Source organism: Paraburkholderia sp. GAS448, assembly GCF_050435685.1.
Classification (GTDB): Bacteria; Pseudomonadota; Gammaproteobacteria; order Burkholderiales; family Burkholderiaceae; genus Paraburkholderia.
The window spans coordinates 56628-147346 of record NZ_JBNDKT010000023.1 but is presented as its reverse complement, the minus strand read 5'-3'; the positions used below and the strand labels follow the sequence as shown (position 1 = coordinate 147346).

The following is a 90719-nucleotide window of genomic DNA, read 5'->3' as shown; positions in this document are numbered from 1 at the left end:
AGAAGGAGCCTCACGTGATTCGCAATCTGTTCCAGGAAAAGCATGTTCGCTACGCCGCCTAAGGAATAGGGCACTATTTGATGCACTCGTCAGTATTTACCAACGGCGGCAAAAGTCAATGACTGCATTCCTCGGTTTCGCCTGACGACAAAGAGCGAAATGAGGAAAATATCTTGCGACTGCAGTGACCTATCCCGACGGGATATGCGTGCCCCTCGCCACGTTTATCTTGTGCAAACGGGCGACGAGAAACGACATGGGTCAACGTCCTATTCTTGCGGTAGGGGAGGCTCCCGACCGCGCAGACCACGACATTTCATGAGTTCTTGCGCGCCCCTCCACGCCTGATCTCACGACATCGTCACGGCACCATCCAGTCCCCGTCGGCAACGAGCCTGACTCGCTCCGGCTCGGCAAAGCGGACGATATAGCCGCCTTTGGACGCGAAGCGCTGCCCCGGCGCCAGCGTGAGGCGCGGATAGTAGCCGGTCAGGATGCGGCGTTCAAGCATGTCCTGAATGCGCTCGATCAGGTAATCCCTCTCGAACGCATCGACCATATGGCTAAGCGTCTCCGCCAGCAGACCGCACGCGAGATAAGTGTCCGCCTGGACCTGCGGGGCGACCATCGGGATTTTGCGGATCGAGAACCAACCGAATGCATAGTCGACACGGACACGCCGTCCGTCCGGCAAGTCGAATGGATAGGCGAGGCGCGTGACGCCGCGCCAGCTCGCCGACAACGGTGTGCTATCGAGCCCGCCCAGCAGCCCCGACATGAACACGGTGTCCGAAGGCGGTGGCAAACGCCCGAGCGCCGCGACGTCGGGCGGACGCAGCCATAGCACCAGCACGTCCGCACGTGACATTCCGTGCAGCGAGCGCGCGATGCTGTCGCCTGGCGCCAGAGCGCGGTTCGACACCACGATACCATGACCCTTCAACGCGGCGGCAAGCGCCTGTGCTCCCCGCTCGCCGTTGTCGCCTGTGCGATAGACCTGCCAGACCCTTGTCGTCGCTTGCACGGGTTTGCCATGGGCTTCATCGAGAATCCGCGTGGCAAGCAGCGCCGCCTCGAGCAGAACGCCCTTCGAGAAATACACGGAATAGAAATCCTGGTCGGTTTCGACCGGCACTTCCACGTTGGGAAAGAGACACGGCACGGCCTCCCGCTCGCAGAACTCGTGGACCGGCGCCCAGTTTTTGCCGCCGAGTCCCGACAGCACCGCAAACACCGGCTGTTCCACCAATAGGCGCTTCAACTGTTCGTGCCAGGTCGACGGCGGTCCGCTCAACTCCCACACATGCAGCTCCCAGCGACGATTGACCATGAACATCATCTTGTGAGACGCGCGCAGCGGCGGCGTCGCGCCAAGCGGAAACACGTTCTTGTCATCGAAGTACTGTTTGAGCACGTCGAGCATGCCACGCCGTTTCACCGGGTCCGCATCCGGTGTGATGATCGTAGCGAAGTGCAGCACCGTGTCCGTCACACCTGCTGACCTGCGTCGATCGAGGCGTTTCAGATAGCCGATCAGCGCTGCCATGTCGGTGTCGTTCAGCGCGTACTGCGGCATCAGATTGCTGAGCGGCTTGCCTTCCGAGTCGAGTCCTTCGCGTATTGCTCTCGCGATCGTCGCATCGGTGTAGGGCTCGCGATTGGTGCGCATGCCGGGAATGTACGGGAGGTCGAACTCTTCGGGGTTCTCTACGCGAGGATGGACCAGATACCGGTCAGTGATCGGCGGGATGTTGTTGTTCCCCTCTCTGGATCCAAGGCCGCTGCGCCGATGGCAATTCATGCAGGCCGCGGCAGCGCCTCGCAGGTTCACGCCACCGTCGTGCATCGCTTCAACCGGTTCGCCCGAACCCAGCACGCCTTTCTGGAAGATCGCTTCCCCCGTGTTCGCTGCCGTTACGGACGGCGTTGGCGGGGCAGAGTGCGCCTTGTCCGCCGGCACAATCAATGCGGCGAGCAAGACAAATTGAACGAGCGCGGGCGCCGCGATCGATCGTACCCGCGCGATGGCTCCTCGGCTGACCCGGGCGCAGTCCATGGCTAGGGGCTCGGCCGGGTCATCGCGCGAGGCACCGGCGGCGAGGCGCTGGCGTCGACCGACACCGAATTGCGCCGTCCCAGCGAGGCGGGCTTGGCGAAAATCACATCGTCCAGCGGCGGATTGAGCGCCACCTTGTCGATCGTCAGCTTGTCTCTCATTCCGGAAGCCGCTGCGCCGCTTTCGATCGTGAACGGTATCTGCAATCCGTCGACGTTCCTGTAGTTGCCATAGCTCACTTCCACAGTGACCGGCCCATGAGGGCCCCGCGCCTCGCGGTCGTACTTCACATCCAGAAAGGTTTGAGCGTCGATCCACACATGGCGGATCACGCCGGAAGGCAGCTTCGCAGCAAGGCGGTAGGCATCGTGTCCGTCGACCTTATCAATACCATCGAGCGTGATGCTGACGCCCTTCGCTTCATGGTCGATCAACGGTCCGTCGATAACCTGCTCGTCACGCGCGGACTTCGATTCGTCCATCGTGTACGGCCGCGGATTCCCGCCGCCCATGCCGCTCGGGTTCACCTTCCAGCCTTCCCTGCCGTCGAATACCCGGAGAGCCTTCTGGTTGAGCACGGTGATCTCGAAACGTGTCTTGTTCGGGCGTTTCAGCGCGAGGACGAACGGCAGATCCTGCGCAGGGTCTTTCGCACTATTCACGTGACCGACCCAGGCCATCGTCTGGACCTTCCGCCATGCGTCGAGGCCGCCCCTCGCGGCGACGTTCTTCTCGGCGATCTGGTCCGCGCTCAGATCGTGCTCCGCCGGTATCTGCTCACTCGCATACACCGCCACCGTCAGGAACGCGACGAGCATCCACAATACAATTCTTGTCATGGCCGTGAACCTCCGACGGATGTTCGGCTAGTGGCTCGGCATTTTGGCCATGGCCAGCTGCGGTTTCGCAAACAGGGTGTCGTCCGTCGGTGGATTCACCGTGACATGCTCGATCGTCAACTTGTGCGGCTGTTTGCCACCGGTGACAACGGTCTCCAGCGTGTGCGGCACGACGAGCCCACTTTCTTTCCGGTAATCGCGATAGAAGATGGCGACGTCGTGCATCTTGCCGTCGAGCTTGCGCGGTTCGCCGTCGATCTTCAGTTCGAGAAAACTGGCTGCGTCGATCCAGATGCGGCGTGACGCATTGTCTTTCGTCGTCAGCTTCAGGATGTACGCGCGGTGCCCTTCCACCGGTTCCATGCCCAGCACCTCGACCCGCGAGCCCTTGCTCGCGTAATCGATCAGCGGGCCGTCCAGTTCAGCCGATACCGCGGCCGATTTGGCTTCCGCAGGCGTATAGGGCTCGACTTCATCGCGGCCGAGGAAGGGCCTGACTTTCCAGCCCTGTGTGCCGTCATAGACCTGAAACGCCGTCTGCTGGTTGAAGCGAATCTCGAAGCGGCTCTTGTGGGGCCGCTTCATCGTGATCACGAACGGCAGCCTGGTGTTCTTCGTGCCGCCGGCTTCGATCTGCCCCGACATCGTCATCGTATTGACCGCGTGCCACGCCTGAAGCCCCCCGCGTGCCGCGACGTTCCGGTCGACGATCTGCGCCGCACTCAGGTGACTCGCCGCCGCGGCCTGCGCCGTTCCTGCGGTCGAGGCTGCGAACGCAACCGGGCCGGATGCCAGAAGACCGGCCACAGAGGCCGCCGAGATCGCCATCAAAAGAAACCGGGTCATGAATCACCTCCTCTATTTATCTAGCAGATCGCTGTTCCGCGATCATTTGACTATCAGTCCGTCAATATGGAGCGAGCCGACGAATACGTCGACCCGGTCCCCCGCCTTGATCGGATTGCCCTTGTTGGAAAACACCATCCAGTATTCCTGGCCGACTTCCAGTGGACCGGTCTGGCGCAGCGGGCCGATCTTGTCCATGACCGGAATCTCGAGCAACGTGTGGCTCGCTTCCCCGTACAGATAGGCGGTCGCGGTCTTCTCGCCGAGCAGATGCGCCGCTACCGGATCGGTCACGCGATAACTGAAGCGAATCAGATTGCCCGATGCGGTGTGGCGCACGCTCAGGTTGTCGATGCCCCTCATCAGCCCGTAGTAGTTCTTCGCGTGCTGCGGCAGATTCACGGGCAAATATGGCGAGTGCCTGGGCGTGGAAGCCACCGGCGGTTTGAGCGCCGCCGGTGCGCCCTGCTGGGCCGCGACCGCTTGAACCACGGTCGCGGCCAGACAGACGCTGCTCGCGAACAGCACCGCCGGCGACGTCGAGAGGGATCGAAGTTTCATTGCAGCGTCCCCCTCAGCGTATGACCGCCGGCAGCACTTGCGCCGGATTCAGCGGCGGTGTCGCGGGCAGATTCGGCGCCCCGCCGGGCAGGATCCCGCCAAGGTTCGGCGCCAATCCCGGCAACAGGCCGAGCAGACCGCCCGACTGGCTCCCCAATGCGAGCGGATCGATCGGGAGGCCGGGCAGGAGGCGGAGTTCGACCGCGCCGATGTCGAACCCTAAGCCTTGCGGTCTTGATGTGCCGAAGATGTCATGGTTTGGCGCACCCGCCGCCTTGCCTTTATTGATCGCCGGCGAACCCGTCGTGATTGAGTAGTTGCCCAGCACAGGCATTGACGTCCCTGGGCTCGAGTAGGCAGCGGCATTGTTCAGCGACAGCGGACCGTAAGCCATGTTGACCCAGTTGTTGCCTTCATCCACCGTCGCCGCCGGAGTCAGGTTGAACACCGGGTTGGGCAGGGTCGCGTCCGAGATGCCTGGAGCCACGTTATAGCCTAGCCCTCCATTCTCCGGTGGTATGCGCGAACCGTTGCAGTACTGGCTGACAAAGTCAGGGCTGCCCGGCGCCTGGTTCCCATTGCCACTGTAACCACCGCTGAGACTGGTCAGTATCGAACTCACCGGCTGGAGCGTGAACCCTGAGTTATGGTTGGTCGGTCCCGTGTCGCCACGGATGCCGATGTCCCAATAGTTCGCTCCACTTGGGCAGTTGCCCGTGGAGGTTTGACTCAAGGTCGGAACCAGTGTGACCAGGTGCTGCTGGTTCAGAAGACCGGGACCAAAGGAGCCCACGTTAATGTTGAACGTGCGGTTCTGCCAGAACAGGTCGTTTTGCAGCGTCGGGTATGAGACCTCCCTGCAAGCCGTAGGAGTTGGATAGCCTGCGGGGCAGGTTACCGTCGCGGGCAACGACGCGATCAAGTTCGAGGTATGTCTCATCGCAACCAGTCCTGCAGCCTGGGGCGTCGATGTTGTGACCGGGTTGACGCAACTTGGATTTTGCGGTTGGCTCGGGTCCGGCTGCGGAGTGCAACTAGAGCCGTTCCCGCTTCCAGCAGCCGGCGGGGGCGTGTTGGCATTGGCTGCTCCAAGCGTGTTGAAGAGCACCCCGGACGAAGCCGTCGTGTCGTTGGAAACCACCGTGTTGTTGATGAAGTTCACCCGCAACGCATCCTGGAGCGAGACCCCAGCGCCATCCCAGCCTGCAACATTATCCGCGATGACGTTGTTGGTGACGCTCACGCTATACCAGCTTGCCGGATTGGTGGCATTGCGAGCCACTTCGGTGCCGTTCACGCTCTGCATCCGCAGGCCGCCACCGCTGCCGCTTTCGGCGCTGTTGCCTACGATCAGGTTGGAGTCGATCACAAGGCCGGGGCCGACGCCATCGGACAGCGCTGGCGGACAATCCGCATCCGCAGTGAGGTTTTCACAGATCGCTCCATCCGGCGGGGCGCCCATGACCGACAGCCCACCGCCGTTGGTCGGGATCGTCGGGTTGAAGCTCTGGTTGAAAAGGAACCAGTTGTCCGCGATATTGCCGTTGACGCTGAACCCGAAGTGGGTGAAACCGCCGCCGTCGCCACCGCTCATATTGCCGCACACCCAGTTGTAGTTGAACCGGTAGGTGTCGGACCCGGTGCATATAGTGACACCACCGGCCGCCTCCGGCGTGACTGAATTCAATTCGTCGCCGATGGAGGAATTCTGCGTGATGGAGTTGTGATGTATGCGCACATTCCTGTTGAACCCGAACGGCACTTGAGTCACGCCATCCGCAGCGATGATAGCCTCCAGGGTTTCCATCTGGCCGACGGTGATGCCGCCCGACAAAGTCCCCGAATTTCCGTAGATCCGGTTGTTGGAAACTTCCGTGGAATGGTTCCAGGCGTGGAGGAAGACGCCGCCGCCACCGGCTGAGCTGTTGGTGAAGCTCATGCCATCGACGCGCGATGGGTTGCAGAGGAAATTGCTCCCGAAGAATGGGGAAGTTGCGTTGCAGTCGCCCGTAGCCCCAGTGTTAGCGTTTAGTTGAATACAACCGGTGCCATTCAACGCGTCGCAGACTCCAGGAGCATTCGCGTTCTTAAGTCCTTTCCCCAGGACCGTAATGGCCGCACCTTCGTAGGCTCCCATCAACGTGGGCTCCTGCAACAGTTCCGCAAGATTGCCGTTGAGGCTTGGGTCCCAACCGACCAGGGGCTCAAGCGGTGTCGGGTCCGACTTCCCTTGCATCGTTGAGGAACAAGAGAAATTGCCGTTTGGATCATACGGATTCGTGCTGCTGATGAAACCGCCATTCAAAGACAAGCCAAACAGACAGTTGACCTGGCGCCGCCAAGAATCCATCTTGCCCGCGGGATGGGTGTTCGCGTCCACCGTAACAGAGGCCGCGCCGACGCCTTGCAGCCGCACCGGCTTCCACATGAGCAACATTTCCTTGTAGGTACCCGGACCGACGATGATCAGATCACCCGAGGCGGCTTTGTCGATGGCAAGCTGGATCGCGTTTTCGGCAGACACGCCGGTCACAGGGCCGCCGGAGCTGTTCACGATGGAGGTTGGAGTTACATACGTCGGAGCCTTGCCGCCGATCGTGACGGTGACCGTGTCGATCGAGCGCTTGCCGTTGGCGGCCGTGATGACGAGTTCACCGCACATCGTAGGCGCCGACACGCCGCTTTGCTGGATCGTGCAGCTCGACTGCGATCCAAGCAACGCCGGTACCATCACCTTAATCTGTGTATCGCTCCATGACATCGGGATTGCCGGCATGCCTCCGATCGTCACCGATCCCTGTTGCGCACCGAAGCCATAGTGCCGTGTGATGAACTTCAGGTTAAACGGAGCTTTCGTTGCCGCAGGCCCAGAGTAGGCAGGATTCGGCACATTCATATCATCACCTCGCGCCGTAATCGTCAGTATCTTGCCGGGATTGCTGACCCACGGTCCCGCGCCGCCGCCGATCGTGTCGCCTGTCACGCTGGCGATGGCCGGCGTTGCATCCGGGTACTTGCAGTCCGGTGGGGTATAGCTGTCCGCGAAGGCCGAAGTGGGTATAACCGGCGTATCCATGTACGCGGTCTCACCCGGCATAAACGCCCATTCATAGCAGAACTGGCTGTAGTTCGAGTTGAACAGGGGATCGGTCATCGTTTGGCCAGGATGCAACGGATCTGGAACCGGGCCCGGGTCGTTCATGCAAGTGACCATCACCGTGGGCGCGTACCCGGTTGGGTTGGGTGGGTTGACTTCCCAAGTCGAGTAATTCAAGCCATTGAAGAATCCCCACTGGTCGGAATAGAAGCGTCCAACTTCATTTCCATTGAAATCCTTGAAGGAGACCGGCAGGTTGGGGACGGCAAACTTCTCACCGAATATCGGCGAAAACGGGTCGAACTCAGAAGCAAAGTCGTCCGTGATGATGCCGGCGAAATGGGCCGCCACATGCGTCGAGCTGAAGATGTAGAACTTCGCCAACACCGACGCCTGGTCCGCGAGCGTGACTTGCTTGCGGTCACACAGGGGCCGCGAAGCCCCGGCGAATGGCGCGACTTCCTGCGCGCCCGGGAACAGGCTGAGGTAGTCGGGCACGACGCGCGTTTGACCCACGCACGGCCAGTACTCCTCGACACTCCCGGTATCACCCTCGTTTCGCGGGAAGGTCTCAGAGCCGAGATTGGTCGTCGGGTTCAGCGCACTGTTCCGGTTATAGGTGGCATTCACCGCGGCCTGGTCAGGCAGGATGAAGATGGCGCCCAAACCGGCGAACTGCTGGGTCACTGGCGCTATGTAGTTGTCGCCAATGAGAATGTTCTTGTCCTCTTCCTTGACCAGTTCGTAACCCGGTGGCACCACGACTTCGACCACGTACTTGCCGGCAGGCAGCATCGGCGTGCCGTCGTCCGGGTTCGCAACACAAATCGTGCAATTCGTACCCGGGCGCGATCCTGGCGTGCCGTTGACTGATCCGGTGCCCCTGGGTGCTCCGTTCACCGGATCTCGGTCAACGATGCTCGGGAAGTGGTACATGCCGTCGTAAGGCGCCGGCTGTACCTGATTGAACGCGGGCATGCCGTCATAGCATTTGAACTGGCTGTTGTTCGGCAGCGTAGTGCCTGGATTGAGCCACTGCTTGCTGTCCTTCAAGGTAAAGAAGAAGGGACTGGTAGCGTCCTGGCCCGGGCAGTTCATGTTGGGAATGCCGTCGGAACGGAAGCCTTGCGCCCAATCGTCCCAACTGCTTGTCATGGTGGTGTCTACCAGCGTCAGGCTGGGAGTTCCATCCGGAGCCGTGCCCGTTTGATACAGGTTGATGGTCACGTTCGGCACGTCAGGCGTCCATTTCGTGTGGAGCAGCAGCGTGGGATCATCGAATGGCCGCGTCGAGGCGTAAATCACCTCACCCTTGATGCCGCCGTTCTCGCCGGTAGCGAACGGTTTCTTGCCAAACTCCATAAACTCGGCGTTGCCGATAAAGCCTTGCCAGGCCTCGTCGGTCACCCATGGGGGATCAATGCGACCGGTGGAAGGGTTGGCAGCGCTGCTGCCCGGGCCATTGTGGATCGAAAAGCCGGTGCAGTCGGCATTGTCGCAGTACACCGCGCCAGGTACCCGCAGGTTGGTGGGGAGATGGTTGTTTTCCAGCGTGTTCGCGAGGCCGCTGGCGATGGTCGAGGTACCCCCGCCATGCCCGTCCGCGGGGCCGCCCGCGTCATAGACCACGTGAACACCCGTCTGTTTGAAACGCGTGGTGTCAGTCTCGAGCGTAAGCCAGTTGAAGTACGGAAAGATTTCGTTAAAGCTAGCGAAACCGTTCAGATCGGTAGTGTTGAAGTTGGAGATGCTGCCATCCCGGAACCGAACGTTGGTCGCAGCAAATGGCACCCCAGGGTCATCGCCGTGCGAGACGCCGTCCCCGTGGATGTCCATGAAGGTCCGGGTGTAGAGATTCGTGCGCCATTGCTGTATCGGAATGTCTCCCATGTCGACATTGCCACCCGACACCGCTACTGGCATCGAAAGGCCGTCGACGATGAGGTCGTTCCACTGGTCGAAAACAGTGATTCTCCAATTACCATCGGGAATATTCGCAAACGTAAAGGTCCCATCGTTGTTGCACTTTGTGAACGCGAAATCTTCGGCATCCGGGTCACCCAGGCTCACGTAGCACTGAGAGTAACGATAGGCATCGTACGAACCGCTGCTATAGAGTCGCTCATCTGGTATCCGGCTTGGGCGTGCCATCGTGACTTTGCCCTTAACCGTATTGGTGCAATGAGCCGTTGCGCTGGCGCACACTCCAGCCTTCCGGGCATTGATGATCTTCGGGTTCGCGAAGCCGATGGAGACGTGGTATCCCGCCGGCCCGAACTCCTGGAAGTACGCCGGCTCGCCGGCCTTGATGAAAGCCTCGTGACCCTTCGTACCATCCAGGCTGTTGGTCTGGAGCCACTCTTCACCGCGGGCAATTCGATCGGCGTTAGGCGTGGCCACCACTTCGTACAGGCCGGGGTACAGGTTGGCAATGACAGCCTGACCCTCGAGTGGCGAAGGCGTTTTACCGTCCGACTCAAAATGCGGACAGGTGACGATCATGCCCACCAGCCCGTCCGGATTTTTTGAAATCGGGCACGCATCCAGCCCGGTGTGCTGATCTTTTGTGCCAACCAGGCTATTCGATAACGGCATATTGAACATGTCGTAGGTCGGCTGTCCGGTCGCATCACCAAAGCCACCAGCCTGGTCATTGAGCGTGATCTGGAATCCTCCCAGGCCGGGCTCCTGGGTTGCCAGGGCGTCAACTCCGCCGCCAGCGTCGTTTTCGCCGTTAAGCGGAAAGTCATCCTCGAATACAAATACCGCGATCTTCGCTGTCGGGAGAGGCGCCTCTTGGGGCGCCACGGTGACGGCCTTCGGCCCGCTGCCCGCCGCGATCGGTGCGCCGCCCATGGTATGGCCGCAAGTACCGGTTCCGGGAGCCCAGGTTGAGCTACCGGGGCTATAAGGTCCGCAGTCGGTATCGATGCTGAAGGGCCTTGATTTGCCGCCGCCCAGACTCACTGGGGCGCCAGCGCCGGAAGTGAACGTGTTGCCAGCATCACCCGGCAAGATCGAGATGTAATAGCGCTTGCTCGGGTCGAGGGCGACCTGACCTGGGGAGACCGGGGTCTGCTGCGTAGCCCCCGTGCGGCACGCACCGTTACCAACATCACACACGGCTGGCTGGCCCAGGAGCTTCTGCCCGGACTCGCAAGCGAAGGTGCCGACGCAGCCCGAAGCAACCACCGGCATGTGGCTGGAATGGAAGTTGGTTCCGAGACTTTGCACAGGCAAAGGCGGGCACCTGGCTGGCCTCACATTGGGGTCGGTTGAGTTGACCTGGCAGGCAGGGTCAATCAGGAAGGTACGGTCTTCCTCGATGATCCAGCGGTAGTCGTTGATCGCTACTCCATTTTTTGGATCCTTCACCGTAACGACCAGTCCGCTGCCGCCCTTGAACGTCACGGTCACAGTCGCGGGAGCGCTCGATGTGTTTTGCGAATTGACCGCCTTGTACTTGAAGGTCACCGTGGCAGTAGACGCTCCAGTGGGAGGAGTGGTCGGGGCCGACGTGAAGGATCCGTCCGGATTCAGCGTGACTGTGCCGCCAGTGGGACTGCCTCCGACAAGAACGGCTGTGAGTGGCAGGCCTGAAGGGTCCTTGGCGTACGCCAACACGCCGCTAGGGCTGATCTGCATCTGGGACGCGATGTTGCTGGTGAAGCTGGCATTACTGGCCACCGGCGCGCCGGACAGACAGCCGTTGGCGGCGCTGCACGCTGACAGCGTGACCGTCGCCGATACGGCGGGATTCCCGTTCGCCTGATACACAAAGCTGTCAGCCGTCGTGCCGGCATTCGGCACATAGACGAACGTGCCGTCCGGGTTCAGAGTGAGCGCGCCGCCGGTGGTCGTCGTCTTGACCTCAACGCCATAGACATTGACATCCTTGGCTTTCACGCCCCTGGCCGGGTCCGACACGGTCAACGTGGTGCCCGGGATAAAGAAGTAGTTAGCGGCATTGGCAACCGCATTCTGATTGGCAGCCCCCGCCGTCGGCAGCGCGCCGCCATTGACTGCGACGTACGCCTGCATGCCGCCGTCGCGTTGATTGTTGGTCGACAGGCTCAGTTCGCGGTCGAACACCGGCAGCGCCGTTGCGCCGGTCGCCGGTGCGTTCAACAACACGTCCTGCGTTTTGCCGGCCGCCAGAAACACTTCCGACTGGACCCGCGGACTGCCGGGCAGCACGTTGCCGTCTTCGGCGATCAGCGAGAAACCGGAAACCGCAGGATTGCCGGTTTGCGTACCGACTATCGACGGAACGTGCATCCGCAAACCAGCGTTCACGAAACGCACGAGCACCTGGCCCGTAGCGACAGGCGCGGTGGCGGCAAACGAGGACCCGCCGGGATTGGTCCGGTCGAAGGCGACACCGTTGATCAGGTAGTAGCGCGGGTCGTAGTTCACCGTTGGCGGATAGCAGGTGCCGAACGTCGTCGACTTCGAATCGCCGCAGCCGCCGGGCTGACCCGACCACACGAGGGTTTCGCTGAAGCCCGCCGTCGTCACCGCCGCGGCGGCAGCCGCGTTTTGCACGGGATCGATTTCGCTCAACAGGAGCGGCACGTCGGCGTCATAGCAGATATTCGGATAGGCCTGATAGGTCTGTGTCGCCACCGGGCAGCTCACGCTGCCGCCGACCGGGGTCTTCACAACTAGCACGCCGTACAGCCCCATCGGCCCCTGGATCGACGGATGCGTTCCCGACTCGAGCAGATAGGTGCCGGGGCTGAGATTGTTCCAGGTCAGCGAGGTTGTCTGGCCCTTCGCCACCTCGGTTGCAAACGACTGGACACGCGGTCCTTGCGCGGGCGGCGTGAACGTCGCGCCGGTCGCGCTGGAGGCAATCGGCCAGGTTGTTGCGGTTTGCGTCGGATGCGGCGGACTCGGCATGCTCGTCGCCGTCGTCCCCAGGCCGCCGCCCAACTGCCCCACGATCACGAGCGAGGTCGGCACGGCACCGGGCAGGCTATTGGTGAGGTTGATCGTCAGGGGTCCAGACGGCACGGTGATCACCACCGGCGACCAGCTCGCTCCGGCGTGCGGGTTCGACGCCGCACAGGTGGCGGGCGCCACCGCGGCCGCCGAGCAGCCGTAGCCCCACATCGGCACAGCCTGTCCGTCGGGCAACGTAGCAGTGCTGGCCTTCGCTGTCAGATTGACGACCTGGGCGAAAGATACCCCACTGGCCGTCAGCAGAATGGACGCCGCGACACCTGCCTTGAGCAAGTCGAAGAGCGTCGCCCTAAACTTGTTGGATCTCATCGCGTTTCTCCCCGCCTCTAATTGGATTCGTCAATCAGGAATGCTTGTGGATCGACGAGCATCATCATCATCATTCCGCCTGGAAAGATGTTGTTCGTAGTGATCTCGCGCTCGTTATGCGAGTGCCACATGAATGCGAAGCCTGCTTCGCTTGCCGGCGGATTCACAACCGTCCCGCTCGGCGGCGTGGTCCCGGTGTACGCCGTGGCGCGTACGGTCGCGTCTGGCCCGAGATAAGGGCTGCCGCCATACCAGAAGCCGTTCGTCAGCACGTGCGAGTCAGGCAGCGTGACTGGCCCGCCGCTGGCGACGTTGCCGAACGGATGCGCTTCGAGCGCCTTGCCGTGATCCGCGCACCACTCGTAGTAGTTCGGCGCAAGGGGGTCGGCCGTGTAATAGCCGTTCACGTCCGGGATGCAGACGACCGGCTTGCCGAGGTAAGCCGCGAATTGCGGAGCGGTATCGGTGTACACGTCCCCAGGCTTATGCCCATAGACATCCCAGTTCAGGCCCCTGCCCGTCCAGTAGAAAATTCCGTCCATCGTGAGGCCCGGCGTCGTGGTCGTCGTGAACAGCAGCGGTCCGGCCACCTTGGTCGGGTCCGTCTTGCTCAGGATCATGTTTCCATCGCGCGCCAGCACCCGCACGTGATTGCCGTGCTCGTGGAACGGATGCTGCCAGCGGCCGGTTCCGATGATCCGCAACAGCACCAGTTCACCTGGGTGCATGTGCGGATTGCCGTTGTAGGGCTGATGCGGATACTGCACCGCGTAGTTCGGGTCCATGTCGTCCGGCATCGAGCGGCCGTTGACCATGAAATAGGCCGGGTGATAGGGCTCCGTCTCGACGGTCATGCAGCCATTCGGTGCCGTGCAGGTGTTCGCCGCCTGCTGTTCCGCCTGCGCATGAATACGCGGATCCATTTCGGAGAACTGGAACAGATACTCACGGTCATAGCAGGACGCGGTGTGGTTATAAGCTGCGCCGGCATTGCGGAAGTCCGTTTGCCCATCCGGCAGCGTCGCCGCGACCGCGCGGCAACCAGTAGGCACCGCAACCGTGCCGGGCGAGGTGGTCGGCAAAACGATGATCGCCCCATACAGGCCCATCTCGATCTGCAGATCGCCCTGCGTGCCACTGTAGTAAGCATGCGTGCCAGGCGTCGCCGCGACGAAGCTATACGTCACCGTGGTGCCGTGCGCGGCCTCGCGGGTCAGCAATCCCGGGGAGCCGGTGAGCCCGGCAGGACAGGTCCCGTCGGGATTCAGCACCGCGGCGCAGACCTGGAATCCCGGAAAGAGGATCGACGTGTTGCCCGCCGCCGCAGGCAGGTTATTGGTGAGCGTCACCGTGACGACGTCGCCCTGCTTCACGATCAGCGTCGGACCGGGAATCTGCATGCTCGGACAGTTCGCGCCCGCGATCGTGGACGGCGAAAAGCCGGACGGCGCCGTGCGGCATCCATAGCCCCACGAATAAATGCTCGCGCCGTCTGGCTGGGTGATACGGTTCGCCTCGGCACTCAAATCGAAGTGCGTCCCCGTGATGCCGGGCGCGGCGGCTTGCGCGTGCATGCAGACGAGCGTGGCGAACATCGCCGCGCCGACTCGCGCGAGCCGTCCAAGCTGCGCGAGCGCCCCGCGCCATGTGTGGTGAGTAATGTGGGCCACGGCTCTTCTCCTAGGTGCAGGACTTCGTGGTCGGATCCACCGCATGGCAGATATGGACCTCGGTCATCAAGCCGCCAAAATTCTCCTGGTCATTCGCCAGGTGATCGAGATTCGGCGTGTACAGGTAATAGATCGCACCCGGCTTATATTTCGTCGTGTCGCTGGCGTCTAGGAGCAGGTCCAGGGATTCGCCGCCGGCCAGCGTGATCGAGTTCGTGTTGTAGGTCAGGTCGTTGCCGGACATGTCGCGCAGCAAGCGGGCGTTGAGGGCGATCACGTGCATCGGAATGCCGAGCGACGCCAGCGTCTGATACTCCGTCACGTCGAGGTCCGAGATCCGCAGCAGTGCCTTGCCGCCGGCCGGAATGTTGATCAGCGTCGGCAGCGGCTGCGAAAAATGCTGCGTGCCATCCGCCACCGCCGTCGACAGTGGGTTCGGATTTACGGTGTCCGGATAGCTGCGTCCGTTCAACATGAAGAGCTTGTCCTTCATGTCGGTGAACGGCTCCGGATTGAACGTCATGCCAATGAAGTGGAAGTTCGGATCGAAGCCGTGTATCTGCACCGGATACTCGACGTCGTAGGCGGTCGAACCGTCGCCGTCGTTGTACGCGTACAGCGTCGGCGTGTTGCTCTTGTTGTTCGCGTGGAGCACGCCGTTCGCCGGCGGCAGCGGTGTCGTGCACAGAATGTCGTTTCCACACGCCGTACGCAGATCCTTTTGCTGCAGCAGCAGCGAGCTATACAGCGACGCGCCGCTGGGAACGCGGTTCTGGCGCGGTCGCACGAAGATCTGGCCGACCATGCCCATCTGCAGGTGTTCTGGCGGCGTGATGTGGCAGTGCCAGAAGTAGGTGCCCGCATCCGGTGCGAGGTAGTAGTACGTGAAGCTCGCGCCGATGTTGATCGCCACCGACGCGTCCGGCACACCGTCGTAGAACGACGAGGCGTTCGGGTAGCCGTGGAAGTGCACCGTGTGCTTCTCGAACAGGTCGGGGCGCATGATCATCCCGACGTTCGTCAGCGTGAGGAAGAACTCGTCGTCCTCGTCGATCGCCATTGTCGGCGCCGGCTCGTTGCCGTTCATCACGCCGATATCCATGATCGGCCGTGGATCGACGTGACCGGTCGTCAGCAGGCCTGGAGGCACCGATTCCGGATCGGGGACGAGGCCGACCGCGCCGTTGTAGGTCGGGTCCGTTCTCGGATCGCCGACGGTGTTGAACACCGAGGCGAACTGTGTGCCGGGAAGGCCTGCCTTGATGTCGGCGAGCCCGGACAACGGGCCGAAAGCGAACAGGTAGGTCTGCACGCCGTTAGCCATCGTCGCGTAACCGTCGCCGCCCGAGATCTGCTGGCACTTGACCGCGCCGTTGACGACGCCTGTCGACACGGAAGTCTGTCCGGTATAGGACGGCCCGGTGTAGGCGGGCTCCCCTGCACCGGGCGGCAGCGCCGTCGGATGCGCCGGCGTGGTTGGCGGGCATTGCACCCGGAACGATTGCGCGAATGAAGGAACGGCGAACAACAGTAACAACAGTGTTGCAACACTGCTGAGATATGCGCGGGTACTGAACATATGACCTCCAGCCCAGGGGTCAGCCAGCGCGATACGCGCTGGACGTCACGCTCTACTGCGAATGCGGGCTGGCTACGTTTTTCCACCAGTCCGTATGTGGATTCTGAACAAGAGCGACGCAGCCTGGGATGGGTCACCCCCCTACACTTGCGGTAGGGCAAACCCAGCCACGGTACTCAGGTCAAATCGAAACGCTATTTTTTCGGGAAAGACAGCGATCGAACGCCAGGTGCGGCGCAGCTTTCCACTTTGCTTACATTGCGGGTCTTTACCCATGCCGTTCGGCGGGGATTCCGACTTTCCTTCATGTCTAGCGAGGCAAGAATGTGAAAACAGTCCCCGACTGGCGGGTACTGGAAAGTGCCGGGGTTACAACGGGTTGAGGGCAAGATGAGGTCCGCACCGTCGAGCTACTGCTCTTGAGATTTCCGGCCTCCCCATTGAATTGCCGAAGGATCACATCATGAACAAGCTAACTGCCACCATTCTCGCGAGTTGTGTAACGCTCGCAACTGCGAGCGCCTTCGCTGCCGATAGTCCGTCTAATGACCCGGTGTCAAAAGACGCAATGAGTCTGGAGACCACGGCAACCGAGCACGATGCGACGAGCGCCGACAGCATGGCCAAAGAAGGGATGAAAGAAGACGCGATGAGCCAGGACAGTACGGCCAAAGATGGAACCAAGAACGACGAGGTGAAGCAGTAGTTCACCCGGTAAGCGTGCGCCTCGGTGATGCCCCGTACAACCAGCCGGTCTCGACAGGCGCACGCGCCTACTATGCTGCAGGATCAGGCAGAACGGTTCCAGAAACAGCGGGTTGGCGCGCTGAGCTTGCAGGATGCGCGCATCGATCATGTCGGGTACGCGGGATAGATGCAGTTGCTTGAGGCAGCGTTCGATTTCCGGTCAAGGTCACGGCCATGGATGGAAATCCCCGGCGGCTAGCTGAGGCACGCGGCTGGATGCTCTGATTGAAGATCTCGCCGGATTCGGTGGCAGGACGGATCAAGGGGGATCCAACGTGACGGACAACGCCAGTTGACGTCATGTACCGACCGCATGAGAGGTGAACAGGAAGACTGTCATGGACATCTTGGAAATCGCGGCAAACTCGGGAATGATAGTCACCCCCAACGATCGAATCGGCTCCGAGGAGTATCGGAGTGTGTACGGATCCATACAGGCACTACAACGCTTTGCTGATGCCCTGCTTGCCTCGGCAGCGAATGAAACAAGGGATACGCGTCCAGGCGTTCGGGCGAGCCCGCCATCAAGTGAGTAATGTCATGAAATCGTCCCGTCGTAGCTTCATCCTCATGACCGCTGGTTTTGCATCATCGTTGGCCCTTTCGCGCGGCGCGCTGGCGGATGCCGTGCCAGTCTCCGATTCGGATGCGACCGCGCAGGCGCTCGGCTACAACACCGATGCAACGAAAGTCGACAAAGCGAAATACCCTAAGTATCAGGCTGGCCAGGCTTGTTCGAATTGCCTGTTCTTTCAGGGAAAAGCCGACGACGCTGCGGGCTCCTGTCAGATCTACGGTGGCAAGCAGGTCAACGCGAAAGGCTGGTGCAGCGCGTACACGAAAAAAGTGTGACGCGTGAATGTCCTCGTTTCGGACCGCCGCGCTGCCGCGGCACTGGGTTATCGCATGCTGGTCGTGCCGACCACAGGAGATGCGGTCGCCGCACGACGCCTTGGTTGATTACCGAACCCTCCGCGTCGGCCAACGTATTGATGGCTCGGTTGGCCGCGACGGTTCCGGACGCGCATGCAAGCAAGGCACAGTTGCAAACGTTGCAGTGCCGGGTCAAGGCGTGGCGCATTGAGCGCGCGAAAGAACTGATCCTGGGTGGCCTGGAAAAGTCCGCCGACATGCCAGTTGACGAGCGAAAACAGCCGCGGAAAATTTGGAGGCAGAGGGGAACCCGGCGCTTCGCGTGCGGCAAGCCATGAAAGAGATGAAGAAGAAGGCGGGACTACAACAATTCCTCGGGTAACATTCCTTGGTAAGCCAACACGAACGGACATCCTGCTATCCACAGGGAGCCTTACGCAATGGATGCTGCCACTTATGCGCTGTCGCCCGAGGCCTCCAGCAAGCGACTCCGGGAGACGATCTCAAATTTCCTACAGGAACGGCTCCAGTCCAAGCTCGACAAGCTCAAGGACGACGATACAGATCAGCGCGAGAAATTGCTGACGGACTTCCTGCCGGAAAACTGGATACCAGATGCGGCACGCCGCGTCCATCAGATTCAGCAGGTGACGCACGCGCTCAAGTTCACCCACCCTGATGCAATGGGCTCCAGCTTGAACGTGGCAGGGAACCCACAAGTCGGCGAGCTCCACGTAGGCACTCATACCCTCGGCGGCACGGTCGCGCCGGATGTAGTGGGCAACGCCGCTGCTCTGGACGTCTACAAATTCCTGCGTCTGATCGTTGACGGCAGATCGCTGCTGGAGCGTGCGATCGCCAACGACCCGGCTCTCGCCGCTGCGCTTTCCGACCATCCAGAGCATGCAAGGCAATGGATGGCGGCTTTCGCGTCATTAAGACAACCTAAAGGTCAACCCACCTCGCATGAGTTAGCCAAGCAGATCTATTGGCCGCTTGGCGGCGGTCAGTACCATCTCCTTGCGCCACTTTTCCCAACCTCGCTTGCACATGTTGTCTGGAACACGCTTCGCGAGGACCGCTTTTCCGATGCCGCCAAAGCAGCTCGGGACGCGCGTCGGGCGAGCGTATCGCATCCTCAGGGTTATCGTGAATACCCTGATGTGGTCGTGCAGAAATTCGGCGGATCGAAACCACAGAACATTAGCCAGCTGAATAGCGAGCGTCACGGGGAGAACTACCTCATGCCCTCCCTGCCCCCTTTGTGGCATCGCGAGCCAACACGTCCACCACTGGGAATGGCGAGTGTGTTTCATCGTCTGTTCGGTCGTCGCCCGCGCGTCCGTGCAGTAACGCGCATCCTGTGGGAATTTCGCGTGAGCGCTGAAAACGCAGATAGCAGTCTCCGGATTCGCGAGAAGCGGGTCGAACTGGTTGGCTACGTCCGTGATGAGTTGCTGCAGTTCAGCGCAGAAATACACGAGCTTGAAGCGGGCTGGAGTCTGCTGCCTCACTGCCGTCTGAACGCGAATGAACAGTGCTGGCTCGACCCACGGCGGGCGGAGAGCGACGAAGTCTTTGCTTTCCTGCGTCGCCGCGGAGACTGGCGGGATGGCGTCTGCAGGCGCTTTGGCAACTGGCTGAATACAACGCTCACTACGCCGCACACGCCAATGGACCAAGCCGAGGCTGCGCATTGGGCAGACGTTCTTGAAACAGAACTACGGATGATTCGTATGGAAATCGACATCGATGAATGAACCCGCTTCTCTCGTGGTCCTGCCGCGTTTGCAGGTGCAAAACGCCAACGCCATCTCCGGCTCGATCTGTTGGGGCTTTCCGTCGCCCACCGCCTTTGTCGGCTTCGCCCATGCGCTTGAGCGAAAATTTTTCTCTGAACTGCGGGAAGGCTTTGGCGGAGTTGGAATCATCTGCCATCAGTTTCACCCGCAGGTTTGCCAGTCGCCGGGGCTGCGGACCCACGTTTTCCGCCTCAGGCGCAACCCAGCGGGAGAGGACGGAAATGCCACTGCGCTGGTTGAAGAGGGCCGCGCGCACATGGAAATCAGTCTGGTGATTGCGGTGAAAGACCATATGCCTGTCAGGAGTGGTGCGTATTTTGCGGAAGACCTGTTAGTGACGGCCCAAGGAATGCGTGTTGCGGGTGGAAGCATCCTCCCGACTCGCGACGGCGAGCGCTTTTCGGCGCAGTGGTGGCCACTCGCTAACAATCCGGAAGGTCAAGCTGAAGCATTCCGTAAGCTGCGCCGTCAACTACTGCCCGGTTTCGCGCTCGTGCAACGAGAGGACCTGTTGGCCGAGCGCTTGGCGGAAATACGTCTGCAGCACCCGGAGGGCAATGCGCTGGATGCACTGCTGGATTTATGCCGGCTAAACATAGAACCCGACAGACCCAGTCCTGATAAACCAGGAGAACGGCAATGGGGAGTTCGCAAGGAGCCCGGCTGGCTGGTGCCGCTACCAGTCGGCTACAGCGCGTTGTCACCGCTCTATGGGCCGGGCAAAGTCAGGAACGCGCGAGACGGCGTCACCCCGTTCCGCTTCGTCGAAGGTCTTTACTCGCTGGGCGAATGGGTCGGCCCGCACCGAATGGAAAACGTGCGGCAAATACTCTGGCATTCTGACACCGATCCCGATAACGGTATTTACCGCTGCATCAACCATTATTCAACCCCCTTCGCAATAGACTGATTGCGTTGGACAAGGAGGGATGAGATGACAAAAAATGAACTGAAAACCGCCTCGGTGCTGGCGTTCGCTCGCAAACTGGACCCTTCGGATGCGTGTTTCGCCGCCGGGCGCTGGAATGACCGCGAAAATGGCGAGAAATGGTCTCCCGTCGGCGTGCGAGAAAAGTCCGTGCGCGGCACCATTTCAGACCGGCGCGCCAGCAGGGATCAAGACCCGGCAAAGCTGGATGCGGCCATCCAGTCCCCGAATCTTCACACCGTCGATGTCGCAACCCTGCCGAACGATGTCGATACGCTGCGCGTCCGGTTTACTCTTCGTGTGCTCGGTGGTGCGGGAATGCCTTCAGCGTGCAATAACGCTGATTACCAGGAAAAATTGCAGACTACTATCCAGCAGTATGTGGACCAGACCGGTTTTGCCGAACTGGCACGCCGCTATGCCCTCAACCTGGCCAATGGACGTTTCCTGTGGCGCAACCGGCTCGGTGCGGAGCAGATCGAGGTGCACGTTCGCCACTTGTCCCAAGGCAGTGCGATTAAGATCTGGATCTTTGATGCCCTGAGCTTTTCTCTACGTGATTTCAAGGTGCCGACCGATGCGGAACAGTCGCTGAAAGCGCTGGCGCTGGTGATTGAGCACAGCTTGGCTAGCAAAACGTATGGGTTGCTAGAAATCGTTGCTTACGCCCGAGTCGGCGACGGTCAAGAAGTCTTCCCTTCGCAGGAACTGATCCTCGACCGTGCTGACAAAAAAGGCCAGAAAAGCAAAACGCTGTACGCCGTCGGAGAGGTCGCTGGAATCCACAGTCAGAAGATCGGCAACGCTCTGCGCACCATAGATACCTGGTATCCGGATGACGGCGGCCCTCTCATCGGCCCGATCTCAGTCGAACCGTATGGCTCGGTAACATCGCAAGGAAAAGCCTACCGCCCGCCCCAACAGAAGATGGACTTCTACAGTCTGCTCGATAACTGGGTGCTCAAGGACAGCGCCCCGGATGAAGGAAATCAGCATTACGTGATGGCCACCCTGATTCGGGGCGGGGTATTCGGACAGAAGGACTGATGGATGAACGCCTATCTTGAAATAAGCATACGGCCGGACCCGGAATTCATTCCAACCACCCTCATGAATATCCTGTTCGGCAAACTGCATCACGCGCTGGCCGCCCATGGGAGACGGAACATTGGCGTGAGCTTTCCGGACGTCCGGGAGAACAGCCGGTCTCTGGGCACGCGTCTGCGCGTCCACGGCGATGCACCAAGCCTTCGCGCACTGACTATGTCCGGCTGCACGGCTGGACTGCTCGACCACATAGAGGTTGGGGAAATCACTCAGGTGCCGACCGATGCAAGGCATCGGGTCGTCAGGCGCGTTCAGGCCAAGAGCAGTCCTGAGCGACAGCGGCGCAGGTTGATGGCCCGAAAGGGAATTGATGCGGAAGCGGCACGGCAGACCATCCCGGACTGCGCGGCAGAGCGTCTTAACCTGCCCTACCTCATTCTGACAAGCAAGAGTACCGGCGAGCAGTTCCGCCTGTTCGTAGAACACCTGCCCATTCAGCAACAGGCAGTGGAGGGTGAGTTCAGCGCCTACGGCCTCAGCGCCATAGCGACAGTTCCGTGGTTTTGAACACTTTTCGCGACTATCATGTACCTCATTATAAATGACACACTTGCAAAACCCGTTGCGATTTTGGTCAGCGGATGCAATTGCGCCTTTCACAAATCAGGCTGTTACAACCAAAGTTCTGTACTTCACTGCCGCACAGGCAGCTCAGAAAAGATAGGGGCTTATGTGCATTGCACGCCACCTTCACTGCCGGACAGGCAGCTCAGAAATTTGATGCCGGACAAATTGGCACCCACACCCATGGCTATCGCTCCGTCGTGATTGTTGTCGGGTAATTGACGCCGCCGCTGCCTGTCCGGCAGGAGGTCATCGGCCTTTCCGTGCAAATGATCGCGGTAGTCGCGCGGAGAGAGGGTTGCAGCAAGGCGCGGCAGTTCGGCGGCTTTCGCAACATCATCGCGAAGGCGACTGTATGCCGAAGCAGCGCTCGCCTGTTTCGTGGTGTCAAATTTTATCGACGGCTCGCTATATCGCATCGCCGCATTGCTGTGCCGCTTCGGCGGCGAGATTTCACGCGATGCGCTAGTCACGGCCGGTATCGTGCGTCAGGGTGAAGCCGATCATCGATCTGCCAGGCTATCACCTGCTGGATAGCGGTAAGCAACGGATCATTACCGTCGCGAAAGGCGTTAACGCACGACGGGCACCGAGAGAGCGTGCAAAAGTCGGGGAGATCCATTTCATCAGGACTCCATAGTCTACAGCATGTGTTGAAGTTCGTTGATTCCGCTAGCCGTGTCCACAGAGGCGCTAATGGAGGTCCGCCATATGTGGACCACAACGCGGGCAGCTCGGTGCAACCAGGCGCAATGGGAGCTACCGTTCGATCATCGATTCTTGAATGCGAAAACGGCAACGAGGACCGCGACAAGCACTGCAAGCCATGTCAAACTGGCGACAAGCTTGCTGAGCTTATCCACCAGTGCGTTAATCGAATTCGTCTCGCTACCGGTTGTTTGCTGTTGCCCCTCGGGTGATCTCTCGCTGTGGTTGAGCGCGCCTAAGCGGACTTTCCCGAAGTCGAGTGCGAGATGAACAACGTATCCGCCCGCTGTATCCGGCGATTCCGCCGTGCTGTCTTCCTTGCCCGGCCGGAGAAACAGATCCGCTTGCCCAGGGAAGTCAGCAAACACCTGCCCCGACGTATAAACGTTCCTCAGACACAGGCCGACCTTGACCGCAGCGAGCCGGCCGGCCTCAACGCCCTCGATTAGCGCCTTCATGCTGTTTTCCGGCACGTGACAAGACGCCCACCATTGATCGGGTTCCTGCATCTCCCGGTCCGGGCGGTTATAGCCGAGCCTTGCAATGCCCAGTGGGACGTCCGAGAAAGTTGTACCGAGCGCGTCTTGCCATTCGCGAAGGCCATGCCGGTCTGCCGAACGGATTTCCCTGGCCGCGAACGAGATCTGGACCATGCGCGTGCTGTTCCCGGGTTCGCCAATAATTGACAGGCGAACATCATCGAAGGAAGCGCTCCCACGGACACAGGTAGTCAGGGTGGATTGCGTTTCTCCCTCTGCGGGTTCCAGTTGCTGAACGACCTGGAGGTCCTGCAAGGTGAGCCAGAGTGAGCTTGCGGGGTAGTACGTCATTGCGTTGCCATCAGGCCCGACGTGCTCGAGCGAGTGGCCACTGCGCTCTCTCACACCAATTCCACGGCTCCCCTCGCGATAGGCCACGCGTACTTTTTCATCGAGGCGCGGATGAGCGCTCGCCGCGAGTTGCTCCGGATCAGGAGGTGTCCGGTAAGTCCTTGCCGCGCTGTTCAGGCTATCCAGAATATCGCCACGCTGGCGGATCTCCACAATGAGCTGCCGCTCGCGATCTGTCGGAGCCGCACGGGTGCCCGACAGCATCTCGCCGAAACGATCTGCGAGCCGAAGTGCGTTGGGTGCCGCGGTTTCGGGCACCCCCTTCGGAATCTGCCTCGCGGTGGGATCGGTGCCAGGCGGCGGCTGCCGATCAGCGACCGCGACGAGAGAAGGCAGTAACCGGGTTAAGAGGCTCGCACAGAGAGGGAGTATTGGCAGGAACACACCGGCGAGAACCAGATTGAACAGCGTGTGGAAATCCGCAACCACACGTGCATTGTCCGGTTCCATGGTAACCATGAAGCGGCCGATTGGTCCGAGCGCCGCGAGGGCCGTCACAACGCCGATTAATCGCGTGAGCAGGTTTCCAACCGGTAGCCGCTTCGATGCGGGATCGTATGGTCCCGTGCCCGCCAGCACGGGGTTGATGGCGGTGCCGAGGTTCGCACCCATCACCAGAGCAAACGCCGTATTGGGAGGAACCACGTTCCGCGCGCAAAGCGAGGTGATGAGCAGAACAGCCGCGACGTTTGAATCCGCGGCCCACGTCAAGCCCGCAGCGAGCAGAACATCGACGACCGGTACGGTGGACGCAGCGCCCAGCAGCATGCGCAGGCTGGGGGCATCCTCGTAATCGGTCATCAGCTCGAGCAGATGGTGCAGCGCGAGCAGCATCAGGCCCAGACCAATGAACATGCGTCCCAGGTCGTGTGCACGTGTGTTCGACACCTTGCGGAACATCAGCGCGCCGACAAGGATCAGGGCCGGCGAAACGGCTGCCGCGAGGTCGAATGACAGTACCTGCACGATCAATGTCACGCCGACGTTTGCGCCCAGCATGACCGCAAGCGCGGGCACAAGCCCGACGCCTCCCTCAGCAGCGAAGCCCTCAATCATGAGTCCGGTCGTCGCGCTGCTCTGCAGTACCGCGGTCGCGCCCGTCCCGGCCAGGAAAGCCCGGAAGCCCCCGCGCAGCGACCTGCCGAGGAGTGACCGAAGACCGGCGCCGAATGCCCGGTGCATGCCGGTTTGAACCATCTGGGTGCCCAGAAGCAGCAAAGCTACGGAGCCAGCGAGATCGATCAGCGTGAACGTCGTTATCATGATTTGGACTCCTGGCGTCCAACCGTTGCCCATGCGACTTCGCCACTGCCCCGCCCTTGCGTGGCTGGGCGTCGCAGCGAATCGATGCCGGTTGCCTGAACCCCTTAAGCATGGCTGGCACTCAACTACCCCGGCGTGTGGTCAGCACGCCCAGGTTGCATAAGCAAAAAAGTGCCCGATCGCGTAGTGAGCCAGTCTAACGCGATATCTTCCCGACTGTTGGAGGGGAAAACAACAATTCTTCACGGATCCCCGGATTCGGCATCGGGGGCCCGTCGGTATTGCGCCTGTGAGACTGCAACGCGGTATTTTGGACAGGACTTACAATGCCCGATAAAGGTCTGTCGGCGTTACATCACCGCCAGTTTCGACTGATTCTCAAGAAATGAAGCGTGCAGGGAGAGAATGAAAGACAGAGCGACCGTGGTCTGCGTGCGGGAAAACCAGATTCTGCTGGTGGCCAGAGAACGATCAAGATGGGCGTTGCCTGGCGGGAGAATCCGTCGGGACGAGGCGCCCCTGGAAGCTGCGCGACGTGAACTGGTGGAAGAAACAACGCTTGTGGCTGATGATTTGACATACCTCTTTCAATTTACCGGTTTCAATACCTTGCACCATGTCTTTTTCGCTGACATCGCGCATCATGCAAGGGTGCAGCCCAGCAACGAAATCGCGAAGTGCAGGTGGTTTGCCCCGGTCAAGATAGCGACGCTTTCCGCCAGCGTCCCCACTCGTGGAATCGTGGAGCTTTTCTTCCGGTATATCCGCACTCTGGAATCGGACAACGTCCAGCCGATTTCGCAGCAGGCGGAACAGGTGAGCCCATGAAGCGCACTTATCACTATCACGGATTCGATGTTGAGGTGGCCGTCGAGGCTGACTTCAGCTGGCAGGTCGGACGCAGTGCGTTGTCCAGCGCGGGATATGTCGCGGTCGTGAGGATCTGCAAGGCCGGTGCCGCTCTTGCCGTTTTCTCCCCGTTGCGTTTTGGCGAATCGCAAGGAAAGCCATTTTTAAGCGAAGCTGATGCGCTCATGGGCGGCTATAGCGCGGGGCGACGTATCGTCGATGATTTGTTCAGTTCATGATACGCGTCTACGCCGCCCTGGAAACAAAGCCTTTCATCCACTGATGATTCAATAACGAGTGCCTGCTGTCGGCGGGCGGATGATCCGTCATTCGTCGACGCCCCGCGACCGTCTCTCGTTGGGCGAACCCGGAGGTTCGATGTCGAAGCGGTTTGGCCGAACCCAAGCCTGCTTCGAACTTCCGCAGTCGGCCCAAGGCGGGTGGCATCATCCAGAGAACTGCCATCCCCCTGTTTCTTACATTGCCTTGCACCCACAAGAGCGCGCCCCTGCCAGGCGCACAAAAAAGCCAAGGCGGTGAAGCCCTGCCCGAGGGGATGCTGCTGGTTGAGAGGACCAGCGGAATCCGAGGGTGGCCACCGCGCCTGAGAGCGCCGCAGCCCAGTCTCAAGATATCGCCGTTTCAGCTTCGCGTGAATCAATGTTTACCGCCATGGCATACGAAACGGCAACAGTAGCTATTGCGTAGGTGTTGCCAATGCGCGTTTCCTGATGAAACCCACGTGTCCATCCATTCAGGCAATGATGCGATCGACCTCGGTACCGCAACAACAGGGAAGGGAGCGCAGAAGTTCAATGCGGCGCGCTGCTCCAGTCTCGTCAGTCGTGCCGGTAATCCAGCTCTCTCAGCTGTCTCCGGCGCATTTGCTCCCGGTGATAGTGAGCGGCGACGAACACGGCTGCCATCACCAGCACGAATGAACCTACGACGATTGTCACTGTTTCGCTCATCGGAACCTCCATGGCTGCGCTCTCCGGTTCATTGCAGGTGCTGCCCTCCGTTGATCGCAATGTTGGCGCCAGTCACGAAGCCCGCTTCGCGCGAGCACAGGTACAGGACGAGTGCGGCGACTTCGTCGGGCTGTCCGAGCCGGCCGACCGGAATCTGCGGAATGATCTTCGTCTCGCGGATCTCCTCGGGCACCGCCATCACCATCTTCGTCGCGATATAGCCGGGCGAGATCGTGTTGACGGTGACGCCTTTTTTCGCCACCTCAAGCGCCAGTGATTTCGTGAAGCCATGCATGCCGGCCTTCGCCGCGGCATAGTTGGTCTGACCGAACCCGCCCTTGGAGCCGATGATCGACGACACGTTGATGATGCGGCCCCAGCCACGCTCGACCATGCCGTCGCACACCGGCTTCGTCATGTTGAACACCGAATCGAGGTTGGTCCGGATGACCGCGTCCCAATTGACCTTGTCGAGCTTTTTGAAGCTGGCGTCGCGCGTGATGCCAGCGTTGTTGATCAGGATGTCGACCGGTCCGACTTCAGCGCTGATTTGCGTCATGCATCTTTCGCACGAGTCGTAGTCGGCGACGTCGACTGTGTATGCGCGGAATTGCCGTCCCTGTCCCTCCATCCGGGCGATCCACTCGTTCGCACCGGTGTTGCCCGGCGAACAGGTGACCACGACCGCATAGCCGGCGTCATGCAGCTTGATGCTGATCGCTTCGCCCAGTCCGCCCATTCCACCCGTCACCACCGCGATCTGCTTTGTCATCGAATCGTCCTCATAAAAGCTAAGCATGGAGTCATGCTCATCTGGAGCAACACTGCCTTCAGTCCATGAACTGGATGTACTGGAAGGCGGGATCCCCCATCCATAAGGAATCCTTCATATATTACAGATACCATACCGCGGGCATCGCTGCCCGCGCCAGTTCTATCGCTTCGCGCCCGCCGCTACGGGAGCTTGCTGGGGATTGCTTCGCACAGCCTTTGACGCTGTGGCCGTGAGCGCATCAAAATTATTTCCGGCAACCTGTACGGCCTGTTGTCCCGTTTTCTGCAGCGTTTCGTACAGGGTCGTGGTGGCGGAAATCGCGGATTTCCACGCAGCGATCGCGGCTTCAGAACCTGCGGGAGCATGCTTCGCCGCGTCCTCGACGAGTGCCTGCACGCGACCGTTATACCGCTCGTAGTGCGCCTGTGCGAGCTGTGTGACCTCAGCCTGCGTGGTCGACGCGATGTCGAACACTTGCCGGCCATATGACAGTGATTTTTCCGCGAAGGGTCCGGTGAAACCTGCCTGCAGTGCAAACCATTGCTGCGGCTCCGTCGTGCCGGACACCTTCGTCAGGTTCCCCTGCGCCTCGGCGAGCGTGGCCCTGACGACCTGCAGGTTCAGCGCGACCAGTTTCTCGACGCCTTCAAAGACCTTTCCGGTGAACCCGAAGAAAGCGTCGAGGTTGGCCTTCGCGGCGGCGACCTGCTCGGGACTCGATAGACTCATTGTTGAATTCCTCAAAATCCGGTCCGACGCGCGAAACCCCGATCGAACGGATGTGTTGCGGCGGATCGTCATGATGGATAAATCGAAGTACAAGGACGCCTGCCAGGCAGCACGCGTCGCAAGGACTTCGGTCGGTCGCTACATCAACAGGCACTACAACTTAAACCCCAACTGCGACGCTTCGTTCATGACTGCTGCTTCGGCGCGCTCGGCGTGTTGTGAAGCGGCACTTGTGTTGAACATGGGCGACAGCAAACGCTGCGATTTCATTCAGGGCAGGGAGATGGACGCCGCAGATGTCTAGCGCATCCGGCCGACGGCCTTGAGAATGGAGTCGCCGTCGCTTGTGACATGAGGACGCGAGCGTCCTGAAGCGAGGTTTTCCAGTAATATGAGTTGCTGCTCGAACAGCGTGTCGAGCTCGGCGCGGCCTGGATCTATCTGATCCGGCGAGGCCTTGATGAGCATTAAGGTAGCGAATTCATGGGGACTCAGCATATCGTCTCCTCGATTTGGTCTTTCTGCGCCGCGAGCATTAATTACCCTCTCCGCGCCGAATGGCGGCAAATGTTTCCTCGGCCTTTGCAAAGCACGTTCAGGAAATCCTTACCGAGACGTCATCATAACCGCTCAATTGTTAAATGCAATATACGGGATACTTTTTATGGGCACAACCATTTTGTCTGTTGAATATTTATGTGTATTGCATGACAGCGCGGTGTCGTCGCCAACGCCACCGCCAATCGCAGTGGACGCCCGGCTGGCAAGGCCCATCGGCTGATCCGGACTACATCCCAATGTTTGAATCAATGACTCAAGTAATGATGCCAGTCCATTTGAGGTCATTGGGCGAGTTTATATTTGAAGATTGTATTTATGGGCTAACGTCAATTTGAAGCGGTTATCCTTAGCCCGGCATTGCGAAATATTTATTACGGCGCGCTTGAATTTGCTACGCCACCCACATTTGGATCAGCGCGAAGACTCAACAAGGTGACGCAGTGATCCTTCATCGAACAGCCTTCACAATCGGATTGACATGATCGGCGCACCATCGTGTCGGCCTTCGTGATGTGCATGCATGGAATCCTGAATGGCGCCTGATCCTGCCATTGGGCAGCCCCCACCGTGAGCGTGCCCTCGCGACCAGCAGTACCCGGCCATCACGGATACACAGCACCGCTGCCCTGTCTTTCATAGCAGTCCGACCTCTTATGCGAGGCGCCGATTTTATGGCGACACGGACGATGAAGCACTGTCGCGCATGACTGCAAGCGGATTCTCCGAGACCTGCGCGCGGCCGAAAGCCATGTCAGGCATGCGAGCCTGCAAGCACGGCAAGTAAATGGAGCATGCCATGACACGGACGTACGAATACAACGGGTTCAGCCTGCAGGTCGCAGTCGAATCCGATTGCCGCAGCCGCCCGGCAAAACGCGCGTCGGCACATCCGGGCTATGTCGCGGTCGTTCGGATTTGCGAGGCAGGCAGCGCAGTGCCCCGATTGTCGCAACTCGGACTGGGTGAAGCAGGCGGCCACCCGTTCGATAGCGAGGCCGGCGCCCTGAATGGCGGGTACATCGCAGCGCGCACGATCGTGGACGACCTTTTCGGCCAGGACATTGCCGACTCCATCGTCATGCCATTGTGGCAGTCCCCGGTTACGCTACCTTCCCCCGGGGTATTGCTGCCCCCCAGCGAACGCGCGAAACGGTCCGAAAAGGTGCCCCCGCCGGGTGTGACTCTGGGGCGCCTGATCCAGAATCCGACCCGCTCCAGCGGAATCGACTGTGGTTCTACAAATGTGCAAGGAAGCCCCGGCAATCATCCAAGGGCTTCGCACCATCGTTGAGTCTTCGTGCCCCTGCTGTCCGGTTCTCAATCATCCAGGGCTTCGCGCTCAAGTCGCTCGCGCGAAACGTGGCGTACATCCGTGCCCTTGACAACATAAATGACGAGCTCCGCCAGATTCTTCGCGTGATCCCCGATCCGTTCGATGGCCGATGCAATGAACAGGTAGTCGAGCGCAGAAGCGATGAGGCGAGGATTCTCGGCCATGTATGTTGGCAGCTTGCGCACAAAAGCGCGGTAAAGGTCATCGATCGCCTCATCCTCGCGCATGATCCGGGCTGCCGCAACCGTATCGAGTCGGGCGAATGCAGCGAGCGCGTGATGGAGGATGCTTGCCGCCATCTGACCGGATGACTGGATCTCTGCAGTATTGACGTTCCTGCCTGCACCGTCATTCGCGATTCGCCGCGTCCGCTTCGCGATCTTGCGTGCCTCATCGCCGGCACGCTCGAGATTGGTAATGCCCTTTGAGATGGCCATCAGTCGACGCAGGTCGGATGCGGCGGGCTGGCGTCGCGCGATGATGTTGCCGCACTCGGCATCGATCTCGACTTCCATCGCATTGAGTCGATGCTCCTCATCAATCACCTTCTCGACCAGGCCCATGTCGAAGCGGCTGAGCGCCTCCATCGCATCGGTCAACTGTGATTCAACCAGTCCCCCCATCTCGAAAAACCTCAACGACAGGTGTTCAAGGTCAGCGTCGAACCCGCTGGAAATGTGCTTGTCTGGCATTGAAAACTCCCCTTGCCCGAAAGAAGATAAACTGTTTGTACGATTTGTCAAACCTGCGCAAAATCATGAAGCCACAGGCCACCAGGAACAGAAGCGGCAAACGACCGTATGTGCACACGGCTGCAGGTGCCAATAAGGCAGCTGCTGGCAAGGAGGCGGTTGATACGACGAAGGTTCGACGTTCGGCGACGAAGGCGAAGACCCGGAAGGCAACGCCCGTTGAAGAGCCTCCCCCGCGCGTCGCCCGGCACGGCAGGGAGCACGTCAAACGGGAAAAGGTCGTGCGGGACACCTTCACGATGCCGAGGTCGGACTACGAAAAGATCGCGGCGCTCAAACAGCGGTGCCTCGATGCGGGCGTCGCCGTGAAAAAGAGCGAGCTCGTGCGGGCGGGCCTGCTTCTGCTGGAGTCTGAACCAACGAAACGCCTTCTCGCGGCCGTCACGGCGGTCGAGCCGGTCAAGACTGGCCGGCCACCAAAATCGAAGTGAGCCGCGCGCGGGGCCTGATAGTCGCGCCCTATAGCGGCAAAACCCGGGGCTTGCGAGAGGACCTCGCGCTTACCCTGTCCCCGCTCCGGGGCTCAGCCGGTAACGGTTCAGGTCCGATGCGAATGTGCAGGTAAGGCGCGACGCGCCCGCACGAAGCGTCACATGACCGGTCGTTCGGCACGGAGGGCTCTGAATCATGACATTGACGTTCACGCTGATCGACCTGGCTGGATCCGTTGCGCTGCTCCTGTGGGGTACCCACATGGTGCAGACCGGCATCCAGCGCGCGTTCGGTGCCACCCCTTCGCTCACTGCTCGGCCGGGCTCTGCGCGGGCGACTGGGCGCCTTCCTGGCCGGGATCGGCGTCACCGCGGTATTGCAGAGCAGTACGGCGACCGGACTCATGACGGCCGGTTTCGCCGCCGGCGGCCTGGTCGATCTGGTCTCCGCGCTCGCCGTCATGCTCGGCACGACACTGATCGTGCAGGTGCTGTCGTTCGATGTTGCAGCGGCCTCGCCGGCGGTGATACTCGTCGGCGTGCTGATGTTCCGGAAGGCTTCAAACACACGGGCACACGATCTGGGCCGCGTCCTGATTGGCCTGGGCCTGATGCTGCTCGCGCTGCACCAGTTGCTCGGGCTGATGACAGACTACGAGGACGCGCCCAGTCTGCGCATGCTGCTGGGCGCCGCATCCACCGTGCCGCTGATGGATGTGCTGCTGGCAGCGGGTCTGACCTGGGCGGCGCATTCGAGCGTGGCGATCATCCTGCTCATCATGTCGCTGTGTGCGCAGAACGTGGTGCCGCCCGATGCCGCATTCGCACTGGTGCAGGGCGCGAATCTCGACACTGCAATCAACCCGCTGCTGGAGGGGGCCACCGCGGGTGATCCGACGTCGAAGCGGTTGCCGGTGGGCAATCTGCTCTCGCGGGCCGTGGGCGTCGTGATGGCGCTCGCCGCGCTCGGGCCGCTTGGCCGGCTCATGGTCGCGATCGAACCGGACAATGCCCGGGTGGGGCCGATTTTCATACGATGTTCAACCTTGTGCTTGCCTGCCTGTTCCTGCCGGTGCTGTCTCCGTATCTCGCAACGTCAGGCCGCCGGCGTTGTGCTGCCGGCGGCACTGAAGCTCGCTATCAGTGCCCGTTCACGGCATCCTTGAACGCCTTGCCCGCCGCGAATTTCACCGTCTTCGCGGCCGGGATCTGGATTTCGGCGCCAGTCGCCGGATTGCGGCCCACCCGCGCGGCGCGCGCGCCCGTCGAAAACGAACCGAAGCCGACCAGTTGCACCGTGCCTCCCTTCGTCACTTCGCCGGTGATCGCCGCGATCACCGCATCGATCGCCTCGCCGGTTGCCGCCTTGCTCTCGCCGGTCTTCGCGGCGACCGCATCCACCAGTTCCTGCTTGTTCATTGTTTTTGCCTCGTTGTGGTTGTGAATGTTGCCACCCTACCCGATCCGCGCGCCTTTGCGCAATTGGCCGGCGGCCGGACTGATCCGTGATCACAGCCACTGCACGCATGTCCAGGCGTGAGCGGTGCATGGCGCCGCCGTTAAACCGGGCCTGCGCACCGGGTCGTATCCCGGTGCTGCCGATCGCCCGTGTCAGCGACATGGGTTTGATGAACATGCGGGCGCAGCCCGCTTCGGCGACGCACCGGCGGGGAAATGCGGTCGCTCCCGGTGCGCCCGCACGCACCGTCCGGTACATCTGATGAATCGCCCGCTACTGGCCCGCGCCTTTTGCGTCGGCGCCCCGCGTGCTGTCCGGCGTCCGGGGCGCATCGCGGCGATCCGGTTGCGCGCACGCCGGCTTCCCGTCGGCGCACAGCGTAGTCACGCCAGGTGCCATCCGGCGCTCACACAATTGATGTTGTAACTATCGACGTGCCGGTCGAAATCCCGCGGAGACCCTTGACCAGCAAGGCACAGAGGTTGAATCCGATTTCAACCATTGTGGTAACTCTCGCGTCGACGCCGGTAACTAAAGGTGTAACCCGATGCGCGGTTTCAACAAAAGTTGTAACTCAATGAGCGGTGGCGCGCCGCAGCACGGTCGCAATGTGCAAGGTGGAGCACCTGCTCTCGCGGCGCGGCTGCGTAACGGTGCACCCGATGGCAAGGCGCCCGGGTAGTCACAAAATTAGTTGAAAACTGGTAACAGATTTAGTTGTGTGAGCGGTCATCCAGCGCTCACACAAGCAAAGTTGTTACTACCGTTGTGCAGCGCAGCATTTCCCATGGCCGCGCTTCCACAAAGGCCTCAGCGCGCCACACCTCGTCAACTAAATTTGTTACCACTGTGCTGCCCGGCTGCAACTAACTTTGTAACGCAATACCGTCGATGGCCGTCCTGCTGCAGCGAAACCGTCGCGGTATAAACGTTGATCAGACTCTCTGCAGCTAAGGCGCAAGCCGGCCATTTTCAGTCGTTCGCTCGCGCCCGCGGATGGACACTCAAATGTCGGCTCCAGAGACAGTAGCGGCCCCTCACACATCTAGCTGATCAGTCGCATCTCGGCCTTTGTATTTTTAACGCTGACCTGCGCAAACGACAATTTGCGGTTTCGTTTTGGTACGGATCTACGCATCTGCGGGTAGCTCGGAATCTCGAGGCCCTTACTGATCTCAGCGCCCTCGTCACACCATAGGGAATCGCTTCGTCGATCCCAACGGTCGTAGATATTGAACATCTCGCCATTCAGATAAGCAGTGACGATATCGACACCTTCAGGCGCTTCGCATTGCGGGGCACCTACGCAGCAGCCCGTCGATGCGTCGCTAGCAATGCCGCCAGCCGAATCGAGCGTGGTGTCCCTCGGGCTGCGCAAGAACCAGAAAAAAACTTGACAATGCGAGCACATGCTCCTATTCTTGCCTCAAGAGAGCATATGCTCTTACTTTCGAATGGAGCGAAGCGATGAACGAGGCTGAGATTCTTGTGAGCGGTGCGACCGGGCGGACCGGAGGTATTGCCATTGACGAACTGCTCAAGATGGACAAACGCGTGCGGGCATATGTGCGCACAGATGACGATCGAGCGGCCGCCCTGAGGCAGCGCGGTGTCGATATTGCGGTCGGGGACTTTACCGACATCAACGACATTCGGGCAGCGATGGAAGGAATCCGATCGGCCTATTTCCTTCATCCAATCGCGCCCGGAATCATCGGGGCCGCGGCCTATTTCGCGCAGGCAGCAAAGGAAGCGGGCGTCACGGCGATCGTCAACATGTCGCAGATTTCCGCACGCCGGGAGTCGACGAGCCACGCAGCACAGGACCACTGGGTTTCCGAGCAGGTCTTTGATTGGTCAGATGTCGCGACTACGCATTTGCGTCCCACCTTCTTTGCCGATTGGCTCGTCTATCCGCATTTTGCAAGGGAGATCTGGGCCACGAGGAAGATTGAATTTCCCTTTGGCAACGGCCGTCACGCGCCCATCGCCTCCGATGATCAGGGACGCGTCATCGCCCATGTCCTCGCCAACCCCGAAGGCCACGAGGGCAAGACCTACACGCTCCACGGCCCCGTCGAGATGAACCATGTCGAGATCGCAGCCGCGATGAGCGAGGTTCTCGGTGCCCGGATCGAATACGCGCCGACTTCTATCGAGGAATTCCGAATCAAGATGGAAACCCTTTACAAGTTTCCGCCGTTCCTCACGCAGCATCTGGTCGAAGTCGCGCAGAACTACCGCGACGGCATCTTCTCAGGCACCAACGATGCCGTCGAGAAGATCACCGGAAAGCCGCCGCTTTCGGTCCAGAATTTCGTCGCCAAAAATCGGGCCGCATTCGTGTGAACACGTCCTTAACGCGAATCGAGGTTTGAAAATGTCACTCACCCAAGATGAGCGTCACCCGTTTCTCGATGATCTGACGGCTGACGCGGAGCTGGTCAGCTCAGTGTTGCGCAGTCCCGTAATCGGGCGCGACGACATCCGCCTCGCCGTCGACGCCGTCGGAACCTTCTACGTCTCACAGACGCCCAAGTTTCTTCATACCGTCGGCTCGCGGCTTTTTCTTGAATACGAGGCTGTTCTGACGAGCGGCGAGAAGTTGAGCGCGGCCGTTGTCGTCGATCGCAACTCCGACGGATCGGTGCCGCGTGTCAGTGTGCGGATGAGCCCGCTTGGCGCTGTACTGACTCTCGCCACCCATCTGCGGGAGGCGCTTTCGAAGCAGTTGCCGGAAAACATCTTTCTTTGAACCAAGCACCCGCAGGCTAGTGGCGGGAGTTGACTCTCCCCCCGTATGCGGCTTTTGAAAGAGGAGCTTGTCATGGATATCAGGAACGCTACCGTCTTCATCACCGGTGCCAATCGTGGCTTGGGCCTGGCTTTTGCACGAGAGGCACGTCGGCGCGGCGCGGCGAAAGTATACGCAGGCATGCGCAACACGAGCGGTTTCGACGAGCCGGGCATTGTGCCGGTCAGGATCGATGTCACGGATACGGCGTCGATCGCCGAGGCCGCGAAACTGGCGGCGGATACGACTCTGCTGATCAACAACGCGGGCATTGCCGCTCTGATCGACGGGCCTTTGGCGGCCGACGTGGAAGCGCAATCCACCCGCATGTTCGATACCAACTACTACGGCGTAGTGCGCGTCACACAGGCCTTCGAGCAGATATTGGCGGCCCAGCCGCATGCTGCCATCATCAACGTGCTTTCCGACATCGTGTGGCTTCCGCGGCCCTATCTGACACCGTATGCCGCGTCGAAGGCCGCAGCCTGGAGTTACACAAACCAGCTTCGCTTTCACCTGCACGAGCGTGGCATCCAGGTTCTGGGCCTGCACGTCGGGTTCGTGGATACCGATCTGACCAACGGCATTGACGTGCAGAAAGCCAGTCCCGAGGACGTCGTGCGACAGACCTACGACGCTCTCGCCGCCGGCAAGAGCGAGGTTATGGCCGACGAGGGGACAGCGGTGCTGAAGAGCACGCTTGCGGCCGAGATACCCGGCTACATCACACCGCCTGCAGGGCTTTGAACAGCGAGATGACACCGGTCGGTTTCAGCAGCGAGACATGAGCTGCGCAGTTCGCCGTACGCCAGCGCTGTCGCTCCCGGCTTTCATCGAAACATACCGCCGTACCTTCGCGCGACGCGCGCGCAGCGTTCGCCCAGTTAACCGAAATCAGGAGTGAAACAGATGTTGCCGGTCAACCAGCCGCTTGGAATCGATCAATGCAACTGCTTCGCCGTGAGGAAAGCGAGCAGGCAGATCTCCCGACTCTACGACAGCCATCTCGAGCCCGCGGGTTTGCGCATCACGCAATTCCTCACCCTGGCCGCCCTAAACGAGGTGGGAAGTACCCCGGTCAATGCCCTTGCCGAACGGCTCGATATCGAACGAACGGCGATGGGGAAAATGGTTGGCTTCCTGGAACGCGACGGCTTCGTGACGATCAAGCCCTCGCCCACGGACGGCCGAAGCCGCCTTGTCGAACTCACCGAAGAGGGACGGCGCCTGCACGAAAGGGCGGCCCCTCTCTGGCAGGAAGCGCAGCGGAAGTTCGAGCAACTGAACGGTGTAGACAATGTTACGGCGTTGCGGGAGGGGTTGAGAGGGGTGGTCGTCGGCGAGGTGTCGATGCGTTCGTCGGAAGACTAAGCCTCCAGATGCATTGCGACAACAACATGATTCGTCAAACCAGTAATCATTCGCGGAAGGGCTATGAACCCCGCTGTCACTATCGGAGGCATGATCGCACCGGATTCCGAGCTCGCGCGCAAAGCGGCGGCCCTCGCCGGGCAGGCTCATTCGGGGCCGCTTCTCAATCATGTCCACAGGACATGATGGTTCGCGGAGTTCATCGGCCGGAAGCGGCAAATGAAGTACGATCGCGAACTGGTTTATCTCGCATCGCTGCTTCACGACCTGGGTCTGTCGGAGAATCATGCTGCGGATAAGCGCTTCGAAGTCGATGGCGCCGACGCTGCGAGCAGGTTTCTGCATGCCCACGACTATCCGGAGACGAAAATCGACGTCGTCTGGGACGCCATTGCGCTTCACTCGTCCGCTGAGATTGCCGATCGCAGGGAGCCGGAAGTCGCGCTCGTCCACTTCGGCGCTCATGTCGACGTCATGGGGCTCAGGATGGACGAGATTTCTCCCCAACTGATCGACGATACCCTCGCGCTCTATCCGCGGCTTGGCTTCAAGAAAGCGTTCACGGAGGCACTAGCCGAGGTCGCCAGGCAGAAGCCGCACACCGCCATCGGAACCGGTCTGGCCGACATTGGCCGCCGTCTGGTGCCTGGTCTCGACATTCCCAACGTGTGCGACCTCCTCCTTGGGGCAAGCTTCGAAAGCTGAACGTTTCACGTGACGCACAACTGCACCATGGCTGCAGAAGCGGACGCATTCTTCACCGACATGCACGTAGGCAACATCGATTCCTCGCAGCCAGGAACCACGCCAGAATGAGCGGTCTTGGTTTCCATAGTGGATCGAGACCGTCCGTGTGGTAGCGATGCTCGTATTTTTGGCCAGCAATGGAAAGTGAGAATGTGACGCAGTTAATCTATGACCGTTTCACGATGCATTTGAGTCGTTGATCTTTCATTGCCCTGAACGGCTCTTGACGGTCGACACGCGCCCTCCCCGACATCGCCCATCGAGCTTCCGAGAACGCTGGGCGCGCTGACCTTCTTTGCTGCGATCAACGCAGCTCGATCGCCACGGAGTCGTTAGTTCGTTAGCGTGGCACACGCTTACCGATCCACGAACCGACTCCGTCCGCCAATCTCGACTATTGCGTGGCCATCGTTCACGAAGGCCGCAACGCGCCGCACAAAATCGCCTACCCTTATTTCTGGCGTATCGACACGGCAGCGGAGAGCACGATGAGACGACGCTCACGGTTGCGAGCATGCGATCATTCGCAGAGCGCCGGCCTGGACGCGGGCGACATCGATCTCTCAATCTGGCCCGGCATTGACAGAGCTGCCCTCTCCCCCGAGCGTGAAGCGTTGTACGCTCGACGGGAGCGCGCTATCCGTCTGTATCTCGACGGCTCTACCGACGCGCAGCTTAAGGCGGCATGCGCGATGGGCCGGGTCCAGACCTACCGGTTGCTCACCGAGCGCTGCCTCGCAACCCATCCCGACGGAGACGTTCACGGCTGGCGTGGATTGCTACCGTATGTGCGCGTGAAATCCTACGATAGAAAGGCACCCATCAAGCCTGATGCATGGGGCGGTGGAGCAGCCGGCGCACTGCAATGGGTTTTTGAATCTCCGGCGGGGCGAGGATTCGAAAGCGGTCTGCGCGAGCACATCCTGCGTAAGCGCAGCGACCTTGAGTCTTCGATTCGCCCACGCATGGCAGTGTTCCGATGGTTTCTCGCTCAATTGCGCGATCGCGGCTTCGAGCGCCGGGGAGAATGGCCATTCAATGTCGAGAAGCGCGGTTACGTGACCCTGTCTCGCTTCATCGATCGCGTACTCGCCGAAAATCCCGCACGAGCACGTCAACTCGCCGGCAACGACTCGGCACGCAAGGCCGCCAGCGGCGACGGAACGCGTCGGCCCCTTTTTGCCCCATTCGAGCGCGTCGAGTGCGACGCGCATAAGCTCGACAGTCGGATGATGGTGCTGGTGCCCTCTCCGCACGGCGGAACCGAGTCGCGGATGATTCACCGTCTGTGGGTCATCGTGCTGATTGATGTAGCGTCGCGCGCGGTGCTTGGTTACCACCTGAGTTTGCGCCGGGAATGCGCGGCCGAGGATGTGCTGCGGGCCATTCGCTGCGCCCTTCAGCCATGGGCGCCGCGCGAGCTGCAGTTCGGCAATGCGGCCTATCTGCCAGACGCTGGCCTACCCGCTCACCGCTTTCCTCAACTGGTCGGCGCATGCTGGAACGAGTTCAGCGTCGACGGTGCGCTCGCCAACATCTGCGCGCGCGTCGAAGACGTCCTGCGCGACGTGGTGGGAGCAAGGCTCGTCAAGCCACAGGACCCTGCGTGCTTTAGCCGCCGACGTAGCAAGGACGACCGGCCGTTTATAGAATCGTTCTTCGCACGTCTGGCCGCCGACGGTTTTCATCGACTCTCAACCACAACCGGGAGTTCGCCTGTGGGCCGACGCGGTACTGATCCCGACGCAGCGGCGCTCGCCACCCAGTTTCAGCTCGAATACGCGCACGAGCTGCTCGATACACTCGTTGCAAACTACAACGCGACGCCTCACTCCGGACTTGGATATCGGAGTCCGCTCGAACAACTCGATCGACTGCTCTCACAAGGAAACTGGAAACCACGGCAAGCCGATCCCGATGCTGTGCGTCGCATCGTCGGCGTGCGCAAGCTTTGTACACTGCTTGGCGGTGTGCAAAATGGTCGCCGCCCCCATTTCAATTTCGCCAACGGCCGCTATTCAGCCGAGTGGCTTTGCCTGCGCACCGACCTGCTGGGCGAAAACCTCTGGATCCAACTCGAAGACGAGGACGACGCACGCTACGCCACCGTCTCGACACAGCGAGGGCATTTTCTGGGCGTCGTGCGCGCCGCGCCCCCATGGCACCGAACACCGCATTCGCTTTATGTTCGCCAGGCGATCCGCGCACTCGAGAAGCGCCGGCTGCTCCATCTGGCGACGAACGGCGACGCCGTCGAGGCGTTGATCCGGTATGCCGAAGCGGCACCATCGGGAAAACTGCCCGCCCACCCTGCGTATCTGGAAGCAAGACGCATACTGCAAAAGCATGCAGAGCAGGTCGCTGGTCATTCAATGGTGAGCCTTTCCAAGATCGGCAGCACACCTGCAGTGCATGACGCGACGCCCGCACAACCAAACCGTGAAACCGGTACGGCGCTACCCCCAATGCGGCGGGCCCAGCAATGGTAGTAGTTCCCGCAACCGCAGAGCCGCTGGTCGCCGCTCATGTGCCGCGGGATCATCCGATTGTCACGCGCGACTATTCCTTGTTCACGGTCGCCATCCATGACATGGTCGAGCGCATCAGCACCTGGTTAGACGATCAGATAGACGGCGCGACGATCTTCGGTCCATCCCGCTTCGGCAAATCGAGCGCGATCGACCACTGGTTGCAGCGCCTGCTGTCTGAGCGCCACGGCGGCCATGTGCCCCTGGTCATCTGGAGCCATACGGACTCCGGCAGCGCCGCAGCGGTGGGCCGCTTTTATGCCTACCTTCTTGATGCGAGCGGCCATCGGCTGGCTCAGTCGCGGCGCAGCCCGCTGGAGCGTCAGACCATGCTGGTCGAGCGGTGGATCGAACTTGCCGCCCAGGGCGGCGGCCGGTTTCTCGTACTGGTCATCGACGAGGCTCAAGGTATGAGTCAGCGCGAGTGGATCTGGCTGGTAGAACTGCATAGCCTGCTGGAGAAGCAGCGCATCCGCCTGTCCGTGTTCTCGATCGCGTCGCTGCAGTTCTTCGACGAGCCGGTTGGCATGGCGCTCGCGGGCGGTGCCCACGTCGCCGCCCGCTTCATGCTGGCCACGGAACCGTTCCATGGCGTGCGCAATGTCGGCGAGCTTGCCTACGTGATGCGCGGTTACGACGAAGGAAGCGAGTGGCCAGTCGGGTCAGGCAGCTCGTTTACGGCGGGACTGGCGCCGCAGCAATGGGCGGACGGTTTCCGGATGGCGGATCACGCCGACAGTTTGATGCGGGCGATGCAGGACACACTGCCAGCGCATTACGCAGGACCACTGGACTTTCCGATGAAGACTGTCGCGCAGGCCTGTCGACACGTATTACTGCGCATCGCGGGTGGCGTCGGGATTGATGTGGCCACTTCGGCAGACGCGTGGAAAACCGCCGTCGACGCAAGCGGGCACGGCACCCTGATGGCGCTGGTTTCGGCGAGCGCTGTGCTGCGGAAAAACACCCGCCGCAGGGCCGGACATGCCTGAGTCCCGCCTGACTTGGCACACTGGAAGTGTGCTGCCCTATGCATCGAGATGGCATACCGTCATGCGCGCCTGCGCGCTGAATGCGCTTCATCCCGACGATCTCCCGTGGCATCTACCGGCATCCTCGTCGACCATCAACTCTCCGTCTGCCTGTGAGAGCGGCGAGACTGCCGCATTGGCGCGATGCCTCGGTGAATCACCTGATGTCTTCCGGTGGTCAACTTTTGCGGCGCTCCCCGAAGCGCTGCACCGGTCGCTTGTTGTACCGCGGCCCCGCCTGTGTTTTGCATGTCTTGCGGCGGGATATCACAGCGCGCTTTTTTCCGTCGAACTGCTTCACGCCTGCCCGATTCATGGCACGCCGCTCGTTGATCGTTGCCACTGTGGCGCGCCCTTTTCCGGAGGATTGCATTCATGGAGCGCGGACGGTCCGGCCGGTGGTTGTCGATGCGACCGACTGCACTTCTTCACCCGTGAGACCTGCCGCCGACCGACGCTGCCGGCAGAGCAGACTTGCGCACTCGATCCCGTCGCGCAGTGGCTTGATGCAATGTCTCTACTGATCCGACCGGCGCAGCTTGACAGGGCATGCTGCCGTCACGCAAAGGGTAGCGTCGAATGGCTGATCGGTGCGTCCCGCGCGTTGGGCATTGCCTATCCCGCGTGCTTCCGGCCGGTCAGCGATCTGCGGGTGCCAGTCAGCCTCGTATCGTATGTGCCGAGCTTCTCGGGACGAATGTCTGCACAGGAGAAATCGTTCGCCGGTCCTGGGGGTGCCTGCGCGATATCACCGACCGTAACCGTGTATCGGGCGCTTTCCCGCCGCATCCGGCGACATCTCGCCCCCGGCAGTGCGCGAACAGTAGCAAGCTTCATCAAGGCGTGCGATCCACTCCTGATTGCCGAGTGGGTCGCAGGCAGTGTCAAAGCCCGGCAAGCGTTCGCGGATCTTCTCTGGAGCCGGGCAATCGAGCCCGGTGTCGAGGCTCGCCGCTGGCCCGATCAGCAGATACCGACAACGGCGAGGATGCGGCTCACCCTGTCAGTCGAGCAGGACTGTCAGATCTGCGGCGAGGCGCCAGATGACGAAGCAAGGAAATGGCTTGAATACCATGCGGCACGCGTGACCCTTGGAGCCGTGTGGCGCGACGCCCATGCGCGGACCAGCGCTATCGCGCATTCTGGTGTCGCCGCCTGGTCGGACGTGACGCCTCGTACCGCATGGTCGGACAGTGCGTGGCTGGCGCGCGCGACGCCACAGGGCGTGCAATTCATTGCGCCCTTGACGTCCAGCTGGCTTAGTCGACCGCACGCCAGCAAAAGCCTACGTCAGGCCAGATACATAACGCGGCAGCAGACCCGGTTTGAACTAATGTGGGATGCGGCTCGAGGCGCCTGCCTGACGTGGTCGGAGATGGGCGGCTGGCACGTCGTTGATGCGCTCACCCCTGCAAATCGGGATGTTCGCCACCGGCGCCTGGTGGGACTGAGCGGTGGGCGGCCGTGGTGCTGGCTCTATCAAGGCGTCGATGGTCAGTTTGTTGCCCGCTGGGAAAACGCACGCCTGCAGGTCTGCGCCGCGACGCCGGCTGCCGCCATCGCCGGACTGCGTCGCTGCGCGACGACATGCCCGCATGTCGCTGGTAACGCGCTCCCCTACCCTGCTTTGGCGCGGGTGGCCAAACCCAGCCCGATGGCCACGACCGTCGCAGCCGACTATCGGCTGTTTATCGACTGCGTGAAGGCCCGTCGCGGTTTCTGGAGCGACGCAGAGAAACTGGCGAGAACGGCGGGCGGGTATCGTCACGCGCTCGCGGTAGCGGACCAGACACGGCGCAGCCATGGAACAGACTAAACCGGGCGATCACGTTGACCGGCGGGCCGCAGGGGGCGGTAGTAACAAATTTACTTGAAAACTAGTAACAAAATTGGTTGTGTGAGCGTCCAGTCGATATAAGGGCCAGTGTCCGCAAACGAAGGGGTAGATAGCTCGGACTATGTACCCCTCTCAATTCACTGCTGGCTAAACGGCTGCGCGTCATTCGTTCCGGCGCTTTCCGGTCGTTTCAATGCTGATAAGTCGTATTAGCTGCGTTGCGTTTAATGATCCGGCGGGCCGCCGACCGCTCCGGACGCGCAAAGTCGAAAATATCGCGTCCCCTTGCAACCATGCACATCGGCGACAACGCCGGTTGCCTCCGAAGGCAGATTGAGGCAGAACTCCAGACGGACAAAGCCTCTGGATTATCTGGTCAACCGTGGCCGGTACATTGCAGACCATCTGCGACGGGACGTGAACGATGAAATCTTCCGGCGCCGACCGCAAGCTGTGCTGGTAGGCGACTTGATAGTCCACGCTACGGGTGTTCAGCCCTCTTCTGCTCGTGCCCTGCGTTCCGGCCAACTTCTGCGCCATATCACTGGCAATCCCGTAGGACGAATGCCGGCCGGCTACGCGTTGGCGAGGCAGCATGGCTCTGAATGCGCGGTGGCCAGTCGAGGCGATTCATTTCCACTCGTTCGTCCAATGCGCGCAAACGAAGGTTCGGAAACTGAAATTATCCGACCCTTCACATTTCCCCCTCATTCAAAAATCCGGGCTCGTCACGGTTTGTTCATGCCATGAGCCACCAAGGCACGATTATCAAATAATCCTCAGGTTGCGAATTCGACCAATCGACGGGGACCGTTCGAGAATCAGTTTTGTGATGAACTCGGGCAACAGGGCCCGAGGCCCGGACGCGACCGCAACCGCAACCGGGCCGTCGCGGTCGATGTGTGCAAGCTGGTTCATTTTCTTCTCTCAGTTTGATGATTCATCGGTCAATATCTGGCCCACTGTCGGGTGCATCGGGATCAGCAGGCGATGCCGCATCCTGGTCTGGATTGGCCGGATCTTCCGGAGTGGGTGGCGGCGGATGGCGCACGGCATCGCGCAGCTCATTGCGCTCCCATGCGTCGCGCTCACGCTGCGCTGCCCGACGTTCCAGCACCTCGGCATCGAACTCCGCAAGCCGGACCTGCCGGATACTCTCCAGGTGCGGCTGATCGAACACGATGCGCATGCGAGTGTCGGCTGCTACGCGCGCGGCGGCTGCTTGGAACGCCTCGGGTCCGGACAGCGAGAGCATGGAGCCGAACTTCTGCTGCGCGAAATGCAGCGCAATCTCGATCGCCTCGCGCTCGCTATCCCACAGGCGCAATGTGCGGCCCTCGTCGACGAGGAACGCCACGCCGTCCTTCCGGTAGTCGACCTCGCCGCCGGCCCGCACCTCGTACGTGATCGCCGGGCCCGCGTAGATGATCTCGTTGCGGTCGTGGGCTGCAGGTGGCTTCACCGCATGAGACAGCGCACTGAAAATGACCGCGCGTGCGTCGTCTGCACGTTTCGTCCGCAGGCGGATCTGCTGCATCCGGCGCAACTCACGCAGCGCCCGTTCGTCGCCTTTCTGAGCGCGCTCCTGCAGGAAGTCACGATACTGCTCGCTCAACGGCCGGCTTGCGGCGCCCTTCAGCGCATCCCGCTCTTTCGCAATCTGCACACGCAGCGCGGCCTCTGCCTCAAGGCGCGCAACACGTGCTGCAGACAGCTGCTCGCGGCGCTGCGCGCCTGACAGGTCGATGCGGTCGACAAGCGCGCTGCGGGCACTGTAGAACTCCGATTTGACCGCCTTTCGCCGCTCACTCTCATGATCGGCCTGCGCATCCCACGCGCGACGTAGCTCGTTCCGGTATGCCGATCGCCATTGCTGGAACTCGCCCCATAGGTCCCGTTCAGGCGTACGCCTAGGTGCATGCTCCGGATCACGTCCTGTCTGTGCACGATAGGTCTCGCGCAGCAGCTGCGCAGCATCCTCCCATGACAGGTTCATCTCTTTGGTGAGGAAGTCAGACACATTCAGATTGCGCGAGCCGGAATGGATTCTGTCACTGCCGTCCGCGCCTTTACCGATCGAATACTTTTCGACGATCAGTCCGTGCGTATGCGCGAGCACAGCCAGCAACCGGCCCGCGTCTAGCGTCGCGCGGATCTCGGTGAACTCATCCCGCTCCCGCGCACGTCGCGCCGTGCGAGCCTCGGACAGGTCGCGCGCAAACTGATCGCGAACGGTATCGGCTGCCCGGCCCGTCGACGCGCGCGCTCTCGCATTGAAATCGACCGACGCTGCGTCCGGCGGCGGCGTATCAGTTGGCCGGATCTCGAACGGCGACGATTCGATCGCATCGAACGATTGCACATTCGCGAGGCTGCGGATTTCTTCACGCGGCCCGAACCCTGCGGGCAGGCGACCGCCGGTCAGATTAAAAGGGTCACGTGAGCCGAACGGCCCTCCCGCCCGCATGAACTTCTCGGCACCGGTGCGCGTGAGACGCGTCCGCCCCGCCTCATCTGCCTGGTCCCACGCGACAAACATGCGATCGACCATCACTTTCCACTCCGGCTCGCCGTCGGACCCGTCAACGGCATCGCGAGCGCCTGAAGATTGCCAGCGCCCCTCCCTCTCGTCGTAACTTCCGCCGCGTTCGAAGTCGCGGCCGGCACCTTCGCGCCATCGCGGCCGCGGCACCGAAATGCCTAGCTGTTCTCTTCCCGCTCGCTCGCGATCGCCAGACCATCGCAATGCGTCAATTCGTTCGGCTTGCTGGTTTCCCAGCTCCAGTAGTGCATCAGGCGGCAGAAGCACTTGACGTCGCGCGGCGTCGCCATCCACACCGCGGCTGGGCAGGCCATGCACACGGTGGGCGGATTGGGACGGCGCGCCGGATCGATCGAAGCGAGCGTCAAAGTCGTGATCCGCTCCGGCTCGCCATCGCCCCGTGATTTCGCGGTGCGCGCGTTCGAGCTCGTTCCACCATTGCTGCGACTGCCCTGCCCTCTCCGGCTCCCGCCCGGCGCCGCGCTCCCGCGCCCGCCCTCCTGCTCCGGCGGCCCCCAACCGGCTCCAATCTCGCCAGTGTCCGGATCGATCGTGGAGCTGTTGTCTTCGCTCTCGTGTGCGCTCATTGAACCCTCCTGTTGCATCGTAGAACCGCTGTTCGCGGTGATCGAGAATGCGCCGCTGCTCCGTCGGCGACGCTGCCTGATACGTCTTGTAAAAACTGCTGCCGCTGTTCAGATACTTGATCTCGCGCGCGCGGGTGTCGTGCCACGTCTTGAGCGAATCGAGATAGATCTGCGGCGTATCGCGCGATACGCCTGGCTCGACATACTGCCCATGCACATTTGATTCGAGCGCGTCACGCTTGGCCGTAGCATCGAGCTCGATGAATTCACGCGAGAACACAAACTCCTTCAAGTTCACACCCTTCGCGGCACCGGTCGGTTTGACGTTCTCGTACTCCGACCCCCTGCCGGCATTGCGCGTGCGCGTCTCGCCGTACTCCGTAAGCAACGCCCTGAAGTCGTCATACCGCGTAACGTCACGTGTCATCACCGCCTCGAGGATTGAGGCCTTCAGTTCGCGGTTAGCGCCCTCGAATACGTCGCCCTTGTACCGGCTGATCATCTCGGACGCGTCGGTGAACTGCACACGCCGGTTGTCTTTCGGACTCGCGAGTCCGTACTTCGCGTTGATGTGCTCCTGAAAGGCCTCGAGGTAGCGCTCGTTATGGTCAACCTTCCCGAACGGATCGAGCCGTCGGCCTGTCACAAGATTCATTTCCGGAATCACGATATGCACGTGCACCTTGCGCTCGACAGGCTCCCCCGTCTTGCGGTCCGCATAGCTCTTGATCCGCGGCACATGCGCTTCAGCGTAGAAGTTGTATTCGTCCCGACGGTACGCGGCAAACGCAAACGCCTCGAACTCCCGAACAATCTCACCTAACAGCTCGTGGTCAACCTCGTCTTCCTTGAATGACAGCGTGACATTCAGGTAGCGCTCGGCGTCCGTGTCGATCGACTGGATGATGTCGTTCGTCAGATCGAGATCGCCGGCAAGGATCACGCGCTCATCCATCTCGTCGCGTTCCATCTCTCGGCCCTGCTTCTGACCCTTCTCCAGATAGTCCTTGATCCCGTCGTGATAGCCGCGTACGCGTATCAGCATCGCCCTACCCTCGCGCCCCGCGTTCTGCGATCCAGCGCTCCGCCCCTTCGACTCGGAAAAGCAGAGAGCTGTGCACGATCGACGGCCGCAGATGGCCGGCGGCATCGACGGACGCCCGGGCGCTGCCGCAGTCTGTCTGCGTCAGCGTGTGCGCACCGTCGTGGTCACGATCGAAGTGCACCTTCGTCTCCTGTTCGATGACCGCCATGATGGCCGCCTGCCTTTGATCCATTCCCATCGATATCAGTCGACCCTGTTCAGGGTTGCCTTGAGGTACTGCCCGATCAACTGCAGCTGCGTGAGCAGCTGCTCGTAAGTCGCTTCGGAAAGCTTCCCGCGAAGGTGCTCCGAGTTCGCACGGTGCGCGATCTGGTTCAGGTTGTTGCTGGTCTTGTTGAAGATGTACAGCAACCGCTTGCGGTCTCCGCTCGCCACCGGTCGCGCAATCACCTGCGTACGGTTGGTCAGCACCGCCTGCCGAAAGAACTCCGATTGCGTCATCCCGCTTTGCGCCACCTTTGCAAGGTACGCGTCGCGGTCCGCATCCGACAGACGGAACGCGATCGGCTTGCCCAGCCCTGCCCCGCCATTGCTTTTTTGCTTGGGCATCACCAGAGCCCCGTCGAGCGACTACGATCGATGTCAGCGCCGACCATCGCGAACTGCCTGCCATCGTCCTCGATCGGATGCGCGCGAAACTCGTATTCCGGCCAGCGCGACTCGCACTCGCGCAACGCACGCATCGCCTGGTCGCCCGTCATTGGCCGCGTATAGCCCGCCCACGGCAGATAACGCGGCTCGCTGCCACGCTCGTCGGCACGCGGCCCCACTACAAGCTGGATCACCCATTCGCTGCAAGGAATCATGACTGCACCTCCGTATTCATTACGCATACCAGGCAGTGCTTAATGTCGGTGGCGGAGCCACCGACCAGTCTGACGCGGCAGTAGATCGCGTCGGGGTTTCAAAGGGGCTCGCCCCTTTGGCACGAAATATTTTACGGAACGCGTAGCGTTACGTAAACATATTCGACGTGCCTCGCCCCACTTTCGCCACACATTATTTCCTACGCATATTCTACGGCCCTACTACACCAGTACATCACGCATTGCATCGGAATACTACACAATACAACCTTGCCCCTACATGCAGTCGTCATTCATACTACGCCCATACTACGTTTATTCGCCATTTTCCCAATGGATCACGAACAGCTTGCTTCCGCGCTGCGCCACCTTGCCAGCACAAGCCCGAAACGCAGCAAGGCTTCGCACCTCAAGACCCTCCTTCCGGACATTGAGGCAGCGCTCGCCGCTCGCGTTCCCGCCGTTGATATCCTGAATACCTTGCGCGAACAGGGACTCGATATCTCCCTTCGAACGTTTCACGGAACTCTGTACAGGCTTCGAAAGACCGCCTCTCCGCCCGGTTCAGAACGCAAATCCGGCGCTGCGGCAGCCCGCCCCAGCGCCCCGGCCTCCGTGACTGCCTCGCGAGCAACAGCCGCTCTCGAAGCGCACAAGCCCGCGCCTCCCACGACCGATGCACCGGCACCGGCCCAGACTCGCATCAAAACCTTCGAGCAATTGCAGTCCGAGAATCCCCACCTCTCAAGCATGCAGTTGAACCGCCTCTACGCCCAACAGTACGGCGAACCTCGCGTGAGCAATGCCGATATTGATGCGCTCAAGAAAAAATATCCTCGGCACACGAAACCCTGAACCGCATCGCCCCGCCGCGCTGCGCCGGGTCGGGCCGCTCCCCATGCATTCTGCATGGGTCCCCGTGGCCCTCGATACGGGCGCGCGGCGCGCGCGATGCCGCCTTGGCTCGCACCGCGCAGTTACATTCTGTTTCGCAAATCGCGGTCTCATCAGGCGCGCGGCCTGGCATATTCGTCGTGCAACTGCCTGGTCCCCAAAGGCACGCGGTAGGAGCCTCGGAAAGCCGGTCTGCGTACCGGCTTCTTTTTTTCCTATGCTGTACTCGTAAAGCAAAAAACCGCCCGGACTTTCACCCGGACGGCGGCATGTGACATGCCTGCACTTACGCAAAGTGCATCAGGGCTCAGGCGGCTTCGGCTTCCTCCGCATCCCCGTCGTTGCACTCATCCTGCGTGCTGTCGGCGTCGCTTTCCTCGTCATCCTCCCAATGGCCGTCCGTGACATGTTTCGGCACCTCACGGTTGCGCAGCACTTCCGGCAACCAGCCCGAGTCCGTCATGCGAAGCTCGGCGGCAGCAGCGGCATCTCCCTTTTTCATCCCGCGCAGTTCGCTTACGGCCTGCGGGGAAACCGTCTCGCCAACAACGGTCACGATACGATCTTTCGGGACGTGCTCGAAATAGCTTCGAGAACGGATTCAGTTACAAGGATTTCAACGACTTCCATTATGGATGCCTCCGGAAATGGGCCGCAGCGGAATGCCGGGCCACATGGATATGATAGGTCTAATTGCCCTTATAAAACGCAATGATTCGATTTATATTTTAAATATATTTGTATTTATGATTGAAAAACAAGATCGTTAAAATCTTGATATAACGGTCAATACGACCTAATATAAAAGCGTGGCCCGGCATTCCGCTGCGGCCCATTTCCGGAGATAACCGTGATTGACAATGAAACCAGAATCTCGTCGGCAGTCGTCGTCGATGAGTTGCGTCTGAATTTCCTTCCTCACTACCTGGGCGCGCAATACCTTCGGGGCGAGGCATTGGTGTACGACTGGGCTGCCCGCCTTTCGAGTGCCTACAAGGGCGGTTCGTGGGACTTCTTCCAGTTGTCGAACAGCGGCTTCTATATGGCTCCAGCGAACTGCGGACGGATGCATGTGCGGTGGCACATGAACGGCTACAGCGACACGATGGGCGCTGACGCGTTCGGCATCGTCGTCACGCTGTTTGCCCTGTGTCATCTGGCGGAAAAGTGCGGCGATGACAGGATCATTGACCACTACCACGCGCTGCGGGCCTACGCGGCGCAGCACGTAGAGGCCGCCAACATTCTGCGCGCCATCGACTGACGCACTGACCACTCACGGCTCCGGCCTGTGGGCTGGGGCTGATCCTGATATTGGGGAACAGCATGGACACCACTTACCTGACAAGCCGCTTCGGACGCAACGCAGTTGGCACACGTTCGGATCGCCCGCTGACGAATGGCGAGATTGCAGAGGTTGCCCCGTCGATCTTCGCGCTGTCCGCGCACGAAAGCCGCTCGGAACGGTACACCTACATTCCAACCAGCGACGTACTGGACGGCCTGCGCAAGGAAGGTTTTCAGCCCTTCATGGCCTGTCAGACCCGCGTACGCGCCGACGACAAGCGCGCACACACGAAACATATGGTCCGCCTGCGCCACGCCGACCAGATCGCGGGCCGCGAAGCCAACGAAATCATCCTTCTGAACAGCCACGACGGCAGCAGCAGCTACCAGATGCTCGCCGGGATGTTCCGGTTTGTGTGCCAGAACGGTATGGTCTGCGGAGACACCATTGGTGATATCCGCGTGCCTCATAAGGGCGACGTGGTCGGTGAGGTGATCGAGGGAGCGTTCAAGGTGCTCGACAGCTTCGAGGCGGCGACCCAGCAGCGCGAGAGGATGGCCGGTCTCGCGTTGACCGACGGCGAACAGACCGCCTTCGCGCGGTCCGCGCTTACGCTGCGGTACGACGACGACAGGCCCGCGCCGATCACTGAACAGCAACTTCTGACACCGCATCGCATGGAGGATCGCGCACCAGACCTGTGGACAACATTCAATCGAGTGCAGGAAAACATGATCAACGGCGGCCTGCGCGGTCGTAATGCGAATGGGCGGGCGACCACAACCCGCGCCGTGACCGGCATTGACCAGAACATCAGGCTTAACCGCGCCCTCTGGGTGCTCGCCGACGAACTGCGCCGCCTGCGCGGCTGACAGGTGCGCCCGGCCTTCGGGCCGGGCATGACCTCAACTATGGAAACCGACATGGATACCGCTCACATCCGCCCAACGTGGCTGACCGCCCTCCTTCCGCTGCTGGCCGTCTATCAATACGGCGATCGTTCTCTGGTCCGCGCGGAACTGTTCCGCATGGCCTTGTCCGCCGATGCCGCAGCGCGCTCCGCCGAAGCACTCGACCGGATTGCCAACATGCTGGACCGCGACGGGCACCCAATCGACATGCACCGGGAAGAGTTGCGCGCGATAGCCCGCAACGCTCTCTCCGAGTTTCATCGTGTGCCACCCCGTGCCCCGCAGCCTGCCCTACCCGAGTCAGGATTTTGAACGAAAGTTGCTCTCTGTTTTCATTTAAACTTTGAGGAGTACCAATCATGAACAAGCTTTTCTTTACTGGCCGTGTTGCCGCCGCCCCTGTGCTTGCGAATCACGGTGATTCGAAGGTGACGAAATTCACCCTGATTTCCAACGAGTACGCCGGTCGCGACGAAGGCAGCGGTGAAGCGAAAGAGCGTCAGGTGAAAATCCAGTTCACCGCCTTTGGTTCGCGTGGTGAGGCCATCGCCAGAAACGTTCTGAAGGGCGATCAACTGATCGTTGAGGCGAAGCTGTCGAACAACGATTTCACGGACGGTGAAGGCATCGAGCGTTACGGATACAACTTCACGGTCGATAACTTCGACTTCGGCGCGCCTGGCGAACTCAAGCGGGCGCAACTCGCGCGGCGTCAGGAATGATGCATGTCGGCCCCGGTTCATGCCGGGGCTGTTGACCAATACAGGAGTTGACGCTAAGACCGTGGGCTGCGGTGGTTCCTTCCGGCTCATACCTGCCCGAAATAGCCTCAGCGGCATGGGCGTCCCAGCCGTCCGGAAAGGGCACCCCCCTCCTGCCAAACCTTGAGCCCGGATAACCGAAGGCGTTACGCGCGCGCCGGCGCGCCCGGATCGAGGCGCACGGGGACCCGCGCCAGTAGGCGTGGGGAGAGCGCCGGCGCGGCGCAGTAGCGCCGGGACGATCCGGTACAGCGCAAGCGAACCGCGGCCGGGGTCGTCAAGCAGCCGGAGGCTGCGTGTTTCCTCCACGGCGAAGCCGTGGGGGCTGGATCCTGGATCGGCTTGCGGACCGCTGAGGCCGGCGCTGTCGTACGATCCCTGATACGGATTGAATCAACAGGACCTGACACGGAAGGCAGAACGATCTACGCTCGCGCCGACGAACTGAAACGTCTCAAGGCACACATGGTTGTGACCTGGCGCGAACGGCAGCAAGGAACTGGCGTTGGGTACAGTAGCGAATATTTCCGCGGGATCGTTTCCGGGCTTGCATTGGCCGATGCCCTCGAAGCAACAGTGTCGTTCAGCATCGCCGCTTTTATTACCGAACGCGGGTACGAGGCCGAAGCCTCCTACTTCGGACCATCAAGGTAACACCATGAACATTCCGCCCCGCGCGAAAACGCACCGGATTACGAGCGACGTGCCCGGGCACCTCCTCGAGGCGTTCCGGCACACCATCACGGAGTCTTTTGCGAACGCGCACGGCGGACAGACGCCAGCGCAGCGCCCAGCGGAGATCCGCGTTGGCGATCGTGACCGCGGCCTCGATTCGCTCCTGCAGCTCGTTGACGTGGCCGAAGGCGCCACCGAACAGGCGGAGACCGTCGCCGAATTTCTCGCGGGCCTGTACAACGGCACCGATTACCGTTTCGACCTCACGGCGCTGCGGGCGCTGGACTACGATCTGTTCGAGCACTGTCTCGCCGTGCTGCGACTCGACCACCGCCCGACTGTTGAAGTGCACGGCTATTTTCCTGGCGGTGAGCAGCGCTGGCAGCAGATAATCACGCGCTGGAATCTGGACAAACGTCCCGCGCCGGAGCCGGCGCCGGTTCATGGCGAACGCTATCAGGCCCGCTATGTGACGAATCAGGAAGCACCAGGTTATCGCGATATGACGCTCGTGGTGGCGATTGACGGGGAGTCTGCACGCCAGCTGCCGATCGAACTACACTTTTCAGCTGGCGACTCGGAGCGTATGGCCGCGATCTTATCGACCTGCATCGCGAGGCGTGGCGGCCGCGTGAGTGGCCCGAAGGGCCACTCGACATGAAGGAAGGCGAGCTCCGGCCGCAGTGGCTTTAGATTCCGGGCGCACGCCTTATGCGCCAGTAGTTGAGACGAACGTAAGAGTACCAAGGGAAAAGCATATGGCAGTTGATACAACCACGACAATCCGACGCGAATGCTTGCAGCCCGCGATCTATTGGGCCAAACCGACCGGGGCTGAAATCCAGGAGGTAGTCCGGCTGGCCGGTTTTACCGGACGTAGTGCAGCGGAATTTCTGGACCTCGCTGACAAGAGCGGGCGGCAGATACGTCGTTGGATCAGCGGCGAAAATGAAATCCCCTATTCCGCATGGGCGCTACTCTGCCATGCCGCCGGATTTGGCCACATCTGGGAGACAGAAGAATAGCCTCGATACGCTGATGATTCGCAATCCTGCGGTTCCTGTATCACGCCGGGGTCGCGACCGATGGGGGTGCCCCTCAAGATTCGGACATTTACGTGCGCGAGGCTGGGGCCATCCCAGTATTTCCGAATCTTCAGATGCCGTCTTCCCTGACGGCCTCCCCGAGTGTGTCACGTAACAAAACGAAAAAAGATAAAGCGATGCCTTGTCGGGCTGCAATCGGCTTTGCGCCGTGAGCGATCCTCTCCGAGGAACGACACCGGGCTGGGACCCGCCCCCTGCAACCATCTGCCCGGATGAGTACATGCCGTGCAAGGCAGCTTGTGCATATTTACGTTACGCGTAACGAAATACCACATTTATCGTTATGAATAACGTAAAATAGATGTGGTCAACCGCACCAGGATGGATCATGCCCTCACCGGCAAACGACAAGGTAACTGGCACGACTGAAAAGCGTGGCCGCGGCCGGCCACGGAAGCCGGATGCAATGTCAAACGCCGAACGTCAGGCAGCGTGGCGAGCCCGACATGGCGCGCGCACAAAATCCGTTACTGTAACGAAAAATATCCCTCCGCCTGCCGACGCCCATGACGCCCTGATGCGGGAGTGCGAGCAGCTGCGTGGTGAACTGGTACAGGCGCGGCGCGAGCTTGAGACTGTGTCACGGGCGAAGCCGTCCGCCCGGGCCCCTTCCGATGCGGCGGCGGTCCTCGGACGGCTTCCGCGTCAGGAAGACGCCGATTCTGGCGAGCGGCGTCTGAACCTGACGATGACTGGCACCCAGTTTTTCGCGCTGGAGCGGCTGGTCGCGCACTTCGGCCTGTCCCGGCGCGCGGTGATCGAGCGCCTGATCGACTGGGCCGACGACACGTTTTCGAGGTCACTTTACGACGACGAAGCCGCATTTAACCGTTACATCGACCGTGACCGTAACGAAAAATAATCCCCCACTGACTGGATCGGCACGAGCCAGTTCAAGATCTTGCAGGACCGGTTCCGCCAGTGGCGGCCATGACTGGCTACGTCCCTGAACGCATGATGTAATCGGTTTTGACAACACACAGGCATCTTGAACGGCGGCACCCAGCGAAGCGTGGCCGGCGGGTTGGTTGATCACACGCCATCGTCCGCTTGCCACCGCCACACGAGATGCTCGTCACGATCCCTTTGCAGCCGCGCGCCGCAATAACCGAGGGTCGGTCAACCACTCATCACGCGTTCCAACCAGGACGAGCGCGAAGTCCGGATGATTGGGATTGAGCAAATAATTGGATTCCGCAGGAACGACCGCACTCGGAACAGCCAGCACTGCGCTGGTTCGCTTCCGCTCCCACGCCGATCCAAGTTGCTGCAGTTCGGCCCGCGCTGAAATGTCCCGCCAGTCGCGAGGCAAACTGGCGGGATCGATACGTTCGACGATTTTCTCCGGGATACTGGCCGGGATCATCACATAGCGGGCGCGCAGCGGTGAATCCTGGACCAACATCTCGAGCAGCGCGAGCGATTGCGTCTGCGCCGTGTACACCATCGCGACGCCTTTGGGGTTCCACCGGCCACCGTACAATCGCGCTCCTTCCCCAGAAAAAGCGGTATCCGCGTATCGTTCGGTCACCACCCGCCACGCCGTGAACATCACGCAAACACGCCATGCTCGATGCGTCCCAGCGTATCCATCACGCTATCGGTGCCAATGTCGGTATCGACAAGGCTTAGTGGCGTGGCGTCTTCCAGGGCAGCAACCGGCATCTTAAGCCAGGCGAGTGCCAGGTCGAGATCGTCAAACACCTCGGCAGCGCGCGCGGCGACACGCGCGAGTCGCAGCAGCTTGGCTGACTCCTCACGGCTCAACACTCCTTCCCGCTTGCGACGCGCCAAGGTACGCTCCGGGATATCGAGCGCCTGCGCCAGTTCTGCTTGCGAAAGTCCGATGGATTTGAGCATCGCGTCCAGCGCCCGCGACGAAATGCCGTGGCGGACGACCTCCACCCATTCAAGGCCGGATCGGGGAGAACGCGGAAATACCGACCGGCCTCCCAGTAATGAATCGGCTGATACCTTCTCGATGACGTTCACGGTTTGACCTCCTGCCATTTGGCATTTATTTTATACCAAAATGGCAGAGACAGTAGTTGCTGCCGGGGCATTGCCGGTCCGGGCCGGGCGGCCGGCTACTTTCAGCGAATGATCGCCCCCAAACCCCCTTTGGGGGGAGATCGACGACCCGCGCAGGCGGGAGTGTGCAAAAGTTGGGGAGGCCGATTTCGTCAGGCCGCCTTGGCGTGCGGCATGGTTGCACGGTCTGTTCTGTTCGTTGGTCGGTGCCGGCCAGGCGATGCTGCGCCGATGCATTTGCCGTGACGCGGGGCGGCTATCTCGAGCGCCGAGATGCGGCGGGGCGAGAATTTCCCGTTCAAAACCGCGACCCTGAACTGGGCCATGCAGTGCGCCCCTTCGTCATTCCAGCGCATCTGTCGCTTCCTGGCCATACGGTGGCTGATGACCTGATTCACCGCGGACTCGGCGATGCTGCTGCTGATCGGCAGGCCCTTGCGACCCCGGGCGCTGTAGTTGACCAACGTGTGCGCGTTGTTCCTCAGGTAGGCAACGCTCCCGTTAGTTTTCTGCTGGTCAGGCGCGCGCTCGGGCTGCCTTGGGTTTGTTGCGCAGGTACACGAAATGGTAGAAGGCAAAGGAAAGGTCCGCGTGGTTGAGCACATCTGCTTCGCCGATGGTGGCTATGTCGAACTTGAGACGTTTGATGGCCAGCTTGCCAGAAGGAGACGCAATGTACGCGCGCATGAAGTCTTTCTTTGCCCGCGCGTCGGCGTGGTCGAAAGCTTCGCGACCAGCGCGAACCTCGTCGGCCAATCGCAGCTTGGCTTCTTCCTCACGAGCGGCACTGTTCGCTTCAATCGCGATTCTCGTGGAGGCTCTGGCAGTCACCTCAGCCTGCTCTTCGGTGGCTTTCTGGGCCAGTACCGTTTTCATCCGGCGCTCAGCCTCTGAAAGCTTGTAGCCCTCAGTGATGGCCTTCATCAGATAGCCCGCAGGACTCTTTGTCACCTTCGCGTCATCAATCTTTGCGCGGGTGTATTCGATTGCATCAAGGATGCGTTCATCGGACCAGATGGCGCGGTTCTGCGAGATGACACTGAACTGTTTTTCGGTGAAGGCGAATTCGTTTTTCAACGTGGTGTAGGTTTCCTTCAACCCAATCAAGCTCGCGCGGACGGTGTCGGCCCCTTCTTTCCTGGAAAGCCTGAAACGTATCCGGTCAATCTTCTTGGACTTCGGGCTTTCGGTGCGCGTCTCGTAGCTGAGCTCGATGTCAGAGACTTCGTTGATTTGCTTTACCGCAGGCTCGAGACTGTCCCGCTTGAAATACTTGAAGACTGTTGCGCTGGAGCCCGCTTTGCCGGGCCAGTTCCGGATCACATCGAGTTCAAACCAATCCGTGATGCCGTCCGTCACGTACGCAATGACGTGGTCATAGATTGCACGTGCGTAAGTGAGGGTGAAGGCCGACGTGATGCGAAGGCTCAACCAGTGCGACTTTTCTGGGTCCTTGATGTGGCGGATGAGCGGTTGTGGGACTTCAAACGTTATGCGTCCCTTGTCGATACCGACAATGCCGAGCAGTTGCACGGATACCCATTTTTCGTTTTCAGGTGACGTGCTACCGTGCGGGGCCGCGGAAACCTGGATGAGTGCCTTCTGTGCTTCGGATACGACTGTTCTCAGATGCTTATAGTTGTAGCTGTCGTAACGCATGAGCCATCTGAAGTAGCTCAGCTCGACGTCGTAATATTTCGGAGTGTTCGGCTCCTGCGCCACAATGAAGTGCGCTGCATCGAGCAGGCGACGCGCCGTGACTCCGACGTCGGTGACATCAACGAAAACGTTGTTCCGCTGATAGCCGATTTCCTTGGTTGATTTATGGATCGGCGTGTCGGACGCCAGCATCTCCTCAAACAGTTCGAGCGACATCTGCCGCGATGTTGCGCTTGTCGATACGGCGGTTGACATCGTGGCCCTCTCTTCTTACTTGTTAGCCGCGGAAACTGTAGCACGCGTAGGTGAGATGTCAAAACAAAAAGGCTCACCATGAAAATACTGTTTCAACAAATCGGCTCACCCACCCTCGCAACTTGATTGCTCAAGAACAGAACCTCCATGGCGTCGGTAAGTTGCTCTGTCTGGGAGGCTCGAGTTGTTTGTTTGTGTTTTTAAAAAGTCTTAGAAAAAACAAACTTACCAACTTACAGGGCCTATCAAACTCGAACAAAAACAACGAATTAGCCCTACAAAGGTGAGTGATTTTGTTTAAAAGGTGAGGCCTTTTGTAGGCAAAGGTGGGTGAAATTCCGCTATGAAAGTGAAGTGTTTACCCGTTCAGGGTGAGATCTTCTACTGCGGGCGGGACGATGGTGAGATGAATTGTTGAAGATCGTCTGATCTGCCGACAAAGCCTGATGTTGCGGGGGGCCTGCGACCTACCCCCGCGACCGTGGTGAGGCTTTTTGTTGGCGACGGTGAACAAATTTGTATTGGCCAGCGCTATCTACGGTGTAACGAGGAGAAGGAGAAAAGCGTTATGGCCTCGCTAGCTAGGGAGTATCTAGGCAGAACCCGACTTTGCCGGCGCGACGGTGAGGAGAATTGTGGCGGGTGCCGAGTTGCGCTCCCGTGATCGCATGGTGAGAAGTTTTGTTGGATCGCTGTCGACGCTGCTCACTCATGGTGAGCGGAGGGCGGACCGACAAAGCGAGCGATGATGGTGAGGAATATTGTGGGGCGCCCGGTTTTGCGCAGTGATTCTCTGCAAGACGGATCGCGCCCGTTTCAAATTGAACCCGCTCGCCTCTTCTCGGTATGTATTCAACAAAACTTCTCACCCACCTTCGTGACCGAACCGTCACTAATCCAACAATTTCCCTCACCATGACCTTTCAAAATTCATTCGGAAAAACATGTGTAGGGCGCCTCACGGGGCCGGCGTTATTCCATATTATGAAATTAGCACGCGTTTTTGGTTGCGGAATAGCCACTTAACGTCGGTTTATAGGAAACAGGGTTAAGTCACGGGCACATTTTTGTATTTTTCTAGTATTCTACGCTTCGTATCGATTTCGGGCTAAACCTTAAAAACCATGTCCAAAGCAGAATTCCCGGCAATTACGCGAAGAGTGACCTTGGGTGAACTTGCGAGTTTCGCGGAGACGCTCAACACGCTCACGGAAGACTTGCGTAATAGTATCCTCACGCCGAAACCGCGAAAATCGGCTCCGTCATTTACTACGGCGGAAGTCGCCGAACTTTGCGGAATGGACCGCACGAAGATTCACTACCAGGCCACAAGGGAAGGAAGCACGCTGCCTGCGGGTGAGGCATCGGGTACTGGTCGTAGCCGCCATTTCACACTGGCCGAGGCGCGGACGTATGTGCAGCAGCTATCCGAAATATATCAGTCCCCGCTAGTCACCGGGTCGCGCGGTGCGGACGGGAAGGTCATCCTCGTCGCCAATTTCAAAGGCGGTTCGACCAAAACGACGACATCAATGTGTCTCGCGCAAGGATTGTCGCTCCGCGGTCGGCGAGTGCTCGCCATCGACTTGGACCCGCAGGCATCACTTTCCGAGCTTTGCGGCCTGTATGCAGAGAAGGAGGTTGATGAAGATTCAACTGTTTTGCCGTTCATCTATGACCAGACGATCGAAGGCGGACTGTCATCATTCATCAAGCAGACCTACTGGGACGGTCTGGACGTCATCGCAGCCCACCCCTCCTTGTTCAGCGCGGAGTTCTACATCCCGTCGATGCTCAAGGCTAAGCCCAGTTTTCAATTCTGGGCAATCCTCCGGGAAGGTCTCGCGTCGCTACGCAGCCAGTACGACTACATCATCCTCGATACGGCGCCTTCATTGTCCTACCTGACGCTCAATGCGTTGATGGCTGCGGATTCGATGGTCATGCCGCTGGTTCCGGAAAGTCTCGACTTCATCAGTTCTGTGTCGTTCTGGGGGCTGTTCTCCGACATCGCGAGTAACTTCATGGAGAGGGAGGCCAACAAGGCGTACGACTTCATTTCGATCATCCTTTCAAAGGTCGATAACAGCCCTACTTCGTCGGCTTCTGTGGTTCGTCCATGGACTCAACGGGCCTATGGCGACTGGCTTACGACAATCGAAATTCCGGCAAGCTCGGCAATGAGTAGCGGCGCGCTTGCATTGTCGACGGTGTTTGACCTGAGCAAAAAGGACGCGAGTTCGAAAACTGTCGAGCGGGTTCGTCAGCCGCTCAGGGAATACTGCAAGTGGATTGACGACATGTATGTCGAACAGTGGAGACTCGGCAAATGAATATCCGTGCTCGAATGGCCGAGCAGACTGCCAATCTGCGCGCTGCTTCAGATATCCCGAAAGACGAAGTTACAGCCTCTAGACAAACGAACGATAAGCCGAAGACCGGGCCGGGGATGGCTGCTGCCCTGGCTGCGGCCAATATCAAAATTCAGGAACTGGAAACGCGCGGCGCGCAATCAGTGCTGCCCGTGTCAGAGATAGTGCCGAACCCTTGGCAGCCCCGGAGGGTCTTCAACGAGGCGAAGTTAGCTGAACTCGCGGAGTCGATTCGCGAGGTTGGGCTGTTACAACCGATCGTCGTTCGTCGAGCAGAGTCTGCCTATCAGATCGTTGCTGGCGAGCGGCGTTGGCGCGCACACAAACTGGTCGGATCTGAGGAGATCAAAGTCCTCGTCGTTGATTGTACGGACCAGGATATGGCGGTGCTGGCGCTGGTGGAAAACATCGGCCGGGATGACCTGGCCGACTATGAGATTTCCATCTCCATTCGCCGTACCGAAAAGGAATTTCCAAATCGCACGCGTTTGGCCGAAGCTGTCGGCATGAGTCGGCGCGGGCTGTATAGATACCTTGCATTCGACAGCCTACCCGCGTTCATCACCAGCGACCTCGATATCAATCCGACGCTTATTGGTGGCAATGCCGCCGATGCGATTGCGAACGTGATCAAGAAGCATGGTGAGAAAGCGGTGGCCGCTGCCCTCGAACTTTGGCCGGACGTCGTATCGGGAAACCTAGACCAAGGTAAGTACGCGCCGGCGATTGCTGCCCTGGTCGGTCGTCGCGCATCTAGCAAGACGGCTCGCGAGCGCTCAATTGAAAAATTTTTTGCGGGGAAAAATCACGCAGGCAGCATTACCAAGGACGTGAACAGCTTCACCGTAAAAATCAAAACGGGTGTCCTGTCAGATGCACAGGAGACCCGGATCCGCCAGGTCATAAGCGAGTTGTTTAATGGCGACCCCTCTTGAGTGGAGGCATTGCCATTAGGTGTGGAGCCCGCCTCGGTGCGGGCTTTTTTTCGGCTGCAAGATTCAGTGTGCGTATACAACAGCCGGCGCACGCGATGCCGATGTGCGCTCACCCGCGTGGTTCCTCGGTGGCAGGCGCGGTTCGCCGTCCACCGGAGGCGCAGGGTGACGAATGGAAGTGTGCTACTAGGCACACTTTTTGGACGAGCCCCGCTTCCGAGGCGACTCACCCGAGTCGAATGAATAGCCTTGAAATCCTTGGGGCCGTACGGCTGGAGTTAGCCCACCCCCGACGGCGCCTCCTTAGCGGCGGGGCGCAGGAAGAGTGTGCTACTAGGCACACTCGCCGGAGGAGGCCCTGCTTGCGAGGGGCCCCGAGTCATGTACCTCGGCGAAAATGCTCCGCGACCGCATGCCATGGGTGGAGTGTCGCGATCCGAACGCTTTTCGGAACGGATTATGGCTGCTACCGCGAGTGCCGATTGGACGGGCAGCACAGGCCACTTGGGGCAGCATATGGGGCCGAGATGTGCCGACAACTGCCCCAGAAGTGTCCACGTCGACCCGCTGGTCAGCTACGCCCCGCCTCGGACCTTACGGCAGCGCACGCGGCCAGTCATGTAGATTTCTCAAAGTTCGAGCCTGCTGGCCAGAATTCGGCCGGATCAGACTGGCGACGCGGCGGCAGCATCCTCCAGCGCCGCATCAAAAAACCGCTCCACCGCCCGGTACTGTCGGGTCGCGTCGCCCTTGGTGTAAAGGGTCGTCGTGCCGAGACTGGCGTGGCCCAGGCCCGTCTGCACGTCCCGCAGGTCGCTGCCGGCGTCGAGCGCGTGGTTCGCATGCGTGTGGCGCAGCCAGTGCGTGCTGGCCCGTTTCAGGTCCGCCGCGGCACCGGGGTAGCTGGGTGCGAGCGCGTCTGCGGCCCGCTTGAAGATGGCCTTGTAGAGCCGCGCGAGCGCGTCGGGCGTCAGGGGCTTGCCGGTTTTCAGGTGGGCGATCAGCGGCGTGGCCGCCGGCGCCGTGTCCAGCGTGCACGGCACCGGCCTGAGCTGCAGACAGGCGGCCAGCTCGTCAATCAGCCGCGGCGGCATCGGCACCCGCCGCTCGCGCCGGCCTTTGCCCATCACCGTCAGGGTCCAGGCGTCCCCCAGCGCGGCGTCGAGCGCCTTGCGCGACAGGGCGCCGGTCGTTGCGCTGGCGAGTTCGGCGCGGCGCAGCCCCGTGGCGTATGCGAAGAGCAGGGCGAAATAGTCGCGCTGCTGGGCCGGCGTGAGGGAAACGCGACTAACCGTCTGCAGCACAAACCGCCACTGGGCGTGCGTGAGCGTGCGCCCGGTCACGTCGACCAGCGGCTTCGCACTGTCCACCTTCTGCAGCCCGTGAAACGGGTTGACCAGCAGGTACTGTTCCTCAACCAGCCAGCTGCACAGGGCCGACAGGATCTTGCGGGCAGTCTCCCGGCTTGCCGGCGGCAGTTTCTTCGCGAACGGCCGCCAGGCCGGGTCGAACCGCTCGGCCTTGCCGTTGCCGATCCACCGCCCGGCCGGCTGCGGGTCGGCCAGAAAGCCGTTGATGTACTCGCGGCAGTCCAGCGTATTGAGCGACGACAGGGGTTTGCGCCGCACGATGATCGCCCACAGCAGCAAGCGCTCGGCTTCGCGCCGGTAGGCGCGGGCCGTGTGCGGGCTGCGCTCGCCGCGAATTGCGATCCACGCGTTGACGGCGTCCAGGTCGGTGGCGAGTTCCGCCTGGTGGGCGGGCACGGGCGCCCGGTTCAGGCCCTGCGATCCATCCAGTTCGGGCGGCACGTGCAGCGACTCCAGTGGCGCAACGTCGGCGCTGACGGCCGGCCGGGTGAGCACCGGATGGCCCACCGCGAACTGCCTGCGCGGCGTGGTCGCAAGCGGGGAGAGGATGCAGTGCAGCGAACGCGCGTGCAGATCCAGCCAGTCGGTGATGCGCTGCGCGCCCTTCGGACCGAGCCTGGGCACGGCGGCGTACCAGCGCTGCCGGCGGCGCTGGATCAGCGCGAGCAGGTCGGCGAGGGTGGTCAGCCCCGCAGCGGCGAGGCGCGCCGCGACCGCCGGCTCGAACCAGCCGTCGAGCGGGTGCTCTGGCGCAGGGTCCTGCACCAGCGCGCGTTCCATGCGCTCGAGCGCTGCGGCCTGGCGGGCGCGCAGCCGCGCATTGCGGGCGATTTTCCGGTCAAGGGCGAGCGAGGGCGGGGGCGGGAAATCCCCCCTGTAGAGCTCGATGAGCTCCGCTTCGCCGTAGACCCCGTCCGGATCGACCTGCGCGCGGTAGTCCTCGAGCGTTGGCACGTCGTCGCGGCCGTGCAGCTCGGCAAGGGGAATGCTGCCGGGTTTCAGGCGCAGCAGGTGCGCCGCCTCGATATCGCGCGCGCGGCGTGCAGCAACAGCAAGCGTGTCGCGCAGCGTCGTGAGCAGCCGGCGCGTCACCCGTACGTCGGTACCGGGCTCGCCATAGGCGGCATGCAGGCCCTCGATCGCGGCGCCTTCGAGCCAGCCGCGGTAGAGCGCGAAGTGCTGGCGCGTGAGGCGGGGCGAGGGCGTTTTCATGACCGGTGCGGCTTCAAGCTTGCGCGGCCGTGGCTTCGCCCGCGGCCGGCGGTGCCATGGATGCAAGCATGCGCTCCATGAACGGCGGCAGCACCCGGCACAGGCCGATCCGCTCGTTCATTTCGGCGCGATACCCGTCAAGCTTCGCCGGGTCGAAGTGCCCGCCGAGATAGACCGTACCCGGCTCTTCGAGCGAAACCCGGCTGGCGATCGTCAAGGTGCCGCAATGACTGAAGGCGTTGTAGTGATTCTTGGCGAGGTGAAGGCGCTTGACCGCATCGGCGTTCACACCCAGCGCGCCGGCGTTCCACTCCAGTTGCCTGAGCGCGAGATATCCCTGGGTGTTCTTGTCCTCGCCCTGCACCATTTGCCAGTACCGCCCCATGACCGCTCGCCGTTTCGTTGTCTTCTCCTTGATGATCAGCCGGTCGTCGGTCGAACACAGGAAAGCCATCGCGATTCCCTCGACCGCCTGACGCATCTGATTGCCCGCGGCGGGCAGCTTGCCGGTCAGCAGGAGTTTCGTGGACACCACGATGTCGTCGAGCACTCCGAAGACGAACGCCGCGACGAGCGCGGTGCGCATCGTCTCTGCTTTGTTGGCTGCTTCATTGAGAGCAGGCAGCAGGCGAAAACAGGTGGCGAGCGCCTCGCACAGCGCGGGAAGCGCTTCCTCAACATGGGCGGCGAATTGATCCTTGACCCATCGATTGTCATCGAACAGCTCGCGCCGGATGGCCTCGGGGTCAGTTGGATCGATCATCGGTGGCGGCATCATCACGCTCTCCTGTCCGCATAGGGGCCCGCCAAGCCTTGCCGGACGGGGATTCCCACGAAGCGTAACGGAGCGCACAAAATCTGCCAAGCAAAATCGCTATTCGTGATAACTCCAGTTATCAGATGTCGCGATTTTTCTGCATGGCGCCAGAAAGGGGTAGTCGTACTTTTCGTGCATTTTCTGGCAGTTTGCGATCTATGGCGGGCTCTTGATGAGCGGCGCCGCCGGACAGCCGACTATCCAGGCGGATGCCGTGTTCGCGCTTTCGAATCCAGCGCCGCGCGTGCTTTCGGACCCCGTCTATCGACAAACAGGCGAACAACCCGCTGGAGCGAGCGTGGGCGTAAGCCAGACAAGAGCGCGTGGTTTTGCAAAGCAGTGCTCCCTTATGAGTCCCCTTGTGACGTCAGACCACGGGCGCTGCCCCTCTTGTCGGTTGTTTTTTATACATGAACGGATATAATCCGGACAAATGCCGCTAGCGCCCCTCGAAACCCGGGAGCGCAAAATGTCGTTGACGGCGCGGTACGACTAGGCGGGAGATGACGATGCAACGCAGAGAGACGCACGGCGGCACAGACAATGTGCTAACTACCCCCGGCCTTAACGATGCGGGGGATCTGTCGGCAAAGACCATCCTTGCTGTCAAGTTGAACGCGTTGATTGAAGAGCGCGGCCTCAGCCAGATGAAAGTTGCCGAAATTACCGGGATGACGCAACCGAAGATATCGCAGGTTCGTCGTTATAAGCTGCAGAACATTTCGCTCGAGCGCCTGATGCAGGCGCTGGTATCGCTCGGTCAGCATGTTGAGATCGTCGTCAGGCCTGCAAGGAAGACCAGCCGCGCTTCGATCACTGTCGCAGCTTAGACGGACCCGCAGTACACACATGAAACTGATATTGGGCAAGGTAAGCATATGTCGCGAGCAGACCTACTCGTAAGCCTGGTCAAGGCAGGAAGCCAGGGCGACCAGCAACTGCTGCGCACGACCGTCGAAGCAATGGCGGCTGAAGAGCGCGCCAAGCATCACCATCAACTGGCCGACAAGCTAGTCGAGAACTTGGGGTCGGCCAAGTCGGGCCCGCGCTCGGTCGAGGTTGTGCGCTCTTTCGATGGCGGACACGGTGGCCTGCTGTATGAAGTTGAGCCAAGGAGAACTTTGGATTCGCTATTGCTCAATGAAACCGTACTCACTGCATGTCGCGAGCTGGTCGAGGAGCAGCATCGGAAGGACTTGCTGCGCTCCTACGGAGTAGAGCCTCGGCATCGAGTACTGTTGTCCGGCGCGCCGGGTAACGGCAAGACTTCGTTGGCTGAAGCGCTTGCCGCCGAACTGATGGTGCCGTTGTTCGTCGTGCGCTACGAGGCGGTGATCGGCAGCTTCCTTGGCGAGACTAGCGGCCGCTTGAAGCGGCTCTTTGACTTCGTGCGCACGCACCAGTGTGTGCTGTTCTTCGACGAGTTCGATACCCTTGGGAAGGAGCGAGGGGATACGCATGAAACCGGCGAGATCAAGCGCGTGGTCAGCTCTCTGCTGCTGCAGATCGATGCACTGCCCAGCCATGTAGTCGTGGTGACCGCCACGAACCACGCTGAACTGCTGGATCGTGCCGTGTGGCGCCGTTTCCAGTTGCGCCTCGCGCTGCCGGAGCCCACCGTGGCGCAAAAAGAAGAATGGTTCGTGCGTCTGCAAAAGCGACTGGACGCCCCGCTGGGCATAACGCCGAAGACCTTGGCCTCGAAGCTCACGGCGTCAAGCTTCTCCGACCTTGAGCAGTTCTGCGAAGACATACAGCGCCGCTACGTTCTGGCGCTTCCTGCCGCCAATCTTAAACGCATCATTGTTGAACGCCTCAAACAGTGGCAGACGCGATTCACGATCGACCAATAACAAGAACGGGCAACGCTGACTAATGGCGAATGAAAACTATCCTCTTCTTTTTTTCTCCGTGCCGACTGAAACCGGTCGGGACTCGCTAGCGGGGCGTAGTGGTCCAGTTCACTTCCCTGGAATCGGACGTCAGAGAGCGCGTATAGCCCCACAACTCGCAGTACTGCAACAAGCCTTCGAGGCCAAACGCCTCAGGCTGCAGCAGGCCGCGCCGATGGAGAACCCCGAACTGATCCTCGTGGTAGAAGTTGCAGGCACGGTACAGAACTTCGCCAATGCCGTCAGCAAGGTACCTGGTCTGGATTGGCTGCACGAATGGGCCGAGGAGCAGATCGAACCCGACGAGGATTTCTATGCCGAAAGCAGGGAGCATCAACATAAGCCTTACGCCGGGCGTCTCTTCCTGCTCGGAACCAATCAGGAAGCGCTGACACAACTGTTGGCCCTGTGGAATCGCCACCAACAGAATCCCGATGAGCCGTTCGCCCGAGGCTTGGCACCATTCAAGCACGTCTTTGAGCAGTTGCGCACCATTCGTCATTGGAGCATCGCCGATCGCGTCGATGCCGACATGCGCCGATATTGGCAGGATGGCATCGACAATGGCACGGCCGCCATACGGTTCGAGATTGAAGCCTGGCACTTCAGCGTGCCGCAGAAAAATGAGACAGCGAGCGTCGAGGTGCAAGCACTGGTCCAGCGACTGAATGGTCGTGTCCTAAGCCGTGCGTTGATCCCCGAAATTGCTTACCACGGCTTTCTGGTTGAGCTGCCTGCGGCAGCTATTGCGACCATCCTGGCGGGAGAATCGCCGGAACTTGTGCTATCGGACCGCATCATGTTCTTCCGGCCTAAGGCGCAGTCGGTCACCGACGGTGTGAGCGAGGCTCAACTCATCACGCAGGCAGAGATACCCGCCGGGGCAGGCAAGGATCCGTTGATCGCACTGTTGGATGGCTTGCCACTCAGCAATCACGCTTTGTTGGCAGGCCGCCTCGTGGTCGATGATCCGGATGGCTGGGAGGCCGAATACGAAGCCAAGGACCGCGTGCATGGCACCTCCATGGCATCACTGATCCTGCACGGTGAGTTGGATGGACCTCCCGCGCCGCTGGATCGGAAACTGTATGTCCGTCCTATTCTGCGGCCGGACCCTCTGGACACCTTCAACCCGCGCCGTCGCGAGCACACGCCGGACGATGAACTGCTGATCGATCTGATCCATCGTGCGGTAAGACGGATTTGCGAAGGGGAAGCTGGCGAGGCAGCTGTGGCACCGACAGTACGGATCATCAATCTTTCCGTCGGCGACGACACTCGATTGTTTGTGCGGGAGATGTCGCCTTGGGCGCGCCTGCTCGATTGGCTCGCTTTTCGGTATTCCCTGCTGTTCATTGTCAGCGCCGGTAATGACCTGCGCCCACTCACACTGCAGACCCCTAGCGACACCTTGCCCGGCATGACGCCGATTGAACGTGCCGGCTTGGCCTTCACGGCGCTGACCGCCGAGAGTATGGACCGCCGACTCATCGCGCCGGCGGAGGCCATGAACGTGCTGACTGTCGGCGCCCTGCATGCAGATCACGCGCAGCCTCCCGTGGTACCAGGCCGTCTCGACTTGTTCGCCATCGGAGGGATTAGCCCGCTCTCCCGTGTGGGTCACGGCTATCGCCGTTCTGTCAAACCCGACATCCTGATGCCCGGCGGCCGCGTGCTCCATCGCGAACGTATGTTGGCGCGTGGGCCGGTAAGCGTGCTCGATTCGATTACGGCTAGCGCTGCACCTGGCCATCGTGCAGCCGTACCGCCGCTGCCCGGGCAAACCCTCAACGAGACAGCCTACAGTCGCGGTACCAGCAATGCCGCTGCGCTGGCCAGCCGCGCAGCGGCGCACGCGTACGACGTGATCGAATCGCTGCGTGTGCAAGTCGCCGATGCTCCAGCCGCCAAGTTCGATGCGGTCTTACTCAAGGCCCTGCTGGTACATGGTGCGCAATGGGGCGAATGGTCAGACAGGCTCCTGGCCCAACGCCCGGACTTCCATCTCATTCAGAATGCAATTACGAGGCGGATAGCCGAGAAAGACTTCGTCACCCGTTGGCTCGGGTATGGCGTGGTCGATGTGGATCGAGCCGTGACCTGCACGGCTGAACGAGCGACGCTGCTTGGTGTCGGTGAATTGGGCGCCGACGAAGCGTTTGTCTTCTCTGCACCGCTGCCACCCAGTCTTGCTGGTAAAAGGGCATGGCGGCGGATGACGCTCACTCTGGCCTGGATGTCTCCAATCAACTTCGCCCATCAAAGCTATCGCCGCGCCAAGCTATGGGTAACACCGCCGCAGGAGCAGTTGCGCATCAAGCGCCTCAATAGCGCCCACGAAAAGGCAGTTATGCGCGGCACGGTACAGCACGAGATTCTGGAAGGTGAAGACGCCGTGGCGTTCGTGGATGGCGACCGGTTCGTGTGCAAGGTGAACTGTGCTGCAGATGCTGGCGAGCTGGCCGGCAAGGTGAAGTTCGCCCTGTGCGTCTCGCTGGAGGTCGGCGTGGGCTCAGGAATCGCTGTCTATCAGGAAATACGCGCTCGCATAATGCCAGCTATTGGCATCCAGCCCGTGTAGCGCGAATTGCCTGTTGAACTGCCATCAAGGAGCAATTGCATGCCGTCCGTGACACTGTCGAACGGCCATATTGGGGTAGTGACCACGCCTTATCGACGCTCAAGCACCATCTTTGGTTACAGAACACACCCATGTTGTACGGCGTCGAGAACGACGTGTTGGCACCCGGCAATAAGGTTCAACAATGACGGCAAACGCATTCCAACTTGAGGCCATCCAGGCCACCGAGGGGCCTGTACTCATCATAGCGGGTCCGGGCTCGGGCAAGACGTTCACGCTGGTTGAGCGTATCGTGAACCTCGTGACGAATCACGGCGCTGCTCCCGAGAACCTGTTTGTTGTCACGTTCACGGATAAGGCTGCCCGCGAGCTGACCACCCGCGTCTCGAATCGGCTCAACGAACTCGAAATCCCGTTCAACCTGAACGAGATGTACCTCGGGACGTTCCACTCGATCTGTTTGCGGCTCCTGGAGGACTACCGGGAGTTCACCCGCTTGCGCCGAAGTTTCACGCTGATGGACCAGTTCGATCAACAGTTCTTCCTGTACAAAAACCTCACAGATTTTCGTGCCATCGAAGACAGCGATCTGGTCTTGGGCGATGAGCACACCAGCCGTTGGGGACAGTCCGAGCTGTTGCTGAAGCGCCTCAACACCGTGGCCGAAGAAGCGTTGGACGTCGGCGGGTTGGTGGGAGCCGATGATGCGGCAGTCGCGGCGCTCGGTAGGTGTTTCGAGCTGTATCAGCGACTGCTGCTCGAAAACAACGCGTTGGACTTCTCCGGTATTCAGTTGGAAGCGCTGCGTCTGCTCGAACAACAGCCCGACGTGCTGCTGGCGCTGCAGAAGCAACTGACGTACTTGATGGTTGATGAGTACCAGGACACCAACACGATTCAGGAAAGGATCTTGAAGCTGTTGATGGGCGAACGGCGCAACCTATGCGTCGTCGGCGACGACGATCAGGGCCTGTATCGGTTTCGCGGGGCCACAATCCGCAACATCCTCGAGTTTCCGGAGCAGTTCCCGCCGGGGGCATGCAAGCGCATCACGCTGACGACCAACTACCGGTCCCATCCCGGCATCATCAGCTTCTACAATGGATGGATGGCCGACCAGATCTGGACCGACGGCACACGGACGTTTCGATACGACAAGGTCGTTGAACCACAAGATGCGACGTTTCCAGCGGTGCCGACGGTGGTTAGGGTTGGCGCCCAGGATGGGCTCTCCTGGCACGAAGAGGTATTGGCGTTCCTCCATCGACTTCGAGACAGCGGCCAGCTCACCGATTGGAATCAGGTCGCCTTCCTGTTTCGTTCGGTGAAAAACGACAAGGTGGTGGCGCTGGCGTCCTACCTCGAAAATAAGGGCATCCCTGTTTACTCGCCCCGATCGAACATGTTCTTCGACCGGGAAGAGGTGCGCTTGATGATCGGCGCATTGATCTTCCTGTTCCCGCAGTTCTCGGCCGCGCGGAAGTGGAATGCAGATGCTCATCTGGCCATCTGGGACTTCTACGACCAGCGATGTTTCGCCCCGTTCGCCGACGAGCTGCGGAAGCCCGAGAATGCGCGGTTGCTGAGTTGGGCCCGCCCTTTGGCCAAGCGTCACCACACCTTGACGCAGAACACCGACTATTCGTTTTCGGGGCTCTTTTACCAGTTGCTCCAGTTCCCGCTCTTCTCGCGTTACTTGGACGAGAGCGCGTTGAGCGGGGTTGACAAGGGTCGCGCCGCCCACAACCTTGCCACCCTGTCGAAGCTGCTGGCAAAGTTCGAGTACCTGCACTATGTGAACGTTCTGAACGTCGAATTCCTCGACAAGAACCTCCGAGACCTCTTCAATCAGTTTTTCCGGTTTCTAGAAGAGGGCGGGATCAACGAGTACGAGGACGATGCCGAATACGCACCAAGTGGATGCGTTTCGTTCCTCACGATCCACCAATCGAAAGGGCTTGAGTTTCCGGTTGTGGTCTGCGGATCCCTTGAGGCTGTTCCCCGAAAGCAGCACACAGACTTGGATGAGGTGCTCCAGCACAACTATTTTTCAAAGCCGCCGTTCGAGCCACTTAGCCACACCAAGTTTTTCGACTTCCGACGGCTGTTTTACACCGCGTTTTCCCGGGCGCAAAATCTTCTTGTGTTGGCAACCGTGGAGCGCGAGGGACGAGGCCGCTCGCCGTCGAAATACTTCGACGCGCACTACAATGCGCTCCCACGCTGGCGTGACACGGCCTTTCAGCCCGAAGCGATGACGTTCGAGAACGTCAAAGAGATCAATCTCAAACGGCAATACTCGTTCACGTCGCACATCACGCTGTTCGAAAACTGCGCCGAGCAATACCGGTTTTTTAAGGAACTCGAATTCAACCCGATTCGCGCCGGAGCTCAGTTGTTCGGTACGTTGGTCCATCAGACGATTGAGGACATCCATAAGGCAGCGCTCCGGGGTGAGGAGCACCTGATAGAGCCAGAGCAGATCGAACGATGGATGAGCACGAACTACGCCTACTTGTCCAAGCGCGAGCGCCAGTACCTGGCGCCCCAGACCTTGAAGGCGGTGCTGCGCCACGTGTTGCACTATTACGAGCGTGAGAACGGACATTGGGATCGCCTCAAGGAGGCGGAGGTGGACATTTCGCTGGTGAAGGACGACTACATCCTGATGGGTAGTGTGGACCTGATCCGTGGTGAGCAAGACACGGTTGAAATCATCGACTTCAAGTCCGAAAAGAAGCCGGACATGGAGAAGGATCGAGAGCGCTTGCGACAGTACCAGCGACAGCTTGAGGTGTATGCGCACCTGGTCGAGAAGCGGACGGGACAGACCGTCAGTCGAATGCACTTGTACTACACGGGCGAAGAAGGTGGCAATCCCTATGTAACCTTTCCGAAAAACGAGCGCACGATCGGCAAAACCATCGCCGGATTCGACGGCGTCGTTGCTCGTATAGAGGCCAAGGATTACACAATGCAGGCTCGGCCGGCCAAGCTTTGCGCAAACTGCGACATGCGGCCGTACTGCGATACAAAAAACTGGAAGTTCGAAGCGAAAAAATCATGAATACTCAGAAAGACCTTGATCTAATCAAATCCGAGGCTCCGAGCGACGTCGGTGCCTATGTATTCCAGCCTATCAAAGGCTATCCCATGTTGAACTGGCGCGGCAAGCGTCCGTTCACGTCCACACAGTACTACCCTGCGCAGTTGAAGGAGCAATACGGGACGGAGGTCGACGGCTGGCTCAATAAGATCTTCTGGGGTGACAATCTGCAGGTGATGAGCCACTTACTGAAGAAGTATCGGGGCAAGGTAGAGCTGGTGTACATTGACCCGCCATTCGACTCCAAGGCTGACTATAAGAAGAACGTGAAGTTGCGCGGGAAGGAGGCCACGAACGACCAATCGTCGTTTGAGGAAAAGCAGTATTCGGACATCTGGAATAATGACGAGTACCTCCAGTTTATGTACGAGCGTCTCGTCATTATTCGTGAGTTGATGTCGGACGACGCATCCATCTATCTCCACGTTGGCCCTAACATCAGTCATTACGTGAAGGTGATTATGGATGAGGTCTTTGGCGAGGAGAACTACGTCAACGAAATCATTTGGAGGCGCTCGTTCGGTCACAGCGACTCTGGCAAGTGCGGGATCATCCACGATGCAATCCTTTTGTACGGCAAGACGAAATCGCGCATTTGGAACAAGGTTTTTCATGCGCCCGACAACGAATACTTGGAAACGTTTTTTGATTGCTATGACGAGGAGCGTAAGGAGCGCTATCAACGTTTGAGTCTGTCAGCCGGAGGCCTAAGCGGGGGCGGATATGTGTACGAGTTCAAAGGGGTACGGGCAAATTGGCGTTGCCCGCGCGAAACATTAGAAGAGCATGATCGAGAAGGACGTTTGCATTGGCCCCAAAAGGCGGGAGGTGTTCCTCGTCTGAAAAAATACGAGAGCGACTACGAAGGTATGCCGCTCCAAGATATATGGACGGACATAAGCAAGATACACAATCAGTCACCCGAACTTTTAGGCTATCCGACCCAGAAGCCGGAGGCGTTGATTGATCGCATCATCCGGACGTCCAGCAACCCCGGGGGACTGGTGTTCGATTGTTTCATGGGGTCCGGGACCACCCAGGCCGTTGCGATGAAGCTAGGACGACGGTTCATCGGCGCGGACATAAATCTGGGAGCGATCCAGACGACCGCGAAGCGGCTGAACGGCGTCGCCGATGGCCTACGTCAACAGCCTCTTGAGGCCGGTGGCACCCTCTATACTGGATTCGAGATCTACAACGTCAACCACTACGACCTGTTCCGCAATCCGGTTCAAGCCAAAGAGCTGTTGATCGAGGCGCTGGAGATTCAGCGCCTTGAAATGAGTTCGGTTTACGATGGGGAGAAAGATGGCCGCATGGTGAAGATCATGCCGATCAATCGTATTGCTACGCGGGCTGACTTGGGAGAGCTGATTAACGGCTTTGACTATAAGGCTTTTGAACGGCGCCACGCCGACAAGCCAAACCAACCGGTCGAAAAAATTCTGCTCGTTTGCATGGGCCATGAGCCGGATCTCGAAGCCTGTTTGCAAAAAGAAGTTCCGTTTAAGCTGGACATCAACATCGTGGACATTCTTCGCGACAAGTCGAACCTCGAGTTCAAGCGCGACGCGGAAGCAAAGCTGTCCATCGTCGATGGCGAACTGAAGATCGAGCGATTCTATCCGATGAACCTCTTGCAGAAGCTTTCAATGGCCAAAGAAACGGTCGAAGATTGGCGCGAACTCGTCGAAACCGTACTGATTGATTGGAACTACGATGGAGCGGTCTTGCAGCCGTCGGAGATCGACAGCCCTGGGAGGTCAGAGCTGGTGCGCGGTCTTTACAGGGTTCCGGCGGACGCTGGGACGATCCGTGTCAAGGTAACTGACCTCCTTTCGGAATCGTGGGAAGGGGAAATCAATGGCTAAAACGGTCGCTCGTCGGTCCTCAACTGAAGCGAGCCTCGACTTTGGTTTCTTCCAATATTTGTGGCATTTTTTCCGGGACAACCGGGGGACCATTCGGTCGTACTACAAGGACCTGAGCAAGAAGTACCTTGACTACAATAATCCGGAGCACAACCCTAAAGCGTTCCTGCGCCAGCCGCAATACGACGCCTTGGAAATTTATGTCTTCCTGAAAGAGTTCATGGACAACGCACGCGTGGAGGAAATCTTCCGGCAGTGGTTCGAGAGGTCCGGGCGATTTGCCGCGCGAGGAGAGGGCGGCATTGTCGGTAACGCTCGTCAGGGTGACATCTTCGACAAAATGACGCAGGAACAGTACGGCCACGTTTTTTCGTTGATGCGAAGAAACGCGCGTACGTATCCGAACTACATCTTTGCGTTGACCATGGGGACAGGAAAGACGATCCTGATGGCCACCTGCATTTTTTACGAGTTCTTGCTGGCCAACAAGTTTCCCAAGGACAGGCGCTACTGCCACAACGCGCTGGTGTTTGCGCCAGACAAGACCGTGCTGCAATCGTTGCGTGAGATCGAGAGCTTCGACAAATCGTCGGTGATTCCCCAGGAGTATGCGGACCTTTTCGAAACCCGCCTGAAGTTTCACTATCTTGAAGAAGCGGGGACGTCGCTGAACACCCTGGACGGGTCGATGTTCAACATCGTGGTGTCGAACACCCAGAAGATTATCTTGAAGCGCAACCGCGCCGAGAAGAAGGCCGCGGATCTTCTGTTTGCACCATCACCGCCAGTCTTCGCATCGGGATCCGTCTACGACGCGGCGGCGGATCTGTACGCGTTCGATCAGCCCGAGGAAGATGCTGAACTAACCCTGAACCAGCGCTTCGAAAAGCTTTGCCGACTGCGGCAGTTGGGAATCTACGTTGACGAGGCCCACCACGCTTTCGGGAAGACCTTGGCGAAGGACATGGGCATTGGTGCGAAGCCGGAGGACACCAGCCTGCGGACTACGATCGACATGCTGGCAGGCAGCCTTGAGCGGGCGGGCACGCACGTCGTCGCTTGCTACAACTACACGGGTACACCGTACGTTGGCCGCGACGTGTTGCCGGAGGTGGTGTATGCGTACGGGCTGCGTGAAGCCATCGACAAGGGTTACCTAAAGAAGGTGAAGCTGCACGGCTACAGCAACACGAGAAATGACGAGTTCGTGAATTTTGCCGTCAAGGATTTTCTCGAGCAGACGGCGGGGCTCCGCCCGGAAGGCATGGCGCCCAAGCTGGCGTTCTTCGCCGCAACGGTCGAGGAGCTGACCGAAGAGCTGAAACCCGCCGTTGAGGCGGCGGTGATTAAGCATGGCATCGACACGTCGTCGATCCTGGTCAACGTTGGTGATAGCAAACTCACAAGCAACGATGACATTCGGGAGTTCAACCGGCTCGACACCCCGGAGTCCGAGAAGCGTTTCATCTTGCTGGTCAATAAGGGCCGCGAAGGTTGGAACTGCCGCTCGCTGTTCGGGGTAGGCCTGTACCGTGAACCTAAATCGAAGATCTTCGTGTTGCAGGCGTCGATGCGTTGCTTGCGCGCTATCGGCGGCGGACAGCATACCGGACAGGTCTACCTGGCCGAGCAGAACCTGGCGATTCTGAACGATGAGTTGCAGGCCAACTTCCGCATTTCTACGGAGGAGGTTCAGCAGATCGCTGCGGATAAAGTGACGTTGCAGGTGCACGTTATGAAAACCGAGAAAATCAAACTCAAGCGCGTGCGCCGAAGTTTCGACATTCGCGAGAAGGTTTTGACGCCCGGGGCAGTTTTAGGCTTGTCGCAAGACGACAAGCAGGCCTGGTTGGAACTGACCAAGGACTACCATATCATCGAGACGACGCAGGAAGGCTTCGATCCGACGAGCGCGGCAAGCTCCCGCGATACGCGCACGACCGACTTGAGTGATCAAAGGCAAAAGGTGACGTTCAGCGCGTTGAGCCTTGTAGCCGAGGTAGCACGATACCTGAATCGCAGCCCGATCGAGATTGAGGCCATTCTCGAACAGACGCATGAGGGCCTGCCGGCGGTGCTCCGTGCCGTCAATACGTTCAACGAGCTTTTGTACGATGTTGTGATCCCACGGCTTTTCTCGGAGCTGTATGACCTGGACGAGCGGGTTGAGACGGAAGAGCATGAGGTCGAACTGATCAAGCTGCCGCCGCCGGAACGGGCTTACTACGAGGTCAGCGCGGACAAGTACAAGATCGCGCGCATGTCGGATGCGACGGCCGAGGAACAGGCGAAGAGTTTCCACCTGGATGCATACGCGTTCGATTCGAACCCCGAACAAACCCTGTTCTGGGACCTGTTGCGAGAGAAGAGGGTTACCAAGCTTTACTTCACCGGGATGTTGACGCACGGGCAGTCGGAGTTCTATTTCCAGTACATCGACCCCGAGTCACACACTGTCCGCAGCTATTACCCGGACTTCCTCTTCCAGAGGGACGACGGTTCCTATGTGATTGTCGAGGTGAAGGGCGACAACATGATCGATGATCCGATCGTCCGAGCGAAGAAGGATTTTGCACATCAAGTCGCCGTGGCCAGCGGCATGACGTACGAAGTGATCAAGGGGTCGTTGGCACAAGCCCGAGAATATCGCTACTTGATATAAGGCGTTGGCCGCGCCTGCGTACAGACGCACTCAACCGGTCGATTGGCCTACCAAGCCAATCGACCCTGCCATGCCATTGGCCGACTGCGTGTGGAGCTTGGGGTCCCCTATAACTGTGAGGCTTATGATAGAAATTCGCGCTCAGCTTGGTTCACTCCCGAGTTTGCCCGAGCCTTCTAATACGCAACCTTGAAGGTCGGCGAATCTTCCGGCCGGCTTTTTCGTCGATCGTAGATCCGCGTGGTCGCGATGTTCGCGTGGCCAAGCCATTCCTGCACCTTGGCGATGTCTGCCTCGTGGTCGAGCGCGTTGGTCGCGGCCGTAGCCCGCAGACTATGCACACCGAAACCTTCGACGCTGATCTTCGCCTGCGCGGCGTAGGCGAGCACGCACTTGTACACGCCGTCGGCCGTGATCGCGGAGCCGGTGGACCGGAGCGGCTGGAACAGCGCCGCGCCCGGTGTCGCCTTTTGACCGGTCGCCTCGAGGTAGGCGTGAATCCGTTCCGCTGCGGCCGGATGCAGTGGCAGATGCCGGGTCTTGCCGCCCTTGCCGTGAATCCGTAAATGGGACACGCCGCGCCGGTCATGAATATCCCGCACCTTCAGCAGACAGAGTTCTTCGCGGCGCAACCCGTGATACAGCAGCACCGCGAGCAGCGCCCGGTCGCGCTTGCCCTTCAATGTCGCCGGGTCGGGCGCATCGAGCAGTGCACGGGCCTGATGGTCACCGAGTGCGGGTGTCCTGCCCTCGTTACTGTCGGCCTTGGGACGCTTCGCGCCCCTGACCGGATTGAAGTCGACGGCGTTCTTTTCACACAGGTACTCGAACAGCGACGACAGCGCGGCGAGCTTGCGCCGGATCGTCGCGCCCGACAGCGCACGGTCCTCGAGAACCTTGCGCCACGCGAGCACATGCGCGCGGGTGACGATGCGGAACTCGTCCGCCTGCTGGATTCCGGCAAAACCCATGAAGTCCTGCAGGTCGGTCTGGTACGCGCGACGGGTCCGTGGGTTGTCGAGATTGGCAAACCACTCGGCTTCGGCCGGAACAGCCGCGAGCTGATGGAATTCGGCAGCCGTCAGCGGCCGGTCCAGCCGTTCGACGATCGCACGGCCGGTATCGGGGCGTGGCGGCATGAGAGACCTTCCTTGGTAGTCCCGACTCACAGGATGCGCAGGTTGCGGATCCTGCCGATCCTGGGTGACCGCTCGCGGATCAGTTCGGCGATGAATTCGGGCAGCAGCGCCCGCGGGATATTGGCCGGCACGTCGCTGACTGTCTGGCCTGGCACCTGGACGATGAAGTCGTCCGGCGCGCTCGCCAGGCTGTGCTCATAACTCACGCGGTAGTCCACTTTGCTTCCTTGTCTGCGTCGGCGATTATTGGCTCTTCCGACGACGCAGAGCGGTTGCGATACCCGGCTGACTGCCACCAGGCCCGGCGAGTCGCCTTGCCGCGTCACACCGCCTTTCGGCCGCGTCATCGACCTCGGGCCGGGGGAAGTCTGCCGGTGTCAGGACCGGTTTGACGAGGGCTTCCTGCAGGCGCGCGATCATCACGTTACCGTCCGCCTCGCCATCCGCGACCAGCCACGCGATACCCCTAGGGTGTTCGGTGCATCATTGTCGTCGGATGAATGTCTGGCCATGGTTCTGCGTTTGAATCGGATATGTAACATTACTATTGATAACGTATTTTATCAATAGTAATGCCGTCGAATAAAGCGCGGTGGACCGGTTCCGGAGAACCCACCCGTCCGCGCCCATGAAAGTCACTTTTTCTTCGGCTTGCTCGAGGTTGCGCCCTTGCGCTGGGAGAGGTCTGAAGCGGCGACCTCTTTCTCCTTCCTGGTCGATTTCGGATCACGCAGGATCTTGCCCGCGTCCGATGCTGGTTTCTTGCCTGTTGCCATGGTCACCTCTCGTTGTGGTCGAACCCCTCAATTCAGGGCAATTTAATCGTATGAACAACAAGAGGGAATTTCAAGGCAAGGGACATTCGAGCGTTGCTTCGCCGGATGGTTACCATAGCCCCGCAACAATTTGGCTTCGTGAATCTTTCTTGCTCCCATCTCGATTGACACCTACCCTTCCTGTAAGATTCGCTGATTAGCGGAGACGCAGATATCCTATGACTCGCCCTGAACCAGCCACATTCGGCAGCTACATTGCCGACGCCCGCAAGAAGCTCCAGATCAGCCAGAAGGAGTTGGCCTCGCGCATCCTGCGCGAAGAAGACGACGCGCCCATTTCTCCTCAATACCTTAACGACATCGAACGCGATCGTCGTAATCCGACTTCGGATCACCTGATCCTACAGTTTGCCAAGGCCCTCAAGATCGACGCCGACTATCTCCATTACCTGGCAGGCAAGCTTCCCGACGAGATACGCCAGAAGAATTTATCAGAGGATGCAGTGAGAGCCGCCTTCACTGCATTCCGCAGACCACCAACGAAATGACGCCATGGTGACTTTTGTTCGCGATCACACAGGCCGCTTTCAGCAGCGGCCACACTTCAAACCAGAAGAGCTGGATCGAGAATGCGAGTCCATCATTACTGGGTTCCTCAAGCAGCTCCACGGCGACGTCCGCTACCCGATCGATACAGAGGACCTTAAGAACCTGATCGAACGCGATGCCGAAGATCTGGACGTTTACGCGGACCTTTCCGTCTATGGCGCCGACGTCGAGGGCGTGACCGAGTTTCACCCGGGAAGCAAGCCTGCAGTAAAGATAGCCTCGATCCTTACCGAGGACGCACGCCGTGAAAACCGGCTTCGAACGACGCTGACGCACGAGTACGGGCATGTCCACTTCCACAGCTACCTCTGGGAGATAGAGCAGCCACCGGACCTGCTTCGCCAACAGCCGAACCGCGACAAGATTATCTGTAAGCGTGATGCGATGATCGATGCCGTGCAGACTGACTGGATGGAGTGGCAAGCCGGCTATGTATGCGGCGCGATTCTGATGCCCAAGAGTGCTGTGCTCGCCTTATGTCGCTCCTTTGCTGAAACGCACGGCCTCTACGGGGCCGTTTCGCTGCAGACTTCGCACGGCGCGGCGCTCATTGCGAGCGTCATGAACACATTCCAGGTGTCAGATGAAGCGGCTCGCGTGCGCCTCCTCAAGCTTGGGCTTGTGACGCAGGCCGCTGCGACGCGATCTCTCTTCGAATAAACAGCGCGGAACATAGCAACCGCTTGCACCGATTGCGCGTTGGTGATACGCTAATCAGCATATCGGCGGATTAGCGTTTAGTGACGTTGTGAACGCCTCGCCAAGATAAGCAGGGAAGGCGCCGTGAAATAGCGCTCTTGCGAACAATCACTGTCTTGAAGAGGTATGTATGAACGAGATGTCACTGGACGTTTTTCTCCATGGTAGCGGCCGCCCGCAGGTGGTGAACACACGGCTCGGCGAAACACTCAGGGAACTGCTGGTCCGATGCGACGCACTCCCGGGCGAAGGTCAGTTTGTCTTCATTGGTGAGGTCGACGAGGCGATTCGCCTGCCGGACGCCGACGCCGATACCCATGAACCGGTCGACCTTGAATTGACGATCGAGCAGTTGGAGCTTCACAAGCATAAGCACGTGCATACGCAGTCGGTGCATCGTGTAGAAGTGACGGTGTTCTTCAATGGCCATCACAAGCGCCGGTTTTCTCCTGCGACGACTATCGCAACGGTGACAACCTGGGCGAAGAAGCGCTTCAATATTGACCCGAGTGCGGGCGCCGACTTCGTGCTCGCGTTGCGGCCGACCGGCCAGCATCCTCGTCCGAACGAATATTTGGGCGAACTCCTAGAACCGGGTTGCCACGCGTTGGAGTTTGATCTGGTCAAAGAAGTAACCCCACAAGGCTGATCGCAATGACGAAGTCGACAGCTCAGCGTCTTCTGGAGGAAGACTTGCAACGCGCAGAATTCGGGATTGGCGTTGCCAAAGGGCAGTGGTCGCTCATTCGGGAGCTGTCGGAGCCGCACTGGCCCTTCGTCTACACGTCGGTTCAGGCCGCACCGCGCCCGGGAGGGCCTGAACGCCTGACGGTCCGCTGGGACGTCGACGGCTACGGCAGCCAGTCTCCGACTGGGGCCTTCTGGGATGACGTTGGCAACGACTTCCTGGCAATCGACCGATGGCCGAAAGGCCGCCCAAACTCTCCTGTTGAAAGTGTATTCAAGGTCTCCGGCTGGGCGGCTCCCGGGAAGGGGTTCTATCACCCCTACGACAGGCAGGCGAGGCTCAATCACCACGAGTGGCCAACACAGAATCCGCAGTATGTATGGACGCCCCAGCATACGCTGACGGATTTCCTTACCCTGGTGCACCGTTGGCTGAATTGCGAGGATTATCTTGGCTGCTGAACGTACCATCCGGATCCCACTATTGACCTGGCGCCGGCTGGTCACCGAGCTGCACAAGCGGGGTGGAAAGCGCCGGCAGGAGAGCGGCGCTTTCCTGCTCGGCAAAACGACGGTGCCCGATGGCCGAGTTGAGGCTTTTGTCTGCTACGACGATCTCGACCCCACCGCACTTTCGAAAGGCATCGTTATGTTCCATGCGAAAGGTTTTTCGGCGCTCTGGGATCTTTGCGAGAAGAAAGAGCTGCAAGTTCTAGCCGACGTACATACCCATCCGACGGTCGACGTTCGCCAGAGCAGTATCGACCAGGACCACCCCATGCTTCCCGTGGCGGGGCACGTTGCGCTCATCCTGCCTCGCTATGGATACGCATCGAAGTGGTCAATGGCAGGTGTAGGAATTCACGTTTTTCAAGGATATGGACGCTGGAAGTCATTTCCCCACGACCATCCTGACACCCCGATCAAGCTCTGCACATGGTGACGCCCGATGAACCAACCGATCTCTAGTGACCTGCTGTCGCGTATCGACAAGCTATTCATGGACCAGAACGCCACTGATCTGGAGGAGTCCCGTCGCCGACGAGCGCAGCGAGGCCTCGATGTGCTCGTCGGCGATGACGTCAAGGCGTCATATGGCTTGCAGCTGGCTCTGCTCACTGCGGTGAACTTAGGCGTCAAGTGTTTCGCCGGCGCAACTGTGGCGCACGCGTCGGCAGACATGTGGCTGGCTCCGTGCCTGGTTCCGGTGGCCCGCTCGGGAACGCTAGGTGGCGCGATCATCGAGCTTGGCGGCAGCCTGGTCGCCCGGAACGGAGCTGCGCCGCGTGGCCGTCATCTTCTGCTTGGTAACGCGGTCGCCGGAGAAGGCTCGCTCAGGCTGACCTACGACGGCTGGCGGATTTCGGTTGGGCCCGCGAACGAGGTGTCTCGGATGGCGGAACGTTCCTACTGTCCGCTTGCCGGCATTGCGGCCGCCGCCATTGCGGTGGGTGAGTTGTTCGCCGAATTTGCAGGCATCAACATTACGGCCACGCGGCGGGTTGTTGCGATGTCGCTCTGGCGACCGGACCTGCCGTTTGAACACCCGGACGGGGTTGGCATGCAGGTCGCTGAATTGCCGCTCTCTCTGGCCGTCTTTGGGCTCGGGCATCTGGGGCAAGCCTATTTGTGGGGCTTGGCAGCATTGCCGTACGCGTCGCCCGAAAGGGTGATGGTTCTGCTCTGCGATGACGATGAGGTAGAGACGGTGAACGTCGAGACGGGCGCCTTGTTGACGGCTGCGGCGGTGCAACGGCTCAAGACGCGCGTGGCCGCGGAATGGCTTGAAGGGAGAGGGTTCGTGACCAGGCTGCTTGAGCGTCGCGTCGACATGCACTTCAGGCGCACCGATTGTGAACCGATCATTGCTCTGTGCGGTTTTGACGATAATCAGCCGCGGCAGTGGCTCGCAAATGCTGGTTTCCAGGCGATCTTTGATAGCGGATTGGGCGGTGAGGCATTCAATTTTGACACTATCGCTTTTCACGCTTGGCCGAATCCACGGATAGCCTCGGAGGTGTGGCCCCTGGAGTCCGCGGCGGAGTTCGCTCGGCGCGAGGCGCGTAAGAGACAACGGGCCGATAGCAACGCGGCATATCAGGCCCTTGGCGCCGACGAGTGCGGTCGCTTACTGCTCGCTGGCAAATCGGTCGCGGTGCCTTTCGTCGGAGCTATGGCAGCGTGCATCGTACTGGCCGAAATGCTCAAGACCGTCAACGGTGGCCCGACATTCAGCGACCTGAAGCTTCGGCTCTGCGCGTTCGGCAACAGTCCTTTGGACGGGCGGCTGGCGAGCGAGGTGGCGACGCCGATGCGGGGCTTGGCAACGCAAGCCGCCAAGTAACTTTTGTAGGGCCTGCCTATCAAACTATGGCGGCGCAGTGGATCGTCGGTGAATCTTGCAGGGGCCTTCTAACACGCAACTTTGAAGGTCGGTGAGCCATCGTCAACAGCGCCGTTTAGCAAGGCCTGCCCCGGATGCGGATGCCGGGGAGGGATACGCGCCGCGTTCTCAAGAACGGACTTTCCACTGATCACTGCCTGAGCGATGAATTGCTCTAAACCTGCTCTTTGGGCTCATACCACTCGCCGTGACATCTTGTGTACCTGACTTGCTTCGCGGGCAACGTTACAGTGACTATTCCCGGTCGCTTCAGTTTGGGATTTCTCAGGAACATCAAATAGCCGCGGCCTCGGCACATATCCTCACCGCTCTCGGCAACGAAATGCGCTAGACAGTTGACGCAGAACACACGATTTGTTGTCGCCATTAGTTCACCCGTGTTTGAGTAGGTGGGTTGAATCTGTCAACTGCTAGTTGTGCAAATGTATTGCGTCAACATGCCCTTCTGCGTGGACAGGCGGTGACGCCAGGCCGGCAGCAAGTAATGCGCTCCGATGTCGTCACCGGTCCGCCCCGCTCAGGCCGCCATCCGATGCTCGTAGTAAGGACGATGGCGGTCATCGAGAATCGCGTACTGTGCCGCAAGATTGCGTGGATCGGGATTGAGCCACGCGTCGATATGCTCCGGCTTGATGGGAATGATGCAGCGATCGTGGCCGGCGGCGGCAACTTCAGGCGGCGGCTCATCAGTGATGGCCGCGAACGAGAGCAGATCAGGCTGGCCGGGGCTTTGCCAATGTGACCACAGGCAGGCGACGAGCATGTCCTGAGCGGGCCGCGGCTTGAACTCCAGGACCACGTTTTCCTCTGTTTCTCCTTCGGCGAGCTCGCGCTTTTCCAGGCGATGTCGTTTCACGTTTTCATAGAACGCATTCGCGACGATAAGGCCGTGCGAATACCCAAAAACTCCCTTCCAGAAGCCTTCAAGGTTGTCAAATCTGGCATTGTAAAGTCCGGGGTATTTCTTGTCGTAGAACGCAGGCTTGCCAGCCGGGCGACAGAGGTACCGCATCGGCCTGATGACGCGCTTGCCGTCTTCCATGACCATCACCGGAGCATAGTTGCCGGGGAAAATTCGCGAATCGCGGTCTTTCAGTTCGGTGCGACGGAGATCGTCGAGCCCGCGCAGCGCCGACTCGATCTTGCTGGTTGCGATCCGTTTGCTTTCGGTGGCCGCTTTCGTCGTTTTGCTTTGAAGGGTGCGTTCCGCGTCGGCGAGTCGCGCGCGCTGCTTGAACAGTTCCTGCTCCAGCTTCGGGGCCTGGTCGCGGGTGAACCGGTCGATGGCTTCCTTGATCCGCCGTTCATCGTCGGTGTGGGGAACCGAGAACGCGGCGTCCATCGCCTTCGGAATCTTGATGTTGCTGCCCTCGGCGCGTTCCCAGTACAGCTGCGCGAATTCCCGGATGCTCATGTGCGCGCCAAACATCCTGACGTACTTGCGGTAGTCCGCCTGGATCTGGGCTGAATAGCACATGGTGGCTCTCCTTGAAGGAAGGTGCGCGAATATGGTACGCCGGTTCTTAATGGAAGTTTCGTGTCGACGTGACGAGAGAGCCGAGCAGCGGGGATACGTCGACCAGCCGGTGCGCGACGAGGTGGCGTACTTCACCCTCACGCTGCCAGACGCCGTACACGGCAAGCAGTGACGAGCCGAGCGCTTCGCGTCGCTGCTTTTCGAGCAGGGACGGCCAGATGATGACGTTGACCTGCCCGGTCTCATCCTCCAGCGTGACAAACATCACACCCTTGGCCGTGCCCGGCCGCTGCCGGACCGTCACGATGCCGCAGGCACGCGCGAGCTGCCCGTTCCGGAATCCGGCCAGCGTCGACGCCGGCAGCAGGCGCTGGGCAAGCAGGCGAGGGCGCAGCAGTTCCAGCGGGTGCCGGCCGAGTGTCAGACCGAGGGTCCGGTAATCGCTGGCGATCTGCTGGCCTTCCGTCATCGGCGCGAGGACCGGCGTCGCGTCGTCATCAGTCGCGCCGCGCAGCAGATCCCGGTCCGGTACCGCAGCGACGGCCTGCCAGAGTGCCGCGCGCCGGTCGCCGGCGAGCGAGCGTAACGCGTCGGCCGCCGCGAGCGCCTGCAGGTCCTTGCGATCGAGTTGCGCGCGTCGTGCCAGATCGGAGACATCGGCAAAGCGCCGTACAGCCCGCGCGAGCTCGATGCGCGCGGCGGCTTCTTCTTTCAGGCCGCGTACCAGCGACATGCCGAGGCGGACGGGCGCGCGAGTCGATCTGCCCTCGACTGCCGAGTCCCAGTTGCTGAGCGTCACGTCGACGGGCAGTACCTTCACGCCGTGGCGCTTCGCATCCTGCACGAGCTGCGAGGGTGAATAGAAACCCATTGGCTGGCTGTTGAGCATCGCGATGAGGAACGCGACCGGTTCGTGGCACTTCAGCCATGCACTCGCATAGACCAGCAGTGCGAAGCTCGCCGCGTGACTCTCCGGAAAGCCATATTCGCCGAAGCCCTGGATCTGCGCAAAGATGGCCTCGGCAAACTCGCGGTCGTAACCGCGCTCGAGCATCCCGTTCACGATGCGGTCGTAGTAGGCTTCGAGTCCGCCCTTGCGACGCCATGCAGCCATCGCGCGACGCAACTGGTCGGCCTCGCCGGCGGTAAAACCGGCCGCGAGCATCGCGACCTGCATCACCTGCTCCTGGAAGATCGGCACGCCGAGCGTGCGCGAAAGCGCCTGCTCCATCTGCGGGCTCGGATAGGTGACGGGCTCCAGTCCCTGTCGCCGGCGCAGATAGGGATGCACCATGCCGCCCTGCACCGGGCCCGGGCGTACGATCGCCACTTCGATCACGAGATCGTAGAAGCAGCGCGGCTGCAGGCGGGGCAGCATGCTCATCTGCGCGCGCGATTCGATCTGGAATACGCCGACCGTATCGGCGCGACAGATCATCCCGTAGGTGTCGGGATCTTCGGCCGGAATGTCCTGCAGTTCGAACGGCTCGCCACGCTTTTCCGAAATGATGTCGAGCGCGCGGCGGATGGCCGACAGCATGCCGAGTGCGAGCACGTCAATCTTCAGCAGGCCGAGCGCCTCGATGTCGTCCTTGTCCCACTGGATGATGGAGCGGTCGGCCATCGCGGCGTTCTCGATCGGCACCAGCCTTGACAGCTTGCTGCGGCTGATCACGAAGCCGCCACTGTGCTGCGACAGGTGTCGAGGAAAACCCACCAGCAGTGCGGCGAACGTCGCCCACTGCTCGATCAGCGGCGACCCGGGATCGAGCCCAGCTTCGGCGAAGCGGTTCAGCAGATCGCTGCTCGAATCGAACCATTGATGGGCCTTCGTCACGCGGTCGACGATGGCCGGATCCAGGCCGAGTGCCTTGCCCGACTCGCGCAGCGCGCTGCGCGGGCGGTATGTTGTCACCGCAGCCGTCAGCGCGGCGCGATCGCGCCCGTACTTGCGATAGATGTACTGCACGACTTCCTCGCGGCGCTGGTGCTCGAAGTCCACATCGATGTCAGGCGGCTCACCCCGCTCTTTCGAGATGAACCGCTCGAACAGCATCGACGAGCGCGCGGGATCCACCTCGGTCACGCCAAGAGCAAAGCACACGGCCGAGTTGGCCGCCGAGCCGCGCCCCTGACACAGGATGCCTTCGCTGCGCGCGAACCGGACGATGTCGTAGACCGTGAGCACCGGTTAGTTGCTAGGGTATGGACATGACATGAAAGCGGTTCAGGGCAAGGATTTCAGGGCTTCCAATTTATGTCCATGCAAAAGGGCCTGTTCGTGGCGGAAGCAGCCTGAATTGTCCATGACTCTAGTGCGAACCCATATACGTTGATAGCGCCCTGTTGGAGGAACATACTATCCATTTTCCTTCTTGCTCTTACTGCTCCATATTGGAGTGACGTTTGATGACTCTCTCAGCGCTTGTAGACGCGCTATCTCCTCAGTCAAGTCGACGATCTTGGCGTCCGCCTCAAGCAGCAGCGAGGTGACGTGATCGCGCTGGCTCTTCAGTTCCTCGATCTTCTCCTTGAGCGACCGATTCTTTTTACGCTTGGCGACAATTGACTGTCGTGGCGACCGTGCGGCTGGGGGTTCGTGCTCCTGAATCCATTGCTGGATTTCCTTGATCAGGCTTGGGTAGCGGGTTTTTCGGAGCGCCGAGGGATCGCAGCCAGCTTCCTTCGCCACGTTGTTCTGGGACACGGGTGTCCCCAGCGGCAACCTTTCGGGCTTGCAGCGCTTGAGACGCTCGAAAGCCTCGCGGAATGCGATCTCAGCACGGCTCGTATTTGACCGATTATTACTTTGTAGCAAGGACATGTAGGGCGTTCTCTATGGCGCGTTGTTGGGCTTCCAGGGACTGCCGGTAGGGCGATCCCTCCGGGGCATCAGCGAGCCGTGAGTTAATCACACGGCCCAACTGGCGGATGGCGGGTTCCCGCTCCCGATCGAACAGTGCTTCTGCACATGGAGCCTGTCCATCGCCTCCTCCACATCGCGCCACGTTATCCACGCCGCCGTAGTCGCACGGACCGCGTTTCGTGCATCCGCCGAGTAGGGTTTCCCGCCAAGCCACCCGCCCTTGCTTAGCCGATGCCGCGAGCTTTTTACTGTCTTCGGGCGCAACGATTCCGAAGCTAAGGGCTTTGTGCTTCTCGCCGTACGGGCTGACGAAGCGGTCAGCAAACAGGCGGGAAATTTCCTTTCCTAGCACCTCGTACATCGTGCGAATGTATTCGGCTTTCACTGAGTCGTTGAGATGCAAGCGCGAGTAGCCCTGTCCGTAGTAAAGCGACATCGCGCGGGTGGCATGCTTTAGCTGGTACTGCACGGAGCCATCTGAAACCAGCCCGGAGGCCTGCATGTTGACCGCGCCAGTGCGACGCAGTTGGTGCCACGCCAATGGCCAGATCTTTCCTACGGCGAAGGTCTCACCATCAAGGCTCGGTGTGATCAGCCTGGCGATCTGAATGTCGGATTCAGTGATACGCAATGCCTCGACATCGAAGAGCTTGGGATAATCCTTGACGACTTCCTGATAATTTGGGTGACTAGGCCGCAGCGATAGCTCCTCATCGGCACGCATGGTATTTGCCCATGGCTCATAAGGTCGCACAACGAGATATGGGTTTCGAATGTCGTCGCGCGTAGTCGGCACATTGGGGTTCGCGTCTGCGGCGATCATGCGAAGTCGCGCCACACAGGTGAGGGACTGAACCGCAACTTGTGCCGAGGGCGATGTGATCCATCTGGCATCGTCGTCCTCAATCGTCTTGGTAGTGACGCCTCGTAGTAGATAAATAGCGCCAAATGTCATGTCTTGTTCCACTTCAAGACAGTCAGCACGCAGGGACCACCCCTCACGGATCCGCATCATCGAGAAATTGAGTAGGTAGGCGATGCCGACTCTCGCTGTCATCGAGAAATACACTGCAAGGATATTGACGCTGTGGCTGCTTAGGGACTGCCCTTGCATCAGACACCAACGTTCGAGCAGCACATCGATCCCGAAACGTTGGGCGGTCTTGGAGAAAGATCCCAAATACTTCGCACCGGAGCGTGCGCCCCCGTGATGTCGACGTTCGGAAAATGGAAGGAGTTTGGGATCGCGTCCCTGTCGGCATGCGTCGGCGAGTGAACCGTAGTTCTTGGCATAGGCATCCAGGCAAAAGCGATAGCAGTCTTCAAGCTGCTGTCGATGGGCAAGAAAATCATCGAGAAAGGCCCGTAGTCGATTGACTTGGTAAGTCCAGATACGCGGAGGGATGTATGGCGTCTGTCGACTCTCGGTCTCTGGCAGCGTCGCCTCCAGCCGCCTCAATCCTTCGAAATCTAGCAGAGTAAAACCAAGTCTCTCGCGTTGTTCGAACAGGCTGTGAAGCAGTGCCAGCGTCGATTCGGTTCTCGAGGGCAAAAGCACTGCGGGGAGCTTGTCCGCCACAGCAGGGAACCGCTCCAGCGCAGACGCAGAAATGCCCTCATTTGAGCAAAGGATAAATAGAGGGCGCAATAAATTAAACTGATTCAGTAGGGTTGTCGGATTCGTCACGGCTCGGGGACCCCACAGCCACCATCCCGCAATCTGCCGCAATAAGGCGGCGTTGGCAGGAGTAATACTTGGATCACCGATGCGCTGCGGTCCGTCACCAAAGTTGAGGGTTAGGGACTTCTTTGCCCACGGCGCGAGGTTCCATTTGGCATCCCCATATCGACTAATGATTGTCCTGTGCTTATCGATCGTCACCGGGAAGTCCAGCGGTGGCGGCCAAGTGGGCGGTTGAAAGTTGCCTGCCGATCGCGTCACTAGCGGTGAGTCAATGTTGAGGCTGAGGTCTGGCAAAGCAACATTCACTGACGGGCCTCCACAAGTTGGATGAACCCGTCCCATTTCGGGTGAAATTCACCTTCCTCGACGCGCGCTATCGCCTCGCTGACCCAAAGAGATCGATTCTCACTGCTTGCCTTAAAGCATTCAAGTTTGTCGGTAATGCGATCCAGGACTGCTATTACTGGATGTGGCACGCCAGATTTTCTTGGCGGACGGTACATGGCGAGCTCCAAGGATTTATAGTGGCGATAGCTCGCGAGGGACCATGCGTGGTCTTCGCTGTCGATGTCGCGCTGATGGATGCAGAACAGGCATCCTGCGGGGCTTATGCAATCGGGGCGTGGGGCTCCGGCCGAGGCATCCGGGATGAGTTGGGGACGACCCTCCGCGCACACGCCGGGACCGGGTGAGGCAATTGCCGGATCGATAGTGGAATGAAAGCGGCTGATTTCCACTATCGCGGCCTGATGATGTGGTCGGATATAGTCGCGCAGCAGCGTTTGCGTTGTGTGTTGATTCATCTCGGCCGTAAGCGCGGGATCGCGAGAGCGTCGCATCAACCAGTTGACGCGCGCGCTACGCAGAGACCGAGGCCCAACAAAAGGAATCTTCAGCAGAGCACATCTCACTCGTATTGCCGTTAGCGGCGGTGAGGCATCACGTGCGCGTTGTTGTCGCGATGACAGCGGAAACAGTAGGCCATTGCCGCCGTCCGGAAAGATTGCTCTGTGCCACGCCAGATACCGCTCGAATAATGTCCGGTACTCGCTGTAGATCTCGAACTCCACTTCACCTTGCCTGCGGTCCTTGTAGACTCGTCGAGCCAAGTAGCCATCGAGATGGCTCTGATACGAGAAGCGTCCGATGTCAAGTTTGTGAGCCTGCGACAGATTCATGCCAGTCTGCGCAATGAAAATCAGTAGCTCAGCTTCGATTCGTAGATTGACCAGGGGGCGTCGGGTCCGCAAGGAAGTATCCGATTCCCATTCGGCACGCCTATTGATTACTTTCTCCTTGCGTGATGGGGTTGTCGTCGGGGCGGCCAGTGTCTTCAGTTTATGGTCCGGCTGAAGCCCAGACCATTCTTCGATCTGCTTCCCACTCCGGAATCGGATCAAGACCGGCAGCTTGCCGCGAATCGAATCCACGGTGAGCGCATCGCTGATGTCGAGCAACGCATGACCAAATGCGAGGGTATCGGCCGAGTTTTGCTTGTCAGCCTTGGTGCTCAGTACTCTTCTCCTTGATGGAACAGAGCCGACGCGCGTCCTGCGAAGCAAGCCAATCTTGAAACCCAGCACCTCATCAAGCAGTCTTGCCAGGTGGCGTGAGAGGTTATACACGCCGACAGCCGACAGGTCGCCGACGACTCGTTGGCGGTGCGTCAGATGATTCGTCCACTCCAGGAAATCTGCCTCCACCGTGGCCAGCGTCGGTGAGCGATTCGATTCGTCCGCCCACGCATAAAAGCTCCGGATACATGCTATGGCTATTCGGGCTGTATATCGGCTGCCCCCGGCCGCGAGATTCCCCGCAAGCACGTCATGCAGTTTTGCAACCAGCGTTAAACGATCCAAAATCGGCGGCCCGAGAGCGCCTCCAGCGATCACTCGGAGAACCTTGCGTATGTCAGTCGAAGCTCCACCTCGATAGAGCAGGGGACGAAGGTCCCAGGCGGTCTCAGTT

74 protein-coding genes and 3 pseudogenes (1 of these 77 only partly in view) are annotated in these 90719 nt (G+C 60.1%); 43 read left to right on the top strand and 34 right to left on the bottom strand.

Going from position 1 to position 90719, the window contains the following annotated elements; genetic code table 11:
* Positions 1-361: 361 nt before the first annotated feature.
* The 7 genes from P3T23_RS32325 to P3T23_RS32295 are packed head-to-tail and all read right to left on the bottom strand — an operon-like array spanning position 362 to position 15922.
* Positions 362-2056, bottom strand: coding sequence for a cytochrome C (locus tag P3T23_RS32325; protein WP_429320139.1), 1695 nt, complete (start codon positions 2054-2056; stop codon positions 362-364).
* A 2-nt stretch (positions 2057-2058) separates the two neighbouring features.
* Complete coding sequence (locus P3T23_RS32320; RefSeq protein ID WP_429320138.1) at positions 2059-2895, bottom strand: hypothetical protein; 837 nt, start codon at positions 2893-2895, stop codon at positions 2059-2061.
* 27 nt (positions 2896-2922) lie between these two features.
* Positions 2923-3741 carry an outer membrane lipoprotein-sorting protein gene (locus P3T23_RS32315; protein ID WP_429320137.1) on the bottom strand — a complete coding sequence of 273 codons (819 nt, stop codon included), beginning with the start codon at positions 3739-3741 and terminating at the stop codon, positions 2923-2925.
* Between the two features lie 42 nt (positions 3742-3783).
* The gene (locus tag P3T23_RS32310; RefSeq protein WP_429320136.1) at positions 3784-4302 is read right to left on the bottom strand and encodes a hypothetical protein; all 519 of its coding nucleotides are present in this window, start codon (positions 4300-4302) and stop codon (positions 3784-3786) included.
* Positions 4303-4315: 13 nt separating this feature from the next.
* On the bottom strand, positions 4316-12673 hold the full coding sequence (locus tag P3T23_RS32305; RefSeq protein ID WP_429320135.1) for a choice-of-anchor Q domain-containing protein: 8358 nt from the start codon (positions 12671-12673) through the stop codon (positions 4316-4318).
* A 17-nt stretch (positions 12674-12690) separates the two neighbouring features.
* The gene (locus tag P3T23_RS32300; protein ID WP_429320134.1) at positions 12691-14343 is read right to left on the bottom strand and encodes a multicopper oxidase domain-containing protein; all 1653 of its coding nucleotides are present in this window, start codon (positions 14341-14343) and stop codon (positions 12691-12693) included.
* Between the two features lie 10 nt (positions 14344-14353).
* A complete protein-coding gene (locus tag P3T23_RS32295; RefSeq protein ID WP_429320133.1) occupies positions 14354-15922 on the bottom strand; it encodes a multicopper oxidase domain-containing protein in 1569 nt (522 codons plus the stop codon).
* A 463-nt stretch (positions 15923-16385) separates the two neighbouring features.
* Here P3T23_RS32295 and P3T23_RS32290 point away from each other — a divergent pair, with 463 nt between their 5' ends.
* From P3T23_RS32290 to cas6f, 7 genes are all read left to right on the top strand, one after another.
* Complete coding sequence (locus P3T23_RS32290) at positions 16386-16628, top strand: pentapeptide MXKDX repeat protein (protein WP_429320132.1); 243 nt, start codon at positions 16386-16388, stop codon at positions 16626-16628.
* A gap of 581 nt (positions 16629-17209) precedes the next feature.
* Positions 17210-17521 carry a high-potential iron-sulfur protein gene (locus P3T23_RS32285; RefSeq protein WP_429320142.1) on the top strand — a complete coding sequence of 104 codons (312 nt, stop codon included), beginning with the start codon at positions 17210-17212 and terminating at the stop codon, positions 17519-17521.
* A gap of 104 nt (positions 17522-17625) precedes the next feature.
* Positions 17626-17880 (top strand): hypothetical protein, encoded by a 255-nt coding sequence (locus P3T23_RS32280; RefSeq protein ID WP_429320131.1) that lies wholly within the window; start codon positions 17626-17628, stop codon positions 17878-17880.
* 102 nt (positions 17881-17982) lie between these two features.
* Complete coding sequence (gene csy1, locus P3T23_RS32275) at positions 17983-19302, top strand: type I-F CRISPR-associated protein Csy1 (protein ID WP_429320130.1); 1320 nt, start codon at positions 17983-17985, stop codon at positions 19300-19302.
* Positions 19295-20254, top strand: coding sequence for a type I-F CRISPR-associated protein Csy2 (csy2, locus tag P3T23_RS32270; RefSeq protein WP_429320129.1), 960 nt, complete (start codon positions 19295-19297; stop codon positions 20252-20254). Before csy1 ends, csy2 begins: the two co-directional genes overlap by 8 nt.
* Positions 20255-20278: 24 nt before the next feature.
* On the top strand, positions 20279-21319 hold the full coding sequence (gene csy3, locus P3T23_RS32265) for a type I-F CRISPR-associated protein Csy3 (protein ID WP_429320128.1): 1041 nt from the start codon (positions 20279-20281) through the stop codon (positions 21317-21319).
* A 3-nt stretch (positions 21320-21322) separates the two neighbouring features.
* Positions 21323-21886, top strand: a complete 564-nt coding sequence (gene cas6f, locus P3T23_RS32260) for a type I-F CRISPR-associated endoribonuclease Cas6/Csy4 (protein ID WP_429320127.1) — start codon at positions 21323-21325, stop codon at positions 21884-21886.
* A 161-nt stretch (positions 21887-22047) separates the two neighbouring features.
* Here the strand turns inward: cas6f and P3T23_RS32255 are convergent, their stop codons facing one another.
* Both P3T23_RS32255 and P3T23_RS32250 read right to left on the bottom strand, forming a co-directional pair.
* Entirely contained in the window at positions 22048-22362 is a 315-nt protein-coding gene (locus tag P3T23_RS32255) for a hypothetical protein (RefSeq protein ID WP_429320126.1), read from the bottom strand.
* Positions 22363-22713: 351 nt separating this feature from the next.
* Positions 22714-24804, bottom strand: a complete 2091-nt coding sequence (locus tag P3T23_RS32250) for a Na/Pi cotransporter family protein (protein ID WP_429320125.1) — start codon at positions 24802-24804, stop codon at positions 22714-22716.
* A gap of 405 nt (positions 24805-25209) precedes the next feature.
* Here P3T23_RS32250 and P3T23_RS32245 point away from each other — a divergent pair, with 405 nt between their 5' ends.
* A complete protein-coding gene (locus P3T23_RS32245) occupies positions 25210-25632 on the top strand; it encodes an NUDIX hydrolase (protein ID WP_429320124.1) in 423 nt (140 codons plus the stop codon).
* Positions 25629-25892 carry a hypothetical protein gene (locus P3T23_RS32240; protein ID WP_429320123.1) on the top strand — a complete coding sequence of 88 codons (264 nt, stop codon included), beginning with the start codon at positions 25629-25631 and terminating at the stop codon, positions 25890-25892. The genes P3T23_RS32245 and P3T23_RS32240 overlap by 4 nt, the downstream gene beginning before the upstream one ends.
* Before the next feature lie 600 nt (positions 25893-26492).
* On the opposite strand, the gene P3T23_RS32235 is transcribed toward P3T23_RS32240, so the two are convergent.
* The 3 genes from P3T23_RS32235 to P3T23_RS32225 form a co-directional block, all read right to left on the bottom strand.
* Positions 26493-26624, bottom strand: coding sequence for a hypothetical protein (locus P3T23_RS32235; RefSeq protein ID WP_429320122.1), 132 nt, complete (start codon positions 26622-26624; stop codon positions 26493-26495).
* 28 nt (positions 26625-26652) lie between these two features.
* Complete coding sequence (gene phbB / locus P3T23_RS32230; RefSeq protein WP_429320121.1) at positions 26653-27396, bottom strand: acetoacetyl-CoA reductase; 744 nt, start codon at positions 27394-27396, stop codon at positions 26653-26655.
* Between the two features lie 162 nt (positions 27397-27558).
* Positions 27559-28128, bottom strand: a complete 570-nt coding sequence (locus P3T23_RS32225) for a phasin family protein (protein ID WP_429320120.1) — start codon at positions 28126-28128, stop codon at positions 27559-27561.
* Positions 28129-28198: 70 nt separating this feature from the next.
* On the opposite strand from P3T23_RS32225, the gene P3T23_RS32220 reads away from it, so the two are divergent.
* Entirely contained in the window at positions 28199-28432 is a 234-nt protein-coding gene (locus tag P3T23_RS32220) for a hypothetical protein (RefSeq protein ID WP_429320119.1), read from the top strand.
* On the opposite strand, the gene P3T23_RS32215 is transcribed toward P3T23_RS32220, so the two are convergent.
* Positions 28429-28626, bottom strand: coding sequence for a hypothetical protein (locus P3T23_RS32215; protein ID WP_429320118.1), 198 nt, complete (start codon positions 28624-28626; stop codon positions 28429-28431). The two genes, P3T23_RS32220 and P3T23_RS32215, sit on opposite strands and share 4 nt — an antisense overlap.
* Positions 28627-29485: 859 nt before the next feature.
* On the opposite strand from P3T23_RS32215, the gene P3T23_RS32210 reads away from it, so the two are divergent.
* Positions 29486-29980, top strand: a complete 495-nt coding sequence (locus tag P3T23_RS32210; RefSeq protein ID WP_429320117.1) for a hypothetical protein — start codon at positions 29486-29488, stop codon at positions 29978-29980.
* A 26-nt stretch (positions 29981-30006) separates the two neighbouring features.
* Here P3T23_RS32210 and phoU read toward each other — a convergent pair whose 3' ends face one another.
* Positions 30007-30714 carry a phosphate signaling complex protein PhoU gene (gene phoU, locus P3T23_RS32205; protein WP_429320116.1) on the bottom strand — a complete coding sequence of 236 codons (708 nt, stop codon included), beginning with the start codon at positions 30712-30714 and terminating at the stop codon, positions 30007-30009.
* Here phoU and P3T23_RS32200 point away from each other — a divergent pair.
* Entirely contained in the window at positions 30714-31205 is a 492-nt protein-coding gene (locus tag P3T23_RS32200; protein ID WP_429320115.1) for a hypothetical protein, read from the top strand. The genes phoU and P3T23_RS32200 overlap by 1 nt on opposite strands.
* 196 nt (positions 31206-31401) lie before the next feature.
* Positions 31402-32298, top strand: a pseudogene (locus tag P3T23_RS32195) (Na/Pi cotransporter family protein); the annotation flags it as partial.
* Positions 32299-32345: 47 nt separating this feature from the next.
* On the opposite strand, the gene P3T23_RS32190 reads toward P3T23_RS32195, so the two are convergent.
* Positions 32346-32624 carry an HU family DNA-binding protein gene (locus tag P3T23_RS32190; protein WP_429320141.1) on the bottom strand — a complete coding sequence of 93 codons (279 nt, stop codon included), beginning with the start codon at positions 32622-32624 and terminating at the stop codon, positions 32346-32348.
* A 1507-nt stretch (positions 32625-34131) separates the two neighbouring features.
* Here P3T23_RS32190 and P3T23_RS32185 point away from each other — a divergent pair.
* From P3T23_RS32185 to P3T23_RS32150, 8 genes are all read left to right on the top strand, one after another.
* Positions 34132-35013 (top strand): NmrA family NAD(P)-binding protein, encoded by an 882-nt coding sequence (locus P3T23_RS32185; protein WP_429320114.1) that lies wholly within the window; start codon positions 34132-34134, stop codon positions 35011-35013.
* A 31-nt stretch (positions 35014-35044) separates the two neighbouring features.
* On the top strand, positions 35045-35419 hold the full coding sequence (locus P3T23_RS32180) for a hypothetical protein (RefSeq protein ID WP_429320113.1): 375 nt from the start codon (positions 35045-35047) through the stop codon (positions 35417-35419).
* Between the two features lie 72 nt (positions 35420-35491).
* Positions 35492-36205, top strand: a complete 714-nt coding sequence (locus P3T23_RS32175) for an SDR family oxidoreductase (protein WP_429320112.1) — start codon at positions 35492-35494, stop codon at positions 36203-36205.
* Between the two features lie 162 nt (positions 36206-36367).
* On the top strand, positions 36368-36829 hold the full coding sequence (locus P3T23_RS32170) for a MarR family winged helix-turn-helix transcriptional regulator (protein WP_429320111.1): 462 nt from the start codon (positions 36368-36370) through the stop codon (positions 36827-36829).
* Positions 36830-37048: 219 nt separating this feature from the next.
* Positions 37049-37534, top strand: a complete 486-nt coding sequence (locus tag P3T23_RS32165) for an HD domain-containing protein (protein ID WP_429320110.1) — start codon at positions 37049-37051, stop codon at positions 37532-37534.
* A gap of 530 nt (positions 37535-38064) precedes the next feature.
* Positions 38065-40065, top strand: coding sequence for a hypothetical protein (locus tag P3T23_RS32160; RefSeq protein ID WP_429320109.1), 2001 nt, complete (start codon positions 38065-38067; stop codon positions 40063-40065).
* A 101-nt stretch (positions 40066-40166) separates the two neighbouring features.
* A complete protein-coding gene (locus tag P3T23_RS32155; RefSeq protein ID WP_429320108.1) occupies positions 40167-41096 on the top strand; it encodes an ATP-binding protein in 930 nt (309 codons plus the stop codon).
* Between the two features lie 550 nt (positions 41097-41646).
* A complete protein-coding gene (locus tag P3T23_RS32150) occupies positions 41647-42951 on the top strand; it encodes a hypothetical protein (RefSeq protein ID WP_429320107.1) in 1305 nt (434 codons plus the stop codon).
* A gap of 961 nt (positions 42952-43912) precedes the next feature.
* On the opposite strand, the gene P3T23_RS32145 is transcribed toward P3T23_RS32150, so the two are convergent.
* From P3T23_RS32145 to P3T23_RS32130, 4 genes are read right to left on the bottom strand one after another with little or no spacing between them, the layout of a single operon-like run.
* Complete coding sequence (locus P3T23_RS32145) at positions 43913-47146, bottom strand: LPD7 domain-containing protein (protein ID WP_429320106.1); 3234 nt, start codon at positions 47144-47146, stop codon at positions 43913-43915.
* Between the two features lie 4 nt (positions 47147-47150).
* A complete protein-coding gene (locus P3T23_RS32140) occupies positions 47151-47354 on the bottom strand; it encodes a hypothetical protein (RefSeq protein WP_429320105.1) in 204 nt (67 codons plus the stop codon).
* Between the two features lie 35 nt (positions 47355-47389).
* The gene (locus P3T23_RS32135; protein WP_429320104.1) at positions 47390-47755 is read right to left on the bottom strand and encodes a plasmid mobilization protein; all 366 of its coding nucleotides are present in this window, start codon (positions 47753-47755) and stop codon (positions 47390-47392) included.
* Complete coding sequence (locus P3T23_RS32130; RefSeq protein ID WP_429320103.1) at positions 47755-48012, bottom strand: hypothetical protein; 258 nt, start codon at positions 48010-48012, stop codon at positions 47755-47757. Before P3T23_RS32130 ends, P3T23_RS32135 begins: the two co-directional genes overlap by 1 nt.
* A gap of 333 nt (positions 48013-48345) precedes the next feature.
* Between P3T23_RS32130 and P3T23_RS32125 the strand changes: the two genes are divergently transcribed.
* Positions 48346-48867, top strand: coding sequence for a hypothetical protein (locus P3T23_RS32125; protein ID WP_429320102.1), 522 nt, complete (start codon positions 48346-48348; stop codon positions 48865-48867).
* A 346-nt stretch (positions 48868-49213) separates the two neighbouring features.
* Here the strand turns inward: P3T23_RS32125 and P3T23_RS32120 are convergent, their stop codons facing one another.
* Positions 49214-49462 (bottom strand): hypothetical protein, encoded by a 249-nt coding sequence (locus P3T23_RS32120; RefSeq protein WP_429320101.1) that lies wholly within the window; start codon positions 49460-49462, stop codon positions 49214-49216.
* A gap of 294 nt (positions 49463-49756) precedes the next feature.
* Between P3T23_RS32120 and P3T23_RS32115 the strand changes: the two genes are divergently transcribed.
* From P3T23_RS32115 to P3T23_RS32085, 7 genes and pseudogenes are all read left to right on the top strand, one after another.
* Complete coding sequence (locus P3T23_RS32115; RefSeq protein ID WP_429320100.1) at positions 49757-50170, top strand: antirestriction protein; 414 nt, start codon at positions 49757-49759, stop codon at positions 50168-50170.
* A gap of 62 nt (positions 50171-50232) precedes the next feature.
* On the top strand, positions 50233-51066 hold the full coding sequence (locus P3T23_RS32110) for a DUF932 domain-containing protein (protein WP_429320099.1): 834 nt from the start codon (positions 50233-50235) through the stop codon (positions 51064-51066).
* A gap of 51 nt (positions 51067-51117) precedes the next feature.
* On the top strand, positions 51118-51417 hold the full coding sequence (locus P3T23_RS32105) for a hypothetical protein (protein ID WP_097397482.1): 300 nt from the start codon (positions 51118-51120) through the stop codon (positions 51415-51417).
* A gap of 47 nt (positions 51418-51464) precedes the next feature.
* Positions 51465-51827 carry a single-stranded DNA-binding protein gene (locus tag P3T23_RS32100; protein WP_429320098.1) on the top strand — a complete coding sequence of 121 codons (363 nt, stop codon included), beginning with the start codon at positions 51465-51467 and terminating at the stop codon, positions 51825-51827.
* Between the two features lie 598 nt (positions 51828-52425).
* Positions 52426-53234: pseudogene (locus P3T23_RS32095) on the top strand (DUF7673 family protein).
* A 65-nt stretch (positions 53235-53299) separates the two neighbouring features.
* A complete protein-coding gene (locus P3T23_RS32090; protein ID WP_007731376.1) occupies positions 53300-53566 on the top strand; it encodes a hypothetical protein in 267 nt (88 codons plus the stop codon).
* 598 nt (positions 53567-54164) lie between these two features.
* On the top strand, positions 54165-54509 hold the full coding sequence (locus P3T23_RS32085; protein ID WP_429320097.1) for a hypothetical protein: 345 nt from the start codon (positions 54165-54167) through the stop codon (positions 54507-54509).
* 213 nt (positions 54510-54722) lie between these two features.
* On the opposite strand, the gene P3T23_RS32080 is transcribed toward P3T23_RS32085, so the two are convergent.
* The 4 genes from P3T23_RS32080 to P3T23_RS32065 form a co-directional block, all read right to left on the bottom strand.
* On the bottom strand, positions 54723-55199 hold the full coding sequence (locus tag P3T23_RS32080; RefSeq protein ID WP_172315271.1) for an RES family NAD+ phosphorylase: 477 nt from the start codon (positions 55197-55199) through the stop codon (positions 54723-54725).
* Entirely contained in the window at positions 55199-55639 is a 441-nt protein-coding gene (gene parS, locus P3T23_RS32075) for a type II RES/Xre toxin-antitoxin system antitoxin (RefSeq protein ID WP_007731380.1), read from the bottom strand. Before parS ends, P3T23_RS32080 begins: the two co-directional genes overlap by 1 nt.
* 191 nt (positions 55640-55830) lie before the next feature.
* Positions 55831-56142 (bottom strand): hypothetical protein, encoded by a 312-nt coding sequence (locus tag P3T23_RS32070; RefSeq protein WP_429320096.1) that lies wholly within the window; start codon positions 56140-56142, stop codon positions 55831-55833.
* Between the two features lie 52 nt (positions 56143-56194).
* Positions 56195-57592 (bottom strand): replication initiation protein, encoded by a 1398-nt coding sequence (locus tag P3T23_RS32065; protein ID WP_429320095.1) that lies wholly within the window; start codon positions 57590-57592, stop codon positions 56195-56197.
* A 1124-nt stretch (positions 57593-58716) separates the two neighbouring features.
* Between P3T23_RS32065 and P3T23_RS32060 the strand changes: the two genes are divergently transcribed.
* Together P3T23_RS32060 and P3T23_RS32055 are read left to right on the top strand one after the other, a co-directional pair.
* Positions 58717-59925, top strand: a complete 1209-nt coding sequence (locus P3T23_RS32060) for a ParA family protein (protein ID WP_429320094.1) — start codon at positions 58717-58719, stop codon at positions 59923-59925.
* On the top strand, positions 59922-60899 hold the full coding sequence (locus P3T23_RS32055) for a ParB/RepB/Spo0J family partition protein (protein WP_233465000.1): 978 nt from the start codon (positions 59922-59924) through the stop codon (positions 60897-60899). Before P3T23_RS32060 ends, P3T23_RS32055 begins: the two co-directional genes overlap by 4 nt.
* A gap of 665 nt (positions 60900-61564) precedes the next feature.
* On the opposite strand, the gene P3T23_RS32050 is transcribed toward P3T23_RS32055, so the two are convergent.
* Together P3T23_RS32050 and P3T23_RS32045 are read right to left on the bottom strand one after the other, a co-directional pair.
* On the bottom strand, positions 61565-63481 hold the full coding sequence (locus P3T23_RS32050) for a phage integrase family protein (RefSeq protein ID WP_429320093.1): 1917 nt from the start codon (positions 63479-63481) through the stop codon (positions 61565-61567).
* A gap of 13 nt (positions 63482-63494) precedes the next feature.
* The gene (locus tag P3T23_RS32045; protein WP_429320092.1) at positions 63495-64259 is read right to left on the bottom strand and encodes a hypothetical protein; all 765 of its coding nucleotides are present in this window, start codon (positions 64257-64259) and stop codon (positions 63495-63497) included.
* Between the two features lie 548 nt (positions 64260-64807).
* On the opposite strand from P3T23_RS32045, the gene P3T23_RS32040 reads away from it, so the two are divergent.
* The 6 genes from P3T23_RS32040 to P3T23_RS32015 all read left to right on the top strand — a co-directional run bounded on the left by P3T23_RS32040 (position 64808) and on the right by P3T23_RS32015 (position 76410).
* Positions 64808-65128: a helix-turn-helix domain-containing protein gene (locus P3T23_RS32040; protein WP_429320091.1), complete on the top strand. Its 321-nt coding sequence runs from the start codon at positions 64808-64810 to the stop codon at positions 65126-65128.
* 48 nt (positions 65129-65176) lie between these two features.
* Positions 65177-66151 (top strand): AAA family ATPase, encoded by a 975-nt coding sequence (locus P3T23_RS32035; RefSeq protein ID WP_429320090.1) that lies wholly within the window; start codon positions 65177-65179, stop codon positions 66149-66151.
* A 214-nt stretch (positions 66152-66365) separates the two neighbouring features.
* Complete coding sequence (locus P3T23_RS32030) at positions 66366-68771, top strand: S8 family peptidase (protein ID WP_429320089.1); 2406 nt, start codon at positions 66366-66368, stop codon at positions 68769-68771.
* Between the two features lie 184 nt (positions 68772-68955).
* A complete protein-coding gene (locus tag P3T23_RS32025) occupies positions 68956-71838 on the top strand; it encodes an ATP-dependent helicase (RefSeq protein WP_429320088.1) in 2883 nt (960 codons plus the stop codon).
* The gene (locus tag P3T23_RS32020; protein WP_429320087.1) at positions 71835-73748 is read left to right on the top strand and encodes a site-specific DNA-methyltransferase; all 1914 of its coding nucleotides are present in this window, start codon (positions 71835-71837) and stop codon (positions 73746-73748) included. Before P3T23_RS32025 ends, P3T23_RS32020 begins: the two co-directional genes overlap by 4 nt.
* Positions 73741-76410, top strand: a complete 2670-nt coding sequence (locus P3T23_RS32015; protein WP_429320086.1) for a DEAD/DEAH box helicase family protein — start codon at positions 73741-73743, stop codon at positions 76408-76410. Before P3T23_RS32020 ends, P3T23_RS32015 begins: the two co-directional genes overlap by 8 nt.
* A gap of 176 nt (positions 76411-76586) precedes the next feature.
* On the opposite strand, the gene P3T23_RS32010 is transcribed toward P3T23_RS32015, so the two are convergent.
* From P3T23_RS32010 to P3T23_RS32000, 3 genes are all read right to left on the bottom strand, one after another.
* A complete protein-coding gene (locus tag P3T23_RS32010) occupies positions 76587-77549 on the bottom strand; it encodes a tyrosine-type recombinase/integrase (RefSeq protein ID WP_429320085.1) in 963 nt (320 codons plus the stop codon).
* A 26-nt stretch (positions 77550-77575) separates the two neighbouring features.
* Positions 77576-77767, bottom strand: coding sequence for a hypothetical protein (locus P3T23_RS32005; RefSeq protein ID WP_429320084.1), 192 nt, complete (start codon positions 77765-77767; stop codon positions 77576-77578).
* A 417-nt stretch (positions 77768-78184) separates the two neighbouring features.
* Positions 78185-78325, bottom strand: a complete 141-nt coding sequence (locus P3T23_RS32000; RefSeq protein WP_167470554.1) for a hypothetical protein — start codon at positions 78323-78325, stop codon at positions 78185-78187.
* Positions 78326-78543: 218 nt separating this feature from the next.
* Here P3T23_RS32000 and P3T23_RS31995 point away from each other — a divergent pair, with 218 nt between their 5' ends.
* The 6 genes from P3T23_RS31995 to P3T23_RS31970 all read left to right on the top strand — a co-directional run bounded on the left by P3T23_RS31995 (position 78544) and on the right by P3T23_RS31970 (position 82664).
* Positions 78544-78873, top strand: coding sequence for a helix-turn-helix domain-containing protein (locus P3T23_RS31995; protein WP_429320083.1), 330 nt, complete (start codon positions 78544-78546; stop codon positions 78871-78873).
* A 4-nt stretch (positions 78874-78877) separates the two neighbouring features.
* Positions 78878-79594 carry an ImmA/IrrE family metallo-endopeptidase gene (locus P3T23_RS31990; RefSeq protein ID WP_429320082.1) on the top strand — a complete coding sequence of 239 codons (717 nt, stop codon included), beginning with the start codon at positions 78878-78880 and terminating at the stop codon, positions 79592-79594.
* Between the two features lie 169 nt (positions 79595-79763).
* A complete protein-coding gene (locus P3T23_RS31985; protein ID WP_429320081.1) occupies positions 79764-80282 on the top strand; it encodes a hypothetical protein in 519 nt (172 codons plus the stop codon).
* A gap of 5 nt (positions 80283-80287) precedes the next feature.
* Positions 80288-80782: a DUF7665 family protein gene (locus P3T23_RS31980; protein ID WP_429320080.1), complete on the top strand. Its 495-nt coding sequence runs from the start codon at positions 80288-80290 to the stop codon at positions 80780-80782.
* The gene (locus tag P3T23_RS31975) at positions 80772-81263 is read left to right on the top strand and encodes a hypothetical protein (RefSeq protein ID WP_429320079.1); all 492 of its coding nucleotides are present in this window, start codon (positions 80772-80774) and stop codon (positions 81261-81263) included. Before P3T23_RS31980 ends, P3T23_RS31975 begins: the two co-directional genes overlap by 11 nt.
* Positions 81264-81269: 6 nt before the next feature.
* Positions 81270-82664: a hypothetical protein gene (locus P3T23_RS31970; RefSeq protein WP_429320078.1), complete on the top strand. Its 1395-nt coding sequence runs from the start codon at positions 81270-81272 to the stop codon at positions 82662-82664.
* Between the two features lie 577 nt (positions 82665-83241).
* On the opposite strand, the gene P3T23_RS31965 is transcribed toward P3T23_RS31970, so the two are convergent.
* From P3T23_RS31965 to P3T23_RS31945, 5 genes and pseudogenes are all read right to left on the bottom strand, one after another.
* A complete protein-coding gene (locus tag P3T23_RS31965; RefSeq protein ID WP_429320077.1) occupies positions 83242-84201 on the bottom strand; it encodes an SOS response-associated peptidase family protein in 960 nt (319 codons plus the stop codon).
* A 46-nt stretch (positions 84202-84247) separates the two neighbouring features.
* Positions 84248-86386 (bottom strand): annotated as a pseudogene (locus P3T23_RS31960) (error-prone DNA polymerase); the annotation flags it as partial.
* 174 nt (positions 86387-86560) lie between these two features.
* Entirely contained in the window at positions 86561-87025 is a 465-nt protein-coding gene (locus P3T23_RS31955) for a hypothetical protein (RefSeq protein WP_429320076.1), read from the bottom strand.
* Entirely contained in the window at positions 87006-89057 is a 2052-nt protein-coding gene (locus P3T23_RS31950) for a hypothetical protein (protein ID WP_429320075.1), read from the bottom strand. Before P3T23_RS31950 ends, P3T23_RS31955 begins: the two co-directional genes overlap by 20 nt.
* Positions 89054-90719: the 3' portion of a site-specific integrase gene (locus P3T23_RS31945; protein ID WP_429320074.1), read on the bottom strand. It continues 53 nt past the right edge of the window; only the last 1666 of its 1719 coding nucleotides appear in the window; its start codon lies beyond the right edge, outside the window; it ends in the stop codon at positions 89054-89056. Before P3T23_RS31945 ends, P3T23_RS31950 begins: the two co-directional genes overlap by 4 nt.

Excerpts from the sequence above, each read along its gene's own strand:
- P3T23_RS32325 (WP_429320139.1), bottom strand. The coding sequence starts at position 2,056 with ATGGACTGCGCCCGGGTCAGCCGAGGAGCCATCGCGCGGGTACGATCG.
- P3T23_RS32320 (WP_429320138.1), bottom strand. The coding sequence starts at position 2,895 with ATGACAAGAATTGTATTGTGGATGCTCGTCGCGTTCCTGACGGTGGCG.
- P3T23_RS32315 (WP_429320137.1), bottom strand. The coding sequence starts at position 3,741 with ATGACCCGGTTTCTTTTGATGGCGATCTCGGCGGCCTCTGTGGCCGGT.
- P3T23_RS32310 (WP_429320136.1), bottom strand. The coding sequence starts at position 4,302 with ATGAAACTTCGATCCCTCTCGACGTCGCCGGCGGTGCTGTTCGCGAGC.
- P3T23_RS32305 (WP_429320135.1), bottom strand. The coding sequence starts at position 12,673 with ATGAGATCCAACAAGTTTAGGGCGACGCTCTTCGACTTGCTCAAGGCA.
- P3T23_RS32295 (WP_429320133.1), bottom strand. The coding sequence starts at position 15,922 with ATGTTCAGTACCCGCGCATATCTCAGCAGTGTTGCAACACTGTTGTTA.
- P3T23_RS32290 (WP_429320132.1), top strand. The coding sequence starts at position 16,386 with ATGAACAAGCTAACTGCCACCATTCTCGCGAGTTGTGTAACGCTCGCA.
- P3T23_RS32285 (WP_429320142.1), top strand. The coding sequence starts at position 17,210 with ATGAAATCGTCCCGTCGTAGCTTCATCCTCATGACCGCTGGTTTTGCA.
- csy1 (WP_429320130.1), top strand. The coding sequence starts at position 17,983 with ATGGATGCTGCCACTTATGCGCTGTCGCCCGAGGCCTCCAGCAAGCGA.
- csy2 (WP_429320129.1), top strand. The coding sequence starts at position 19,295 with ATGAATGAACCCGCTTCTCTCGTGGTCCTGCCGCGTTTGCAGGTGCAA.
- csy3 (WP_429320128.1), top strand. The coding sequence starts at position 20,279 with ATGACAAAAAATGAACTGAAAACCGCCTCGGTGCTGGCGTTCGCTCGC.
- cas6f (WP_429320127.1), top strand. The coding sequence starts at position 21,323 with ATGAACGCCTATCTTGAAATAAGCATACGGCCGGACCCGGAATTCATT.
- P3T23_RS32255 (WP_429320126.1), bottom strand. The coding sequence starts at position 22,362 with ATGCGATATAGCGAGCCGTCGATAAAATTTGACACCACGAAACAGGCG.
- P3T23_RS32250 (WP_429320125.1), bottom strand. The coding sequence starts at position 24,804 with ATGATAACGACGTTCACGCTGATCGATCTCGCTGGCTCCGTAGCTTTG.
- P3T23_RS32245 (WP_429320124.1), top strand. The coding sequence starts at position 25,210 with ATGAAAGACAGAGCGACCGTGGTCTGCGTGCGGGAAAACCAGATTCTG.
- P3T23_RS32240 (WP_429320123.1), top strand. The coding sequence starts at position 25,629 with ATGAAGCGCACTTATCACTATCACGGATTCGATGTTGAGGTGGCCGTC.
- P3T23_RS32235 (WP_429320122.1), bottom strand. The coding sequence starts at position 26,624 with ATGAGCGAAACAGTGACAATCGTCGTAGGTTCATTCGTGCTGGTGATG.
- phbB (WP_429320121.1), bottom strand. The coding sequence starts at position 27,396 with ATGACAAAGCAGATCGCGGTGGTGACGGGTGGAATGGGCGGACTGGGC.
- P3T23_RS32225 (WP_429320120.1), bottom strand. The coding sequence starts at position 28,128 with ATGAGTCTATCGAGTCCCGAGCAGGTCGCCGCCGCGAAGGCCAACCTC.
- P3T23_RS32220 (WP_429320119.1), top strand. The coding sequence starts at position 28,199 with ATGATGGATAAATCGAAGTACAAGGACGCCTGCCAGGCAGCACGCGTC.
- P3T23_RS32215 (WP_429320118.1), bottom strand. The coding sequence starts at position 28,626 with ATGCTGAGTCCCCATGAATTCGCTACCTTAATGCTCATCAAGGCCTCG.
- P3T23_RS32210 (WP_429320117.1), top strand. The coding sequence starts at position 29,486 with ATGACACGGACGTACGAATACAACGGGTTCAGCCTGCAGGTCGCAGTC.
- phoU (WP_429320116.1), bottom strand. The coding sequence starts at position 30,714 with ATGCCAGACAAGCACATTTCCAGCGGGTTCGACGCTGACCTTGAACAC.
- P3T23_RS32190 (WP_429320141.1), bottom strand. The coding sequence starts at position 32,624 with ATGAACAAGCAGGAACTGGTGGATGCGGTCGCCGCGAAGACCGGCGAG.
- P3T23_RS32185 (WP_429320114.1), top strand. The coding sequence starts at position 34,132 with ATGAACGAGGCTGAGATTCTTGTGAGCGGTGCGACCGGGCGGACCGGA.
- P3T23_RS32180 (WP_429320113.1), top strand. The coding sequence starts at position 35,045 with ATGTCACTCACCCAAGATGAGCGTCACCCGTTTCTCGATGATCTGACG.
- P3T23_RS32175 (WP_429320112.1), top strand. The coding sequence starts at position 35,492 with ATGGATATCAGGAACGCTACCGTCTTCATCACCGGTGCCAATCGTGGC.
- P3T23_RS32170 (WP_429320111.1), top strand. The coding sequence starts at position 36,368 with ATGTTGCCGGTCAACCAGCCGCTTGGAATCGATCAATGCAACTGCTTC.
- P3T23_RS32165 (WP_429320110.1), top strand. The coding sequence starts at position 37,049 with ATGAAGTACGATCGCGAACTGGTTTATCTCGCATCGCTGCTTCACGAC.
- P3T23_RS32160 (WP_429320109.1), top strand. The coding sequence starts at position 38,065 with ATGAGACGACGCTCACGGTTGCGAGCATGCGATCATTCGCAGAGCGCC.
- P3T23_RS32155 (WP_429320108.1), top strand. The coding sequence starts at position 40,167 with ATGGTCGAGCGCATCAGCACCTGGTTAGACGATCAGATAGACGGCGCG.
- P3T23_RS32150 (WP_429320107.1), top strand. The coding sequence starts at position 41,647 with ATGTCTCTACTGATCCGACCGGCGCAGCTTGACAGGGCATGCTGCCGT.
- P3T23_RS32145 (WP_429320106.1), bottom strand. The coding sequence starts at position 47,146 with ATGCTGATACGCGTACGCGGCTATCACGACGGGATCAAGGACTATCTG.
- P3T23_RS32140 (WP_429320105.1), bottom strand. The coding sequence starts at position 47,354 with ATGGCGGTCATCGAACAGGAGACGAAGGTGCACTTCGATCGTGACCAC.
- P3T23_RS32135 (WP_429320104.1), bottom strand. The coding sequence starts at position 47,755 with ATGCCCAAGCAAAAAAGCAATGGCGGGGCAGGGCTGGGCAAGCCGATC.
- P3T23_RS32130 (WP_429320103.1), bottom strand. The coding sequence starts at position 48,012 with ATGATTCCTTGCAGCGAATGGGTGATCCAGCTTGTAGTGGGGCCGCGT.
- P3T23_RS32125 (WP_429320102.1), top strand. The coding sequence starts at position 48,346 with ATGGATCACGAACAGCTTGCTTCCGCGCTGCGCCACCTTGCCAGCACA.
- P3T23_RS32110 (WP_429320099.1), top strand. The coding sequence starts at position 50,233 with ATGGACACCACTTACCTGACAAGCCGCTTCGGACGCAACGCAGTTGGC.
- P3T23_RS32105 (WP_097397482.1), top strand. The coding sequence starts at position 51,118 with ATGGATACCGCTCACATCCGCCCAACGTGGCTGACCGCCCTCCTTCCG.
- P3T23_RS32100 (WP_429320098.1), top strand. The coding sequence starts at position 51,465 with ATGAACAAGCTTTTCTTTACTGGCCGTGTTGCCGCCGCCCCTGTGCTT.
- P3T23_RS32090 (WP_007731376.1), top strand. The coding sequence starts at position 53,300 with ATGGCAGTTGATACAACCACGACAATCCGACGCGAATGCTTGCAGCCC.
- P3T23_RS32085 (WP_429320097.1), top strand. The coding sequence starts at position 54,165 with ATGCGGGAGTGCGAGCAGCTGCGTGGTGAACTGGTACAGGCGCGGCGC.
- P3T23_RS32080 (WP_172315271.1), bottom strand. The coding sequence starts at position 55,199 with ATGTTCACGGCGTGGCGGGTGGTGACCGAACGATACGCGGATACCGCT.
- P3T23_RS32065 (WP_429320095.1), bottom strand. The coding sequence starts at position 57,592 with ATGTCAACCGCCGTATCGACAAGCGCAACATCGCGGCAGATGTCGCTC.
- P3T23_RS32060 (WP_429320094.1), top strand. The coding sequence starts at position 58,717 with ATGTCCAAAGCAGAATTCCCGGCAATTACGCGAAGAGTGACCTTGGGT.
- P3T23_RS32055 (WP_233465000.1), top strand. The coding sequence starts at position 59,922 with ATGAATATCCGTGCTCGAATGGCCGAGCAGACTGCCAATCTGCGCGCT.
- P3T23_RS32050 (WP_429320093.1), bottom strand. The coding sequence starts at position 63,481 with ATGAAAACGCCCTCGCCCCGCCTCACGCGCCAGCACTTCGCGCTCTAC.
- P3T23_RS32045 (WP_429320092.1), bottom strand. The coding sequence starts at position 64,259 with ATGATGCCGCCACCGATGATCGATCCAACTGACCCCGAGGCCATCCGG.
- P3T23_RS32040 (WP_429320091.1), top strand. The coding sequence starts at position 64,808 with ATGCAACGCAGAGAGACGCACGGCGGCACAGACAATGTGCTAACTACC.
- P3T23_RS32035 (WP_429320090.1), top strand. The coding sequence starts at position 65,177 with ATGTCGCGAGCAGACCTACTCGTAAGCCTGGTCAAGGCAGGAAGCCAG.
- P3T23_RS32030 (WP_429320089.1), top strand. The coding sequence starts at position 66,366 with ATGGAGAACCCCGAACTGATCCTCGTGGTAGAAGTTGCAGGCACGGTA.
- P3T23_RS32025 (WP_429320088.1), top strand. The coding sequence starts at position 68,956 with ATGACGGCAAACGCATTCCAACTTGAGGCCATCCAGGCCACCGAGGGG.
- P3T23_RS32020 (WP_429320087.1), top strand. The coding sequence starts at position 71,835 with ATGAATACTCAGAAAGACCTTGATCTAATCAAATCCGAGGCTCCGAGC.
- P3T23_RS32015 (WP_429320086.1), top strand. The coding sequence starts at position 73,741 with ATGGCTAAAACGGTCGCTCGTCGGTCCTCAACTGAAGCGAGCCTCGAC.
- P3T23_RS32010 (WP_429320085.1), bottom strand. The coding sequence starts at position 77,549 with ATGCCGCCACGCCCCGATACCGGCCGTGCGATCGTCGAACGGCTGGAC.
- P3T23_RS32000 (WP_167470554.1), bottom strand. The coding sequence starts at position 78,325 with ATGGCAACAGGCAAGAAACCAGCATCGGACGCGGGCAAGATCCTGCGT.
- P3T23_RS31995 (WP_429320083.1), top strand. The coding sequence starts at position 78,544 with ATGACTCGCCCTGAACCAGCCACATTCGGCAGCTACATTGCCGACGCC.
- P3T23_RS31990 (WP_429320082.1), top strand. The coding sequence starts at position 78,878 with ATGGTGACTTTTGTTCGCGATCACACAGGCCGCTTTCAGCAGCGGCCA.
- P3T23_RS31985 (WP_429320081.1), top strand. The coding sequence starts at position 79,764 with ATGAACGAGATGTCACTGGACGTTTTTCTCCATGGTAGCGGCCGCCCG.
- P3T23_RS31980 (WP_429320080.1), top strand. The coding sequence starts at position 80,288 with ATGACGAAGTCGACAGCTCAGCGTCTTCTGGAGGAAGACTTGCAACGC.
- P3T23_RS31970 (WP_429320078.1), top strand. The coding sequence starts at position 81,270 with ATGAACCAACCGATCTCTAGTGACCTGCTGTCGCGTATCGACAAGCTA.
- P3T23_RS31965 (WP_429320077.1), bottom strand. The coding sequence starts at position 84,201 with ATGTGCTATTCAGCCCAGATCCAGGCGGACTACCGCAAGTACGTCAGG.
- P3T23_RS31955 (WP_429320076.1), bottom strand. The coding sequence starts at position 87,025 with ATGTCCTTGCTACAAAGTAATAATCGGTCAAATACGAGCCGTGCTGAG.